Source organism: Flavobacterium sp. N2550, from assembly GCF_025947265.1.
Classification (GTDB): domain Bacteria; phylum Bacteroidota; class Bacteroidia; order Flavobacteriales; family Flavobacteriaceae; genus Flavobacterium; species Flavobacterium endophyticum.
Window position 1 is genome coordinate 1,557,131 of sequence record NZ_CP110007.1, and the last position, 115,343, is coordinate 1,672,473.

General features: G+C 36.7%; 110 protein-coding genes (2 of these 110 running past the window's edge). 92 read left to right on the plus strand and 18 right to left on the minus strand.

What is annotated here, in order from left to right; translation table 11 throughout:
- From OLM56_RS06725 to OLM56_RS06735, 3 genes are all read right to left on the minus strand, one after another.
- Positions 1-690, minus strand: partial view of a hypothetical protein gene (locus OLM56_RS06725; protein ID WP_264528764.1) — the 5' portion only. It extends 495 nt beyond the left edge of the window; 690 of the gene's 1,185 nt are visible here — the first part of the coding sequence; its start codon is at positions 688-690; the stop codon falls past the left edge of the window.
- 114 nt (positions 691-804) lie between these two features.
- Complete coding sequence (locus tag OLM56_RS06730) at positions 805-1,215, minus strand: hypothetical protein (protein ID WP_121376845.1); 411 nt, start codon at positions 1,213-1,215, stop codon at positions 805-807.
- Positions 1,216-1,226: 11 nt separating this feature from the next.
- Entirely contained in the window at positions 1,227-1,724 is a 498-nt protein-coding gene (locus OLM56_RS06735; RefSeq protein WP_264528765.1) for a porin family protein, read from the minus strand.
- 139 nt (positions 1,725-1,863) lie between these two features.
- On the opposite strand from OLM56_RS06735, the gene OLM56_RS06740 reads away from it, so the two are divergent.
- The 7 genes from OLM56_RS06740 (at position 1,864) to OLM56_RS06770 (ending at position 8,508) form a co-directional block, all read left to right on the plus strand.
- A complete protein-coding gene (locus tag OLM56_RS06740) occupies positions 1,864-3,876 on the plus strand; it encodes a sensor histidine kinase (RefSeq protein WP_264528766.1) in 2,013 nt (670 codons plus the stop codon).
- Between the two features lie 6 nt (positions 3,877-3,882).
- Complete coding sequence (locus tag OLM56_RS06745; protein WP_264528767.1) at positions 3,883-4,545, plus strand: LuxR C-terminal-related transcriptional regulator; 663 nt, start codon at positions 3,883-3,885, stop codon at positions 4,543-4,545.
- 90 nt (positions 4,546-4,635) lie between these two features.
- Entirely contained in the window at positions 4,636-5,265 is a 630-nt protein-coding gene (locus OLM56_RS06750; RefSeq protein WP_264528768.1) for an ABC transporter ATP-binding protein, read from the plus strand.
- Positions 5,262-6,533, plus strand: coding sequence for an ABC transporter permease (locus OLM56_RS06755; RefSeq protein ID WP_264528769.1), 1,272 nt, complete (start codon positions 5,262-5,264; stop codon positions 6,531-6,533). Before OLM56_RS06750 ends, OLM56_RS06755 begins: the two co-directional genes overlap by 4 nt.
- Positions 6,526-7,083: a hypothetical protein gene (locus OLM56_RS06760; RefSeq protein WP_264528770.1), complete on the plus strand. Its 558-nt coding sequence runs from the start codon at positions 6,526-6,528 to the stop codon at positions 7,081-7,083. The genes OLM56_RS06755 and OLM56_RS06760 overlap by 8 nt, the downstream gene beginning before the upstream one ends.
- A gap of 1 nt (position 7,084) precedes the next feature.
- Complete coding sequence (locus OLM56_RS06765) at positions 7,085-7,771, plus strand: YjjG family noncanonical pyrimidine nucleotidase (protein ID WP_121376840.1); 687 nt, start codon at positions 7,085-7,087, stop codon at positions 7,769-7,771.
- A gap of 20 nt (positions 7,772-7,791) precedes the next feature.
- Entirely contained in the window at positions 7,792-8,508 is a 717-nt protein-coding gene (locus tag OLM56_RS06770; RefSeq protein WP_182494172.1) for a hypothetical protein, read from the plus strand.
- A gap of 1 nt (position 8,509) precedes the next feature.
- Here OLM56_RS06770 and OLM56_RS06775 read toward each other — a convergent pair whose 3' ends face one another.
- Positions 8,510-9,787: a replication-associated recombination protein A gene (locus OLM56_RS06775; protein ID WP_264528771.1), complete on the minus strand. Its 1,278-nt coding sequence runs from the start codon at positions 9,785-9,787 to the stop codon at positions 8,510-8,512.
- A gap of 205 nt (positions 9,788-9,992) precedes the next feature.
- Here OLM56_RS06775 and OLM56_RS06780 point away from each other — a divergent pair, with 205 nt between their 5' ends.
- A complete protein-coding gene (locus OLM56_RS06780; RefSeq protein ID WP_264528998.1) occupies positions 9,993-10,787 on the plus strand; it encodes a rhomboid family intramembrane serine protease in 795 nt (264 codons plus the stop codon).
- Positions 10,788-10,793: 6 nt separating this feature from the next.
- Here OLM56_RS06780 and rlmB read toward each other — a convergent pair whose 3' ends face one another.
- The 5 genes from rlmB to OLM56_RS06805 form a co-directional block, all read right to left on the minus strand.
- Positions 10,794-11,528: a 23S rRNA (guanosine(2251)-2'-O)-methyltransferase RlmB gene (gene rlmB / locus OLM56_RS06785; RefSeq protein ID WP_264528772.1), complete on the minus strand. Its 735-nt coding sequence runs from the start codon at positions 11,526-11,528 to the stop codon at positions 10,794-10,796.
- Between the two features lie 89 nt (positions 11,529-11,617).
- Positions 11,618-12,553 (minus strand): DUF1735 domain-containing protein, encoded by a 936-nt coding sequence (locus OLM56_RS06790; RefSeq protein ID WP_264528773.1) that lies wholly within the window; start codon positions 12,551-12,553, stop codon positions 11,618-11,620.
- 13 nt (positions 12,554-12,566) lie between these two features.
- The gene (locus tag OLM56_RS06795) at positions 12,567-14,042 is read right to left on the minus strand and encodes a SusD/RagB family nutrient-binding outer membrane lipoprotein (RefSeq protein ID WP_121376834.1); all 1,476 of its coding nucleotides are present in this window, start codon (positions 14,040-14,042) and stop codon (positions 12,567-12,569) included.
- A 10-nt stretch (positions 14,043-14,052) separates the two neighbouring features.
- Positions 14,053-17,136: a SusC/RagA family TonB-linked outer membrane protein gene (locus OLM56_RS06800; protein ID WP_264528774.1), complete on the minus strand. Its 3,084-nt coding sequence runs from the start codon at positions 17,134-17,136 to the stop codon at positions 14,053-14,055.
- Positions 17,137-17,244: 108 nt separating this feature from the next.
- Entirely contained in the window at positions 17,245-18,861 is a 1,617-nt protein-coding gene (locus OLM56_RS06805) for a hypothetical protein (RefSeq protein ID WP_264528775.1), read from the minus strand.
- Positions 18,862-19,149: 288 nt separating this feature from the next.
- Between OLM56_RS06805 and rpsL the strand changes: the two genes are divergently transcribed.
- The 33 genes from rpsL to carA all read left to right on the plus strand — a co-directional run bounded on the left by rpsL (position 19,150) and on the right by carA (position 37,691).
- On the plus strand, positions 19,150-19,533 hold the full coding sequence (rpsL, locus tag OLM56_RS06810; RefSeq protein WP_007136570.1) for a 30S ribosomal protein S12: 384 nt from the start codon (positions 19,150-19,152) through the stop codon (positions 19,531-19,533).
- 22 nt (positions 19,534-19,555) lie between these two features.
- Positions 19,556-20,032: a 30S ribosomal protein S7 gene (gene rpsG, locus OLM56_RS06815; protein ID WP_121376831.1), complete on the plus strand. Its 477-nt coding sequence runs from the start codon at positions 19,556-19,558 to the stop codon at positions 20,030-20,032.
- 10 nt (positions 20,033-20,042) lie between these two features.
- Complete coding sequence (gene fusA / locus OLM56_RS06820) at positions 20,043-22,199, plus strand: elongation factor G (RefSeq protein WP_121376830.1); 2,157 nt, start codon at positions 20,043-20,045, stop codon at positions 22,197-22,199.
- A 12-nt stretch (positions 22,200-22,211) separates the two neighbouring features.
- Entirely contained in the window at positions 22,212-22,517 is a 306-nt protein-coding gene (rpsJ, locus tag OLM56_RS06825) for a 30S ribosomal protein S10 (RefSeq protein ID WP_056068841.1), read from the plus strand.
- A 153-nt stretch (positions 22,518-22,670) separates the two neighbouring features.
- Positions 22,671-23,285 (plus strand): 50S ribosomal protein L3, encoded by a 615-nt coding sequence (rplC, locus tag OLM56_RS06830; protein WP_121376829.1) that lies wholly within the window; start codon positions 22,671-22,673, stop codon positions 23,283-23,285.
- The gene (gene rplD / locus OLM56_RS06835) at positions 23,285-23,914 is read left to right on the plus strand and encodes a 50S ribosomal protein L4 (RefSeq protein ID WP_121376828.1); all 630 of its coding nucleotides are present in this window, start codon (positions 23,285-23,287) and stop codon (positions 23,912-23,914) included. The genes rplC and rplD overlap by 1 nt, the downstream gene beginning before the upstream one ends.
- A 6-nt stretch (positions 23,915-23,920) precedes the next feature.
- A complete protein-coding gene (rplW, locus tag OLM56_RS06840; RefSeq protein WP_121376827.1) occupies positions 23,921-24,211 on the plus strand; it encodes a 50S ribosomal protein L23 in 291 nt (96 codons plus the stop codon).
- A 16-nt stretch (positions 24,212-24,227) separates the two neighbouring features.
- A complete protein-coding gene (rplB, locus tag OLM56_RS06845; protein WP_121376826.1) occupies positions 24,228-25,052 on the plus strand; it encodes a 50S ribosomal protein L2 in 825 nt (274 codons plus the stop codon).
- A 6-nt stretch (positions 25,053-25,058) separates the two neighbouring features.
- A complete protein-coding gene (gene rpsS / locus OLM56_RS06850) occupies positions 25,059-25,337 on the plus strand; it encodes a 30S ribosomal protein S19 (protein WP_014085019.1) in 279 nt (92 codons plus the stop codon).
- A 6-nt stretch (positions 25,338-25,343) separates the two neighbouring features.
- The gene (rplV, locus tag OLM56_RS06855; RefSeq protein WP_121376825.1) at positions 25,344-25,754 is read left to right on the plus strand and encodes a 50S ribosomal protein L22; all 411 of its coding nucleotides are present in this window, start codon (positions 25,344-25,346) and stop codon (positions 25,752-25,754) included.
- A 5-nt stretch (positions 25,755-25,759) separates the two neighbouring features.
- Complete coding sequence (gene rpsC, locus OLM56_RS06860; protein WP_121376824.1) at positions 25,760-26,506, plus strand: 30S ribosomal protein S3; 747 nt, start codon at positions 25,760-25,762, stop codon at positions 26,504-26,506.
- 18 nt (positions 26,507-26,524) lie between these two features.
- The gene (rplP, locus tag OLM56_RS06865) at positions 26,525-26,950 is read left to right on the plus strand and encodes a 50S ribosomal protein L16 (RefSeq protein WP_121376823.1); all 426 of its coding nucleotides are present in this window, start codon (positions 26,525-26,527) and stop codon (positions 26,948-26,950) included.
- A gap of 12 nt (positions 26,951-26,962) precedes the next feature.
- Positions 26,963-27,154, plus strand: a complete 192-nt coding sequence (gene rpmC, locus OLM56_RS06870; protein ID WP_121376822.1) for a 50S ribosomal protein L29 — start codon at positions 26,963-26,965, stop codon at positions 27,152-27,154.
- Positions 27,155-27,171: 17 nt separating this feature from the next.
- Positions 27,172-27,432, plus strand: coding sequence for a 30S ribosomal protein S17 (rpsQ, locus tag OLM56_RS06875; RefSeq protein ID WP_121376821.1), 261 nt, complete (start codon positions 27,172-27,174; stop codon positions 27,430-27,432).
- Between the two features lie 2 nt (positions 27,433-27,434).
- Positions 27,435-27,803 carry a 50S ribosomal protein L14 gene (rplN, locus tag OLM56_RS06880; protein WP_007803649.1) on the plus strand — a complete coding sequence of 123 codons (369 nt, stop codon included), beginning with the start codon at positions 27,435-27,437 and terminating at the stop codon, positions 27,801-27,803.
- An 11-nt stretch (positions 27,804-27,814) separates the two neighbouring features.
- Complete coding sequence (rplX, locus tag OLM56_RS06885) at positions 27,815-28,129, plus strand: 50S ribosomal protein L24 (RefSeq protein ID WP_121376820.1); 315 nt, start codon at positions 27,815-27,817, stop codon at positions 28,127-28,129.
- A 2-nt stretch (positions 28,130-28,131) separates the two neighbouring features.
- A complete protein-coding gene (rplE, locus tag OLM56_RS06890) occupies positions 28,132-28,683 on the plus strand; it encodes a 50S ribosomal protein L5 (RefSeq protein WP_121376819.1) in 552 nt (183 codons plus the stop codon).
- 3 nt (positions 28,684-28,686) lie between these two features.
- Positions 28,687-28,956, plus strand: a complete 270-nt coding sequence (gene rpsN / locus OLM56_RS06895) for a 30S ribosomal protein S14 (RefSeq protein ID WP_035637316.1) — start codon at positions 28,687-28,689, stop codon at positions 28,954-28,956.
- A gap of 153 nt (positions 28,957-29,109) precedes the next feature.
- A complete protein-coding gene (gene rpsH / locus OLM56_RS06900) occupies positions 29,110-29,508 on the plus strand; it encodes a 30S ribosomal protein S8 (protein ID WP_121376818.1) in 399 nt (132 codons plus the stop codon).
- Between the two features lie 15 nt (positions 29,509-29,523).
- Positions 29,524-30,066, plus strand: coding sequence for a 50S ribosomal protein L6 (gene rplF / locus OLM56_RS06905; RefSeq protein ID WP_121376817.1), 543 nt, complete (start codon positions 29,524-29,526; stop codon positions 30,064-30,066).
- 12 nt (positions 30,067-30,078) lie between these two features.
- Positions 30,079-30,432, plus strand: coding sequence for a 50S ribosomal protein L18 (gene rplR / locus OLM56_RS06910; RefSeq protein ID WP_121376816.1), 354 nt, complete (start codon positions 30,079-30,081; stop codon positions 30,430-30,432).
- A 6-nt stretch (positions 30,433-30,438) separates the two neighbouring features.
- Positions 30,439-30,963 (plus strand): 30S ribosomal protein S5, encoded by a 525-nt coding sequence (rpsE, locus tag OLM56_RS06915; RefSeq protein ID WP_121376815.1) that lies wholly within the window; start codon positions 30,439-30,441, stop codon positions 30,961-30,963.
- A 12-nt stretch (positions 30,964-30,975) separates the two neighbouring features.
- Positions 30,976-31,158 (plus strand): 50S ribosomal protein L30, encoded by a 183-nt coding sequence (gene rpmD, locus OLM56_RS06920; protein ID WP_017495010.1) that lies wholly within the window; start codon positions 30,976-30,978, stop codon positions 31,156-31,158.
- A gap of 12 nt (positions 31,159-31,170) precedes the next feature.
- Positions 31,171-31,626 carry a 50S ribosomal protein L15 gene (rplO, locus tag OLM56_RS06925; protein WP_056068809.1) on the plus strand — a complete coding sequence of 152 codons (456 nt, stop codon included), beginning with the start codon at positions 31,171-31,173 and terminating at the stop codon, positions 31,624-31,626.
- Positions 31,627-31,640: 14 nt separating this feature from the next.
- Positions 31,641-32,993, plus strand: coding sequence for a preprotein translocase subunit SecY (secY, locus tag OLM56_RS06930; protein WP_121376814.1), 1,353 nt, complete (start codon positions 31,641-31,643; stop codon positions 32,991-32,993).
- Between the two features lie 5 nt (positions 32,994-32,998).
- Complete coding sequence (infA, locus tag OLM56_RS06935) at positions 32,999-33,214, plus strand: translation initiation factor IF-1 (RefSeq protein ID WP_007136545.1); 216 nt, start codon at positions 32,999-33,001, stop codon at positions 33,212-33,214.
- A gap of 10 nt (positions 33,215-33,224) precedes the next feature.
- Positions 33,225-33,341 carry a type B 50S ribosomal protein L36 gene (ykgO, locus tag OLM56_RS06940; RefSeq protein WP_002987490.1) on the plus strand — a complete coding sequence of 39 codons (117 nt, stop codon included), beginning with the start codon at positions 33,225-33,227 and terminating at the stop codon, positions 33,339-33,341.
- Positions 33,342-33,343: 2 nt separating this feature from the next.
- The gene (gene rpsM, locus OLM56_RS06945; protein ID WP_121376813.1) at positions 33,344-33,718 is read left to right on the plus strand and encodes a 30S ribosomal protein S13; all 375 of its coding nucleotides are present in this window, start codon (positions 33,344-33,346) and stop codon (positions 33,716-33,718) included.
- Positions 33,719-33,726: 8 nt separating this feature from the next.
- Positions 33,727-34,110 carry a 30S ribosomal protein S11 gene (gene rpsK / locus OLM56_RS06950; RefSeq protein ID WP_027310821.1) on the plus strand — a complete coding sequence of 128 codons (384 nt, stop codon included), beginning with the start codon at positions 33,727-33,729 and terminating at the stop codon, positions 34,108-34,110.
- 87 nt (positions 34,111-34,197) lie between these two features.
- Positions 34,198-34,803, plus strand: coding sequence for a 30S ribosomal protein S4 (gene rpsD / locus OLM56_RS06955; protein WP_121376812.1), 606 nt, complete (start codon positions 34,198-34,200; stop codon positions 34,801-34,803).
- Positions 34,804-34,821: 18 nt separating this feature from the next.
- Entirely contained in the window at positions 34,822-35,814 is a 993-nt protein-coding gene (locus tag OLM56_RS06960) for a DNA-directed RNA polymerase subunit alpha (protein ID WP_121376811.1), read from the plus strand.
- Between the two features lie 62 nt (positions 35,815-35,876).
- A complete protein-coding gene (gene rplQ, locus OLM56_RS06965) occupies positions 35,877-36,389 on the plus strand; it encodes a 50S ribosomal protein L17 (RefSeq protein ID WP_121376810.1) in 513 nt (170 codons plus the stop codon).
- Positions 36,390-36,578: 189 nt separating this feature from the next.
- The gene (gene carA / locus OLM56_RS06970; RefSeq protein WP_264528776.1) at positions 36,579-37,691 is read left to right on the plus strand and encodes a glutamine-hydrolyzing carbamoyl-phosphate synthase small subunit; all 1,113 of its coding nucleotides are present in this window, start codon (positions 36,579-36,581) and stop codon (positions 37,689-37,691) included.
- Between the two features lie 129 nt (positions 37,692-37,820).
- Here carA and OLM56_RS06975 read toward each other — a convergent pair whose 3' ends face one another.
- Complete coding sequence (locus OLM56_RS06975) at positions 37,821-41,363, minus strand: T9SS type A sorting domain-containing protein (protein ID WP_264528777.1); 3,543 nt, start codon at positions 41,361-41,363, stop codon at positions 37,821-37,823.
- 310 nt (positions 41,364-41,673) lie between these two features.
- Here OLM56_RS06975 and eno point away from each other — a divergent pair, with 310 nt between their 5' ends.
- The 5 genes from eno (at position 41,674) to OLM56_RS07000 (ending at position 50,202) form a co-directional block, all read left to right on the plus strand.
- Entirely contained in the window at positions 41,674-42,966 is a 1,293-nt protein-coding gene (gene eno, locus OLM56_RS06980; RefSeq protein WP_121376945.1) for a phosphopyruvate hydratase, read from the plus strand.
- A gap of 195 nt (positions 42,967-43,161) precedes the next feature.
- Positions 43,162-45,129, plus strand: coding sequence for a tetratricopeptide repeat protein (locus OLM56_RS06985; RefSeq protein ID WP_264528778.1), 1,968 nt, complete (start codon positions 43,162-43,164; stop codon positions 45,127-45,129).
- Between the two features lie 3 nt (positions 45,130-45,132).
- Entirely contained in the window at positions 45,133-45,894 is a 762-nt protein-coding gene (locus OLM56_RS06990; RefSeq protein ID WP_121376806.1) for a LytR/AlgR family response regulator transcription factor, read from the plus strand.
- A 108-nt stretch (positions 45,895-46,002) separates the two neighbouring features.
- A complete protein-coding gene (locus OLM56_RS06995; protein ID WP_264528779.1) occupies positions 46,003-48,672 on the plus strand; it encodes a T9SS type A sorting domain-containing protein in 2,670 nt (889 codons plus the stop codon).
- Between the two features lie 246 nt (positions 48,673-48,918).
- The gene (locus OLM56_RS07000) at positions 48,919-50,202 is read left to right on the plus strand and encodes a citrate synthase (RefSeq protein ID WP_121376804.1); all 1,284 of its coding nucleotides are present in this window, start codon (positions 48,919-48,921) and stop codon (positions 50,200-50,202) included.
- Positions 50,203-50,229: 27 nt separating this feature from the next.
- On the opposite strand, the gene OLM56_RS07005 is transcribed toward OLM56_RS07000, so the two are convergent.
- The gene (locus tag OLM56_RS07005; RefSeq protein WP_264528780.1) at positions 50,230-51,561 is read right to left on the minus strand and encodes a hypothetical protein; all 1,332 of its coding nucleotides are present in this window, start codon (positions 51,559-51,561) and stop codon (positions 50,230-50,232) included.
- A gap of 70 nt (positions 51,562-51,631) precedes the next feature.
- Here OLM56_RS07005 and OLM56_RS07010 point away from each other — a divergent pair, with 70 nt between their 5' ends.
- The 3 genes from OLM56_RS07010 (at position 51,632) to ctlX (ending at position 55,183) form a co-directional block, all read left to right on the plus strand.
- Entirely contained in the window at positions 51,632-53,185 is a 1,554-nt protein-coding gene (locus tag OLM56_RS07010) for an NAD(P)/FAD-dependent oxidoreductase (RefSeq protein WP_264528781.1), read from the plus strand.
- 52 nt (positions 53,186-53,237) lie between these two features.
- Positions 53,238-54,152, plus strand: coding sequence for a dimethylarginine dimethylaminohydrolase family protein (locus OLM56_RS07015; protein WP_264528782.1), 915 nt, complete (start codon positions 53,238-53,240; stop codon positions 54,150-54,152).
- A 95-nt stretch (positions 54,153-54,247) separates the two neighbouring features.
- A complete protein-coding gene (ctlX, locus tag OLM56_RS07020) occupies positions 54,248-55,183 on the plus strand; it encodes a citrulline utilization hydrolase CtlX (protein WP_264528783.1) in 936 nt (311 codons plus the stop codon).
- A 46-nt stretch (positions 55,184-55,229) separates the two neighbouring features.
- Here ctlX and OLM56_RS07025 read toward each other — a convergent pair whose 3' ends face one another.
- Positions 55,230-55,862, minus strand: a complete 633-nt coding sequence (locus OLM56_RS07025; protein WP_121376799.1) for a MarC family NAAT transporter — start codon at positions 55,860-55,862, stop codon at positions 55,230-55,232.
- A gap of 151 nt (positions 55,863-56,013) precedes the next feature.
- On the opposite strand from OLM56_RS07025, the gene OLM56_RS07030 reads away from it, so the two are divergent.
- Entirely contained in the window at positions 56,014-57,123 is a 1,110-nt protein-coding gene (locus OLM56_RS07030; protein ID WP_264528784.1) for a carboxypeptidase-like regulatory domain-containing protein, read from the plus strand.
- Positions 57,124-57,192: 69 nt separating this feature from the next.
- On the plus strand, positions 57,193-57,558 hold the full coding sequence (locus tag OLM56_RS07035; protein WP_182494158.1) for a CoA-binding protein: 366 nt from the start codon (positions 57,193-57,195) through the stop codon (positions 57,556-57,558).
- Positions 57,559-57,610: 52 nt separating this feature from the next.
- Here OLM56_RS07035 and OLM56_RS07040 read toward each other — a convergent pair whose 3' ends face one another.
- Positions 57,611-59,113, minus strand: a complete 1,503-nt coding sequence (locus OLM56_RS07040) for a sodium:solute symporter (protein WP_264528785.1) — start codon at positions 59,111-59,113, stop codon at positions 57,611-57,613.
- Between the two features lie 96 nt (positions 59,114-59,209).
- On the opposite strand from OLM56_RS07040, the gene OLM56_RS07045 reads away from it, so the two are divergent.
- From OLM56_RS07045 to OLM56_RS07065, 5 genes are all read left to right on the plus strand, one after another.
- Positions 59,210-59,674, plus strand: a complete 465-nt coding sequence (locus tag OLM56_RS07045; protein WP_182494156.1) for a hypothetical protein — start codon at positions 59,210-59,212, stop codon at positions 59,672-59,674.
- A 112-nt stretch (positions 59,675-59,786) separates the two neighbouring features.
- Positions 59,787-60,407, plus strand: coding sequence for a recombination mediator RecR (gene recR, locus OLM56_RS07050; RefSeq protein ID WP_264528786.1), 621 nt, complete (start codon positions 59,787-59,789; stop codon positions 60,405-60,407).
- Positions 60,408-60,462: 55 nt separating this feature from the next.
- A complete protein-coding gene (locus OLM56_RS07055) occupies positions 60,463-61,251 on the plus strand; it encodes a polysaccharide biosynthesis/export family protein (protein WP_121376793.1) in 789 nt (262 codons plus the stop codon).
- Positions 61,252-61,259: 8 nt separating this feature from the next.
- Entirely contained in the window at positions 61,260-63,701 is a 2,442-nt protein-coding gene (locus tag OLM56_RS07060) for a polysaccharide biosynthesis tyrosine autokinase (RefSeq protein ID WP_182494154.1), read from the plus strand.
- The gene (locus OLM56_RS07065) at positions 63,686-64,582 is read left to right on the plus strand and encodes an ABC transporter permease (protein WP_245982556.1); all 897 of its coding nucleotides are present in this window, start codon (positions 63,686-63,688) and stop codon (positions 64,580-64,582) included. The genes OLM56_RS07060 and OLM56_RS07065 overlap by 16 nt, the downstream gene beginning before the upstream one ends.
- Positions 64,583-64,659: 77 nt before the next feature.
- Here OLM56_RS07065 and OLM56_RS07070 read toward each other — a convergent pair whose 3' ends face one another.
- The 4 genes from OLM56_RS07070 to OLM56_RS07085 all read right to left on the minus strand — a co-directional run bounded on the left by OLM56_RS07070 (position 64,660) and on the right by OLM56_RS07085 (position 76,453).
- The gene (locus OLM56_RS07070) at positions 64,660-65,559 is read right to left on the minus strand and encodes a type IX secretion system membrane protein PorP/SprF (protein ID WP_264528787.1); all 900 of its coding nucleotides are present in this window, start codon (positions 65,557-65,559) and stop codon (positions 64,660-64,662) included.
- A 28-nt stretch (positions 65,560-65,587) separates the two neighbouring features.
- A complete protein-coding gene (locus tag OLM56_RS07075; RefSeq protein WP_264528788.1) occupies positions 65,588-73,477 on the minus strand; it encodes a lectin-like domain-containing protein in 7,890 nt (2,629 codons plus the stop codon).
- Positions 73,478-73,480: 3 nt separating this feature from the next.
- Positions 73,481-73,909, minus strand: a complete 429-nt coding sequence (locus OLM56_RS07080) for a hypothetical protein (RefSeq protein ID WP_264528789.1) — start codon at positions 73,907-73,909, stop codon at positions 73,481-73,483.
- A gap of 702 nt (positions 73,910-74,611) precedes the next feature.
- Positions 74,612-76,453, minus strand: coding sequence for a tetratricopeptide repeat protein (locus OLM56_RS07085; protein WP_264528790.1), 1,842 nt, complete (start codon positions 76,451-76,453; stop codon positions 74,612-74,614).
- Between the two features lie 398 nt (positions 76,454-76,851).
- Here OLM56_RS07085 and OLM56_RS07090 point away from each other — a divergent pair, with 398 nt between their 5' ends.
- The 28 genes from OLM56_RS07090 (at position 76,852) to OLM56_RS07225 (ending at position 106,676) form a co-directional block, all read left to right on the plus strand.
- Positions 76,852-78,243 carry a UDP-glucose 6-dehydrogenase gene (locus tag OLM56_RS07090; protein WP_264528791.1) on the plus strand — a complete coding sequence of 464 codons (1,392 nt, stop codon included), beginning with the start codon at positions 76,852-76,854 and terminating at the stop codon, positions 78,241-78,243.
- Positions 78,244-78,253: 10 nt separating this feature from the next.
- Positions 78,254-79,300: a dTDP-glucose 4,6-dehydratase gene (gene rfbB / locus OLM56_RS07095; RefSeq protein WP_264528792.1), complete on the plus strand. Its 1,047-nt coding sequence runs from the start codon at positions 78,254-78,256 to the stop codon at positions 79,298-79,300.
- A gap of 34 nt (positions 79,301-79,334) precedes the next feature.
- Entirely contained in the window at positions 79,335-79,874 is a 540-nt protein-coding gene (gene rfbC, locus OLM56_RS07100) for a dTDP-4-dehydrorhamnose 3,5-epimerase (RefSeq protein WP_264528793.1), read from the plus strand.
- A 10-nt stretch (positions 79,875-79,884) separates the two neighbouring features.
- On the plus strand, positions 79,885-80,754 hold the full coding sequence (rfbD, locus tag OLM56_RS07105; RefSeq protein WP_264528794.1) for a dTDP-4-dehydrorhamnose reductase: 870 nt from the start codon (positions 79,885-79,887) through the stop codon (positions 80,752-80,754).
- A 27-nt stretch (positions 80,755-80,781) separates the two neighbouring features.
- Complete coding sequence (gene rfbA / locus OLM56_RS07110) at positions 80,782-81,660, plus strand: glucose-1-phosphate thymidylyltransferase RfbA (RefSeq protein WP_182494145.1); 879 nt, start codon at positions 80,782-80,784, stop codon at positions 81,658-81,660.
- A gap of 100 nt (positions 81,661-81,760) precedes the next feature.
- The gene (locus tag OLM56_RS07115) at positions 81,761-82,729 is read left to right on the plus strand and encodes an SDR family oxidoreductase (RefSeq protein WP_264528795.1); all 969 of its coding nucleotides are present in this window, start codon (positions 81,761-81,763) and stop codon (positions 82,727-82,729) included.
- An 86-nt stretch (positions 82,730-82,815) separates the two neighbouring features.
- Complete coding sequence (locus tag OLM56_RS07120; protein WP_182494143.1) at positions 82,816-84,099, plus strand: nucleotide sugar dehydrogenase; 1,284 nt, start codon at positions 82,816-82,818, stop codon at positions 84,097-84,099.
- A gap of 47 nt (positions 84,100-84,146) precedes the next feature.
- Complete coding sequence (locus OLM56_RS07125) at positions 84,147-85,184, plus strand: polysaccharide biosynthesis protein (RefSeq protein ID WP_264528796.1); 1,038 nt, start codon at positions 84,147-84,149, stop codon at positions 85,182-85,184.
- Positions 85,184-85,624: a dTDP-4-dehydrorhamnose 3,5-epimerase family protein gene (locus OLM56_RS07130; protein ID WP_264528797.1), complete on the plus strand. Its 441-nt coding sequence runs from the start codon at positions 85,184-85,186 to the stop codon at positions 85,622-85,624. The genes OLM56_RS07125 and OLM56_RS07130 overlap by 1 nt, the downstream gene beginning before the upstream one ends.
- A 17-nt stretch (positions 85,625-85,641) precedes the next feature.
- Positions 85,642-86,760 (plus strand): NAD-dependent epimerase/dehydratase family protein, encoded by a 1,119-nt coding sequence (locus tag OLM56_RS07135; RefSeq protein ID WP_264528798.1) that lies wholly within the window; start codon positions 85,642-85,644, stop codon positions 86,758-86,760.
- Complete coding sequence (locus OLM56_RS07140) at positions 86,757-87,407, plus strand: acyltransferase (protein WP_264528799.1); 651 nt, start codon at positions 86,757-86,759, stop codon at positions 87,405-87,407. The genes OLM56_RS07135 and OLM56_RS07140 overlap by 4 nt, the downstream gene beginning before the upstream one ends.
- Positions 87,407-88,546, plus strand: coding sequence for a non-hydrolyzing UDP-N-acetylglucosamine 2-epimerase (wecB, locus tag OLM56_RS07145; protein ID WP_264528800.1), 1,140 nt, complete (start codon positions 87,407-87,409; stop codon positions 88,544-88,546). Before OLM56_RS07140 ends, wecB begins: the two co-directional genes overlap by 1 nt.
- Positions 88,547-88,553: 7 nt before the next feature.
- Positions 88,554-89,771: a glycosyltransferase gene (locus tag OLM56_RS07150; RefSeq protein ID WP_264528801.1), complete on the plus strand. Its 1,218-nt coding sequence runs from the start codon at positions 88,554-88,556 to the stop codon at positions 89,769-89,771.
- Positions 89,761-90,873, plus strand: coding sequence for an EpsG family protein (locus tag OLM56_RS07155; RefSeq protein ID WP_264528802.1), 1,113 nt, complete (start codon positions 89,761-89,763; stop codon positions 90,871-90,873). Before OLM56_RS07150 ends, OLM56_RS07155 begins: the two co-directional genes overlap by 11 nt.
- Before the next feature lies 1 nt (position 90,874).
- On the plus strand, positions 90,875-92,011 hold the full coding sequence (locus OLM56_RS07160; protein ID WP_182494135.1) for a glycosyltransferase: 1,137 nt from the start codon (positions 90,875-90,877) through the stop codon (positions 92,009-92,011).
- Positions 92,008-93,018 carry a hypothetical protein gene (locus OLM56_RS07165; RefSeq protein WP_220477666.1) on the plus strand — a complete coding sequence of 337 codons (1,011 nt, stop codon included), beginning with the start codon at positions 92,008-92,010 and terminating at the stop codon, positions 93,016-93,018. The genes OLM56_RS07160 and OLM56_RS07165 overlap by 4 nt, the downstream gene beginning before the upstream one ends.
- Positions 93,018-93,974, plus strand: a complete 957-nt coding sequence (locus OLM56_RS07170) for an acyltransferase family protein (protein WP_264528803.1) — start codon at positions 93,018-93,020, stop codon at positions 93,972-93,974. The genes OLM56_RS07165 and OLM56_RS07170 overlap by 1 nt, the downstream gene beginning before the upstream one ends.
- A 15-nt stretch (positions 93,975-93,989) precedes the next feature.
- Positions 93,990-94,715, plus strand: coding sequence for a lipopolysaccharide biosynthesis protein (locus OLM56_RS07175; protein ID WP_264528804.1), 726 nt, complete (start codon positions 93,990-93,992; stop codon positions 94,713-94,715).
- Positions 94,716-94,735: 20 nt separating this feature from the next.
- Positions 94,736-95,515 (plus strand): lipopolysaccharide biosynthesis protein, encoded by a 780-nt coding sequence (locus tag OLM56_RS07180; protein ID WP_264528805.1) that lies wholly within the window; start codon positions 94,736-94,738, stop codon positions 95,513-95,515.
- A gap of 2 nt (positions 95,516-95,517) precedes the next feature.
- Positions 95,518-96,462, plus strand: coding sequence for a hypothetical protein (locus OLM56_RS07185; RefSeq protein WP_182494132.1), 945 nt, complete (start codon positions 95,518-95,520; stop codon positions 96,460-96,462).
- Positions 96,463-96,476: 14 nt separating this feature from the next.
- The gene (locus OLM56_RS07190) at positions 96,477-97,784 is read left to right on the plus strand and encodes a glycosyltransferase (protein ID WP_264528806.1); all 1,308 of its coding nucleotides are present in this window, start codon (positions 96,477-96,479) and stop codon (positions 97,782-97,784) included.
- Positions 97,785-97,788: 4 nt separating this feature from the next.
- The gene (locus OLM56_RS07195; RefSeq protein WP_264528807.1) at positions 97,789-98,925 is read left to right on the plus strand and encodes a glycosyltransferase family 4 protein; all 1,137 of its coding nucleotides are present in this window, start codon (positions 97,789-97,791) and stop codon (positions 98,923-98,925) included.
- 11 nt (positions 98,926-98,936) lie between these two features.
- The gene (locus OLM56_RS07200; protein ID WP_264528999.1) at positions 98,937-99,539 is read left to right on the plus strand and encodes a sugar transferase; all 603 of its coding nucleotides are present in this window, start codon (positions 98,937-98,939) and stop codon (positions 99,537-99,539) included.
- Complete coding sequence (locus tag OLM56_RS07205) at positions 99,529-100,143, plus strand: acetyltransferase (RefSeq protein ID WP_264528808.1); 615 nt, start codon at positions 99,529-99,531, stop codon at positions 100,141-100,143. Before OLM56_RS07200 ends, OLM56_RS07205 begins: the two co-directional genes overlap by 11 nt.
- A 10-nt stretch (positions 100,144-100,153) precedes the next feature.
- The gene (locus OLM56_RS07210; protein WP_264528809.1) at positions 100,154-101,293 is read left to right on the plus strand and encodes a DegT/DnrJ/EryC1/StrS family aminotransferase; all 1,140 of its coding nucleotides are present in this window, start codon (positions 100,154-100,156) and stop codon (positions 101,291-101,293) included.
- A 251-nt stretch (positions 101,294-101,544) separates the two neighbouring features.
- Entirely contained in the window at positions 101,545-103,482 is a 1,938-nt protein-coding gene (locus OLM56_RS07215) for a polysaccharide biosynthesis protein (protein ID WP_182494279.1), read from the plus strand.
- A 54-nt stretch (positions 103,483-103,536) separates the two neighbouring features.
- Positions 103,537-104,316, plus strand: coding sequence for a polysaccharide biosynthesis/export family protein (locus OLM56_RS07220; RefSeq protein ID WP_264528810.1), 780 nt, complete (start codon positions 103,537-103,539; stop codon positions 104,314-104,316).
- Positions 104,317-104,321: 5 nt separating this feature from the next.
- Positions 104,322-106,676, plus strand: coding sequence for a GumC family protein (locus tag OLM56_RS07225; RefSeq protein ID WP_264528811.1), 2,355 nt, complete (start codon positions 104,322-104,324; stop codon positions 106,674-106,676).
- Positions 106,677-106,721: 45 nt separating this feature from the next.
- Here the strand turns inward: OLM56_RS07225 and OLM56_RS07230 are convergent, their stop codons facing one another.
- Entirely contained in the window at positions 106,722-107,456 is a 735-nt protein-coding gene (locus OLM56_RS07230) for a tyrosine-protein phosphatase (protein WP_264528812.1), read from the minus strand.
- A 206-nt stretch (positions 107,457-107,662) separates the two neighbouring features.
- Here OLM56_RS07230 and OLM56_RS07235 point away from each other — a divergent pair, with 206 nt between their 5' ends.
- The 8 genes in view from OLM56_RS07235 to OLM56_RS07270 are tightly spaced (at most 29 nt apart) and all read left to right on the plus strand, a layout consistent with a single transcriptional unit that may run on beyond the window.
- Positions 107,663-108,946 carry a polysaccharide ABC transporter ATP-binding protein gene (locus OLM56_RS07235; protein WP_264528813.1) on the plus strand — a complete coding sequence of 428 codons (1,284 nt, stop codon included), beginning with the start codon at positions 107,663-107,665 and terminating at the stop codon, positions 108,944-108,946.
- Between the two features lie 7 nt (positions 108,947-108,953).
- Positions 108,954-109,760, plus strand: a complete 807-nt coding sequence (locus OLM56_RS07240) for a class I SAM-dependent methyltransferase (protein ID WP_264528814.1) — start codon at positions 108,954-108,956, stop codon at positions 109,758-109,760.
- A 12-nt stretch (positions 109,761-109,772) separates the two neighbouring features.
- Entirely contained in the window at positions 109,773-110,699 is a 927-nt protein-coding gene (locus OLM56_RS07245) for a glycosyltransferase family 2 protein (RefSeq protein ID WP_264528815.1), read from the plus strand.
- Between the two features lie 29 nt (positions 110,700-110,728).
- The gene (locus OLM56_RS07250; protein WP_264528816.1) at positions 110,729-111,553 is read left to right on the plus strand and encodes a hypothetical protein; all 825 of its coding nucleotides are present in this window, start codon (positions 110,729-110,731) and stop codon (positions 111,551-111,553) included.
- Between the two features lie 27 nt (positions 111,554-111,580).
- Positions 111,581-112,477 carry a glycosyltransferase family 2 protein gene (locus OLM56_RS07255; RefSeq protein ID WP_264528817.1) on the plus strand — a complete coding sequence of 299 codons (897 nt, stop codon included), beginning with the start codon at positions 111,581-111,583 and terminating at the stop codon, positions 112,475-112,477.
- A 12-nt stretch (positions 112,478-112,489) separates the two neighbouring features.
- Positions 112,490-113,512 (plus strand): glycosyltransferase family A protein, encoded by a 1,023-nt coding sequence (locus tag OLM56_RS07260; RefSeq protein ID WP_264528818.1) that lies wholly within the window; start codon positions 112,490-112,492, stop codon positions 113,510-113,512.
- Complete coding sequence (locus OLM56_RS07265) at positions 113,509-114,582, plus strand: glycosyltransferase family 2 protein (RefSeq protein ID WP_264528819.1); 1,074 nt, start codon at positions 113,509-113,511, stop codon at positions 114,580-114,582. Before OLM56_RS07260 ends, OLM56_RS07265 begins: the two co-directional genes overlap by 4 nt.
- Positions 114,583-114,601: 19 nt before the next feature.
- Positions 114,602-115,343, plus strand: the 5' portion of a protein-coding gene (locus OLM56_RS07270; protein WP_264528820.1) for a polysaccharide pyruvyl transferase family protein. Its footprint extends 77 nt past the window's final position; the window shows 742 of its 819 coding nt (coding positions 1-742); the start codon lies at positions 114,602-114,604; its stop codon lies off the right edge, out of view.

Below are 115,343 nucleotides of genomic sequence, written 5' to 3' on the forward strand. Positions count from 1 at the left end.
ATTTTTGTTGTTCGGGGTTCCTTCTATCACATGATCCCAGCCACAATGAATCAGAAATTTTGAATTTGGATTTTTTCTGATTAATTGCGCAATATTCTCTGCTTCTTCAATTTCTCTTTCCTTGCCATTCTTGCCGCTTACTGCTTCATATTCAAATAAGACAAAACCGATTTTCAATGCTTCTTTTAATAAATTAGCCATTTGTGGTTCTTTTACGTAGAAACCACTTTCCAAGACTGGAAATTTTCGTTCGTTTATTAATGAGTCTGCAAGTGCTTCGAGACCGAAAAAGCGATATCCATTATCATATAAGCCTTGTAAAAGCGAAGCGGTAAAAACTCTGTGCCTGTTGTTATGATGCGCTTCATTGATAATGATTATTTTTTCGTCTTTTGAGCGATTTATAATGTATTCCTTTGCATTCTTTTTCTGGAATGAATTGAAGTATAGGCTGTCTTCTTTGCTTATTTTTTTGATTGTACCTCCATTCCTATCCCAGGTTTCTAGAGCTTTTGTGTAATATTCACTGATTGAATAATCGGTTGCTCCCATCTGATATCTCCATGGCAGGGTATCTTTTTGAATTTTCGCTTCAATATCTTTTGAAAACAGATATGTTTCTTTATCAGCCTGAGCTGCAATTTTTAGAGTAAAAAGTAAAATGAAAATATACTTAAAGCTGTGTCTCATAATGGTTGTGATTTCTATTGTGCTAACCAGATAATTATTTTGCCATAAATATATTTTCTTTTACTTGATTATACACTATTGCCTCATGCCTATATGTCGTGTTGAAAGTAACTTTTAAGGGAATATAAAAGTCAAGGTCTCAAAACTAAAGGAACCATTTGAATCTGCAATCTTGTTGCTTTGGCGAACGATGCTGTTGTTATGGTATATTTTTAAACTGACGTTTTGACCTACAACGCCAGGATTTTGTAATACGGCATTACCGCTGATTCCGATGCCTGTAACATTATCTTGGTAATTGATAGTTTTGCTCCATGGCAATGAAGTAATCGTTTCGGTCGTGTTTCCGGTTACATTGTTGTTGTATACGATAAATATATGACCGGTAAAGTTGCCTGTTATTTCAAATTTTGCCGTTTTATTTGGCGATGGATTGCCGCCATTACCATTGCTATCGTCACTGCTACAAGAAATGGTTATTGCAATTAATAGGATTGCAAAAAATGCTGTTAGTCTTTTTTTCATAGTTGTATTTTTTAATTTAATAAATAAGTAATTCCAATTTTTCCTCCAGTGGTCACATTTCCACTTCTGAGTTCTAGGTTTATGGCAAACTTTTCATTAAAGAAATACCTTCCGCCAATTTGAACTCCAACACCAAATGGTTCGTCATCTACTAAATAGGTATTGGTATCTGAGTCTTTGAATTTCCAGTTGTAATAGTTTAGGTTAAGACCCGCATATGCATCCCATTCGTTTGAAATTTCTAGTAGTTCATTAAAATGATAATTACCATTGGCTTGTAGTCCTATAATGGTGCTTTTAATTCCATACGTGGTATAGGACTGATAGGAAGCTTCCAGTCCGACGGTAATCGGATTTGAAATCATGTAATCTGCACCAAAATAAATTGGGGTTGACCAGTTGGATGTTCCGAAACCGGCATTTAGTTGAATTTTTCCTTTTTCGAGTGGGGCCTGAGCAAAGGAAGAAATTGTGAGTAAAAGCACAGATAAGTTGATAAGTCTTTTCATTTAATTTTTTTTAATTGATTTGTTTTTTAAGGTGTTGTGCAAATTTAGATAGGGCATTTAAATTCGAATTAATCATAAAAAGGTATAATTGAATACCTGAAATCAGGTAATTTTTAGTCTTTTACTGAAAATCCAGAGAATGGTCATTACATTTGTGGCTTATCTCAACAAAATGAAGCGATTGTATCTTTTTTTCTTGGTGTTTGCTGCGTATCTGGGGCATGCTCAAAAAATCAGTACATTAAATGATTATGAGATTTCTATTGATAGCTTGAAAAATGCTATTGCTGCTAGTACATCGGATAGCTTGAGATGCATCATGAACTACAGGCTGGCTTATATTTATACTAAAAATGTCGATAAAAAAGAAGTAGGACTTGCCTATTTAAAAAAAGGGAATGAATTAGTAAAAAATAATAGCTACTTAAAAGATGTATCGTACTATTATAATTCGCTTTTCCTTACTTTGGAAAAAGGGAATTTGGCAAAGTTTGAAAAAGCTGACGAAGTCTTAAAAAAATACAATAGCAAAGAGATATATGTAGTAAGGTCTAAAATACTTTTTAATATCGGGCTACTGTATCAGCGGGAAAACGAGCCTTTAAAAACTATAGAAGTCTTACTAAAACGAGCAATTCCTGTTGCAGAAAAAAGTAAGGATAGCCAAGAGCTGTCTAATTTGTATAAGCTAATCGCTGTTGTTTTTTATAATAATGAAGATATAGACAAAACGAAATATTATTTAGACTTGTCTATTAAGACTTTGGAGCAGGGGAAGAATAAAAAAAGCCGTTATAACGAAGATTTGATCGAATTGTATTTGTTTAATGTTGAAGTTTTGTCGGTTCAGAAAAAAACAAAGGAAGCTTTTGAATACCTCGGAAAAGCCGAAAATTTATTAAAATCCTACCCGCTAAAATCTTTATATATCGAATATTATTTTGCTAAAGGAAGCTTGAACCAAGAAATTAAAAACTATGACTTGGCGATTTCAGATTATGACAAGGGCATCAAATTATCAGAACGTAATGCCAATTCTACTTTAGTACAACGATTCAAGCTTATGAAGTACGAGGTTTTCATACTTCAGAATAAACTCGAAAGTGCTAAAAATTTGCTATTGGATGTTTTTAAAAACGGCGACATGAATATTAAGGATAAGGCTTATTATTCGTATGAGCTATCGAAAATTTATCGAAAATTAAATGATTTTGAAAAGGCTTACCTGTATAATGAGCAGTATATTCAACTAAAAGATAGCTTGGGTGTAGCATTTGAAGCGGATAAAATTGCAGATATTGAGGCTAAATACAATAAACTAGAAAATGAGAATAAGATAAAAAAGCTAACCATTGAAAAACAAGCTACCTTATTAAATCAGAAGAAGAACACGCTGTTTCATTTGCTATTGTCTTTTGCGCTTATCTGCGTTTTGATATTTACTTATTTTATTTGGAAAAACTTAAAAAACCAAAAAAAGATAACGGCTCAAAAAGAAATAAATCATTTTCAGAAACTAAATAATTTAAAAAGAGAAAAGGAGATTGAGATTATGCAAACCATGATCGATGTAGAGGAAGCAGAAAGGAAAAGAGTCGCTAGGGATTTGCATGATAGCATAGGCAGTAAGCTATCTGCCTTGAAAATTATATTTGCCAATACGCAAGCCAAAAAGGATACTGATGCTATTAAAATTAATGCTATTTTGGAAACTTCGATATCTGAATTACGACAGATTTCGTATAATTTAGTGCCAGAATCATTATTAAAATTAGGCTTAGACAAGGCTCTTGGCGATTTGTGCTTTACTCTAAGATCGGATAGTGTTTCGATAGAATTTCATTCGTATGAAATTGATAATTCGATGCCGTTGACCACACAGACCACTATTTTTAGGATTGTTCAAGAGCTATTAAATAATGCCTTAAAACATGCAAGAGCGACCCAGATTTTAGTTTCTTGCAGCCAAAACGCGAATAGATTCTTTATTTCTGTAGAAGATAACGGAATTGGTTTTGATAGTTCAAGAATAGAAGAAAACCTAGGGCTAGGAATAAAAAATATAAAAAGCAGAATAGAGCTTTTAAAAGGAAGCCTTGATTGTGAAAGTAACTCCAATGGCACTTCCTATAATATTGAACTTGAAGTCTGACAAATTATGGAAAATAAAAAATTGAACATTGCCATTTTAGATGATCATCCTTTAATTATTGAGGGATTGTCTACTCTTTTTTCGAATCATGAAGAATTTGATTTATTGGGCGGTTTTAACAAAAGTGAGGATTTATATAGTTTCGAAGAAATTGATAAAATAGATGTCTTGCTCTTGGATATCTTTTTTGGCGATAATAATGGAATTGATATTTGTTTTGAGTTAAAGAAGAAATATCCTAAGATGATCATATTAGGAATCAGCAGCCAGTCTGAAAGAAGCATTGTATTGCAATTGATTAAACAAGGCGCTTCGGGCTATCTATTAAAGACTGCAAAAAATGAAGAATACATCCATTGCATAAAAGAAGCGGCGAAAGGGAAGATGGTCTTTAGCAAAGAAGTACAGGCTATGCTAGATAAGATACAATTGTCTGATTTAAAGTCAATTCCTAGACTGACTAAAAGAGAAAAAGAAATATTGGCTCTATTGATAAAAGGAAAATCTACACAAGAAATATCAGAAGAATTATTTTTGAGCTTTCTGACCATACAAACTCACAGAAGGAACCTGCTCCAAAAGTTTGATGTTAAAAATTCTCTCGAGCTAATTAATTTTGCCAATGAAAATGGATTGCTCAATGATGCCCATTTTTCCAATAGTTTTTAGTTAGCGGAGAGTATTTTATAAGTTCTGGTTAACAATTTGTTTTAAAGTATTTCAGTATCTTGCACTCCGCTTGCAGAAATGACTTTATCTATGATCCAGACCAAAAATCTCGCTTTTTCCTATAGCGGGAAAGTGAATTTTAATTTCCCCGACATTTCCTTGGAAAGCGGCCAGGTACTTTTGATTACCGGTGGTTCTGGAAAAGGGAAAACTACATTGCTCCATCTGTTAGGAGGATTGCTCAAAGCCCAGTCGGGCTCTATCCATATTGGTGGTACAAATATTGAAAGCCTTTCGGATAAAAATCTAGATAAATTTAGAGGTAAGAATATAGGCCTGATCCTGCAGCAGTCACATTTTGTAGAAGCATTTTCTGTTTTAGAAAATGTGGTTCTTTCTTCTTGGCTGGCAACCGGACAAAAAGCTGAAGAAAAAGCAACATCGCTTTTGACAGAATTAGGCCTGGGTGACCAAATGACCAAATTAACATCACGCTTGAGTATCGGACAACAGCAAAGAGTTTCTATTGCAAGAGCCTTGATAAATGAGCCGCAACTGCTTTTGGCAGATGAGCCTACATCAAGCTTGGACGATGAAAATGCTTTTAAAGTAGCCGATCTGCTCTTGAAGTTGTCGAAAGAATACGGAGCAGCACTAATTATAGTTACTCACGATCAGAGATTGAAAGATCGTTTTTCTAATCAAATTACATTGTTATGATTGTCAAATTAGCTTGGAAAAATATCTGGTTCAAACCTTTAAATACGATATTGAGCATCATCTTGCTGACGGCCAGTGTTGCTATAATTTCTCTGTTGATTTTGCTTCAGGAACAATTTGAAAAGCAATTCTCAAGCAATATTGACGGTGTTGATGTGGTACTAGGTGCTCAAGGAAGCCCGTTGCAATTAATACTTTCTTCCGTATATCAGGTGGATGCACCGACGGGCAACATTAGCTATGATGAAGCTAAAACGTGGATGAAACATCCTTTTGTGAAAAGCGCGATACCCTTGGCTTTTGGAGATAACTATAGGGGTTTTAAGATTGTCGGTACTACACCTGACTATCTTGAAAAATACGGAGCCGCTGTTTCAGAAGGCAAGCTATTTCAGAAAGATTTTGAAGTCGTAATTGGAAGCGAAATCGCAAAAAAATTAAACATAAAGGTTGGGGATAAGTTCTTCGGCTCACATGGCGATGCGGCAGAAGGAGAAGTTCATGAAGAATTTGCCTATCATGTCAGTGGTATTGCAGGTCCAACTGGAAAAGTCATCGACAATCTTATTTTGTGCAACATTCCTAGCGTCTGGGCTATGCATGATGCCCACGAACACGCGGAAGAAAATCCAGAACATGGTGAAGAAGGACATATTCATTTTGAAGGTGATGAGCACGAACATCACGATCATGACCATCAAGCCGAAACATCAGAACAAGGAAAAGAAATAACGGCAGTCTTGATAAAATTCAGGAATAAGATGGGATTTGTGACTTGGCCAAGATTGATAGCGCAAAACACGAAGATGCAGGCTGCTTCGCCAGCAATCGAAATCAACAGACTGTTTTCCTTATTTGGAATAGGATTACAGGCCTTGCAGTACTTGGCTTATGGCATCATGCTGATTTCTGGAATCAGTATTTTTATAGCGCTCTATACTACCTTGAAAGAGCGCAAATACGAATTTGCCCTGTTACGAGTAAGCGGAGCCAGTCGATTGCAATTACTGAATTTAGTATTGTTTGAGAGCATATTGTTATGTGTTGTCGGATTTATTTTCGGCACTATTGTTGGAAGAGTTGCGTTATTGCTCATATCCTCTTCAACAGACCAAGAATATAAGATGACTTTTAACCCTTTTGCTTTTGTATGGGAGAAGGAGGGAATTCTGTTCTTAGCTGCTATCTTTGTAGGACTATTGGCGGCAGCCATTCCTGCCGTAAAAGCATACCGATTGAATATTTCAAAAACTTTAGCAAATGCGTAAGACTTATTATTTTAGTATAGCCCTTTTTGTTTTTTTTATTTTTTCTGACGCAACTTTTTTGCAGAAACAGAATCTAACGATAAAAGAATCTAATTCTCCTGCTGTGCAGAGGGCGAGTTTTTTGCCAGAAATCGAGGCTTTTTCCAAATTTGAATCGAAATCTTTTGTTGCAATTGATACTTTGAATTGGAAATTGCTGGGAGCTATCAAGTTTGTCAAAAAACCGAGCAAGACATATCCCGACGGCGTGATGTTTCCGATAATAAACTCTACGCTAAAGGCAAAAAATAAGAAGAGGATAGCAATGTCTGGGTTTATCGTCCCGATAGATAATACGACATATGCGTTGAGCAAGAATGTTTTTGCGGCTTGCTTTTTTTGCGGCCAGGCAGGACCGGAAACTATTATGGGAATTAAATTCAGAGGTAGCACTCCTAAATTGAAGACAGATCAATATGTTACTTTAGAAGGTAACTTCAGGATAAATGAAAATGATGTAGAAGACTGGATCTACCATATTGAGGATGCAGTAATCGTAAAAGGGAAGTAAATTGGAAACGAAGATTTTAGATATTTTCTTTGATTTAGACCACACGTTGTGGGATTTTGAAAAGAACTCGGCACTGGCATTTGAAACGGTTCTTGAAAAGCATAAAATAGGCGTAAATGTTCAGGATTTTGTGACGCGATATGTGCCTATAAATACCAAATATTGGAAGCTGTATCAAAATGATGAGGTCACGCAAGAGCAATTGCGTTATGGCAGGCTGAAAGATGCTTTTACTGAATTGGAATTTGAGATTGATGATGCCATGATTCATCTGCTTGCGGAAGAATACATTCACTATCTTCCACAATTCAACCATCTTTATGATGGAACGATTGAGCTTTTGGAGTATTTGAAGCCAAAATACCGACTGCATATCATTACAAATGGATTTCACCAGATTCAGAATAATAAACTGGTCAATTCTAACATAGTGCATTATTTTGAAACGATTACAAATTCTGAAAATGCTGGGGTGAAGAAGCCTCATCCTCAAATATTTAATTATGCTTTAGATCTGGCAAAATGTTCCAAAGAAACAAGCATTATGATTGGCGATAATCTAGAAGCGGATATCGAAGGCGCATTGAATGTAGGACTCGATGTCATCTTTTTTAATGAACATAATTTAGAAACACATCCAAATATCAAGCAGGTAAATCATTTGCTGGCTTTAAAAAAATATCTTTAAACACTTAAGAGTTACTCAATATGAAAAAATACATCCTGATTTTATCGTTATTTATTTCCCTAGCAGCTTCAGCACAAAAAGTGCTAAATGACTATAAATATGTCATCGTTCCCGTGCGTTATGATTTTTTGCAAGGAGATAATAAATTTAGACTTAATACGATTACCAAATTCAACCTTACAAAAATAGGATTTCTTGCTTTTTATGAAAATGAAAACCTACCTCAAGAAGCCGGTGGCGATAGATGCAACAAGTTGTTTGTTGATGTAGAAAAAGAAAATTCCTTGTTGGCTACAAAACTTGTAATCGTGTTTAAGGACTGCAATAACAAGGTGGTTTATAAAACAGAGGCAGGTAAAAGTACAGTAAAAGAATATGAAGTTGCCTATCCTGAAGCTTTAGAAAAAGCGTTTGGGCAGCTTTACAATTACGGCTATAAGTATAAAGGACCAGCTATTGCAACTAACACAGCCTCTATGAGCACAGCTCCTAAATCTTCAGCAGCACCTGAAGATGCAGCTGAGATGCTTTTCGCTCAGCCAATTCCTAATGGGTATCAGCTGATTGATAAAACACCAAAAGTTGTACTTAAAATATTTAAGACTTCACAGCCTGATTATTTTACGGCACAATCCGAAACAATTAATGGTGCAGTAATAAAAAAGAATGGAGAATGGATTTTAGAATACTATAAAGACGAAAAGCTGGTTTCTGAAAAACTGCTGATTAAATTCTAGGCTAATATCCGTATTTGTCTTTCCAACGATTTTTTAAAAATTCCCTTGTCGAATTTTCCCTGGAATTATTCCCTGGAATATAGATAGGGGTATTTTTTATTTCATCCGGCAAGAACTCTTGTTCTGCAAAGTTGTTTTGATAGTCATGGGCATATTTATAATCTTCCCCATAACCTAACTCTTTCATCAGTTTTGTCGGCGCATTTCTCAAATGGATCGGAATGGGCAAGTCTCCAGTCTGTTTTACAATCTGCTGTGCTTTTCCGATTGCCATATAAGAGGAATTACTTTTAGGAGAAGTTGCCAGATACACCGCACATTGACTCAAGATTATCCTGCTCTCTGGATAGCCTATCGTAGATACGGCTTGAAACGTATTATTAGCCATGATGAAGGCAGTCGGGTTGGCATTGCCAATATCTTCACTAGAAAGAATCAGCATACGTCTTGCGATAAATTTCACGTCTTCGCCTCCTTCAATCATTCGCGCCAGCCAATATACTGCTCCATTCGGGTCGCTGCCGCGTATGGATTTTATAAAAGCAGAGATGATATCATAATGCTGCTCACCAGTTTTGTCATACAATACGGTGTTTTGCTGTACGAGTTTTAAAACAGAATCATTGGTGATTATAATCTTTTCGTCGTTTGAAGCATTCACTACAAGGTCGAAAATATTCAGCAGTTTACGGCCGTCTCCACCTGAAAGTCTTAGTAAAGCTTCAGTTTCTTTTAATTCGATATTCTTTTCTTTTAAAAAAACATCTGTTTTCATGGCTCTTTCGAGCAAGGCTTCGAGGTCTGATTTTGAGAAGGCATTTAATATGTAGACCTGACAACGCGACAGTAAGGCGGGAATTACTTCAAAACTAGGATTTTCTGTAGTCGCGCCAATTAATGTAACCCAGCCTTTTTCTACAGCTGCTAAAAGTGAATCTTGCTGTGATTTGCTAAAGCGATGTATCTCATCAATAAAGAGGATAGGGTTTTTAGCAGTAAACAGTCCGCCGCTCTGTTTTGCTTTGTCAATAACATCACGCACGTCTTTTACGCCAGAATTGATGGCGCTCAAGATATAAAACGGACGCTTTGATTCTTGCGCGATAATTTGAGCCAAAGTCGTTTTTCCGGTACCGGGTGGTCCCCAGAAAATTAATGAAGGAATGATTCCTTTTGCAATTTGCTGTGTCAAGGACCCGTTCGGGCCTACCAATTGCGGCTGGCCGAGGTAATCTTCGAGTTGTTGTGGACGAATTCGTTCTGCTAATGGTGCTTCCATTTTGTAAAATTACAGAATTGTACAAGTTTTTTTGAGTTTGAAGCGCACAAACTTTTGTGAAAATTTAAGATAAACTAATTTAGGTTTGTATCATTTTTACCTTATGCGATGAATTGTTTTTTTTGTAATGCTGACAAAATAGCACCCAAAAAAAAGTGGATAAATTTTTGACTGCTTTTTGAAGAATAATAATCTTACAAAAGCAATGGACGACAAAAATCTAAAATTCTCCCCCTCAGTTTTGGCATGGCCATTATTTTTCGTAGTCTTTTTGTGGATTATTTTTTGGGCAGAAATACGCTTTAAGCTTAACCTCACGGAACTTGGAATTTATCCCAGAACTTTTACGGGATTGAGAGGCATCTTGTTCAGTCCCTTTCTTCATGGGGATATCGAGCATCTTTATAATAACTCTATTCCGTTATTTCTTTTGGTGGCGGCGCTTCGTTTCTTTTATCGAAATCAGGCGTTGAAAGTGATAGGGTATGGCATATTACTTTCCGGCTTTTTGACATGGGTTATCGGAAGAGAATCCTATCATATTGGTGCCAGCGGCTTGATTTATGTCTTAGTGAGTTTTGTCTTTTTTAAAGGTATCCAGACAAAATATTACAGACTGGTTGCTTTGTCGCTGACCATCATTTTATTGTACGGAGGAATGATATGGTATATTTTTCCAGGCGTACAGCAGGGAATTTCTTGGGAAGGTCATTTAGCAGGACTTATTACAGGCTATATTTTTTCTTTGGCCATAAAGACTCCCGAATACCAAAAGCCTATTGTTTATGACTGGGAAAAACCCGATTTTAATCCCGAGGAGGATTTATTTATGAGGCATTTTGATGAAAACGGTAATTTCCAGAATCTTCCTAAACCAGAAGAAGATGTTGAAATTAGGAATGAGGAATTTTTCAGATCAAATTTTAATGTATTCTATAACGTCGTTCCTGCCAATCCAGAAGATAGTCATGATGGCATTATCGAAAAGAAGGAAGATTGATTGCTTTTAGCTTCTTTGCCTTACAGCTTCATAAAGAAAAGCACCGCAAGCTACAGATACATTTAGTGAAGCAATCGTGCCAAACATTGGAAGTTTTGCTTTTTCATCTACAATCTTTAAAACAGATGGATTAACGCCTCGATCTTCAGAACCCATGATAATTGCTATCGGCTCGTTTAATTCAAGGTCATAAATATTCTGGTCTGTTTTTTCGGTAGCAGCAATGGTTTTTATTCCTGATCCTTGAAGGTGGAAGATAGCATCTTTGATATGTTCTACTTTGCAGATAGGCACATTAAAAACAGCTCCGGCAGATGTTTTTACGGTATCGCCGTTTACAGGAGCAGAGCCTTGTTTTTGAACGATGATTCCGTTTACGCCAGTACATTCTGCAGTCCTGATTATAGCTCCGAAATTACGGGTATCGGATATTTGGTCTAGGATAAGAAATAGGGGAGTCTTGCCGCTTTCTGCAACTTCTTCGATCAAAGTTTCAAGATTATGGAAAGAAATCGGAGCAATCGTGGCAACAGCGCCTTGGTGATTGCTTGGTGTCAGCTTGTTCAATTTTTCTACAGGAACGTAGGAGAAATTTACGCTGGCGCGTTTCATGACCTTCATCAGGTCTTTCATCAATTCGCCTTGCGCATCTTTTTGGATGAATACTTTATCAATCTCTTTTCCTGCCTGAATGGCTTCAATAATCGCCCTGATTCCGAAAATTTGGTGTTCTTTTTCCATGGGGCAAAGATAGCGTAAAGTTATAAAGAAATAAAAATAAAAAAGCTGGCAGATTTAACCGCCAGCTTTCTGTTATTTAAAAGTAAAAACTAATTTGTTTGGAAAACCTCAGGCCAGTCTACATTGCCTTCTCGGGTTAGCGTAACTGTTCCACCATCTCCCCATGTATTTCTCCATGTGAATACCATGACAGGTCCCGTAACGCTGATGATGTTGTAAGTAAACGTATCTGCATATTGGTCGGATCCGCTAAAAAGGAATTCACGACATACCCATGTAAAGAAAGCGCCATCTGGTCCAACTGCAGGATCGTCTTCATACACTTGCTCATAAAGACCGAACGAAGCATCATCAAGACTGTATTTTCCTACTCGCCCAGCTTCTTGACCTGCACCTGGAGCCGCTTCAGTCCATGTCACGGTACCGCTGATTGTGCCGGAAATTGCATTGCCAGTACTAGTTCCTTCGCCATCACCTACTTGCATTGCTGTTTGCGTATAAGAATGCGTTCCAGACAAATCGTCTGTAATCGGACATAATGGTTTTAGGTTGATTATAATCGTTCCTGTAGCTTCTTTTGTGGAAACTCCAACAGGGAAGTTTCCAGTTGCCGCTGTCAATTTTAATGCTATTGTCAAAGGAACTGGCAGATCAGGATCTAAAGACGACGAAAGTATTTTGATCGGGAATGTAGTTTCCGTTTCGCCAGCAGGAAAAGTGAAAGTCCCATTGTTTAGAATCACAAAGTTAGTGCCTTCTACAGCAGTTGTCTTTGCAGGGTCAATTTCATAGGTAACTGCCACATCAGAAGGAGCTGCAGAGCCATTACCGCCAACCAATCTAGCCGGAACCTCGAATTCGGCTTCTTCCATGCCGATATCAAACGTACCGTCAATAGTGCTAGATGGAAAATCGATAATGTTTACTCCGTTGCCAAAATCTGTTACATCATCATCTACGAGGCAGGAGGAGAGTGTTGCTACTATAATGGCAACAATCGCTATTTTGAATTTAAAGTTTTTCATAGGTCATATTTTATTAGTTATCCCAAAAAATAGGAGATGTAAAAGCATCGTCTGTAGTCTGGTTTGGAACATTTGCAGAATTTGCTACATATTCTGAATTAGGATACATTAATCTGATAGGGCGTTGCGGCCTGCTGGCAATCAATGATAAAGGAATTCCAGAAGGGAAGCCGGTTCTCGTGTATTCAATCCAAGATTCGATTCCGTTTATGCTGTTTAAGGCAATCCATTTTTGAGTTCCAATAGCTTCCAACTCATTTCCAGCAGAAGCTGTCCATCCGATAAGATTGGTAGATTGAGAATAATAAGTAGTTGCTTGGGCAGCTGTCAATCCTAAAGTCTCATAAGAAGCTTGGATTCCTGACTCATACAATGTTTGCGCAGTTCCCGGCATATATCCTTTTACGACAGCTTCCGCTTGGAGCAAATAGCTTTCTGCAGCAGTTAATATATAAGCGTCTTGAGTGAAGTTCTTTAATACTCCGTTTCCTAATCCTGAGAAAGGGACAACCACTGTTCCTTGTTCATCTGGAGCGCCTTGGTTTATTCCTGCAAAGCCTCCGCCAGGAATTGGAGCATAGATTTTTTCCAATCGGGTATCGTTTGTGTTAGAAAGATAATCGATAGTGTATTTCGTTCCTTTTAAAGATCGGTTGTCACTGGTTGGACTTCCTGATAATGTTGTTCCGTACGTTTCAAAAAACGGATTCATCTTTCCTGTACTGGTTATATACCCAGGATTGCTTGTCACATTTTCAGTTATAAACCCGCTTCCTTCTTCTATGATGTCTTGGAATTTATCTGCAATATAAGCTTGTTTAGAAGGCATTCCAGATTGACGGATCAGGATTCTCATTTTTATAGTATTGGCAAATTTTACCCATTCGTCCATATCACCATGAAGCATAATATCGTTGTCTTCGGGACTTAAAGCATCTGAAGGAGCATTTTTGATCAAGTCGATAGCTGCATCTAACTGCACGATTAAATCATCATATACAAATTCTGCATCATCATACACAGGAGTCAATTCTTTATCTCTTTGTAATGCCTCTGTGTAAGGAATATCTCCGTATAAATCTACAAGATATTGAAAATAGAAAGCCTTCATTATCTTAGCAATTCCTCTGTAATTGTCATAGCCTTCTAAGGTAGTCTGGTCAATTTGGTTGAAATTGGAAATCGTCAAATATAGATTGTCCCAAACATCATTATAGAAAGTACTGTTGACGATATATTGCATTTCATCTTGATAGGCAATAAATTCTTCGATGTTATTAGACCAGTTGTATACCATGAAATTCCCAACTTGGTTCATCCTGACATTCAGCCTTTGGGCTCCAGAATTTTGCGAACTGGCCAACAGCAATTCAGGTTTAACGTTTGTCGGATTATTTGGATCTTCATTGATATCTAGATAGTCGCTGCAGGAAAACAGCAAGAAAAAAGGAGCAATTAATAATGCGCTTTTTTTGAATATATTTTTCATTTTTCTTGAATTAGAAGGTTAATGTAACATTGAAACCATAGGTTCTAGTTGGGGGAACTTCATCTACGCTTCCAACTCCTACAGCATTTCCGGTAGTGAATCCAAACTCTGGATCTGTGTATCTGTTTGCTTTTGGCAGGATCATAAACACGTTTCTTGCATTAGCACCGATAGTTATGCCTTCAAAAGGAGAGTTGTCCAGCATTTTTTTAGAAAAAGTATAACTGAATGCAATCTCACGGCATTTGAAAGCGGTCGCATCTACTACGTAGTTTTCTGAAATGTTGCTGTATACCGAATCCCAGAATGGCTGACCTCCGCTTGAAGTAGTAATGCTTGTATTTGGCGTATACACTCCTGGAGCGCTTTGGTAGGATGAATTAGGGAACACAAAAGGCAATCTTCCAGATTGAGCACTTTGTACTGATGAACCTGTAAAATCAAGCATCTGCCCAATTTCGTTATAGAATACGTGGCCAGTTCTGTAATCAAAAACAGCCGATAGCCTAAATCCTTTGTAGTTCAAGTTTGTTGAAAGACCTACGATATAGTCAGGAGTTGTTTTTCCGAGATTTTTCAAGGCAGAAGACTGTATAGGGTTACCCGTTGCTTGGTCAATGATTACTCTTCCTTGATCGTCTCTTTCATAAGCAGTTCCTTTGATGATCGGATATTCTTCACCAACAACAGCATAAACTCCAGCTGTAGTAAATCCACCTAAAGAAAGTTCATTAACACCAGGCAATAAGCTTTTTACTTCTGTCTTTGGAGCACTATAGCTTACTCTTAGATCCCAGTTCCAATCTTCGGTCTGTATTGGCGTGAAGCCTAAATCCAATTCAAATCCTTTCGTCTGTAATTCTCCAGCATTCAGCAATGCTCTTGTCGCTCCTGAAGAAGAAGAGGCTGCCGCATTAATGATTTGATCTGTAGAGTTAGAAATATAGTAGCTGGCATCAAGAGATATTCTTTTTTTGAAGAACTCTAAATTCAAGTCAAATTCTTTTGAAGTCGTAAACTCTGGTTTTAAATTAGCCAAAGCTACGGTGTTGCTCAGGTTGAAAGAAGTCAAGTCGCCATAAGGAAATCCTACCGACCTGATGTATGTGTTTTGATTGGCATAGGCAGAAGTTGAATTTCCTACTTTAGTATAACTCGCTGTTACTTTCGCGAACGTTAATACGTTTCCTTTCAATTCAGGGAAAGCAGATGTTGGTATGAACGAAACGCCATAACTAGGGTAGAAGAAAGAATTGTTCTCTTTTATCAAGGCAGAAGACCAGTCGTTTCTTCCCGTAACGTTCAAGAACAAATAGTCTCTAAATCCAATTTCAGCACTGCCGTAAAGTCCGATGCTTCTTAGCCTAGAATTGAATTCGGCTCCTCTCAACTCTCCAGTTCTCATAGATACGTTATAGAGCCCTTCAACCACTAAGTTGTCCCCTCGGATTCCCAATTCTTTTGTCTTGATGTCTCTGATGTTTTGGCCAAGCGTAATTTTTGCGCTAATGTCATCGTTAAGCTTAAAGTCAAAATTGAACATCAAGTCGCTGTTGATTCTTCTTTCATAATTTGAACCGTCAGAAACTCCTTGGTTTAAATCTTCACGACCGCTTCCGTCGGTGAAAATATGCCCATTGTTTGTATTTTTGAAAGTGGATGTCAATAAGCTCAAACCTCCTCTATATAATACATTGAACCAATCGTTTACTTTGTAGCCTAAGTCGATAGAACCTTGGAACCTGTCAGAATACGAAACTTGACGCGAATTCTTTAAAATCCAATATGGGTTATAGGCATAATTCGTAAAATAATCTTGTAAATCTCCTTGCGAATAAACTTCTAATGGTATGTTGATAGGAGTTTGCAGCAACTGGCTATAGACGCTTCGTCCGCCGTCAGGCTCGCTAAAAAAGGATGATTCGTCATCGCTTCCTGTTAGGTTTCCAGCAACATCAGTCTTATCTGTAAAGTAAGAAACATTCCCGGCAACATTCCAGTTACCAGAAGTTTTGCTCGTGTTTAATCTAAATGTGTTTTTGTGATAAACATCTCCAGGTATAATTCCTTCGGTTTTTACATCTTGAGCCGAGAAGAACAGGTTGCTGTTTTCGTCGCCTTGCGATATAGAAAAGCCATTTTGTTTTGTTGTACCGACATTAAAGAAATCTTTAATGTTGTTTTTTCTGGCAATATATGTAAATTCTCTGATGGTTCCATCAGCTAATTCAGGACCAACTTGTACTAATGATCCGTCTAATGGAGCTCCCCAGTTTGTGTTTTCTACAGGATCAAGCTCTCCAGCCCATCCTTGTCCGAATTTTGTCTGTCTATCTGGAATAAATTGTACCTTCTCAAATGTAATTGTCGAGTTGACTTGTAAGGTCATCTTGCCATTTTTCCCTTTTTTAGTAGTAATCATGATAGCTCCGTTTGATCCGGCGGAACCATAAAGAGCAGCCGCATTGGCTCCTTTTAAGATAGTAGTGCTCTCGATATCATTCGGATTCAGCTCGCTTAACGTATTCAAGGCGGAAGGAACTCCGTCAATTACGATTAAAGCTTCATTATTCCCAGAAATAGATCTTGCGCCTCTAAGCACAACTCTTGTTTGCGGATTAACACCGCTGTTGATCGTGTTGATCTGCAATCCTGAAACTTTTCCGACCAAGGCAGTTGCAGCATTTACGGCTTTGGCTTGGTTTAGCTCATCGGATTTGACAACCTGCGTGGAATAACTCAGCTCTTTTGGGTTTCTTCTTATTCCAAGTGCGGTTACTACAACGGTCTCAAGCTGTGTAGCATCATCTTTTAAAATAATGTTGAAATTAGTAGCGGTGGCTGGAACTTCTTGAGTCGCCATCCCCATGAAACTGAAAACTAGGATGTCAGTAGGAGAGGCCTTGATTTGGAATTTGCCATCGAAATCGGTTTGCGTGCCGTTTGTAGTTCCTTTGATGGCGATACTGACTCCAGGGAGCGGTAATCCGCTTTCGTCTGCAACAGTGCCTGAAATTGTCCTTTCTTGCGCAAATGAAATCTGCATTATTAACGCCAGGACTAGCGTTAATAGACCATTTAACTTTGTTTTCATTATGTATAGGTTTGAATTAGTTAAATCAAATTTCTTAATAAAATCTTAACAAACCTATACTTTTTTTAAAATTGTTTTTACTATATTGATGTTTTGAAACATTAATTGTTAAAATCTAGCTTTAAAGCTAATATGAACAATTGAGTTGGATAGCTTGATTTGTTGATTGCCCGTGCTTCCGTTTGCATAAACAATATTGAACAATCCGTTTTTTGTCAACAAGCCAAATCCAAAGCCCAAGCCAAGCAAGTTGCCATCATTGTCTGTAGTTTTGTCTTGGTAATAGCCAAAGTCGATAATGGAATGGACATAAATTGTCGGGGCCAAGACATATCTGTATTCTGTAAGTATCGAAGAGAAAAGATTGGCCTGTAGGCTGTTTTCGTTAAAGCCGCGAATCGAGTTGATGCCTCCGAAACGGAAGAGCTCGTTGGTGATATAACTGTCGCTTTGCAGTAGGAAATTCTGGCTCCGGATGGCGACGATATTTTTATTGTTCAAATAGAAGTTATGCCGGAGATCAATATTGGTGAAGAATTGGTTGTTTTTTGAAGCTTCAGAATTTCTCTTCCCGACACCTCCTTTGATATTGATTAACGTTTTGTCTGGAAATAAAAAATCTTCGTTTCTGAATTTGGTAAACTCAAAATTAGAAGTAAAGAAAGAATTGTCAAAATCAGTTATCGTTGAACTGTTCAGGTTTTGGATGTCATTAGATTCTGTTGACTGGTATCCGACGTACAGTCTCGTGTTGTAATTAAAATAATAGCCTAGGTCAATAGCCGTCTGCGTGTTTTGGAATGTGCTGTCCTGTTTAAAAATGTTTAATTGTGCCTTGATACCTAGAGGGCTCCTGAAAATATAAGGCAGCTCGATATTGACGTTGAAGGTTTTCTGGTCGTTTCCATCACTTTTCCAGTATAAATTGAAACGTTCGCCTACGTTTAGGGAATTGACAAGCAGCAGGTCGAGATAGCCGTTTACTTTCAAGTCACCATTATCGTCATTTCCAAAACCTATAAAACCGTCAAAACGATTTGGTTTTGATTTTTCTACATAGACATAGACTTTGGTCGTGTCATTCATAAATAAGATCTCAGGGTATTTGGTCTGAGTAACGAACTGAAACTGATTGAAATCATTATGGATGTTTTTGAGGCTTTCCTGATTAAAGACCTTGTTGCGATAGCGGCGCTTGATTTCCTTTTTGTGTCCTTCGGGAAATTTATCATAACCGTTGATTACAATATCATTGACTTGGCGTAATTTTTCAGTTTCGAAACTCAAATCGGCCAAGAGAATGCCTTTCTGTTTTTTCAAGTTTACCAATTGAAGCTTCGCTAAGGAATACCCGCGGCGTTCCAAAGTGTTCAAAGTAGTAGTGAAGAAGGTTTCCGTTTCGCTAAAAGCAAGTTTTAAAGTGTCTTCAGTATTTTCTAAAATTCCCAGTTTTTGTAATTCCGAATTGCGACCTATATATATATGTATGGATTTGGTCTTTTGGCCCAATTGAAACTTGAACAGGAAAGTGCTGTCGTTTTGTTTCTTATTTTCTAGAATTTCATTTTCTAAAAAGCCGAAACGTTTCAGTTTTTCAGAAAAAATATTGGCTTCATCAACAATGCTTTTGGCATTGCTGTGATTTTTTACATAACCGATAGAATCTATTGTTTTTAAATCACTTTGAGAATCGGCCGTAATCTTTAAATGAAGCTTTTGGCCCAATGTGTTTAGGCTGAAAAAAATACAAAAAGAAATAAAAAGAAAACTTTTCAAAATAAGCTAATTGTTAAAGCGGATGGCTTTTGATGTTCAAATATTATAAAGCATTTTGTTGTTTGTAAGCCTCAGTAAAAGTAACGCAAAAATCCAACGAATAATATATAAAAAATAAATGTTGGCTAATCTGTTTGAAAATTAATGAATTAAGGTTTGTTTAAAAAAAAATAATTATTACATTTGCAACCCCGTAAAAAGCGGGAAATTAAATCATAATATATTTTAGTATTAATTATGCCAACAATTCAACAATTAGTAAGAACTGGAAGAACTCAGATAACTAAGAAGAGTAAATCGGTTGCTTTAGATTCTTGTCCTCAAAGAAGAGGGGTTTGTACGCGTGTTTACACTACTACACCAAAAAAACCAAACTCTGCAATGCGTAAAGTAGCGCGTGTACGTTTGACAAATGGTAATGAGGTGAATGCTTACATCCCTGGAGAAGGACATAACCTACAAGAGCACTCGATAGTATTAGTTAGGGGTGGAAGGGTAAAAGATTTACCAGGAGTTAGATACCACATCGTTCGTGGAGCGCTTGATACATCAGGTGTTGCAGGAAGAACGCAAAGAAGATCTAAGTATGGTGCAAAACGCCCAAAAGAAGCAAAAAAGTAATTTAAACTTTTAAAGTAAAGACATGAGAAAAAGACAGGCCAAAAAAAGACCTCTTTTACCAGATCCAAAATTTAACGATCAGTTAGTAACGCGTTTTGTAAACAACTTAATGTGGGATGGTAAAAAATCAACTGCTTTCAAAGTATTCTATGATGCATTGGAAATCGTAGAAAACAAGAAACAAGACGCAGAAAAATCTTCATTGGAAATCTGGAAAGATGCTTTGACTAACGTTATGCCTCACGTAGAAGTACGTAGCCGTAGAGTTGGTGGAGCTACATTCCAAATCCCAATGCAAATCAGACCAGATCGTAAAATCTCTATGGCAATGAAGTGGATGATACTTTATGCTCGTAGAAGAAATGAGAAATCTATGGCTCAAAAACTAGCTTCTGAAGTTTTAGCTGCTGCTAAAGAAGAAGGTGCTGCTGTTAAAAAGAGAATGGATACTCACAAGATGGCTGAAGCAAACAAAGCATTCTCTCACTTTAGATTTTAATCATTAAGAAATGGCTAGAGATTTAAAATACACAAGAAATATCGGAATTGCTGCTCATATTGATGCTGGTAAAACAACAACAACTGAGCGTATCCTTTTTTATACTGGAAAATCACATAAGATTGGTGAGGTGCACGATGGTGCTGCAACAATGGACTGGATGGCTCAAGAGCAAGAGAGAGGTATTACAATTACTTCTGCTGCTACAACTTGTGAGTGGAACTTTCCAACTGAACAAGGAAAAGCACTTCCAGAAAGCAAGCCTTATCACTTTAACATCATCGATACTCCTGGACACGTTGACTTTACCGTTGAGGTAAACCGTTCTTTGAGAGTGTTGGATGGATTGGTTTTCTTGTTTAGTGCAGTTGATGGTGTTGAGCCTCAATCTGAGACTAACTGGAGACTTGCTGATCAATACAGAGTTCCTCGTATGGGATTCGTAAATAAAATGGACCGTCAAGGTTCAAACTTCTTAGGAGTTTGCCAACAGGTTCGTGATATGTTGAAATCAAACGCTGTGGCAATTACGTTGCCTATCGGTGATGAGATCGACTTTAAAGGTGTGGTTGACTTAGTGAAAAATCAAGCTATCGTATGGCATGATGAAACACAAGGGGCTACGTTTGATATCGTGCCTATCCCTGCGGATATGGTTGACGAAGTTAAACAATACCGTTCTATCTTGATCGAGGCAGTTGCTGATTATGATGAAAACCTTTTAGATAAGTATATGGAAGATGAATCTTCTATTACTGAAGAGGAAATCAATACAGCATTAAGAGCGGCTACAATTGACATGGCTATCATTCCTATGATTGCTGGTTCTTCTTTCAAAAACAAAGGAGTTCAGTTCATGTTGGACGCTGTATGTAAATATTTGCCTTCTCCGCTAGATAAAGAAGGTATCGAAGGAATTGATCCTGATGATGCTGATTTATTAGAAGAAGACCAAACTAAAATCTTGCGTAAGCCAGATGTAAAAGAGCCATTTGCTGCTCTTGCATTTAAGATTGCAACTGACCCATTCGTAGGTCGTTTGGCTTTCTTCCGTGCTTATTCTGGTCGTTTAGATGCAGGTTCTTATGTTTTGAACACGCGTTCTGGAAACAAAGAAAGAATCTCTCGTATCTACCAAATGCACGCTAACAAGCAAAATCCTATCGAGTACATCGAGGCTGGAGATATTGGAGCTGCTGTTGGATTTAAGGATATCAAAACTGGAGATACGTTGTGTGATGAAAAACACCCAATCATTCTTGAGTCTATGAAATTCCCTGATCCGGTAATTGGTATTGCGATTGAGCCTAAGACTAAGGCTGACGTAGATAAAATGGGTATGGCTTTGGCTAAATTGGCTGAAGAAGATCCAACGTTTACAGTTAGAACAGATGAGGCTTCAGGTCAAACTATTATCTCAGGTATGGGTGAGCTTCACTTAGATATCTTGGTAGATAGAATGAAACGTGAGTTCAAAGTAGAGGTAAACCAAGGTGAGCCTCAAGTAGAATATAAAGAAGCGTTCACAAGATCAGCTCAACATAGAGAAACGTACAAAAAACAATCTGGAGGTCGTGGTAAATTCGGTGATATCGTATTTAGAATCGAGCCTGCTGATGAAGTTGACGGTAAAGTTCCAGTTGGATTGCAGTTTGTTAACGAAGTAAAAGGTGGTAATGTTCCTAAAGAATATATCCCGGCTGTTGAAAAAGGTTTCAGAGAAGCTATGAAGCAAGGTCCTCTAGCAGGATATGCAGTAGATAGTTTGAAAGTAACTTTATTAGACGGATCTTTCCACCCTGTGGATTCTGATGCTCTTTCTTTTGAATTAGCTGCGAAAATGGGTTACAAAGAGTCTGGGAAAGCTGCAGGTGCTGTTATCCTTGAGCCTATCATGAAAATCGAGGTTATTACTCCAGAAGAAAACATGGGTGATATCGTTGGTGACTTGAACCGTCGTAGAGGTCAAGTGAATGATATGGGTGACAGAAATGGTGCTAAAACTATCAAGGCTGATGTGCCATTATCAGAAATGTTCGGTTATGTTACAACATTAAGAACATTGTCATCAGGTAGAGCTACTTCAACAATGGAGTTTTCTCACTATGCTGAAACGCCTTCTAATATTTCAGAAGCGGTAATCAAAAAAGCAAAAGGTAACGCTTAATTCTAAAGAAAAATGAGTCAAAAAATCAGAATAAAACTAAAATCTTACGATCACAATTTGGTAGATAAGTCTGCTGAGAAGATTGTAAAAACTGTAAAAAGTACAGGTGCAGTGGTAACAGGACCAATTCCGTTGCCAACTCACAAAAAGATTTTTACTGTGTTGCGTTCTCCGCACGTTAACAAAAAATCAAGAGAGCAATTTGAAGTAATGTCATACAAAAGATTGTTAGACATTTATTCTTCTTCATCAAAAACAATCGACGCTCTAATGAAATTAGAGTTGCCAAGTGGAGTTGAAGTAGAGATCAAAGTATAAGTATCTCATTAAGAAAGTAACACATTATTTAGACGAAAAAATATTTTTAGGAATAACCGCAAATTATTTATACTTTTGCGCCTCCAAAAATAGAACGTCGTTTAAATAATGTGTTCTATATTTTGTATTTTAATAATTAATAATTAATATTTTATGTCTGGGTTAATTGGTAGAAAAATCGGCATGACTAGTATTTTCGATGAAAACGGGAAAAACATTCCTTGTACAGTAATCGAAGCTGGACCATGCGTTGTTACCCAAGTCAGAACCAAAGGTGTTGACGGGTATGAAGCGTTACAACTTGGTTTCGATGACAAAAACGAGAAACACTCCACTAAAGCTGACTTAGGTCACTTTAAAAAAGCTGGTACTGTTGCTAAGAAAAAAGTCGTTGAATTCAAGTTTGAAAACGAACACAAATTAGGTGATGTATTAACAGTTGATGTTTTTACAGAAGGCGAATTTGTAGATGTTCAAGGTGTATCTAAAGGTAAAGGTTTCCAAGGTGTTGTGAAACGTCACGGTTTTGGTGGTGTTGGACAAGCTACACATGGTCAGCACAATCGTTTAAGAGCGCCAGGATCTGTAGGAGCTTCTTCTTATCCTTCTAGAGTATTCAAAGGAATGCGTATGGCAGGAAGAATGGGAACTGATAATGTGACTGTTCAAAATTTAAGAGTTTTGAAAGTTGTTGCTGAGAAGAACCTACTTTTAGTAAAAGGATGTGTTCCAGGACACAATAACTCTTATGTAATCATTCAGAAGTAATGGAAGTAAAAGTTTTAAATTTCAACGGAAAAGAAACTGGCAGAACGATCACTCTTTCTGATTCAGTATTCGCAATTGAGCCAAATAATCACGCAGTATACCTTGATGTAAAGCAATATCTTGCTAACCAAAGACAAGGAACGCACAAAGCTAAAGAAAGAGCTGAAGTTGCAGGATCTACTCGTAAGATTAAAAAGCAAAAAGGAACAGGTACAGCTCGTGCTGGTAGTGCTAAGAACCCTTTGTTTAAAGGTGGAGGTACAGTTTTCGGCCCAAGACCAAGAAGCTATTCATTCAAATTGAATAAAAACTTGAAGCGTTTGGCAAGAAAATCGGCTTTCTCAATTAAAGCAAAAGAGTCAAATATTATAGTATTAGAAGATTTCAATTTTGAAGTTCCAAACACTAAAAATTTCATTAACGTTTTGAAAGCTTTAGGGTTAGAGAATAAAAAATCTTTGTTTGTGTTGGGAGAGTCAAATAAAAATGTATATTTGTCCTCACGCAATTTAAAGGCGTCTAGCGTTGTAACTAGTTCAGAATTAAGTACTTATGCTATTTTAAATGCAAATAATTTAGTGCTTTTAGAAGGGTCTTTAGAAGGAATTGAAGAAAATTTAAGCAAATAATAGGCCATGAGTATCATAATTAAACCTATAATTACAGAAAAAATTACCAAAGATGGTGAGGTTTTCAATCGCTTTGGATTCATTGTTGACAAAAGAGCAAACAAAATTCAAATTAAGAATGCTATCGAGGCAGCTTATGGAATTACAGTTGTTGAAGTGAACACAATGAACTACAGAGCTGATAGATCTACTAAATACACTAAAAGTGGTATTATCAATGGAAAGACAAATGCTTATAAAAAAGCAATTGTTCAAGTACAAGAAGGAGAAACGATAGATTTTTATAATAATATCTAATAAATAAGGCAGAAACATGTCAGTTAGAAAATTAAAACCTATTACCCCGGGTCAGCGTTTTAGAGTTGTTAATGGTTTTGACGCCATTACAACTGATAAGCCGGAGCGTTCATTGATCGCACCGATAAAAAACTCAGGAGGTAGAAATAGTCAAGGAAAGATGACCATGCGTTATACGGGTGGTGGTCACAAGCAGAGATATCGTATTATTGATTTCAAAAGAACAAAAGATGGAATTCCAGCTTCTGTGAAATCAATTGAATACGATCCAAATCGTACTGCATTTATCGCTTTGTTAGCTTATGCTGATGGAGAGAAAACTTATATTATCGCTCAAAACGGATTGCAAGTTGGTCAGAAAGTAGTTTCTGGTCCAGAAGCATCTCCAGAAATCGGTAATACATTGCCTTTGAGTAAAATTCCTTTGGGAACTGTTATCTCTTGTATTGAGTTGCGTCCAGGTCAAGGAGCTGTTATTGCTCGTTCTGCTGGAACTTTCGCTCAATTAATGGCAAGAGATGGAAAATATGCTACAATCAAAATGCCTTCAGGTGAGACAAGATTAATCTTGCTTACTTGTTCTGCTACAATTGGAGCTGTATCTAATTCTGATCATCAATTAGTAGTATCTGGTAAAGCAGGTAGAACTAGATGGTTAGGTAGAAGACCTAGAACAAGACCAGTTGCGATGAACCCTGTTGATCACCCAATGGGTGGTGGAGAAGGACGTTCTTCAGGAGGACACCCACGTTCAAGAAACGGAGTTCCTGCTAAAGGTTACAGAACGCGTTCTAAGCAAAATCCGAGTAACAAGTATATCGTAGAACGTAGAAAGAAATAATAAGATATGGCACGTTCATTAAAAAAAGGACCTTTCGTTCACTATAAATTAGATAAGAAAGTTCAAGAAAATATTGAAAAAGGTAACAAAGGAGTTGTAAAGACTTGGTCTAGAGCTTCGATGATTACTCCAGATTTTGTTGGACAAACTATCGCAGTTCATAACGGTCGTCAGTTTGTACCGGTTTACGTAACAGAAAACATGGTAGGTCACAAATTAGGAGAATTTTCACCAACAAGATCTTTTAGAGGTCACGCTGGAGCAAAAAATAAAGGTAAAAAATAAGAAGCAATGGGAGTTCGTAAAAGAGAAAGAGCTGAAGGCATCAAAGAAGCTAATAAGCAAGTTGCCTTCGCAAAATTGAATAACTGCCCTACTTCACCTAGAAAAATGCGCTTAGTAGCAGATCTAGTAAGAGGTCAGAAAGTGGAAAGAGCTTTGAATATTTTAAGATTCAGCTCTAAAGAAGCTTCAAGAAAGTTAGAAAAACTTTTGTTATCTGCAATCAACAACTGGGAGCAGAAAAATGCAGAAGGTAACGTAGCTGAAGCAGGCTTGATTATTAAAGAGATCAGAGTAGATGGTGGAATGATGTTGAAAAGACTTCGTCCAGCTCCACAAGGTCGCGCACATAGAATTAGAAAACGTTCTAACCACGTAACTATCGTATTAGGACAATTAGATAACACACAAAGCAATTAATAAAGATGGGACAAAAGACAAATCCGATTGGAAACAGGCTTGGTATCATCAGAGGATGGGATTCAAACTGGTATGGTGGAAATGATTACGGTGACAAACTTGCCGAAGATCACAAAATCAGAAAGTACATCCACGCTCGTTTATCAAAAGCTAGTGTATCAAAAGTAATCATCGAGAGAACTTTGAAACTTGTAACCGTTACTATCACTACTGCTAGACCAGGTATCATTATCGGGAAAGGTGGCCAAGAGGTAGACAAGTTGAAAGAAGAGCTTAAGAAAATTACTGACAAAGAGGTTCAAATCAACATCTTTGAAATTAAAAGACCAGAACTAGATGCTTACCTAGTAGGTACTAGCATTGCTCGTCAGATTGAAAGTCGTATTTCTTACAGAAGAGCAATTAAAATGGCTATCGCTGCCGCTATGCGTATGAACGCAGAAGGTGTGAAAGTTATGATTTCAGGTCGTTTGAACGGTGCTGAGATGGCACGTTCAGAAATGTTCAAAGAAGGAAGAATTCCTCTATCAACTTTCAGAGCTGACATTGATTATGCACTTGCTGAGGCTCACACTACTTACGGTAGAATGGGAATCAAAGTGTGGATCATGAAAGGTGAAGTTTACGGCAAACGTGATTTGTCTCCACTAGTTGGAATGGACAAAAAACAAGCTGGAAGCGGTAAAGGCGGAGATGCTCCTCGTGGCAAATCTGACAGAAACAGCAAACCAAACCCACGTAAAAGAAAGTAATTTTTAAATTAAAGAAAAATGTTACAGCCTAAAAGAACAAAATACCGCAAGGTACAGAAGGGTAAAATGAAAGGAAACTCTCAAAGAGGGCATGAACTTTCTAATGGAATGTTTGGTATTAAATCTGTTCATGAAACTGGAATGTTCCTAACTTCTCGTCAAATCGAGGCGGCACGTATCGCTGCAACTCGTTTTATGAAAAGAGAAGGTCAATTATGGATCAAAATATTTCCAGACAAACCAATCACAAAGAAGCCTCTTGAAGTACGTATGGGTAAAGGTAAAGGTGCAGTTGAATATTGGGCTGCAGTTGTTAAACCCGGAAGAATTATGTTTGAAGTTGGAGGAGTACCTTTGTCTGTTGCAAAAGAAGCTTTGCGTCTTGCAGCACAAAAACTTCCAGTAAAAACTAAGTTTGTCGTAGCTAGAGATTTCGAAGCATAATCAATTTTTATTATGAAACAATCAGAAATTAAAGATCTGTCTGCAGCTGAGTTACAAGAGAAACTTAGTCAGTTAAAAAAGACATATGCCGACCTAAAAAATGCTCACGCTATTTCTCCAATTGAAAATCCGCTTCAAATCAGAAGCCTAAGAAGATCAGTTGCAAGAATCGCTACAGAGTTAAGCAAAAGAGAGCTACAGTAATTGTATTCTGCTAAAAGATGGAAGAAAAAAGAAATTTAAGAAAAGAGAGAATCGGTGTTGTTACTAGCAATAAAATGGAGAAATCTATTGTTGTTTCTGAAACAAGAAGAGTAAAACACCCTTTATACGGTAAGTTCGTGTTGAAAACTAAAAAATACGTTGCACACGACGAAACAAACGACTGTAACATTGGAGATACTGTAAGAATTAGCGAAACGCGTCCTTTAAGTAAATCAAAATGTTGGAGATTAGTTGAAATCATTGAAAGAGCTAAATAATTATGGTACAACAAGAATCAAGACTAAAAGTAGCAGATAACACAGGAGCTAAAGAAGTTTTAACTATCCGTGTTTTAGGAGGTACCAAAAGAAGGTATGCCTCTGTTGGTGACAAGATTGTAGTATCTATCAAAGATGCAACTCCAAACGGAAACGTAAAAAAAGGAGCTGTTTCAACTGCAGTTGTTGTACGTACCAAAAAAGAAGTGAGAAGAGCCGATGGTTCTTATATCCGTTTCGATGACAATGCTTGTGTTCTTTTGAACGCTGCAGGTGAAATGAGAGGAACTCGTGTTTTTGGTCCAGTAGCAAGAGAGCTTCGTGAAAAACAATTCATGAAGATTGTATCATTAGCACCAGAAGTGCTTTAATTATTTACAAGATGATAAAGCTAAAAATCAAATCAGGAGATACAGTAAGAGTTATCGCAGGTGACCATAAAGGTTCTGAAGGTAAGGTTGTACGTGTAGATCGTGAAAAAAATAAAGCGATTGTTGAAGGTGTTAACATGGTTTCAAAACACACGAAACCAAGTGCGAAAAACCCTCAAGGTGGTATCGTTAAGAAAGAAGCTCCAATACATATTTCTAACCTATCTCTTATAGATCCTAAAACTAAGGAAGCTACAAGAACAGGTGTGAAAGTAGAAGGAGATAAGAAAGTAAGATTTTCAAAAAAATCTAATCAAGTATTATAGTGATGGCTTATATACCTAGACTAAAACAAGAATATAAGGACAGAGTGATCTCTGCACTTAAAGAAGAATTCGGTTACAAAAACGTAATGCAAGTTCCTAAATTGGAAAAAATCGTTTTGAGCCGTGGAGTTGGTGCCGCTGTATCTGATAAAAAACTTATCGATTATGCAGTTGAAGAGTTGACAAAAATTACAGGTCAAAAAGCAGTATCAACTATTTCTAAGAAAGACGTTGCGTCATTCAAATTGAGAAAAGGAATGCCAATTGGTGCAAAAGTTACTTTGCGTGGTGAAAGAATGTATGAGTTCTTAGACAGATTGATTACATCTTCATTGCCACGAGTAAGAGACTTTAGCGGAATCAAAGCTACTGGTTTTGACGGAAGAGGAAATTACAACCTTGGAGTTTTGGAGCAAATCATTTTCCCAGAAATTGATATTGACAAAGTAAACAAAATCTCAGGAATGGACATTACCTTTGTTACGACTGCAAAAACAGACAAAGAAGCGAAGTCATTATTAGCAGAATTAGGATTACCTTTTAAAAAGAATTAAGTTATGGCTAAAGAATCAATGAAAGCCCGTGAGGTAAAAAGAGAAAAAACGGTAGCAAAGTATGCTGAAAAAAGAAAAGCTTTATTAGAAGCTGGAGATTATGAAGGCCTACAAAAATTACCGAAAAATGCTTCTCCTGTTCGTTTGCACAACCGTTGCAAATTAACTGGAAGACCTAGAGGGTATATGCGTCAATTCGGTATTTCACGTGTAACTTTCCGTGAAATGGCTAATAATGGATTGATACCAGGAGTTAAAAAAGCCAGCTGGTAAAATCAAAAATTTTGTTTTCTCGACAGATAGTTGTAAGTTTGCCGGATTTTTGCCGCGAACCGGCAACTATCTGTTGATTAATTAGTAAGTTTTAATGGTTTCAGGTTCTACCGGAAAGTCCGGGACGAATACCAAAACCGCAATTTTAATTATATGTATACAGATCCTATTGCGGATTATTTGACAAGAGTTAGAAACGCTGTGGCTGCAAACCACAAAGTCGTTGAAATTCCTGCTTCTAATCTTAAAAAAGAAATCACAAAGATTTTATTTGATCAAGGTTATATCTTGAGCTACAAATTTGAAGACAACTCTGTTCAGGGTTCAATCAAAATCGCTTTGAAGTATGATAAAGATACTAAAGAGCCGGTAATCAAAGATATCCAAAGAATTAGTAAACCAGGTTTGCGTAAATATGCAGGTGCTTCTAACCTTCCAAGAATCCTTAACGGATTAGGAATTGCTATTGTTTCTACATCAAGAGGATTGATGACAGGAAAACAAGCTAAGCAATTGAACATTGGTGGTGAGGTAATTTGTTACGTATACTAATAAAACGACTTAACGATGTCAAGAATAGGTAAAAATCCAATTGTAGTTCCAGCTGGAGTAACTGTAGAAGTTGCAGAAGGAGTAATTACAGTAAAAGGAAAATTAGGTCAACTTACTCAGGAATATTCTGATGTTACTGTAAAAGTTGAAGATGGTCAAGTTCTAGTTGAAAGATCATCTGATCAAAAAGATCAAAGAGCAAAACACGGATTATACAGATCATTAATCAATAACATGATTATTGGTGTATCTGAAGGTTTTACAAAAGAATTAGAATTGGTTGGGGTAGGTTACAGAGCTTCTAACCAAGGACAAAAACTTGACTTGGCTCTTGGATTTTCTCATAACATCATTTTAGAAATCGCTCCTGAAGTTAAATTGGAGACAGTTTCTGAGAAAGGTAAAAATCCAATCGTAAAATTAACATCTTTCGATAAACAACTTGTAGGACAAGTGGCTGCGAAAATTAGAAATTTCCGTAAACCAGAACCTTACAAAGGAAAAGGAGTTAAGTTTGTTGGTGAAGTATTAAGAAGAAAAGCAGGTAAATCAGCTTAAAAATAAAAGATTATGTCATTAACAAAATCTGAAAGAAGACAGAGAATTAAATTCAGAATCAGAAAAATCGTAAGCGGTACTGCCGCAAAACCAAGACTTTCTGTATTCAGAAGTAACAAAGAAATCTATGCACAGCTCATAGACGATGTAAATGGTGTTACTTTATTGGCTGCTTCATCTAGAGAGAAAGAAGTAGGTACTAAAGGTACAAACGTTGAAGTTGCAGCATCAGTTGGAAAATTGGTAGCAGAAAAAGCGTTAAAAGCCGGAATTGAAACTGTTACCTTCGATAGAGGTGGGTATCTATATCACGGTCGTATTAAATCATTAGCAGAAGGCGCTAGAGCGGCTGGACTTAAATTCTAAGAAATTATGTATCATAAATACAAAAACGTAGAGTTAGTAAAACCAAGTGGACTTGAATTAAAGGATCGTTTGGTGAGTGTGAACCGTGTAACTAAAGTTACAAAAGGTGGTAGAGCTTTTGGTTTTTCTGCAATTGTAGTTGTAGGCGACGAGAATGGTGTAGTTGGACATGGTCTTGGAAAATCTAAAGATGTTTCTGAAGCTATTGCTAAAGCAGTAGAAGATGCAAAGAAAAATCTTGTGAAAATTCCATTGAGCAGCAAAACTGTTCCTCATGAACAAAAAGGTAAATTTGGTGGAGCACGTGTTTTCTTGATCCCTGCATCTCATGGTACAGGAGTTATCGCTGGTGGAGCTGTTCGTTCAGTTCTTGAATCAGTTGGAATTCACGACGTATTGTCAAAATCTCAAGGTTCTTCGAATCCTCACAACGTGGTAAAAGCAACTTTTGATGCTTTATTGCAAATGAGAAGCGCTTATACTGTTGCAAAACAAAGAGGTGTTTCTTTAGAGAAAGTTTTTAAAGGTTAATTCAAGGAAATTATGGCGAAATTATTAGTAAAACAAGTTAGAAGCAAAATCAATTGTCCTCTATCTCAGAAAAGAGGTCTTGAAGCTTTAGGTCTTCGTAAAATGGGACAAGTTGTGGAGCATGATTCAAATCCTGCTATCCTTGGGATGATAAACAAAGTAAAACACTTAGTTTCTGTTGAAGAAGCTAAATAACAAATTATAGTTATGAATTTAAGTAACTTACAGCCAGCTGAAGGCTCAACACACAATCAAAACAAAAGATTAGGTAGAGGAGAAGGTTCTGGAAAAGGTGGTACTTCTGCAAGAGGTCACAAAGGAGCTAAATCTCGTTCTGGTTATTCTAAAAAGATTGGTTTTGAAGGAGGTCAAATGCCACTTCAAAGACGTGTGCCTAAATTTGGTTTCAAAAACATCAATCGTAAAGAATACGAAGGTGTAAACCTTGATACGCTTCAAGCTTTGGTTGATAATGGAATTGTTACAGATAACACTGTTGATATGACAGTTTTCGTAGCTAACCGTTTGGCAACTAAAAACGAAATCGTAAAGATTTTGGGAAGAGGTGAATTGAAAGCTAAATTAAAGGTAACCGCTCATAAATTTACTGCTACTGCAAAAGCTGCAATCGAAGCTGCTGGTGGAGAAGCCGTAACTTTATAATTCTTATAATCAAGATGAAGAAATTTATAGAATCGTTAAGCAATGTTTGGAAGATTGAAGAGCTAAAAAATAGAATTTTAGTTACTCTTGGTTTGTTATTGGTGTATCGTTTTGGTGCTCAGGTAACACTTCCAGGTATTGATGCGACTAAGTTAAATGGACTTACTGATCAAACAAAAGAAGGAATCGGATGGTTAATCGATGTATTTACAGGTGGTGCGTTTTCGCAAGCATCTGTATTTGCATTGGGTATCATGCCGTATATCTCTGCATCTATCGTAGTTCAATTGATGGGTATTGCTGTGCCTTACCTTCAAAAACTACAGAAAGATGGTGAAAGTGGAAGAAAGAAAATGAACCAAATCACGCGTTGGTTGACTATCGTTATTACTTTAGTTCAAGCTCCGGGTTATATTTTCAATCTTTACAGAACTTTGCCAGGAGAAGCTTTCCTTTCTAATGTGAACCCAGGATTGATCTCGCCTTTTGCGTTCCAGTTCTTATCTGTGGTAATACTTGTTTCAGGTACTATCTTCGCAATGTGGCTGGGTGAAAAAATTACTGATAAAGGAATTGGAAACGGTATATCGTTATTGATCATGGTAGGTATTATTGCGAGAATGCCACAAGCATTCATCCAAGAATTCTCTACTAGAGTAACAAACAATAACGGTGGTCCAATGCTATTGGTTTTCGAAGTAATAATTTGGTTGCTCGTCATCGTAGCTTGTGTTCTATTAGTAATGGCCGTTCGAAAGATTCCGGTGCAGTATGCTCGTCGTACCGCTTCTGGTGAATTCGAACAAGGAGGAAACAGACAGTGGATTCCATTGAAGCTTAACGCTTCTGGAGTTATGCCGATCATTTTTGCTCAAGCAATTATGTTCATTCCTGCTGCTTTGGCTGGTCTATCTAGTTCAGAAACAGCTACTTCAGTGAGTACCGCTTTCCAGAATATCTTCGGATGGCAGTATAATCTGGTTTTTGCTCTGTTAATCATAGTTTTTACTTACTTTTACACCGCAATTACAGTACCTACAAATAAAATGGCAGATGATCTAAAAAGAAGTGGTGGTTTCATTCCTGGAATTAGACCGGGAGCAGAAACTTCTGAGTTTTTAGATAAAATCATGTCCTATATAACGTTCCCAGGTTCATTATTTCTTGCTTTAATAGCTGTGTTCCCAGCAATTGTTGTAAGTGTTTTGAGTGTTCAACCATCTTGGGCCTTGTTTTATGGAGGTACATCGTTATTGATTATGGTTGGAGTTGCAAGTGATACTATCCAGCAAATTAATTCTTATTTGTTGAACAAGCATTACGACGGTTTGATGAAAAGTGGTAAAAATAGAAAAGCAGTAGCTTAATTTTTATGGCAAAACAATCAGCAATAGAACAAGACGGATCCATCATCGAAGCATTATCAAATGCGATGTTCCGTGTAGAGTTAGAAAATGGACATATTGTAATTGCTCACATCTCTGGAAAAATGCGTATGCATTATATCAAGTTATTGCCTGGCGATAAAGTGAAACTAGAAATGAGTCCTTACGATCTGTCAAAAGCAAGAATTACTTATAGATACTAAAGCTATTAAAATGAAAGTAAGAGCATCAGTTAAAAAAAGAAGTGCCGAGTGCATTATCGTACGAAGAAAAGGAAGATTGTACGTTATTAATAAAAAGAATCCTAGATTTAAACAAAGACAAGGATAGTTATGGCAAGAATAGCAGGGGTAGATATACCTAAAAACAAAAGAGGAGTTATCGCTTTAACTTATATCTTCGGAATAGGAAAAAGCAGAGCTATTGAGATTTTAGAAAAAGCTCAAGTAAGCCAAGATACTAAAGTTCAAGATTGGAATGATGACGAAATCGGAGCTATCCGTGATGCCGTTTCATATTTCAAAATCGAAGGTGAATTGCGTTCAGAGATTTCATTAAACATCAAACGTTTGATGGATATCGGATGCTACAGAGGAATCCGTCACAGATCTGGTCTTCCATTAAGAGGACAAAGAACTAAGAACAACTCTAGAACAAGAAAAGGTAAAAGAAAAACTGTTGCTAACAAGAAAAAAGCAACTAAATAATAAGTAGTATGGCTAAGGCAAGTGCAAAAAAACGTAAAGTTATCGTTGAATCAACAGGCGAAGCTCATATTAGTGCAACTTTTAACAACATCATCATTTCTTTGACTAACAAAAAAGGTGAAGTTATTTCTTGGTCTTCAGCTGGTAAAATGGGCTTCAGAGGTTCTAAAAAGAATACTCCATATGCAGCTCAAATGGCAGCAGAAGATTGTAGCAAAGTAGCGTTAGAAGCTGGACTTAAAAAAGTGAAAGTTTATGTAAAAGGACCAGGAAACGGACGTGAGTCTGCTATCCGTTCACTACATAACGGTGGAATTGAAGTAACAGAAATCATTGACGTTACTCCAATGCCTCACAATGGATGTCGTCCTCCAAAAAGACGTAGAGTTTAATTATATTTAAGTATAACTAGGTAGATCATAGATTATCGGAGGATATGACCTGAATTCATAATCTCTACCTTAATTTAATTTTTAGAAATGGCAAGATATACTGGTCCAAAAACTAAAATTGCTCGTAAATTCGGCGAAGCAATCTTCGGAGATGACAAATCTTTCGAAAAAAGAAATTATCCACCTGGACAACACGGGATGGCTAAAAAAAGAGGTAAGAAATCTGAATATGCTGTCCAGTTGATGGAAAAGCAAAAAGCTAAATATTCTTACGGAATTTTAGAAAAACAATTCAGAAACTTATTCGAAAAAGCTTCTGCTACTAAAGGAGTAACAGGTGAAGTTCTTTTACAACTTTGTGAGGCTAGATTAGATAACGTAGTATTCAGAATGGGTATCGCTCCTTCTAGAAGAGCTGCACGTCAAATCGTTTCTCACAGACACATCACTGTTAACGGTGAAAATGTAAATATTCCTTCTTATCACCTAAAACCTGGAGATAAAGTAGCTGTTCGTGAAAAATCTAAATCTTTAGAAGCTATCGAGCGTTCATTATCTAATTCTAGTCACGTTTACGAGTGGATCACTTGGAACAATGACCTTAAAGAAGGTACTTTCGTTTCAGTTCCAGCGAGACTTCAAATTCCAGAAAATATCAAAGAACAGCTAATCGTAGAGTTGTATAACAAATAATAGACACTAGTCGAACATATGGCAATATTTAATTTTCAGAAGCCCGATAAAGTTATCATGATCGATTCAACCGATTTTGAAGGTAAGTTTGAATTCAGACCTTTAGAACCTGGCTATGGATTGACTGTTGGTAATGCACTTAGAAGAGTCTTGCTTTCCGCTTTAGAAGGATATGCAATTACATCTGTTCGTATCGAAGGTGTAGATCACGAGTTTTCTACAATTTCAGGAGTAGTTGAAGATGTTACAGAAATTATCCTTAATCTAAAACAAGTACGTTTTAAACGTCAGATTGAAGATATCGATAACGAATCTGTTTCTATCTCAATTTCTGGCAAAGACCAGATTACTGCTGGAGATTTTCAAAAATTTATTTCTGGATTCCAAGTATTGAACCCAGAATTGGTTATCTGCAACTTAGATAGCAAAGTTAACTTGAATATGGAGTTAACTATTGAAAAAGGTAGAGGATACGTTCCTGCAGAAGAGAACAAAAAACAAAACGCTGCCATCGGTACTATCTTCACGGATTCTATCTTTACTCCGGTAAAGAACGTGAAATATGCAATCGAGAACTTCCGTGTTGAGCAAAAAACGGATTACGAGAAATTAGTTTTTGAAATCAAAACTGATGGATCAATCAATCCAAAAGATGCTCTTACAGAAGCTGCTAAAGTTTTGATACACCATTTCATGCTGTTCTCTGATGAAAGAATAACACTTGAAGCTGATGAAATCGCTCAGACAGAATCATATGACGAAGAGTCATTGCACATGAGACAATTGCTTAAAACTAAGCTTGTTGATATGGATCTGTCAGTGAGAGCATTAAATTGCTTGAAAGCGGCTGAAGTGGATACACTCGGAGATCTAGTATCTTTCAATAAGAATGACTTGATGAAGTTCCGTAATTTCGGTAAAAAATCATTGACTGAGCTTGATGAGCTTGTGGCTGTGAAAAACCTACATTTCGGTATGGATCTAGCAAAATACAAATTAGATAAAGAATAAATTACTTCATATTTTGCTCTCCAAAGAGGATTGAAGCAAGATGGAGTTAAAAAAAACACGTCATGAGACACGGAAAAAAATTCAACCACTTAAGCAGACAGACAGCGCATAGAAAAGCTATGTTGTCTAATATGGCTTGTTCTCTAATCGAGCACAAACGTATTAATACTACTGTTGCTAAAGCTAAAGCGCTTAAACAATTTGTTGAGCCTTTGATTACAAAATCAAAACAAGACACTACTCATAACAGACGTATTGTTTTTGCTTACCTTAGAAGCAAATATGCGGTAACTGATCTTTTCAGAGACGTAGCTGCTAAAGTTGGAGATCGTCCAGGTGGATACACACGTATCATTAAACTTGGAAATCGTCTAGGTGATAACGCTGATATGGCGATGATCGAGCTAGTTGATTTCAACGAACTTTACAACGGTGGTAAAAAAGAGGTTAAAAAAGCTAAAAGCCGTCGTGGTGGAAAAGCTAAAAAAGCAGAAGAAACTGCTGTTGAAGAAGCTCCAAAGGCTGAAGCTCCAGCTGCACCAGCTGCCGAAACTTCTACAGACGCTGCAGAATAATGAAGAAATTCATTTCATAAATAAAAAAAGGATAAGCTATTATAGTTTATCCTTTTTTTTTGCCCATTCCAATACTACTTGAATATAAAATGAGACAGAAAAATTCTTGGAGAAATAAATTTTCAGAAACTCCAAATTTGAATTAAATTTGCAATCGCATTCCGCAACTACACAACACAACACTAAAAAATGAAATACACAACACGACAAAAAGCAATCCTCCTGCTAAGTGACGGAACAATTTTTTATGGAAAATCCATTGGAATAGAAGGAACTACGTTTGGCGAAGTCTGCTTCAATACCGGAATGACAGGCTACCAAGAAATCTTTACCGATCCGTCTTATTTCGGACAGATCATGGTGGCGACTAATGCGCACATCGGTAACTACGGTGTCAATGCCGAAGATATCGAGGCCGACCAGATCATGATTTCTGGATTAGTGTGCAAAAACTTTTCATTCAGCCACTCCCGTGCAAATTCTTCTGGAAGCTTGGAGGACTATTTCAAAAAGCAAAACTTGGTTTGTATTTCTGATGTAGATACAAGAGCCTTGGTAAGCTATATCCGCGATAATGGAGCGATGAACGCTGTAATCTCTACCGACGGAAAATCTATTGATGAACTAAAAGCCTTATTGGCAAAAGTTCCAGACATGAAAGGGTTGGAATTAGCGTCAAAAGTTTCTACTAAAGAGCCTTACTTCGTCGGACAAGAAACGGCAACTTATAAAATTGCTGCCTTAGATCTGGGCATCAAGAAGAACATCTTGAGAAATCTCGCCAAAAGAGATTGTTATATAAAAGTGTTTCCTTTTAATGCAACCTACGAAGAGATGAAAGCGTTTAATCCAGATGGATTCTTCCTTTCCAATGGTCCTGGTGACCCAGACCCTCTTTATGGCGCTATTGATATTGCTAAGAAAATCTTGGCCAACGACGATCCTGTTTTCGGAATCTGCCTCGGACATCAAGTCTTGGCGCTTGCTAACGGAATCTCTACGTATAAGATGTTTAACGGGCATAGGGGAATAAACCATCCTGTGAAGAATGAGATTACCGGAAAAGGAGAAATCACGTCGCAAAACCACGGATTTGCCGTAAACCGTGAAGAACTAGAAAAACATCCAGACCTAGAAATCACCCACCTTCATATCAATGATGGCACGGTAGCCGGAATGCGCATGAAGAACAAAAACTGCTTTTCGGTACAATACCATCCAGAAGCAAGTCCTGGTCCGCATGATTCCTCTTATCTGTTCGACCAATTTATCGAGAACATAAAGAAAGCTGTTAAAGCTTAACTATTTTAAAAAGACGCTGTAAGGCGTCTTTTTTTTGCTTCCTATAAATTGAATCTGTATTGCTTGACAGCCAACCAAAAAAAAGAGCCACTATGCAGTGGCTCTTTCAATTTGTGGTACTTAGGATTATTATTGTTTCACCACCTTTATTGTTTTTGTCTGTCCTTGAGACGTCACTTTTACCAAGTACGATCCCGTAGGAAGCGCAGACATATCAATTTTTCCTTCGGTACTATTAATGACTTTTGAAGCTACATTTTGTCCTAATAAATTAAATACTTGGACATCAGAAATATCTTGGTCATATGATAGGTTTAAAACGCCGCTTACTGGGTTTGGATAGGCTCTAAAGTTCGTGCTGTCAAATGCAGGAGTGCTCAATGTCGGGCTCCAAGCTCCTATAGAAAACAGTTCTTCTTCGTCATTCGAATATTCCCATACTCTGATGTAGACTGTTTCTCCAGGAGTTCTTCCTGTCAAGTTGATTCTTGAATAGTTTCCAGACGAACCAGAATCATCATCACATTCCACCAATTCAAGAGCATCACAAGTACCAGAATAAACGGCTAGGCCAGAATCGAAAGAAGTATCGCTTGAGCCAGTAGGGTTTCCAGTTTGAATCGTAAGTTTTCCATCAGCAGGAATAACCACCTTATACCAAACATCACCACCGCTATAGCTAGCACAATCCGGATCAGGAATAGAAGTTGTGGCTGCAGAATCTGTAGCTCCGATGATAGTTGAATTTACAGCTCCGCCTGCATACGTAGTAGCTGCAGTAAGCGTTATGGCATTGGCGCAATCGTCGTTGGCTGGAGGAGGAGGCAAAATGCCTACACAGATATCAAAAGTAGTCGATCCGATAATATCTTCACCATAACTAAATACCCTTACATAATACGTAGTGCCAACAACCAATCCAGAAATAATACTTGAATCCGGGTCGCTAACGTTTAAGCTTTCCAGCTGTCCGCCGCACATTCCTTGCAGCACCTCATGAACAAGATCAGACGGATCGCCGTCTACATCCAATAAGCTAATTTTATGAGAAGTAGCTGTTGCTACAAAAGTATACCAAACGTCGTCATCTGGAGTGCCAGAACCATTATTGCCTTCTCCAGAGTCTGTTGCTCCGGCTATCGTACCTGCTGTTTTTGCAGTGCAAGACCCATCTGTGTTAACCGTAAGCGCTACAGCATCATTACAATCATCATTTGCTGGAGCTGGAGGCTGTGATCCTATACAGATATCAAATGTAGTTGATTCCGGAATATCATCGTAATAGCTATATACCCTTACGTAATATGTCGCGCCTACAGTTAATCCTGTAGCAAAGCTAGACTCAGAAGTACTGTTATCTAAGCTTATTAATGATGTGCAGGTTCCATCCATTAACTCATGTACGAGATAAGTTATGTCGCCTTCTACGTTAAGTATACTGATTTTATGAGAAGTTGCTGTTGCTACAAAGCTATACCATACGTCATCATCTGCCTCGCCGTTTTCTGTTTCTACTCCAGAATCTGTAGCGCTGGCTAATGTACCTGCTGTTGTTGCTGTGCAAGACAAATCAGGATTTACGGTAAGTACTACCGCGCCTGTACATTCGTCATTTGCCGGAGCTGGAGGCAAGGTACCGATACAGATATCAAAAGCTGTCGATTCAGGAGCATTTGTGCCATAGCTGAATACCCTTACATAATAGGTCGTGCCGATAGTAAGTCCAGAGGCTGTGCTTATATCATCATCGCTGCTATTTAAGATTGTCAATGCATTACAATTTCCATCCATTACTTCATGTACAAGATCTGTTTGGTCTCCATTTGAATTCAGCAAACTGATTTTGTGAGTCGTAGAAGTTGCTACAAAGCTAAACCAAACGTCATCATCAGCTGTTCCAGTGTCAGCACCAATACCAGAATTAGTAGCGCTAACTAATGTTCCGGCAGTTTTTGATGTACACAATAAATCAGAATTAACCGTTAGTGCCACTGCGCCCGCACATTCGTCATTTGCAGGAGCCGTAGGAGGAATTCCGATACAGATATCAAAAGTAGTTGATTCTGCTCCGCTATCTCCATAAGTGAATACTCTAAGATAGTAGGTAGTGCCTATAGTCAGTCCAGTAATTAAGCTCGAATCGCTATCGCTTGCCTGTAGGCTCAATAACTGTCCGCCACAAGACCCTTCCAATGCTTCATGTACAAGATCCGTTTCATCACCTTCTACATTTAGTAGTTTTATCCTGTGTGAAGTTGCTGTAGCAGTAAAAGTAAACCATACATCATCATCGGCTGTTCCGACACCGCTAACCACTTCCCCTGAATCTGTAGCGCTTACTACAGTTCCAGATGTTCTTAAAGTACAAGAATTGTTAGTATTTACGGCAACCGAAATAGCGCCCGTACAATCGTCGTTAGCCGGAGCTGCAGGCGGAACACCTACGCAGATATTAAAAGTTGTCGATTCTGGAACTGTATCGCTATAACTAAAAATGCGTATATAATAGGTAGTACCTACAGTCAGTCCCGTAGCAAGGCTTGAATCGTTATCATTTGAAGTCAAGGTAACCAACGATCCGCAGGCGCCGTCCATTACTTCATGAACAAGATCTGTCAAATCACCTTCTGCATCTAATATTTTGATTCTATGCGAAGTTGCTGTAGCTACAAAGCTATACCATACATCATCATCCGCACTTCCAGTGGCTGTCGTGATTCCTGAATCTGTAGCGCCAGCCAAGATTCCTCCTGTTCTAGAAGAGCAAGACGCATCGGTATTTACAGTAAGAGCAATGGCATCGGCACATTCATCATTAGTTAACGTCGGCAATGTGGTGATGCAGATGTTAAAAGTAGTTACAGCAGGATCAGATCCGTAGCTGAATACTCTTATATAATACGTAGTGCCTACGGTCAATCCAGAAATAAGGCTTGTGTCGTTGTCGCTTGAGCTTAAGATTGCCAAGGTTCCGCAAGTTCCGCCCAGAACTTCATGTACTAAGTCAGTAGTGTCACCTTCTACATCTTTCAGGCTGATTCTGTGAGAAGCCGCTGTTGCTACAAAGCTATACCAAACGTCATCGTCTGCAGTTCCGGTCTCGGTTTCTATTCCAGAATCGGTAGCGCCAACCAAAACACCGCTGCCCATTGAAGAACAAGTTAGGTTTGGATTTGCGGTTAAAGCAATGGCTGTAGCACAATTGTCATTGGTAAGAGCTGGCAGCGTGCTGACACAGATGTCAAAAGTTGTAGATGCAGGATCGTCATAATAGCTATAGACCCTTACATAATAGGTTGTGCCAACAGTAAGTCCAGAAACAATACTAGAATCTAGATCTGCAGAGCTTAAGATAGTCAAGGATCCGCAAGTACCGCCCATCACTTCATGAGCAAGATCAATTTCGTCGCCTTCTACATTCGATAGGCTAATTTTGTGAGCTGTGGCCGTTGCCACGAAAGAGTACCAGACATCATCGTCTGCATCTCCAGTATCCGCTTCGAACCCAGAATCGGTTGCTCCAGATAAGGTTCCAGAAGTTCCTCCCGTACAATTAAGACCAGGATTTACGCTTAGTGAAACTGCATTTGCACAGTTGTCATTGCTAGGCGCTTGCGCATACGTCTGCCAATAAAAAGCAAATAAGGCAAATAAAAATAGTTGTTTTTTCATATTAGTTAGTTGTTTGATTAACAAGAATCTAATATGTGCATTTTATGAGCGAAATACAATTGTGATTTAGAATTCGATGGTTTTGATTTAGAATTCGTAAAAATAAGAAAGAACGTACAAGGCAATTTATAATCCTTTTTTGCAAGCAAAGTCCAAAATCAAAAACGATTAAATGCAAAAAAGAAATACTAATTGCTAAAACGTTTGCGTTTATAAGTTTTTAAAAAATAAAAGATTTCGGATTTTAAAATCCTTAAATTTGTTTTTTATTGAAAGAAACAATCAAATAATAACAAATAAACAATCAATAATGAGCAGAATTATTAAAATCCACGCTAGACAGATTCTTGATTCTAGAGGAAATCCAACTATTGAAGTCGATGTAGTAACAGAACACGGAATTCTTGGAAGAGCTGCTGTTCCATCTGGAGCTTCAACTGGAGAACATGAAGCGGTAGAACTTCGCGATGGCGGAAAAGCATTCATGGGCAAAGGAGTTATGAAAGCTGTAGAAAATGTAAATATTAAAATTGCTGAAGAATTATTAGGAACTTCTGTTTTTGAGCAAAACCTGATTGACCAAAGAATGATTGAGTTGGATGGCACTCCAAACAAATCGACGCTTGGAGCCAATGCAATTCTTGGCGTTTCTTTAGCGGTTGCAAAAGCGGCTGCTAATGAATTAGGAATGCCTTTATATCGTTATGTTGGTGGGGTTTCTGGAAATACGCTTCCAGTTCCGATGATGAATATCATCAATGGAGGTTCTCACTCCGATGCTCCGATTGCTTTCCAGGAATTTATGATTATGCCTGTTAAAGCAAAAACATTTTCTCAAGCCATGCAGATGGGAACTGAGATTTTCCACAATCTGAAAAAAGTATTGCATGACAGAGGCTTGAGTACAGCTGTTGGAGATGAAGGAGGTTTTGCGCCAAACTTGGCTGGCGGAACAGAAGATGCGCTAGATTCGATCAAAAAAGCCGTTGAAAATGCAGGCTATACTTTTGGCGATGACGTGAAGATTGCTCTTGACTGTGCGGCTTCGGAGTTTTATGTAAACGGAAATTACGATTATAAAAAGTTTGAAGGCGAAACTGGAAAAATCCGTTCTTCAAAAGAACAAGCAGAATATTTGGCCGAATTGGCTTCAAAATATCCAATCATCTCTATCGAAGACGGTATGCAGGAAAATGATTGGGACGGCTGGAAATACCTTACCGAACTTATCGGAGATAAAGTACAATTAGTAGGAGACGATTTGTTTGTGACGAATGTAGAACGTCTTAAAACAGGAATCGATAAAGGAATTGCCAATTCCATCTTGGTAAAAGTGAACCAAATTGGTACTTTGACTGAAACTATCGCAGCCGTAAACATGGCGCACAATGCAGGATATACTTCTGTAATGTCGCACCGTTCTGGTGAAACAGAAGACAATACGATTGCTGATTTGGCTGTAGCATTGAATTGCGGACAAATCAAGACGGGTTCTGCATCGCGTTCTGATCGTATGGCAAAATACAACCAATTGCTGCGTATCGAAGAAGAATTGGGAAGCACAGCTTATTTTCCTGGAGAAAAAGCTTTCAAGATTAAATAATTTAGTTATCTTTAGAACTATAAGCCCTTTTAGATTTCACTTCTAAAAGGGTTTTTTTATGAAATCAAATTCTAATTTGAAACCATCGAATTCTAAGTCTGGTCGCTAGTGGCACTGTGGAAATGTTATTTTTGTTTATGTCATTGTTTTTAAAAAGCATATCATTGCATTTTAAGAGATAAAAAACGTTTTAGAATGAAGTTAAAAGCCCTATTTATCTGCTTTTTTATACTGTTTTATGCTGATTTCTATTCACAAGAAAAGACTATTGACAGCCTAAAAGGGGTTTTAGAGCATTCTAAAAACGATATCGACAGGACCGTACTCCTTAATGCTATCGCGACAGAATATATGTCGAGCGATCCCAAAATGATGCAGGAGTATGCTACTAAAGCTCTAGAACTCTCCCAAAGAATCAAATATAAAATTGAAGAAGGCAATGCCTATTTGAATTTAGGAAATGTGAATGTTATTCTTGGGAAATATGCTGCCGCCCTTGACCATTTTTATAATGCGCAGAATATCTTCGAAACAGAAATCACCTCCGATGCTAAGAATAGATTAGAAATTAAAAAAGGTCTGGCTCGTGCTTACGGAAGCTTAGGGATTGTATTTTCAGAACAAAGCAACTATGCGAAGGCTTTGCAGTATCATCTGAAAGCGGTAAAAGTATATGAAGAAATCAAGGACGAAGGGCGGATGGCTCGGATTTACAATAACATCGGAATCGTTTACCAAGCGCTAAAAGAAGATTTCAAAGCCTTAGACTATTTTATAAAGGCCCAAAAACTTCAAGAAAAAACAGGCGATATGACGGTCGGTATTACCACTACGAATATCGGCAACATCTATTTAAGGCAGAAAAACTATCCCAAAGCGCTCGAATATTATACAAAATCAAAAAATACATTCGACAAGAGCAAGGATGTCAGAGGACTCGGAGAATTATACAATAACTTAGGTTCTTATTATTCACAGACAGGAAATCCGACAATGGCTGTAGAAAACTGGAACAAAGCCATTGCCGAATTCAGATCGATAGATGATAAATTCGGAATCTCGGATACCTATTCACATCTTGGGAATTTTTATTTTAGCCAAAAGAAATACAATGAGGCTTTAGAGAATGCAAATAATGCGCTGCGTCTGGCAAAAGAACTAGATGTTTTAGAGCAGACCATGAATTCTCAAAAGCTGATAAGTGCTATTTATGAAGCACAAAACAATCCGATTCTTGCCTTCCAGCATTATAAGCTGTATACCACTGCAAAAGACAGCCTTATCAGCCATGAGAATATCAGAAAAAGCGTGCAGGCAGAAATGAACTTCGACTTTGAAAAAAGAGAGGCACTGCAAGAAGAAGCTCATGAAAAGAAAGAATTGCTTTTTAAAGAACAAAATAAAAGGTATAGGCTTCAGACTATTTTCGGAGCATTGCTAGTCCTTCTGTTTTTTGGAATCATCTTCCTTATCTATAATAGGATGCAGCTAAAAAAAACACTGACACTTCAGAAAGAATTAGCAGAATACGAACAAAAAGCGCTTCATCTGCAGATGAATCCGCATTTTGTGTTTAATTGCCTCGGTTCGATTTCCAGCTTTATTGTACAGAACGGTACAGATTCGGCCATTAAATACCTTTCAAAGTTCTCTAAACTAATGAGATTGACGCTTGAGTATTCCAAAGAATCATTAATCCCAATCGACAAAGAAATCGAAGGCTTGCAAAATTATTTAGAACTGGAGCAGCTTCGTTCCGATAAAATGTTTAATTTCAGCATCACCAAAAGCGATGAGATAGAAGACGATGTGGCGCTGCCGCCTCTTTTATTACAGCCTTTTGTAGAGAATGCGATCCTTCATGGATTGATTCCTAAAAAAGAAGTCGGTAAAATCGATATCGAATTTTTATTGCAAGGTGAAAGCTTGATCTGTACGATTGTTGACAATGGTATTGGTTTTGAAAAATCACAAGAATTAAAAGCATCGTCTGTTTCCATTCATAAATCAATGGCTTTAGATATTACGAGAAAGCGACTCGAAATGATGGAAGCCGTCACGTCAAAGACTTCAAAAGTCGAGATAAAAGAATTAAAAGACGATCATGGAAATCCAAAAGGGACAGAAGTGATTCTGTACCTGCCAATACAATACATCAAATAGAATATGATAACAGCTTTATTGATTGATGATGATAGCAATTTAAGAAACGGCATGAAAAGCCTGTTGAATCGCTATGCGCCAGAAATTAAGATATTAGGAGAAGCAGACAGCGTAAAAACAGGTATCAAGGCTATTGACAGCCTTAAGCCGCAAGTAGTCTTTTTGGATATCCAGCTTACAGACGGTACCGGTTTTGATATTTTAGAAAAACTAGCCCAGAAGAACGGCAAATCATCTTCTCATATTGTTTTTGTTACGGCCCATGAAGAATATGCAATAAAGGCATTTCGTTTCAGCGCTTTAGATTTTCTTTTGAAACCTGTTGATCCCGAAGAATTAGAGAAAGTTATCGAAAAAATCAAAAATGCTTTAGAAAAAAACGATAACTACGCACACATTGACCTGCTGTTGGAAAACATCAGGAAAAAAGTCGATAATTTTAAAAGAATAGCGCTTTCTACAGCAGATGGCATACATCTGTTGGAAGTCAGCGATATCATACGGTGCGAATCCGAAGACAATTACACTAAATTCTATGTCAAGAACGGCAAGCCCATATTGATTTCGAAAACACTGAAAGAATATGAGGAATTATTAGGGGAGCACGGATTCGAAAGAATCCATCAGTCCCATTTAATCAACCTTTCTTGCCTGAAATCCTACATCAAAAAAGACGGTGGCTATGTGATTATGGCCGACAATAGCAAGCTTCCAATCTCGCAACGAAAAAAAGAACGATTGCAAGAATTGTTGAAATTGATTTAGCGAATTCTAACTCAAAATCACAAAATTCTAGTTAAATTCTTTTTTTAACACCTACTTTATTATATTTGGAAATATATATTTAGGTAAAAAGCTAAAAATGATGGTTATATGAAAAGACTATTACTTTATGGGTTGCTTTTCTTTTATGGATTTATAAACGCGCAAAACGTTTATATCCTTGACTCATCTTTTAAAAACAAATTACTTGCTGCCGATACGTCTAACGCCATTGCGAAGGATAACAGTGGCAATCCGATACGAATTGATGCCAATCAGGACGGGGAAATCCAAGCAAGCGAAGCACTGCAAGTTGTTGAATTAGATATTTCTTCTTCCAATATTTTTCATCTGCTTGGGATTGATGCTTTTTCAAATTTAAAAACACTTAAATGCGGACATAATACAATACAAACGCTCGATCTTTCGAACAATACTAATCTTCAATTTGTAGAATGTTACGACAATATGATTTCTTCTCTGAATTTGGCAGGACTTGTTAATCTGTCTTATTTGGATTGCAGGCTTATGGCAGGACAGCTTACTTCTCTAAATCTTGCCGGACTAACGGGTTTGAAGACACTCAAATGCGGGCGTAATAATCTAACATCTTTAAATGTCTCTTCGCTGACAAATCTAATAGAATTGGATTGCAGTATTTCTGATATATCGAGCCTGAATCTTTCAGGACTCGTGAATTTAAAATCGCTGGATTGCAGTTTGAATCTTCTTTCTTCTTTAGATGTCACGCCTTTAGTGAGTCTGGAGAATTTTGATTATTCCTATAACAATCTTGCATCGCTAAATATTTCTTCATTAACCTCATTAAAGAAATTATCATGCAATTCGATTGGTCTTACGTCTTTGGATTTGTCACCATTTCCAAATTTGGTTTTTTTGAGCTGCCATAGCAATCTGCTGTCTTCTCTGGATCTTTCAAATTCTGACAACTTAGTTACATTAGAATGTGGTGCTAACCAATTAACATCTCTCAATGTCTCGAATCTGACCAGCATGACTTCTCTGATGTGCGGTTATAATGATCTTGTTGCTCTAGATTTGTCAGGATTGACAAACCTTGAATATTTAGATTGTAGCAACAATGCGATTACGGTCATAGGCACGCAGGGACTAGATAGTCTTGTTAGAATCCTTTGTGGTAACAATGCAATTACAGCACTGGATATGAGCCATTCGCCTCATGTAACTTTTTTGTCTTGCGAGAACAATTCTTTGCTGGCAACAGTCAATTTGAAAAATGGTACTTCTTTTACAGAAATTCCGATCACGGGATTTGAATTTCAAAATACGCCAAGCTTGGCTTATGTTTGCTCAGACGAAGAAGAAAGCGAGCTATTGCAAAGTTTCTTCTCAGGGTTAGGGGCGAATATATCCGTTTCTCCTTATTGTACTTTTACTCCTGGCGGTGACTATAACACGATTACAGGCATTGTCAGATTAGATGCAAATGGCAACGGATGCGATGCTAGTGATGCTGCGCAGCCTTTTATAAAAATGAAAATAAGTGATGGAACAGAAGAAGAAGCCGTCTTTTTAAATTCAGAAACAAACTATGCTTTTTATACTCAGGAGGGTACGTTTACGGTAACTCCTGCTACTGAAAACGCTTCGTTCTTTTCTTTTGGCCCAACGAACGCCGTGGTCAATTTTCCAGATGTAGACAACACGGTCTATACGCAGAACTTCTGTATTACGCCTAACGGTACGCACCCAGATGTCGAAATTGCTATTGCGCCAATTGTTCCGGCAAGGCCAGGGTTTGATGCGGTTTATAAAGTAGTTTACAAAAACAACGGAAACCAAACAATATCACAGACTTCAGGAATAACGCTGCTGTATAATCAAAATCTTATGAGCTTTGTATCTTCAACTCCAACAGAACGCTCTCAGGGCCTTGGAAGGATTAGCTGGGATTACACAAACCTGCATCCTTTTGAAGCCAGAAGCTTTAATGTGACGATGAATATCAACAGGCCTACCGACGGCAACCCTGTAAATATTAATGATGTGCTGAATTTCACAGCTTCTGTTACCTTGCCAAATGGCGACGAAAATATGGCTGACAACTCCTTTGCGCTCCGCCAGACTGTGGTAGGTTCGTATGATCCGAATGATATACAATGCCTTCAAGGCGATATTGTTCCACCTTCAGAAATAGGAGATTATCTTCACTATTTAATCCGTTTTGAAAATACAGGAACAGCTGCAGCTCAAAACATAGTCATCCGCGATGAAATTAATGATGCAGAATACGATGCTTCCAGCATACAGATATTAAATACCTCTCATAAAATGACAAGGGCTAATGTAAAAGGCAATCTAGCAGAGTTCATTCTGAAAAATGTTTCTATAGATTCTGGCGGACATGGCAATATTTTATTGAAGATCAAATCGAAACAAGACCTTTCAGCAGAAAGCACTGTTTCACATAGAGTAGGCATCTATTTCGATTATAATTCTCCAGTAATAACTAACGATGCAACCACTATTTTCAAAGCATTATCAGTAGGAGAACATGAAGTAGATAAATCAATTATGATTTATCCGAACCCTGTAAGCCAGTTGCTGAATGTGAAAGCAGATGGTATAATCCGTTCTGTACAGCTATTCGATGCGCAAGGAAGAATATTGATGACTCAATTGCTTGGAGAAAACAATACAAGCTTAGATCTTTCAGCGTATGCCAACGGTGTATACTATATTAAAATCCTTACCGATGAAGGTGCAAAAACAGAGAAAGTAGTCAATAAGAAAAACTAACAAAGGAAACTTGAAATAGCATATTGAAACAAAATCCATTTGAATTATTAAGGTTAAAGAAATAATTTAATTTCAGCCTGCCGATTGACTTTGGCAGGCTTTTTTTTGACTGCGCCATATATATCAAGTTTGCAAAATTTAAAGAAATATTAACGAAATCGTTACCGTATTACTTTTTAGTTATTGCCGAATTGCCTATTTTTGTTAAATTATATTTTTCAATTTTAAATAATTCCCAATAATATTATGTCAAAAACAGCAATATTAGAAATTGACGGTAACAGACACGAATTTCCAGTAATAGTTGGAACAGAAAACGAAGTTGCTATCGATATCGATAAACTACGCAGCGCAACCGGCGCCATAACTCTTGATCCAGGTTATAAAAATTCAGGATCATGCAAAAGTGAAATTACTTTCCTAGATGGAGAAGAAGGAATCTTGCGCTACAGAGGTTATTCAATCGAAGAATTGGCAGAAAAAGCCGATTTCCTTGAAGTTTCTTACCTTCTTATTTTCGGCGAATTGCCAACAGCAAAACAATTAGAGCAATTCGAGACTGATATCAGAAAATACACTTTGGTGAACGAAGAAATGAAAAATATCATTGACGGCTTTCCAAAAAACGCACACCCAATGGGAGTTTTGTCTTGCTTGACCAGTGCGCTTACAGCTTTTAACCCGAAATCTGTAAATGTTGAAAATGAAAAAGACATGTACGAGGCCGTTTGCAAAACCATGGGTAAATTCCTTGTAATTGCAACTTGGACATACAGAAAAAGCATGGGCTTCCCATTAAACTATTATGACAACACTAAAGGATATGTTGAAAACTTCATGCGTTTGATGTTTGAATTGCCAACAGGACCTTATACTGCTAATCCGACAATTGTTGCGGCTTTAGATAAATTGTTTATCCTTCACGCTGACCACGAGCAAAACTGTTCAACTTCAACAGTAAGAATGGTGGGTTCTTCTCATGCAGGATTGTTTGCTTCTATTTCAGCTGGAGTTTCGGCTCTTTGGGGACCACTTCACGGTGGTGCTAACCAAGCAGTTTTGGAAATGCTAGAAGAAATCCAAAAAAATGGTGGCGATGCTGATAAATATTTGGAAAAAGCAAAAGACAAAAACGATCCTTTCCGTTTGATGGGCTTCGGACATAGAGTGTATAAAAACTTTGATCCAAGAGCAAAAATCATCAAAAAAGCAGCTGATGAAGTGCTTGCTACTTTAGGTGTTAACGACCCAATTTTGAACATCGCTAAGAAATTAGAAGAAGCGGCATTAGTTGACGAATACTTCGTATCAAGAAAATTATATCCAAACGTAGATTTCTATTCTGGAATTATCTACCGTGCTTTAGGAATCCCAACGGATATGTTTACGGTTCTTTTTGCTATCGGACGTCTTCCAGGATGGATTGCGCAATGGAAAGAAATGCGTGTAAACAAAGAGCCAATTGGCCGTCCAAGACAAGTTTATGTGGGAGCTCCATTAAGAGATTTCGTTCCTTTTGAGAAAAGATAATTTTCAAAAAATAGTTTTAAAAAAGCTTCACTTGATTGTGGAGCTTTTTTTTGCTCTAAAATTTTCCCAGCTGATTACGGCAATGACTATAAGAATTCCCTGTAATGGCATCATATAACGCGAAGCATTCACAGGACCTGTGATTAAAATAGCATACGCTATAAAAAGGATAATGTAGCTGTTTCTGAAATTAATCTCTTTTCTTTTTTTCCAAAGGAGCTTGAATATAAGTGCCCATTTTAATAAGGCAATAACAAATAGCGGAATCAATATAATTATAATCCAAAAGTATTTATAATCCAAAAAGTTAGTTGCGGTTTTCTTTAGGCCAGTTGTGCTTAACATATTCAAGAAGCCGCTATTTGGATCGTATTTTTCGACAAGACTCATTAAATCGAATCTACCTGGGTCAATCGTCCCGCGTACTGCTCCGTAAACATGAAAAGCGGTATAGGGAACAAGATTTTCTTTAATAACCTTTTTTCCTTCTAAAGCCAAAAACGCGCTTCCTTCTTTAAAGGCAGGTAGTTTTTCTGCTTCGATATAAATACTTTCTTTCCATGCATCAGCAACTTCAGTGCTTTCCTTTTGAGCTTTAAAAAGATAAAGATTATAATCAATCAGGTTGATATTCTGCATGGACGAAAAATGAAAATAGCCAGTTCTTTCTTTATTAAAGCCCATATAGCCAATCGTAAATAGCAAGGGAATAAGAACAGAAAAACTAAAAGTCCTTGTTTTTATAAAATAAAAGCCAAACAATATAATATTGGCAAACGAAAAAAGATAAAAGGCAGGCTTTAAAAATATCAAGGCTGTAAGAATGAGCTGGATGAGTAACATTTTCTTTGCGTTTAGCGGAGCAATAAGAAGCAAGGCTAGCAAAAGAAGCAACATCATGACAAGAACTTCTGTCATGATCAGATGAGTATAGATAAAAATAGAGGGCGTTAGCAGAATAAATATTGATAATAGTCGGAATGATTTCCCGCCTAATTTTTGAAATAACCTTAAAATCAGATAAATGTTGAAGAACCCTACTAGTGTTTGAAGCAAGATGATAACCAAATCGTTTGAAAATCCAGGGAAAAGAATCAATAGGGGATATAAAAAAGGCCTTTTGGTTAGTAAAGTGCCTTTGGCAAAATCGGAGGTGGGAGAAAAATATTCTCCGCTTTTTAAAAGTTCTGCTGTTGTGAAATAATCATCAGAATCAGGTAGTCGAAAATCTCCTTGCGCAATCCTGAGCCCTAAAAAAACAAGCATAAAAAAACTCAGCAACAAAAAATATTTCTTGAATTCAGATTCGGCTGGGTTGTTGAAAAAAGTCGTCAATCGTGTTTTTTTAAGAGTTTTCAAGCAAACAAACTTACTCAAAATATTGGAAACTAATTTTAGGAAATGTAGATTTGTCAACCATAGGAGTAAGATGAAAAATAAAAAGGCAATTATTATCGGAGGTGGTCCGGCTGGCTTGACTGCTGCGTATGAATTTATTCAAAATACCGATATTCAGCCTATTGTTTTAGAACAAAGTGAGTTTTGGGGAGGGATTTCCAGAACCGTCAACTACAAAGGAAATCGTATTGATATTGGAGGACATCGCTTTTTCTCAAAATCAGACGTCATTATGGATTGGTGGTGCAAGATTTTGCCCATTTTATCAGAAGAAAAGACAATCAAGATTTCCTATCAGAATAAATCAAAAGAATTAAATACGATTGATTTTCCTTCTGAAGGTAAGAATCTTGATAACGTAATGCTGGTACGCAGTCGTAAATCAAGAATATATTATCAAAAACAATTCTTTGACTATCCGATTTCGCTTACGCCAGAAACCGTTTTGAAACTGGGACTTTTTAATACGTTCTTGATTGGAATGAGCTATCTTAAAAGTGTTGCGTTTCCAATCAAAGATGAAAAGAATCTAGAAGATTTCTTTATCAATCGATTTGGTAAAAAACTATATAAGACATTTTTTAAAGATTATACGGAGAAAGTCTGGGGCATAAAATGCACAGAAATCAGTTCGGAATGGGGAGCGCAAAGAATCAAGGGACTTTCGATCAGGAAATCGGTTGCTCATTTCTTGAATAAAAAGTTCTCCAAAAAAAAAGACAAGAATATCAGTCAAAAAGATACCGAAACGTCTTTGATTGAATATTTCCTGTATCCTAAATTCGGTCCAGGACAGATGTGGGAAGAAGTGGCCCGAAAAGTTGTTGAAAACAAAGGCGAACTTCACCAGAATTTGAAAGTTCTTAAAATTGAAACGCAAGGCGATAAGATAGTATCTGTTACAGCACAAAACCAACTGACCAAAGAAGAAGTTGTCTTTGAAGGAGATTATTTTATTTCAACAATGCCTGTTCAGGAGCTCATTGCTTCTCTTGAAACTGAAGTTCCGCAAAATGTCAATGAAATTGCTGAAGGACTGGTATATCGTGATTTTATAACGGTTGGACTGCTTCTGAAAAAAATGACGAAAGAGGAAATCACAGACAATTGGATTTACATTCAAGAACCATATGTGAAAGTAGGAAGATTGCAGATTTTTAATAATTGGAGTCCGTTTTTGGTAAAAGACGAAACTACGAAATGGGTCGGACTGGAATATTTCTGCTATGAAGGCGATGATCTTTGGAACAAATCCGAAGATGACATGAAACAACTAGCCATCGACGAAATGGTAGAAATTGGAATGATTCGCCGTCAAGATGTTTTGGATAGCGTAGTCATCAAGATGCCAAAAACCTATCCAGCGTATTTCGGAACGTATGAAAAATTCAATGAAATTATCGATTATACGAACCAATTTGAAAACCTATTTTTGATCGGAAGAAACGGAATGCACAAATACAACAATCAAGATCATTCGATGCTTACCGCTATCCAAGCCGTCCAAAATATAAAAAACGGTGTTTCCAGCAAGGACAATATCTGGGCCATCAATACGGAGCAAGAATATCACGAAGAAAAATAAACTTAACAAATAATAAAAAAGCCTTTTTTATCTTTGTCAAAAGCCAAAAGCTATGTTGCAATTAAATGTAAAAAACGAAACGTCAAGATTAAGAGCAGTAGTGTTGGGCTCTGCCCTAAATAATGGTCCAACGCCGACTGCTGAAGAAGCTTATGATCCAAAATCATTAGAGCATATCCTTGCAGGAACCTATCCTGTAGAAAAAGACATGGTCAATGAAATGGAAGCTTTCAATAAAGTATTTCAAAAATACGACGTAAAAGTATTCCGTCCTGAAATGATTGAAAATTACAATCAGATTTTCACTAGAGATATTGGATTTGTGATTGACGATGTTTTCGTAAAAGCAAACATTCTGCCCGATCGCGAAAGAGAATTAGACGCAATACAATACGTTATACAACAGATCAATCCAGCAAAAGTTGTCCGTCCGCCAGAAGAAGTGCATATCGAAGGCGGTGATGTGATGCTTTGGAACGATTATATTTTTATCGGGACTTATAAAGGAACAGATTATAAAGATTATATTACGGCCCGAACGAATATGCAGGGCGTAAATTACATCAAAGAATTATTTCCGCATAAAAAAGTAAGAGAATTTGATTTAGTAAAGTCAAAAATCGAAGCCAGAGATAATGCTCTGCATTTAGATTGTTGCTTTCAGCCTGTAGGAAAAGACAAAGGAATTATCTATAAAAGCGGTTTCCGACAAGAATCGGACTATATGTTTTTAGTGGAGCTTTTCGGGAAAGACAATCTTTTCCATATTGACAGGGACGAAATGTACAATATGAACTCGAATGTCTTTTCTATTGCAGAAGATGTAGTCGTTTCAGAAAGAAACTTTACAAGATTGAACAATTGGTTGCGTAGCCAAGGATTTACGGTTGAGGAAATTCCATATGCCGAAATTGCAAAACAAGAAGGCTTGCTCAGATGTTCTACCTTGCCATTAATTAGAGATTAATCAGTTTTTAGAATACAGTCTTTGTGTCGATTTTGATATTTCAACTATCAACTATCAATTATCAACTGTAAACTACCAACTATCAACTATAAATTATGAAACAAACGACAAATTCCATTTTGATGATTCGTCCGGTAGCTTTCCGAATGAATGAACAGACAGCGGTAAACAATTATTACCAAAAAGTATTGGATGGATTGCTTCCAGAAACGGTGAACGCAAAGGCGCAACAGGAATTTGATGCTTTTGTAGAAAAACTAAGAGCGGTTGGGGTCAATGTGACGGTTGTTGAAGACATTAAAACTCCAGATACGCCTGATTCTATTTTTCCAAACAACTGGATTTCTTTTCATGAAAATGGCGACGTTGCCTTATATCCGATGTTTGCCGAAAACCGCCGTGAAGAACGTCGCGAAGATATCTTAGATTTATTGGAAGACGAAGGTTACAGAATCGATAATATTGTGGATTATACTTCTGCCGAAGAAGATAATATCTTTCTAGAAGGAACGGGCAGTTTGTTGTTGGATAGAGCGAATGGAAAAGCCTATTGCGCCTTATCTCCAAGAGCCGATGAAGAACTTTTTATTGAATTTTGCGAAGACTTTGATTATGCTCCGGTAATTTTTGAAGCTTTCCAGACAGTCAATGGCGAAAGAAAACTAATCTACCACACCAACGTCATGATGTGTTTGGGCGAGACTTTTGCTGTTATCTGTGCTGATTGCATTGATGATAAAAAAGAAAGAAAAATGGTCTTGGATAACCTAAAAGCAGATGGAAAAGAAATTATCCTGATTACCGAAGACCAAGTCAATAACTTTGCAGGAAACATGCTGGAAGTTAGAGGGAAAGACGATAAGCGATATTTAATCATGAGTGCAGCGGCTTATAAAAGCCTAAAGCCTGTACAGATTGAGAAATTAGAATACCACTGCGAAATTATCAGCTCAAGCCTTGATACCATTGAAGCTTGTGGCGGCGGAAGTGCACGATGCATGATGGCGGAGATATTCCTTCCTAAAGAATAATGACATAGAAAAATAAGCAAAAAGCCCCAAACTTCTCGGGGCTTTTTTATTGAAAAGATATCGTTTTTATAATATTTACTACAGAACTGCTGATGTACTGCACTCCGATTGCTATTACTATAAAACCTATAATTCTTGAGATTGCGACAATGCCAGAAGCTCCTAAGATTCTCGAAAGATAATGAGCGCTTCGCATGACCAAAAAGATAACAATGGCAACTGTAGCTATCGAAAGGCAGACGATAATTTGTTCGTCCAGTAATTTATAATCCTGATATAAGGCGATCAAAAGCGATATCGATCCAGGACCTGCAAGCATCGGGATCGCAAGCGGTGTCAAGGCAATGTCATTTCTATTTTGGGCATCGTTTTCCACTTTTTTATTGACGCCTCTGGTCTTGTTGAACCTTCCGGAAAGCAAGGCAAAGCCGGAGTTCAAAATGATTAATCCTCCAGCAATCCTTAAGGCATCAATACTGATTCCGAAAAAGTTTAGCACATATTGTCCTATAAAAAAGGAGATAATCAGAATTATAAAAACATTGATCGCTGTCCAAAGCGATATCCTGGAGCGCTCTTCTTTGGTGTCTTGCTGAGTCAGTCCCACAAAAATTGGTACGGCTCCTAGAGGATTGATAACTGAAAAAAGTGCAGCGAAAACATAAATGAAAATCTCCATAGTTTTTGTTGTAAAATTAAAATCGGAAATGCTGGATGTAGTAAAGTTATAAATAAATTATCATTATCAAACACCAAGTTATATTTTATACGCATGGCATAGGAAGGAAATTCCATATTCGATATATTTGTAATTCACCATTCTTTTTAAAATGAAGCTCTTAAATAAAATTGTCCTTTTACTGATTTTGTTTTCCATATCGCAAGTTCATTCACAGATATTGGAAGGCCATGTCTATGACATGCAAAATAATGTTTTGCAAGCCGCAACAGTGTATCTCGATGGAACTACTATTTCGACTGTGACAGATGCCGAAGGTTATTTCAAGATTAATGGAAACGGAAATAGTCAGGCTGCTTTGATAATTAGCTATGTCGGATATAAGACGATACGATTGGAGAATCCTTTTCAAAACAAACAGATTCGGGCTTTGATGGAAGAAGAAGCCATCGCCATGGTTGAGGTTGTTCTCGAAAAAGGACCCTTTACCCGAAAAGAGATGTTGAAAGCTTTCAAGGAACAATTTCTTGGAACTACAGAAGCCGGACTTTCGTGCAAAATCCTAAATGAAGACGATATTAATGTGTTTTACGATATCACAACAAATACTTTGAGCGCTACTTCGCATAAACCGATCAAAATAAAAAACGCTTATCTGGGCTATGAAGTTTTCTTCGAATTGGTAGATTTTAATGTTGAATATAGGAAAAGAAGTCTGTCCAGTTTTTCTATTGCGAAAAGCTATTTTGCAGGTTCAACATTTTATAAAGAATTGTCCCAAACTAAAAAGATAAATAAAAGAAGGACACAATCTTATTTGGGATCGACTTCTCATTTTGTAAATACGATAGCGAACGAAAGCTGGGAGAAAGAAAAACTGGCTCTTTTTGTAGACCGATTTAAAGTAGATCCAAAAGAATATTTTAAAGTGAGCGATACTTTGGGCATGAAAAAAGTTACGCTGATCAAAGAGCCCACAAAGAAAACTGCTGTATATAAAAAAGAAGGCACTGCTACTAATTTTGACGGGACGAAAAAAATAGAAGTTTTAAAATACGAAGAAGTTAAAATACCTTTTAATATTATGTATGACGGCAAAAAGCAATCACTTGCTGACTTTATCGAGAAAGTTCTCATGGTAGACAATAACGGGAACTTTCAGCCTTTGTACGGTGTGATGGTTGGAGGATATCTAGGTTCTTTGAAAGTGGGGGACATGCTCCCGATAGATTATTACCAAACCATCAAAGGAACTTATTGATGTTATTGTTTTAATAAAAATAGTGCTTCCGCCCTGAAAATAAGTAAATTTGCATCTATATATTTATCCATGAAAAACAAAAAGACATTAGTATTAGGAGCCTCGTCGAACCCGGCACGCTATTCGTATATGGCAATCAGAAGCCTAACTGGAAAAGGACATTCTGTAGTTGCGATAGGCTTGAAAGAAGAAGAAGTTTTGGGCGTAAAAATCCAGACCAAACAAATTCCGTTTACAAATATTGATACGGTTACTTTATACCTAAACCCGCAACGCCAAAGAGATTATTATAATTATATCATTTCCTTGTCTCCCAAAAGAGTAATCTTTAATCCTGGTACGGAAAATCCAGAATTTTACCAGCTTTTAAAAGTAAATAACATCAAAGTCGAAGTTGCCTGTACTTTAGTACTGCTTTCAACGAATCAGTTTTAAGAATACGAAATGGCTTGGATATCCCAAGTCATTTTTATTTTGAAAAAGAAGACTAAAATCGTGTTTCCTTCGTAGCCTTTTTGCTGATTAAAAGCAATCCTAAAAAGGTCAGGCCGCCGTTAAGGATAATCAGCTCTTCGGCAAATTGGTAATTTCCAAATAACTCCGTAGAATAAGAACTGATACAGAAAGTAATTGCCGGAGCCAATACGCAGACAATCGGAACAAGTTTGTCATTGACCGTTTTTGTTTTCATAAATAGCCCAAAAGAATACAATCCCAAGAGCGGGCCATATGTGTATGCCGCGACTTTAAAAATCAATCCTACTACTGCATCACTGTTTAAAAGATAGATTACCAAAATCACAAGGAACATCAATAACGAAAATCCAATGTGTACGAAATGCCTAGTTCGCACCATATTCGGGTTCAAAGCATTCTCGGCCTTGTCCATTCCTAAAAAGTCAACGCAGAAAGAAGTCGTCAATGCTGTTAATGCTGAATCTGTCGTTGCAAAAGTAGCTGCTGTTAAGCCTAATAAAAATACAATCGACGGAATCAAAGTCAAGTAATTAAAAGCAATTTCAGGGAATAACAAATCCGTTCTTGGCTTTCCAGTCACAGCATCCAAAGGAACACTGATGCCGTTTTTTTCTGCATAGATATAAAGCAACGCACCTACGCTCAAGAAGAAAATATTGATAATCACAAATATTCCTGTAAACGTAAACATGTTTTTTTGAGCCTCACCGATATTTTTACAGCTTAAGTTTTTCTGCATTAAGTCTTGGTCAAGTCCGACCATAGCTATGGTCACAAAAATACCTCCCAAAATCTGCTTCCAGAAATAATTGCTTTTGAGCCAATCTTCGAAGAAAAATACTTTAGAATAATTGCTGTTTTTTACGGCTTCAAATGCTTCAGGAATATTATAATCTAAGCTGTCGCAGATAAAATAAATCGTAAAAATGACAGAAGAAACTAAGAATAAGGTTTGTAAAGTATCAGTAATAATAATCGTTTTTAGGCCGCCGCGATAGGTATAAGCAAAAATCAGCCCAAGCGAAATCAAGACGGTTACCCAAAACGGAACTCCAAAAGCATCAAAAACATAACGTTGTAAAACGATAACCACTAGGTAAAGCCGTGCTGCAGAACCAATCGTACGACTTATCAAAAAAATAGAAGCCGCCGTTTTGTACGAAATATGGCCCAGTCGCTGTTCGATATATCCATAAATCGATGTCAGGTTCATGCGGTAATACAGCGGAAGCAGTACTTTTGCAATCAAGATAAAACCAATCGCATTTCCCAAAACAAACTGAAAATATTTAAATTGGATATCAGGCGAACCGACCTGTCCAGGAACAGAAATAAAAGTCACACCAGACAAGGCTGTCCCAATCATTCCAAAAGCTACAAGATACCATTTCGAATTTTTATTGGCCTTAAAAAAAGCATCATTGCCTGAATCTTTCTTGCTGACCCTATTGGAAATCAATATCAATATCCCGAAATAAATGACGATTATGAGTAGAATGGTAAGTGGCTGCATCAGTCTGAGTTTATTGCAAAGCAAATAAAATTTAATCAAAAATAGCAATTAATCATAGTTTTATTCTAAATTTGATATAAATCAAAAAGAAAATAAATGAAAAAAATCGTTACTGCAGTTGTCCTGTTTTTAGTTTCCTATGCAGGCTTTGCGCAAGAAGAAGCCGTTTCTGACGTCAAGATTGATATGAATTTCAATAAGTCCTTATTCCCAATGGCAGAAGGAAATATGTACATGTCGACAGAACCTGTTGCCTTTATAATGGCTAACCTGATGTCGCAGTCTTATGAAGAAGCAAAAAAAGAAATGCAGGCTATTGGAGAAGACAAAGACCTGACAGAAGTAAAGAAAGGCGAACTGAATGAAAAAGGCAAAAGCATCTTATACCAGACAGCCATGATCAAAAACGATCAAGGAGAAGATTTGGTTATGGAGATTTATGTCGTAAAAGTCGATGAGCAGAATACGATTATGGTTTCTGGCGGTTATGATGTCAAAGCTAAGACGACTTTTAAAGACGAGATAAAAAAAGCGGCGGTATCTGCAAAAGCAGTCAAATAGCTTTTATATAAAAAACAAATAAAAAGCTTCCTGTTGATCAGGAGGCTTTTTTGTTTAAAACAGTTTTTATGCATATTAGGAATCAAGGCGCTGTTTAGTATATTTGCAGTCTATGGAATTTTCTTCAAAACTTTTAGAAAAAGCAGTTTATGAAATCTCTCAATTGCCAGGAATAGGCAAGCGGACTGCATTGCGATTGGTGTTGCATTTGCTAAAACAGCCCAAAGAGCAGACCGGTTTGCTGTCTCAAGCGCTTTTGAACATGCGCGAAGAAATCAAATTCTGTCAAAGCTGCCACAATATTTCCGATGTTGCCATCTGTGAGATATGTTCCAACCAAAACCGTGACCATCAGCTGATTTGCGTCGTTGAAGATATCCGTGATGTCATGGCCATTGAAAACACAGGGCAATTTAGAGGAATTTACCACGTTTTAGGAGGCAAGATTTCCCCTATCGACGGAATCGGACCGAGCCAGCTCAACATTCCAACATTGGTCGAAAAAGTAAAAACAGGAAATATTCGCGAGCTTATTTTTGCCTTAAGCTCGACTATGGAAGGCGATACCACCAATTTTTACATCTACAGGCAGATAAAAGAATGCGATATCGTTACATCTACGATTGCCCGAGGAATTTCAGTAGGTGATGAGCTAGAATATGCTGATGAAGTAACGCTTGGAAGGAGTATCCTGCACCGCGTACCCTTCGAAAATTCATTCAAAAATACGTAGAATTGTTTACCAGATTCTAAATGAAAAACTATATTTGTTTACTAAAAAATTGATAATGAAGAAGGCGCTTCTGTTTCTTTTGATATTGACGGCTGTTATTTTTACCTCTTGCGTCCCTAGCCAAGATTTGATCTACCTTCAGAAAAAAAATGATTCTGAAAGTACTCCTTCCGTAAATCCGGTAATGGCAAAGCCTTATAGAGTACAAACTAACGATATCTTAAGCATCAAAATCAAGGCACTAGACGCCAAATTGGTCGAAATGTTCAATGCTTCGGAGACGAATCTAAATGCTCAAAGTGAACAAAGCTTATACTTCAATGGTTATTCTGTTGACGATCATGGAAACATACGAATTCCCGTTTTAGGAGAAGTAAATGTACTCGGATTTACTCTGGAAGAAATCAGAATTAAGATCGAAAAACAATTGCTGGATGAATACTTTAACAAAGAAGCCAATATTTTTGTGAATGTCAAACTTGCCGGGCTTCGTTATACTGTAAATGGCGAAATTGCGTCACCAGGAACCAAAACCTTATTTCAAGAAAAGGTTAATGTACTTGAAGCCATTGCCAATTCTGGCGACATAACCATGGTCGGAAACAGAAAAGAAGTAACAATCATTCGCCAATACCCGCACGGAACCGAAATGCATACGCTTGACCTGACCGATAGAAACGTGATGAATTCCCCTTACTATTATATACAGCCTAACGATTATATTTATATTAAGCCATTAAAACAAAAATCTTGGGGAACCGGAACGACTGGAATTCAGTCGCTCGGAACCATCATTACCCTAATTTCTTTGGTTACCACAACAATAGTGCTTTTAAATAGATAATCATAACCATGCTTGACCCAAAAGACTTTTCATTTTTTGAGAATCAAAACAATTTCGATTTCAAAGGTTTCTTGATAAAAATATTGAGCTACTGGAAATGGTTTTTGGCAAGCCTTATCGTTTGTTTCGTGATTGCCTATCAGGTGAATGTCCGAAAAGAGAAAATCTACGGAATGGAGAGCCTTATTGCCATTCGTGAAGAAAGCAATCCATTTTTTACCTCAAATACGAGCTTGGTTTTTAACTGGGGCGGTACGTCAGATAAAGTACAGACCATCATAACTACCCTGAAATCGCGTTCCCATAATGAAATCGTCGTGGCCAAATTGGAATATTATATCAAATATTTCAAGCAAGGAAAATACAATATGATTGATGCTTATGGCGAAGCTCCTTTTAAGGTCAATATTGATAAAACCAAAGGACAACTTTCGGGAATTCCTATCAAAATAAAATTTGTAAATGCTTCCGAATACGAACTTTCGCTAGCCTTTGAAAGTGAAAGCGTCAATCTCATCAATTATTATGATGAAAGCAACAGCCAGATTGCCGTTCCGGTAGGAGAATATACCAAGAAATTTAAAGTAGGGCAGCAGGTACAATTGCCATATCTGAACTGGAAACTGCAATTAAAACCCGATGCAAATTCCTATGCAGGAAAAGAATATTTTGTAAGATTTGACAATGTCAATAGCGTTGTCGGCCAATACCAAGGTATCAGCGTAGAGAGCGACAATAAAGGAGGTTCGATATTGAAGCTGGCTATGCAGGGTACAAATAAGGCCCGTATGGTCGATTATCTGAATACAACGGTTGAGGTTTTAAAAAAGAACCAACTCGACAGCAAGAACCAATTTGCCATCAATACGATTGCTTTCATCGACAGTACCTTGATAGAAATGGAGGGCCAGTTGAAAGGTACCGAAGGCCAATTGAAAGATTTTAGAAGAGGAAAAAATGTCCTTGAATTAGAAAACGGAGGCGGAATAATATCTGAAAAACTTACAAGTTTAGACGTTGAAAGAGACGCTATCAATCGTAAGATTTCTTATTATAATACTTTAAAATCGTATCTGAATAACAGTGTCGATTATTCAAAACTGCCAGCTCCAGCTGTTGCCGGAATCGACGATCCAAATATTGTCGGAAACGTTTCAAGGCTGATAGCGCTTTCTATCCAGCGTTCAGAAAAAGCTTATGCGGTAAAGAACGATAGGTTTTTTAGAGACTTTGACAACGAGATGGAGTCTATCAAAAAAGTCCTTTTAGAAAATATTGCATCGGCAAAATCGGTAATCCAGAACGACTTGGCGCTGGTCAATGCCAGAATCGGACAAGCCGAAAGTACTATTAAGCGACTTCCTGAAGATCAGCAGGATTTGCTTAAGATTACGAGAAAATACGATCTAGCCGAAAATATCTTCAATACTTTTCTTGAAAAAAGAAATGAAGCCAACATTGTCAAGGCGGCCAATCTTTCGGATATTCATTTTATTGATTCTGCAAAAGATACTGGCGGCGGACTGATTGGTCCGAAAACCAGCGTAAACTATGTACTGGCTTTGTTTTTAGGATTGATGATTCCTCTGATGATTGTTTTCATCATCACATTTATGGATAACAGCATTCATACGGCTGAAGATATTTCTAGGTTGACAAAAATCCCGCTACTTGGCGTTGTCGGCAAAAAGAAGACGCCTAGCAATCTTGCGGTTCTTGAAAAGCCTAAATCGGCTTTGGCAGAATCTTTTAGGGCTATACGTTCTTCCCTTCAATTTTTGTATAAAAAACAAAACCTTTCGGGTGCAAAAACCTTGATGCTCACTTCGTCTATCAGTGGTGAAGGAAAAACCTTCTGCTCAATCAATATTGCTACTGTTTTTGCCTTGAGCGAAAAAAAGACCGTTATCGTAGGATTGGATTTGAGAAAGCCTAAGATTTTTGGCGATTTCAATCTTGACAATACTTTCGGGGTGGTCAATTATTTGATCGGACAAAAAACAGCAGATGAGATCATCCAAAAAACACAAATTTCATTTTTAGATGTTATTACCTCGGGTCCTATTCCTCCAAATCCAGCAGAATTGATTTTGGGTGATAGCATGAAGGAACTTTTAGATGACCTAAAGAGCCGATACGATTATATTATTTTGGACACGCCGCCTGTCGGTCTAGTTTCTGATGCGTTGGAACTCGCACAATATTGTGATGCCACTTTATATGTTGTCCGCCAAAATGTGACCAAAAAAGGAATGCTTGCTTTGGTAAACGACAAACATAAGAGAGGCGAGCTTAGCAATATCAGCATTATTTTTAATGGCTACGAAAGCAAGGCCAGATATGGTTACGGCTATGGCTATGGCTACGGAGATTACAGCAATGGATATCATGACGAAGAAGAGTCAGGAAATCGTTTAAAAAGAATATCTAAAAAATGGCTGAGAAAATAACAAAAGAGATGGAAAACAGCCTGAAAGACCAGCAATGGCTCTATGAAATAACACCGAAGAGGAAATTAGTTTCCTTTAATTTTAGAGAAGTTTGGCGGTATCGCGACTTGCTGTTGCTGTTTGTCAAAAGAGATATAGTGACGTATTACAAACAAACGATTCTTGGGCCGTTGTGGTTTTTGATCCAGCCGCTATTGACTTCTATAATCCAATTTGTAATTTTCAATAAGATTGCCCAGATTGAGTCGGACGGAATAAACTACTTCCTTTTTGCATTGGCTGGAAACACATTGTGGTTTTATTTTTCTGACTGTTTTAAGTCTACATCAGATACTTTTAAATCCAACCAGAATATTTTTGGCAAGGTTTATTTTCCTAGGGTTATCATGCCGATGTCGGTAACGATATCCAATCTTTTGAAATTCGGAATACAGTTTTTGTTTTTTATTTGCGTGATGTTCTATTTTATCGCGAAAGGAAAAGCAACGCTGCCGAATTGGGAAATCGTTTTTACGCCAATCCTTTTGCTTTTAATGGCATTGATTTCTCTTGGATTTGGAATGATAATTTCTTCTCTTACGACAAAATACAGAGATTTGACTTTTTTGGTGGGTTTCGGAGTACAGCTTTATATGTACTTGACTCCTGTGGTTTATCCGACTTCTTTGGTAGTAAAAAAATTGAAGCCGTATGGTTATGAAAATCTTGTTTATCTAAATCCGCTGACAAGTCTTTTTGAGTTTTTTAAATACTCTTTTTTAGGAAAAGGTGAGTTTACAGCCTTTGGACTTATCTATTCTGTGGTATTTTCAATCGTGATTTTCTTGTTAGGCCTTTTAGTTTTTAATAAGACCGAAAAGAATTTTATTGATACTGTTTAAAAAGAACTCTAAATAAAATAAGAAAGCGGGGACAATTGTCCCCGCTTTCTGCTTGCCAAAATTTGTAATCAAAACATTTAGTTTGCTTTTGGCGTTAAGTTGAATCTCAAATAAAACTCATGTGTTCCATTAGTCACGCTTGCAATTTCATCTCTTAGCGAATGCTCGTAAGCATATCCGAAATCAAGCCAGTTGTTGACTTTTATGGTTGCTAATCCGCTGATAGCTTTGTCGGTTCTGTAAGCAGCACCCAGTTCAAATTGTTTCTTGTAATTCAAAACTCCCGTAATATCTAAAGAAGTAGGAGCTCCGTTTACATAGCGAAGCAATGTCGAAGGCTTCAGCATGAAATTTTCATTCAATTTGATATCATAACCTCCGCTTAAATAAATATGCGGCCTGTCTGAAGCAACTGTTGCAACGCCATCTTTATTTTTAGCACGTTGCGTGCTGAGCATTTTTGGAGAAGAAAGCGAGATGTAATACTTTTCATGCTTTAAATAAGCTCCAATTCCAAAATTTGGATTAAACCTGCTGATATTGACCAATGACGGATCTGGAGACACATTGTAGGTCTGTAATCCATTCACATTTACGTCATAGAAATTTCCTCCTGCTTTTACTCCCAAATAAAGATCAAGGGTTTCGTTCATAGGAATCAAATAAGAGAAGTCTGCAAAAACCGAAGTTTGCTTTTCTACGAATGTTTTGTCGTTTATCACAGAAAGTCCAATACCTAATCTTTTTCCGGTAGGCGTTCCGAAAGAAACAGCCTGAGTTTCGGGAGCATCTTTTACTCCGGCCCATTGGCTCTTGAAACTGCTTGAGATTATGGATTCACCATCAGCCCCTGCATAAGCAGGGTTGATGATGTTCATGTTATTTCTGTAGATTGTAAAGTTGGTTTCCTGTTGTCCGTACGCGAAAGCGGCAAAGAAAAATAACAGTACAGCGTTTAATTTATATAATGTTTTCATAATGATTGTCATTTTTATTTATTGCTGATTATCGTGTAAGGTAAATCCATCCTTCATAAGCAGGAGTTCCATTTCCTAAATCAATTTGATAATAGTATGAGGACTCTGGAAGCGGATTGCTAGAACCTTTATAATGACCATTCCAATCATTTTTGTATCCTTTGGCACTGAATACTTCAGAACCCCATCTGTTGAATACTTTTACTACAGAATTTGGATAGTTCGTGATGTTGATAATTTGCCAAGTATCATTGACTCCGTCGCCGTTTGGTGTAAAGGCTTGAGAAATATTGATTTCTGTCAAGTCGCAAACGTCTCCGATTCCATCTTTGTCGATATCTTCCTGACCTGGGTTATAGGTGAATGGACAGTTGTCTGATTCGTTTAGAACACCGTCATTATCGTAATCGTCGTCGCAAGCATCGCCAATTCCGTCGTTGTCAGTATCAATCTGATCTGGGTTGGAAGTAAGCGGACAGTTGTCTATAGAATCTTCAATACCGTCGTTGTCATCGTCAGAATCACAGTTGTCTGGTATTCCATCGCCATCATTATCGCCAAAAGTATTGATTACGGTAACGATAGCTTCAGCTTCTGAAACATTTCCATGAACGTCTGTAATGGTCATTGTCACGAAGTTGGTTCCCGTTTCGCCACAGTTAAATGCGGTCTGGCTTATTGCAATAGAGGCGATGCCGCAATTATCTGAAGAGCCATTATTAATATCCATAGCGGTAACATACGCCATTCCTTCTGCGTCAAGAGAAATGGTTACGTCTTGTGTAATTGCAAATGGAGCCATTGCATCTTGAACGGTTACTATAGCCGTATTCGAAGCTGTATTTCCGTTAACATCAGTTACTGTTAAAGTCACTGTGTTTGGACCCACGTTTGTACAGTTAAAACTTGTTACATCTAGTGTATAAGTTGCAATCGCGCAATTATCTGTAGATCCATTATTAACCTGGGCTGGAGCAATTGTCACCTGTCCATTTACATCTAACTGGACTGTGATATTCTGCGTAATTACTGTCGGAACAATAGAATCAACTACAGTTACGATTGCTGTATTTGAAGCTGTATTTCCGTTTACGTCAGTTGCTGTTAAAGTCACGGTATTTGTACCTACGTTAGCACAATTAAAACTTGTTGCATCCAGTGCATACGTTGCAATAGTACAATTGTCTGATGAGCCATTGTTGATCTGGGCTGGAGTAATCGTTGCTTGTCCGTTAGCGTCTAACTGAACAGTGATGTTCTGAGTGATTACTGTCGGAGCGATCAAATCTTGAACGGTTACAATAGCCGTGTTAGAAGAAACGTTTCCACTTGCATCTGTTGCTGTAAGGGTTACTGTGTTCGCCCCCACATTGGCACAAGTAAAGTCAGAAATGTCAAGAGTATACACGACATCTGAACAATTGTCTGAAGAAACATTGTTTATTTGAGCAGGAGTGATTACCGCTTGTCCGTTTGCATCCAATTGAACCGTGATATTCTGCGTAATTACTGTCGGTGCAATTTGATCGACTACCGTTACGATAGCTGTTTGCGTTGAAACGTTTCCGTTGACATCAGCTACCGTAAGTGTTACTGTGTTTGGACCAACGTTTGTACAGTCAAAACTTGTTGCATCTAGCGTATAAGTTGCAATAGCACAATTGTCTGTAGAGCCATTGTTGATCTGAGCAGGAGTAATTGTAGCTTGTCCGTTAGCATCTAATTGGACAGTGATGTTTTGTATAATTACTGTCGGAGCAATTTGGTCAACTATAGTTACGATTGCTGTATTTGAAGCAGCATTTCCATAATTGTCTATTACGGTAAGCGTCACTGTGTTTGGACCCACATTCGTGCAATTGAAAGCAGTTATGTCAAGAGCATACGAAGCAATACCACAATTATCTGTCGAACTATTGTTGATTTGAGCAGGAGTAATTGTTGCTTGTCCAGCAGCGTCTAGTTGTACTGTAATGTTTTGAGTAACTACAGTAGGAGCCATCATGTCGGCAACAGTAATTATAGCTGTTGTAGAAGCATAATTTCCGTTTACATCAACACCAAATAGCGTAATCGTGTTTGTAGATCCAATATCTGAGCAATTAAAGAAAGAACGAGAGATTCCCATTGTTTCGATAGCGCAGTTGTCAAAAGAACCATTGTTTACGTCTGCAATAGTCAAGGTATATTCGCCATTGATATTTAGATGAACCGTCACGTTTTGAGCAATCATTGTTGGAAGGATGTTATCTTCAACAGTTACTACAGCAGTATTTGAAGTCACATTTCCATTGACATCTGTTACGGTCAAAGTCACTGTGTTTGGACCCACATTTGTACAGTCGAAACTTGTTATGTCTGAAGCATACGTTGCAATAGCGCAATTGTCAAATGAACCGTTGTTTATTTGTGCAGGCGTGATTGTTGCCTGACCATTAGCATCTAATTGTACCGTAATATTTTGTGTAAGAACAGTAGGGTTGATATTGTCTTCTACTGTTACTACAGCGGTATTCGAAGCGGAATTTCCATAGATATCTGTCACAGTCAAGATTACGGTATTTGGACCTACGTTTGTACAGTCGAAAGCTGTCTTATCTAATGAATAAGTCGCAATGGCACAGTTGTCAGTCGATACATTGTTGATTTGTGCAGGCGTAATCGTTGCCTGACCGTTTGTATCTAATTCAATAGTGATATTTTGGGTCAATACTATAGGGGCCATAACATCTTCTACATTCACGACAGCGGTATTTGAAGCCGAATTTCCGTTAACGTCCGTTACAGTCAGGGTTACGGTATTCGGTCCAACGTTTGTACAGTCGAAACTTGTTATGTCTAAAGCATAAGTCGCGATAGTACAGTTGTCAGTCGATGTATTGTCAATCTGAGCCGGAGTAATCGTAGCCTGTCCGTTGGCATCTAGCTGAACAGTGATATTCTGCATAAGCACGATTGGAGCGATTGAATCTTCCACAGTTACTACTGCAGTATTTGAAGCCGAGTTTCCGTTTACGTCAGTCACAGTCAAGGTTACGGTATTAGGACCTACTTTTGTACAGTCAAAAGCCGTAGTGTCTAAAGCGTAAGTCGCGATAGTACAGTTGTCAGTCGATGCGTTGTCAATCTGTGCAGGAGTAATTGTAGCCTGTCCATTGACATCTAATTGTACCGTAATATTCTGCGTAAGCACGATCGGCGCGATTGAATCTTCCACAGTTACTACTGCAGTATTTGAAGCCGAGTTTCCGTTTACGTCAGTCACAGTCAAGGTTACGGTATTCGGTCCAACGTTTGTACAGTCAAAAGCCGTAGTGTCTAAAGCATAAGTCGCGATAGTACAGTTGTCGGTTGATGCGTTGTCAATCTGCGCAGGAGTAATCATAGCCTGTCCGTTGGCATCTAGCTGAACGGTGATATTCTGAGTAAGCACGATCGGCGCGATTGAATCTTCTACAGTTACTACAGCGGTATTCGAAGCTGAATTTCCGTTTACGTCAGTCACCGTCAAGGTTACGGTATTCGGACCTACGTTTGTACAGTCAAAAGCCGTGTCGTCTAAAGCATAAGTCGCGATAGCGCAGTTGTCAGTCGACGCGTTGTTAATCTGTGCAGGCGTGATTGTAGCCTGTCCGTTGGCATCTAGCTGAACGGTGATATTCTGTGTAAGCACGATCGGCGCGATTGAATCTTCGACAGTTACTATGGCAGTATTTGAAGCTGAATTGCCACTAGCATCTGTTCCTGTCAAAGTCACGGTATTCGATCCTACATTTGTACAGTCAAAAGCCGTGTTGTCTAAAGCATAAGTTACGATAGCACAATTGTCGAAAGAACCATTATTTACAGCTGCAGGAACAATTACTGCTTGTCCATTAGCATCTAATTGAACCGTAATGTTCTGAGTGATGATTGTTGGATTTATAGTATCTTGAATCGTTACAACAGCTGTTGAAGTTCCTACATTTCCATGAATATCTGTCACCGATAATGTTACCGTGTTTGCTCCAGTTTCAGAACAATTAAAAGTAGTTTTGCTTAACGAATAAGAAGCAATACCGCAATTGTCTGTTGAACCATTGTTGATTTGGGCAGGAGTAATCGTAGCTTGGCCATTTGCGTCTAGCTGTACTGTAATGTTTTGAGTAATTACATTAGGAGCCATTACGTCGGCTACAGTTACAACTGCGGTAGCCGCACCTAAATTACCTGAAGGATCATTCCCAAAAAGTGTAATGGTGAAACTTTGTCCAGCATCAGCACAGGTAAATAAAGCTCTGGTAATTCCGAGATTAGAAATACTGCAATTGTCATAAGAACCATTGTTTACTTCTGAAGGGACTAAATTATAAATACCGGCCGCATTTAGATGTACGGTGATATTTTGGGTAATAATAGTCGGATTTGTAGTGTCTTGAACCGTTACTATTGCTGTTGAAGAAGAAGTATTTCCGCTAGCATCAGTGGCTGTAAGCGTTACTGTATTTGGACCTAGATTAGAACAGTTGAACGTGCTTGGACTTACTGTTAATGAAGTAATTCCTACGTTGTCAAAAGAACCGTTGTTTACTTGGGCAGGAGTTAGGACCACTTGACCATTGGCAGCAATTGATGCAGTTGTGTTTTGTGTTATTACTGTTGGAGCGATATTATCAATAACCGTTACGGTTGATGTTGCCGTGCCAACATTTCCTTTTGCATCAGTTACAGTCAATGTTACTGTATTGGCTCCAAGATTTGTTCCGTTGAAAGTAAGCGGCGAAGCTGTAATAGTAGCAATACCGCAATTGTCAGACGAACCATTGTTTATAGCCGCAGTTGTTGTTGAGCCTTGCCCGTTTGTTCCTAAATAAACAGTAACGTTTTGGGCAATAGCTGTAGGATTTACAGTATCGTTAAAAGTAACATTAAATGTTCTTGTAGCGGTAGAACCATCGCCGTCTGTTACTGTTAAAGTTACGGTTGAAGTTCCGAATTGTCCCGTTACAGGAGTGAAATTTATTGTTCTTGTAGCTCCAGTTCCTGAAATCGAAATATTAGCCAAAGGAAGCAAAGCTGTATTCGTAGAGCCAGTAGCCTGAAGCGAAATGTTAGCTACAGGTGATTCACTGTCAGCTACGGTAGCAGTAACTGAACCTGGAGTATTATAGCAATAGCTTTGGTTTGCAATAGCTGAAATTGTAGGAGGCGTGCTTACAATCGATGTTAAGCAGTAGCCATTAAAACTTACTCTGTGTTCGCTTGTAGAACCTCCAGTTGCTGCCGTGAATCCCCAATACGCATACTGATTTCCTAAAATAGTAGTAGGAATATCAATTACAGTATTGAAGATTACCGAGCCTTCATAAGTTACCTTAAACGTTTTTGAAGCAGCAATCCACTCAAAAACAGCATCGTGCCAATTGCCATCTTCTATCTGTCCGGCATTATAATAAGGTGCAAACTCAGAATGAGCTGAAGTGATTTGTGCTTGACCATTTCTTACAATCGCGATATGGTCATTCGAAATAGGATCTGAACCAGGATTGTAATATGTATCAAACTCTACCGCTAGAGAAGGCGTAATGCCTTGATATCCTACTCCGCCTCCCAAAGTGCCTTGGTTGGATGATAAAGGTTGCAATACAAAAGCAAGTCCGTCAGCTCCTGCGTCGGATGAGCCGAAATAAAGCTGCGTACTGATTTTGAAGTTTTCGTTCAAGTCAAGTCTTGCTTTCCCCCAAACAGAACCGAATAGATTGCCTATATTTTCTGTAAGGCGTGCTTCATTTCCGATTAAGATAGCATTTCCATTTGTTATAACGTCTGATGCGTTAAAAGTGTTGCATGGAGTTATGTAGATTGAAAAGCTTGTTGTGGCAGTACAGCTATTGTTGTTTGCTGTTACAGTATAGCTCACAGAAGATTGCGACCCTGTTGGAGTTCCTGAAATGGTTCCATTGGCAGTGTTAAAAGTTAACCCGGCTGGCAAAGCTGGCGAAATACTCCAGTTTGTACTAGCGCCGCCTGTATTTGTAACGGCAATAGGAGTAATCGTCTGGCTTTGATATAAATTATAAGTAGCCGATGCATACGAAATTACAGGGAATTGGTTTACTGTTAGAGTAAAGGTCGTCGTCGCAGTAGCCCCCAATTGGTCAGTAACTGTAAGTGTTATTGTAGCCGTTCCATGTTGGTTGGCTGCTGGCGTTACAGTGACAGTTCTATTTGTACCTGTGCCCCCTAAAATGATATTTGAAACTGGGACAAGAGTTGTATTAGAAGAACTTCTAGTCACTGTCAGGTTGGCTGCAGCAGTTTCAACATCGGCAACTGTAAAGGCTAGGGCTGCAGTTGCTGCATTTGCACATATGGCCTGATTTGTTACAGCTGAAATTGTCGGATTGTTATTTGCTACAGTTGTAAAGGTAACTTGTGGTCCGTAACCAGTTCCTACAGAGTTTGTAGCATAAGCTCTGACATAATAAGTCGTTCCTGAATTCAATCCAGCCATTGAGCTTGTAAATGTGCCAAGACCAGAACCATCCATTGTTACGCTATTTGCAATTGTCGGATTTGTGGAAGTGCTCCAGCAAATTCCTCGTGCCGTAACCGCTTGTCCGCCGTCGGAACCTACGGTTCCTCCTGATGTAGCCGTGATTGCGGTTATTGAACTCGCAGCTGTCGTAGCTGTTACATTTGGAATTGTGTATGCTAGCGTGGTAAACGTAGTGTGGTAAATTGTTGAATAGGCAGGAACGGCATCTCGAGTTACAAAATACAATTCATAAGTTGTATTGGGAGATAGTCCCGTAATCGGAAAAGCAGTTTCAACATTAGCAGGCATAGCAGAGGAACCATGAGCTATTGATGTAACAGATCCGTAATTGGTGCCTGCTTGGATTTGTGCTTCTGTTGGAGCTGTTGAGCCTTGCGGCACGACAATATAATAGCCATTTACAGCATTTTCTGAAGTAGAATTAAAAACAGCTGAGGTATATGTGATGTTATTTACGGCTCCGCTTGCTTGCGCAACATCTTCAATGATATCATCAATATCAGCGATTGTTCCTGCAGCATAATACCAAGTGAATTCATCGCTGGCATTTACGGCTAAATTGTTGAAACGTACATAGAAACCATAAGAGCCATCGGTAGTTCCTGAATTTACTACAGAAGTCTGCGGATTTTGATTGATGACGTTGGTCCAATTGCAACAACTATTTACGATTGTATTTCCTCTTGGAGAATTGGAATAAAAAAGAATAGCCTCGTCATTATTATAAATCTTTAATGCGGCAGAAGGTTGTGAAGGCAAAGTGTTTAATACAAATGCCCCATTTACTAAATTTCCTTTTTGTTTAATGTTATCGTCTGTCAGACCAACAAAATCGTCTCGGGTTCCTACCCAAATCCTAACATTGCTGATTGGTGCTGCACTCACATTTTTTACTTTTACTTTTACTTCGATGTAGCCAGCATTTTGCAAAAGACTAAAAGTATTTTCGACTTCAAGAAGCGAACCACCCACATTTATATTTCCTTTTGATACGACCGTACCATATCCATTTGGAGCGGTAGTATACGTGAATCCTGAATAATCGATCGTTTGGTTGGTCAAGGCTGGATTTTGAACGATGGTTCCATTTAAATTCCATTCACTGGTTCCATCTCCTCCAACTGCATAGGCATTGTCAAGAGCATAATTGCTATATGTCAATTTTCGCCATTGTGCAGCAATTGAGTTGTAATAAAAAGGTTGCTGCATGTTTCCTGTGTTGTTGATAGAGTTTTCTGCACCATTTCCAACACGGAGTTTATTATTGTTGATGATTCTTTGCTGTGCTTCGGCTCCAGAAGAAGTTAAAAGCATAAAAGTTTGTATCGCCAACAAAGCCGTCAAGAATAATTTCTGAAAGTAATTTTTCCTATTTTCCATAAATTAGACTTTATTAATTGTTACTGAAGTTACCGTCCATTCAGAGCTATTTCTGTTAAGCTCTATGTCAGCCCTGACGGCTTTTTTGCTTTGATTTTGGTCATAATTATAAACAAATGACACGCGAGCTGTTTTTTCGTTGATCTCAAACAGCCAAAACAAAAAGTAAGAATCAGGGTGCTGCATGTTGATTTCATTCTTGGATAAAAACACCAAAGATTTTCCGTTTTTTGAAGCATTGATTTCTTTGCCAAATGAAACACCGTGTTGCATAACATAAAGCGGCAGAGCCGTTTTTCCAGGCAAATAACCCTGGAGTTCTTTAAGGTCAATGCATTTTTGCAGTACCTTGTTTTGATCCTCGGGGGATTGTGCATAAGTAGAAGTAGTGCACAAGAGGACCATGAAGAGAATTAGTGATAATTTTCTCATGTTTAATTGATTGGTTAATATTTATTGAAATAGGGGACAGAAACAAAAATCATTGTTTCCAGCAGTTTATCTGTATTCGCTATTTATTAAATAATGAATGTGTTTAGAGGAGTAGCAGTCTGACAACTGTAAACAGAATTATGCCTGTAAAAAGATACAGTAGGAACCGCAGTCGGTAGGGGATTTTTTTTAGCATAGACAATCATGTTAAGAATTATTTTTTGTTTTTTACTTCCGCTGGATATGCTTTCCTTCTCTTATAAACGGATGGGAAAGCCTATTGCCTTGAAAGCGCAATTAAAATAGATTGGGGTGTGGTATTTGTTAATGTTGTGACAAATTAAGCCTATAATTATGCGAAAAGACTTGAAAAGGATATAGATAAAATATAGACAACGGTATTTTTAGAAGAAGAAAATTAATATGTAACTATTTGATTTTAATGCTGTTATGATTTAATCTATATTTTGTCTATAAAACAACAAAACCAAACACATAATTTTTACGTATTAAAAAGTCATAATGACTTTTTAAACTTCCCGTTTTTTGATTTTTTGCAGTTCGTCGAAGAAATAAGGAAGTTCGTCGTTTTTTTTATTTTGACGATAGCTTTTTGTTTTTGTTTATTTCAAAAAAATACAAAAATCACGTAATAAAAAAGCCTGCATTTAGCAGGCTTTTTTATTAGATGAAAATTTCAGTTTAGATTTCTGAAATTATTTTTTCAAATTCATTGTCATCTTGAATTTGTATTTTTTTCTTGATACGGTACTTTTTTGTAATCACGCTTTCATGCGAGATTTGGAGCAGGGTAGCAATTTCTTTATTCGAAAGATTCAATTTTAGTAAAGAGCAGAAATTGATATCATTCTTGGTCAGTATAGGAAAGCGTTCTTGAAGCTTACCTTTAAAGTCAGGATGTATCTGCCCAAATTTAATTGAAAACTCTTTCCAGTAGTCTTTTTGCTTTATGAGTTGTTGTAATGAAGATTTGACAGTATTCGATTTCGGATCAGCATTTGAAGATTCGCTTTCAATGATGGAAGAAATTTGATCCTGCAAATTGGCAAGCTGCAAAGTCATAGATGTTAATTCTTGTTCGCGAAGCTGTATGATCTGTTTTTGATTATCGGTAATCTTTCTTTTATAGGCATTTCTTTCTAAAAGGTTATTTTTCTCTGCTTCAGATTCTCTCAGTTTTGCTTTTTGCAATTTGTGCTTGAGCCAATAAGCTCTAGAAACAGCAAATCCAGCTATACAAAGAATTAGGATTCCAATTCCAATAACAAAATAGTTTCCTCTTTGGGCTTTCACTTTTTGGTTCAGCAGTTCATTTTTCCTTTTTAAAGAAATATTCTTTTCGTGCTGGATTTCTGTCTGGAATTTTGCTTGTAATTCTTTCGTGATGGTTTCATTATTGGCCTTGGACAAAGAATCTTTGATGGTTATTGCCTTTTCTAATGCCTCGATTCCTTTGTCTTTTATATTAGTATGCTTAAAAGTGACTGCAGACACTTGGTAGAAAAACATTTGGTCTTCTGCATTGAACGTTTTTCTGTTTGGCGAATTTTCTACTAATTTGATGATTCCCAGTGCTTTTTCGAATTCTTCAGTCTGATTCAAAAGCTGGATATATTCGGCGCCAATGAGCATGAATCGAAAAGAATTGGTGTTTTTTATCCCGTCAAATGCTTTTTTGTAATAAATGCTGGAAAGGTCGTATTTTTTTTCCTGTAAAGCTATTTTTCCTAATTTGCTATAAGCCAAGCTTATGAATTCCATGTTGTGAAAATCTTCAAGTCCTTCTGCAGCTTCTAAAAGCACTCTTTTTGCTTTAGAATTGTCTTTGACATACGTTAGGCAATCGCCATAATTGATAAGCGTTAGGTAATAATTTTTTAAATCCTTTACCTCTTTCATCGCCGGGAGGCATTCCTCGTAGAGATCAATAGCAAACTTGAAGTTTTCGACCTTAAAATAAATATTAGCCAGCTTCTGCTTTTGAACCATCAAACTTTTTTTGTCATTCAACTTGCTCAAGATTTCGATGCCTCTCAATAAATATTTTGTGGCAGCTTTATTGTCGATCATATAAGCATAGTTCGAAGCCATTTCTCCATAGACAATCGCTTTTCCTTTTTCATTGTCTAAAGACTCATAAATTTTTAGAGCATCTTCCAGATAATCCAGCGAAGTTTTATAATCTCCTGTATTTCGATAAGCGATAGAAAGATTGATAAGGCTTCCAGCCCTATTTTTGGGATATTTGGCTGATTTTGATACGGCCTTATTAAAAAATATTTTTGCAGAATCGTGCTTAGATGTCAAGCTATAATAAATACCATAATTGTTATAGTTTTTAGAAACAACCGTGTCATGAAGTTGATGATTGTGCTTTAGCATTATGTCAAGATAAACCTTGGCACTGTCTGGTTTTGAAAAAATGAACTGGGTAATTCGCTCTTGTGTTTTTACGGGGTCAAATGGTTTGTTTTGTGCAAAAATTCCCATGGGGATGAGAAGAAAAAATACTTTTTTTATCATAAGTGGTAGTAATAAAAAGAATAAGTTTTTGAATTATGTTAAAGTTATAAAAAGGGGCAGTAAAATTAGAATTAATTACAATACTAAATAAAGTGCGCTTGTTAAATTGTTTGTATTTTTGGGTTAAATCACAAAAAGGTAATGAAATAAAATTTATGTCAATATCTATAGGCTTATCATGAGATTTTAAATTTTTTTATATTTAGAAATTGAATGATACTATAATGTGTTATAATGTTAAAAAGCCTTACTTTTGCCAAGATTTATACTATAGTAAATGGTGTTTATTAGGATGAACGTCATTAAGAATATATTGATATTCTCCCTAAAAAGAGCAGTAATAATGATAATTTGCTGTTCAAAATTTAAATTAATTGCAATAAGAACAAAAAATAAGAATGAAGATAACAAAGATTTGCTGTATTGGTGCAGGATATGTAGGAGGGCCAACTATGGCCGTTATTGCGCAAAAATGTCCTGATATTAAAGTTACTGTTGTTGATTTGAATGAAGCAAGAATAGCTGCTTGGAATGATAAAGACACCAATAATATTCCAATATATGAACCAGGGCTCGCAGAAGTCGTAGCCGAAGCCAGAGGTAGAAATTTGTTTTTCTCTACAGAAGTTGAAAAAGCTATCGACGAAGCAGAAATGATTTTCATATCGGTAAATACGCCTACAAAAACCTACGGTTCTGGTAAAGGAATGGCGGCTGACTTAAAATATATTGAGCTTTGTGCTAGACAGATAGCAAGAGTTTCAAAATCAAATAAAATTGTTGTCGAAAAATCGACACTTCCGGTTCGTACAGCGGAAGCCATCAAGAATATTTTGGACAATACTGGAAATGGCGTCCGTTTTCAGATTCTTTCTAATCCAGAGTTTTTGGCTGAAGGAACAGCCGTACAAGATTTATTAAATCCAGATAGGATTTTAATAGGTGGCGATACAACAGAAGAAGGGCAGCATGCGATAAACGCTCTTGTAGATGTATATGCAAACTGGGTAGCAAAAGAGAAAATTTTGACAACCAATCTTTGGTCTTCAGAGTTGTCTAAACTGACAGCAAATGCTTTCTTAGCACAAAGAGTGTCTTCTATAAACGCATTGTCAGAACTATGTGAAAAGACAGGTGCTGATGTCAGCGAAGTAGCCAAAGCTATTGGAATGGACAGCAGAATTGGACCTAAGTTTTTAAAAGCTTCAGTAGGATTTGGCGGTTCTTGTTTTCAAAAAGACATCTTGAATCTAGTCTATATTGCTAAAGCGTATGGCTTAAACGAAGTAGCCGATTATTGGGAACAAGTGATTATCATGAACGATCACCAAAAAAGAAGATTTTCGCATAAAATTGTTACTACGCTTTATAACACTGTTTCAGGAAAAAAGATTGCTTTCTTGGGTTGGGCTTTTAAAAAAGACACAAACGATACAAGAGAATCAGCTGCGATATATGTAGCAGATGACTTGATTAATGAGCAAGCTGAACTTCATGTTTTTGATCCAAAAGTAGCCGAAGGACAGATACTTTCAGACTTAAATTATTTAGATTCAAGAACTGCTGAAGAAAATAGGCAGCAGCTAACTGTAGCTGCCTCGCCTTATGAAGCTTGCAAAGATGCCCATGCTATTGCTGTTTTGACAGAATGGGATGAATTCCGTGATTATGACTGGAAAAAAATCTATGACAATATGATGAAGCCAGCCTTTGTGTTTGACGGAAGAAATATTCTAGATGCAAAACAATTAACAGAAATCGGCTTTATATACAAAGGAATTGGTTCATAAAATCAGAAAGATGAAACATATACTAATTACGGGAGGAGCTGGTTTTATTGGCTCTCATGTTGTCAGAAGATTTGTGAAGAGTTATCCTCAATACCATATCTTTAATCTCGATGCCTTGACCTATGCGGGAAATCTTGAGAATATTGCCGATATTGAAAATGAACAGAACTATACTTTTATAAAAGGTGATATCGTAGATGCCGATTTTATAAACGACTTGTTTGCAAAACACCAGTTTGAAGGCGTATTGCACTTGGCAGCAGAATCACATGTAGATCGTTCCATAACCGATCCTTTAGCATTTGTAAAGACAAACGTTATCGGCACAATGAACCTTTTGAACGCCTTTAAGGAAACCTGGAAAGGAAATTTCGAAGGAAAACGTTTTTATCATATCAGTACCGATGAGGTGTATGGAAGCTTAGGAGAAGAGGGATTGTTTACAGAAACTACTCCATACGATCCAAACTCACCTTATTCTGCATCAAAAGCAAGTTCCGATCATTTTGTTCGTGCTTATGGAGAAACGTATGGTATGCCGTACGTCTTGACAAACTGCTCGAACAACTACGGGCCGAACCACTTCCCTGAAAAATTAATACCGCTTTTCATCAATAATATTATCAATAATAAATCCTTGCCCGTTTATGGTGATGGAAATTATACACGCGATTGGCTTTTCGTAGAAGACCATGCAGTCGGAATCGATTTGGTCTTCCATGAAGGTAAGAATCATGAAACCTATAATATTGGAGGATTTAACGAGTGGAAAAATATTGATCTAGTAAAATTACTCTGCAAGATTATGGACAGCAAGCTCGGAAGGCCAGAAGGAACTTCTGAAAAACTGATTACGTACGTAAAAGACCGTCCAGGGCACGATTTGCGCTATGCTATCGATGCCTCAAAAATAAACAAAGAGTTAGGTTGGAAACCTTCCGTAACATTTGAGCAAGGTTTAGAAAAAACCATCGATTGGTATTTGTCAAATGAAGATTGGTTGAAAAATGTAACTAGCGGAGAATACAGCAAATATTACGAAAAGCAATATAACTAGTCATTCCAAGATTCCAATTGCAAAATACATTGAAATGAAAATTGAAAATACGCCAATAGAAGATTTGCTAGTCATTACTCCAAAAGTATTTGAAGACGAAAGAGGCTATTTCTTCGAATCTTATAATGAAGCACTATTCAGAGAAAACGGCATTGATATAAAGTTTATTCAGGACAATCAGTCCTTTTCAAAATATGGAGTCATCAGAGGACTTCACTTACAGTTGCCACCTTTTGCTCAGACAAAATTAGTGCGTGTTTTGCAAGGCGAAATTTTAGACGTTGCCGTAGATATCAGAAAAGATTCTAAAACGTACGGACAACATTTCAGCATTCTTTTATCTGACGCAAACAAGAAACAGTTGTTGATACCGCAAGGTTTCGCACACGGTTTTTCGGTTTTGAGTCCTACGGCAGTTGTTTCTTATAAAGTAGACCAGCTTTATGATAAGAATAGCGAAAGAGGAATTCGTTTTGATGATCCAAGCTTAAATATTGATTGGAAAATCGATAGTAAGGAATGCATCGTTTCAGCAAAAGATCAAATTCTTGGCGGACTGAAAGATTTAGAGTAGGAGCATGTATATGAAAAAAATACTAATAACAGGTTCAAACGGACAAGTAGGAAGTGAGCTGAGGATTTTGGCTTCTCACTATCCTGCGTTTGATTTTGTTTTTGTAGACAGGTCTGATTTTTCTCTTGAAAATGAAGCAGAAATAACGACTTTTTTGAATAGCACGAAAGCTGATTACATTATCAATTGTGCCGCTTATACAGCAGTAGACAAAGCAGAAACAGAAATAGAACTTGCAGATTTAATCAATCACAAAGCTGTTGGCATTATAGCCCAATGGTGTTTTCAGAATAATTGCAAGCTAATTCATATTTCGACAGACTATGTTTTTGATGGCACATCAGCTGTTCCTTTAAAAGAAAATGACCAGACAAATCCTCAAAGCCAATACGGCAGGACAAAATTATTAGGCGAGTTAGTCTGTTTGAAAAATAATCCAGATAGCATTATTATCAGGACTTCGTGGGTTTATTCAGAATTCGGTAACAATTTTGTGAAAACGATGTTGCGATTAATGAAAGAACGCGATTCGATAAACGTTGTCAATGACCAAATCGGAAGCCCAACGTATGCGAAAGATTTGGCCGAAGCTATACTAAAAATTATAACATCTGAAGATTGGCATGAAGGTATTTATAATTTTTCAAATGAAGGAAAAATAAGCTGGTTTGAGTTTGCTTTGGCTATTAAAGAAATTTCCAAAAGCAACTGTGAGGTGAAAGGAATTCCTTCAACGGAATATCCGACTCCCGCAAAAAGGCCGGCCTATTCATTATTAGATAAGACTAAGATTAAAGAAGTTTACAAAATAGAAATTTCAGATTACAAGCATAGCTTAGAGAAATGCTTAGACAATATAAATAAAAACAATAAGTTTTAGGTATACTAAAAGCTTAAAAATACAAGTATGAAAGGGATAATATTAGCTGGAGGTTCGGGAACAAGACTGTATCCTTTGACAAGATCCATATCAAAGCAATTAATGGCGATTTATGACAAGCCGATGATTTATTATCCGCTTTCTGTTCTGATGTTGGCAGGAATTGACGAAGTTTTGGTGATATCGACTCCTCATGATTTGCCTAACTTCAGAAATCTTTTAGGAGATGGAGATGATTTCGGGATAAAGATCGAATATGCTGAACAGCCAAGTCCCGATGGATTGGCCCAAGCTTTCATTATAGGCGAAAAATTTATCGGATCAGATGACGTCTGTCTAATTTTAGGAGATAATATTTTTTATGGCCATGGTTTGACAGATTTGCTTAAAACAGCTGTTAAAAACGTTCAGATTGAGAAAAAAGCTACCGTTTTTGGATATTATGTGCAAGATCCAGAACGTTATGGAGTAGCCGAATTTGATAAGTCCGGAAATGTAATTTCAATCGAAGAAAAACCTAAAGAAGCAAAAAGCAATTATGCTGTTGTGGGATTGTATTTTTATCCGAACTCAGTCGTAAACATTGCAAAAACAATAAAGCCTAGCAATAGGGGAGAATTAGAAATTACGACGGTGAATCAAGACTACTTACATTCAAAAAATCTAAAAGTAGAACTAATGGGACGCGGTTACGCCTGGCTAGATACAGGAACCCATGAATCATTATTAGAAGCCTCGAACTTTATCCAGACTATTGAAAAAAGACAAGGGCTTAAGGTGGCTTGTCTAGAAGAAATTGCTTTTGAAATGGGCTATATCACAAAAGAAAAATTGATTGATCTAGCAACTCCATTACAAAAGAATGAATATGGGCAGTATTTGTTGCGATTGGCGAATAAAAAGTAAATTGCAGAAGAAAAGTACCTTAAGAAATAAAAAGTCAGGTAGCTTTTGTATATTGACATGAAAAATAATTATTTCAGAATAGTAAGAAACGGTAAAGAAAATGTCGAAGATACTAATAACGGGGGGTGCGGGATTTATAGGATCTAATTTATGCGAATATTTCCTGGAAAAAGGAAATGAGGTTATTTGTTTGGACAATTTTTCGACAGGCCATAAAGATAATATCGCTCCCTTTCTTAGTAATCCAAACTTTAGAATGATAGAGGGTGACATTCGAAATCTGGATATTTGCAGAGAAGCTGTACAAGGCGCGAATTATGTATTACATCAAGCAGCCCTCGGATCAGTGCCACGCTCTATAAATGATCCTATAACAAGCAATGAAGTCAATGTTTCTGGATTTTTAAACATGCTTGTTGCTTCTAAAGATGCGAAGATAAAACGCTTTATATATGCGGCAAGTTCCTCTACGTATGGTGATTCTGAAACATTGCCCAAGGTTGAAGATAAAATAGGAAAGCCTTTGTCTCCTTATGCAATTACGAAGTATGTCAACGAATTATACGCAGATATTTTCAGCAAAACCTATGGGTTAGAAACTATTGGTTTGAGGTATTTCAACGTTTTTGGTCGACGTCAAGATCCAAACGGAGCCTATGCAGCGGTTATTCCGTTATTTGTGAAGCAATTTATGAATTATGAAAGCCCTGTGATAAATGGGAACGGAGATTTTTCACGTGATTTTACATACATTGACAATGTAGTACAAATGAATGAAAAAGCCATTCTTGTTACCAATGAAGAAGCACTCAACACAATATATAATACAGCAGTTGGTGATAGGACGACTCTGAATGAATTGGCAGGTTATTTAAAAGAATTTTTGACTATTTTGGATTCAAAAATTGGTTCTGTTGAAATCAAGCACGGACCTAATAGAAAAGGCGATATCCCCCATTCGCTAGCGAGTATTGAAAAAGCTCGAAAATTATTAGGTTATGAACCAACATATAAAATAAGAGAAGGACTAAAAGAAGCTGTAGATTGGTATTGGAAAAATTTAAAATAAGCATCAGTCTAAATAATTTTTGACAAAAGATAAGAACATCGCTAATTTACAGAACAATAGTCGGCAAATAATAAAAATACGTTTCAATGGGTTTAAAAAAAATTGCAATAATTGGTCTAGGTTATGTAGGGTTGCCGCTAGCAAGACTGTTTGCAACAAAATATTCTGTGGTGGGATTTGATATTAATCAAAACAGGATAGATGGTTTGCGGTCAGGTATTGACAGTACTTTAGAAATATCCGATGATTTACTGCAAGAAGTATTGGTAGAAAATTTTGATAATAATCAAAATGGATTGCTGTGCTCTTCTTCCTTACATGATATAGCAGATTGTAATTACTACATTGTTACAGTTCCCACTCCTGTAGACAAAAATAATCGCCCCGATTTGCATCCGCTATATAAGGCAAGTGAAACAGTAGGCAAAGTGTTAAAAAAAGGAGATATCGTTATTTATGAATCCACTGTTTATCCAGGAGTTACTGAAGAAGAGTGTGTGCCTGTTTTGGAAAAAATATCAGGCTTAAAATTTAATATAGATTTTCATGTAGGATATTCTCCAGAACGTATCAATCCAGGCGATAAAGAACATACTGTAGAAAAAATACTTAAAGTGACAGCTGGGTCTACACCCGAAATCGGACAAGAAGTAAATGAATTATACAAATCGGTAATCACTGCAGGCACACATTTGGCACCGTCCATTAAAATTGCCGAGGCAGCAAAAGTAATCGAAAACTCACAAAGAGACATCAATATCGCCTTTGTTAATGAACTGGCAAAAATATTCAACTTATTAGGGATTGATACACATTCTGTTCTTGAAGCAGCAGGAACGAAGTGGAATTTCTTGCCTTTCAAGCCAGGATTGGTAGGAGGACATTGTATAGGAGTTGATCCTTATTATTTGGCACAAAAAGCGCAAGAAGTTGGATACAATCCAGAGATTATCTTGGCAGGAAGAAGATTGAACGACAGCATGGGGGAATATGTGGCATCGCAGGTGGTAAAACTCATGATCAAAAAAGGAATCAAAGTCAACGGCTCAAATCTTTTAATGCTTGGAATTACTTTTAAAGAAAACTGCCCTGACGTAAGGAATACCAAAATTGTGGATATGATCAAAGCTTTTGAAGAATATGAAATATCAGTTACGATTTATGATCCATTAGCGGATCCTTCATCTGTGAAACATGAGTATAACTTAGATGCAACAAATCAATGTCCAAAATATCAGTTTGATGCTATTGTGCTTGGAGTTGCACATGAAGAATTTTTAAACCTAGATTATAAATCACTTCAAGCAGAAAAAAGTATTCTCTATGATGTAAAAGGAGTATTAGGAAATACGGTTGACGGCAGATTGTAAAATTTAAATAATTTATAGCTTGACACAAGCTTAAAAGCAGAATAAGTATGTTGAAAAATAAAACACTTTTAATAACAGGAGGAACCGGCTCATTCGGAAACGCAGTCTTACATCGTTTCTTGCACACGGACCATTTTAAAGAAATCAGGATTTTTTCTCGCGATGAGAAAAAACAAGACGATATGAGAAATCAGCTAAAAAATGACAAGCTGAAATTCTATATTGGAGATGTGCGCGATTATAGCAGTATCGAAAAAGCAATGCACGGCGTAGATTATGTTTTTCACGCTGCTGCTTTGAAACAAGTGCCTTCATGTGAATTTTTTCCGATTGAAGCCACAAAAACCAATGTTTTTGGGACTCAAAATACAATTGACGCCGCTGTAGCAAACGGTGTTCAAAAGATAATCTGTCTAAGCACAGACAAGGCAGCATATCCAATAAATGCTATGGGTATATCAAAAGCATTGATGGAAAAAGTAGCTATTGCAGCCGCAAGAAATATCCGCGAAAATAAAACAACTGTTTGCTTGACACGATACGGTAATGTAATGGCTTCCAGAGGATCTGTTATTCCATTATTTCTAAATCAGATCAAAACAGGAAAGACGATTACTATTACTGATCCAAAAATGACTCGTTTTTTAATGTCATTAGATGAAGCAGTTGAATTGGTTCTTTTTGCCTTTGAACACGGAAATCAAGGCGACCTTTTCGTAAATAAAGCTCCAGCAGGAACGATAAATGATCTGGCTTTGGCATTAAAAGATTTATGCCAAGCAGACAATGAAGTCAAAATTATCGGAACACGCCATGGAGAGAAATTGTATGAAACACTCTGTACTCGCGAAGAAATGGCAAAAGCGGAAGACATGGGCGAATTTTATAGAATCCCTGCAGATAATAGAGATTTAAATTATGCCCAATATTTTTCTGAAGGAGAAAAGGATATTTCTGTGATAGAAGATTATCATTCTCATAACACAGAGCAATTAGGCGTTGAAGGAATGAAAAAGCTTTTAGTGAAATTGCCTTTGATAAGAAAAGAAGTCTTTGGTGAAGATGTAGCACAAATGCCAGGGTAATGAACGTGGAGCCAAAGATAATTCAAGGTGGAACTTACGAAGACGAAAGAGGAAAATTGAGTTTTGTCAATGATTTTGATCTTTCAGCTGTTAAGCGTTATTATATCATCGAACACCCTGATACAAGCGTGATACGAGCATGGCAAGCTCATAAAAAAGAACAAAAATGGTTTCAGGTAATTTCTGGAAGTTTCTTAGTCGCAGTCGTAAGACCTGATAACTGGGAAAAACCTTCCGAAAAACTAGAAGTTAGAAAAGTAATACTTAAAGCCGATAAGAACCAAGTTTTGCATATTCCGGGTAATTTTGCAAACGGATTTAAAGCTTTAGAACCCAATTCAAGAATGATTATCTTTTCTGATTTTTCAGTAGAAGAATCTTCAAAAGATAATTTCCGGTTTGAGAGCCAAATGTGGTTGGATTGGAAAAATGAAATATAATATAGTAAAAAAACAAGATGCTAAAAGTAGGAATTACAGGCCAAGCCGGATTTGTTGGAAAACATTTGTACAATACTTTGGGGCTTTTTCAAGAAGAGTTTCAAAGGATTGATTTTCACAAAGATTTTTTTGATGAAGAATCAAAATTAAATGATTTTGTTTCACAATGCGATGTAATTGTCCATTTGGCCGCCATGAATCGGCATAATGATCCTCAGGTCATTTATGATACCAATTTAGGTTTGGTGCAAAAACTTGTGACCTCTTTAAAAAATACCAATAGCAAAGCCCATGTTCTTTTTTCTTCTTCTACTCAAGAAGAACGAGATAATCTGTATGGAAAATCAAAAAGAGAAGGCCGTGAATTGATGGCTGATTGGGCTAAAAGTTCTGATGGAAAATTTACTGGCATGATTATCCCAAATGTTTTTGGACCTTTTGGACATCCCAACTACAATTCTGTTGTAGCTACTTTTGCCCATAAAATAGCTCGAAATGAAACACCGACAATTGAAGTCGATGGCGATTTGAAACTGATTTATGTAGGCGAATTAGTTGATGAGATCATAAAAGAAATCAGAAGCAGTGAAAGTAAAGAACAAGTCTTTGTTCCACATACTTCAGAATCTAAAGTTTCTAGATTACTTTCCTTACTTGAAAAATACAAATCAGAATACCAAGACAAAGGAATCATTTCTCAATTAAATAGCAAGTTCGAAGTAAATCTCTTCAATACATTTCGCTGTTATATGGACATTCCAAATTATTTCCCAATCAAATTCACCCAACATACAGACCCAAGAGGCGCTTTTGTTGAGGTAATACGATTGAATGTGGGCGGCCAAGTTTCGTTTTCTACTACGGTTCCAGGAATTACAAGAGGAAATCATTTCCATACCCGAAAAATTGAACGTTTTGCAGTAATTAAAGGTAAGGCACTAATACAACTGAGACAAATTGGTACAGATGAAGTACTCGATTTTTATTTAGATGGAAATGAACCTGCTTATGTAGACATGCCTGTCTGGTATACGCATAACATCAAGAACGTAGGCGAGGAGGAATTATATACGATTTTTTGGATAAATGAATTTTATGATCCAAACGACCCTGATACTTATTTTGAAAATGTATGAGACAAAGTAGATTAATATCGAATGTAAAGAGATTAATAATTCCTGTTTATAATGTTTTTAGAAAAAAAATAAACGGAGTCAATAATAGCTTTACTAAAAAATCTTTTCCAAGAAACTTAAAAGTTGAAATAAGAGGAAACAATAATCAAATAAAATTCGAGTCAAATAGTTTTTTAGGAGATATTACCATTTTTATTTATGGGAATGATAATAAGATTACGATAGCAGATAACTGTGTCATTAAATCTGGAGTTTTTTGGATAGAAGATAATAACTGTGAGATATTTATAGATAGCAAAACAACAATAGAATCTGTTGATTTTGGAGTTTCAGAAAATAACAGCAAAGTTTATATAGGAAAAGATTGTATGCTTTCTTCGGGAGTTAAATTCAAAACAGGAGATTCCCATAGCATAATTGATGCTGAGAAAAATATAAGAATAAACCCGGCGGGAAATATTTATATAGGGAACCATGTCTGGATAGGACAAGATGTTATTGTGCTAAAAAACACAACAATTGGGGATAATTGCGTAATAGGAATTCGTTCATTAGTGGGCAAAACTTTTGATGAAAATTTATTGATTGCAGGAACACCCGCAAAAATGCTAAAGGAAAAAATTAACTGGACCAGAGAAAGATTATAATGAAATCAAGACTAAAAGTAATGACAGTGGTTGGGACAAGGCCGGAAATTATCCGTCTTTCTCGTGTTATGGCCGCTTTAGATAAATCAGAAGCAATTGAGCATATTATTGTTCATACTGGACAAAATTATGATTATGAATTAAATCAGATTTTCTTTGATGATTTGGGTATTCGCAAACCTGATTTTTTCTTAAATGCAGCCGGTGCAACAGCTACCGAAACCGTTGGACAGATTTTAATTAAAATAGATCCGTTATTAGAAAGCGAAAATCCTGATGCTTTTTTGGTATTAGGAGACACGAATAGCTGCCTTTGTGCTATACCGGCAAAGAAAAGACAAATACCTATTTTCCATATGGAAGCAGGAAACCGTTGCTTTGATCAGAGGGTTCCTGAAGAAACAAACCGAAAGATTGTCGACCATATTTCTGATATTAATTTGACATATAGTGACATTGCAAGAGAATATCTTTTACGAGAAGGATTGCCTGCAGACAGAATTATAAAGACTGGCTCTCCAATGTTTGAGGTTTTAAATTATTATCTTCCGTCAATCAAATTTTCTGATGTATTAGAAAGATTAGGACTGCAAGAAGAGAAATTCTTCGTAGTTTCATCACATCGAGAAGAAAATATTAACAGCGAGAAAAATTTCGAAGGCTTAATGCAGAGCTTGAATATGATTGCAGAGAAATATGATTATCCAATTATAGTAAGTACACACCCACGGACACGTAATATGATCGAAAAGAAAAACATCCAAATGCATAAAAATGTTCAGTTTTTAAAACCATTAGGATTCAATGACTATAACGCTCTACAAATGAAATCTTTTGCAGTGCTTTCTGATAGCGGAACCATTTCAGAGGAATCTTCTGTTTTGAATTTCAGGGCATTAAATATCCGTGAAGCTCACGAAAGGCCTGAGGCAATGGAAGAAGCATCAGTAATGATGGTAGGGCTTAGCCCGGAAAGAATAATGCAGGGATTGGTACAGCTTCAATATCAAAAAACAGGCGATGAACGTAATTTCAGACCTGTTGCAGACTATTCGATGCCCAATGTGTCTGAGAAAATGGTTCGTATTATCCTGAGCTATACCGATTATGTGAATCGTACTGTTTGGAAAAAAAACTAAGAAAGGCGTGAGAGTCTTGATGATTAATACCGTTTCCGGTTACGGAAGTACTGGCTCTATCTGTGAAGATATTGCAAATGTCTTGGAACATCAAGGACACGAATGCTTTATTGCTTATGGACAGCTGACGACACATTATGCCAGGAGTTATAAAATTGGGACAGTCATCGAAAATCATCTACATAATGTGGGTTCAAGATTATTGGGAAAGCAAGGCTATTTTACAAAAAAAGGCACTCAAAAGTTGGTTTCCTATATTCAGGAAATAAACCCGGATGTTATCCATCTTCACAATCTTCATGGCAATTATCTGAATCTTCAGATTTTGTTTGAATATTTGATTGAATCTGGAACTCCATTGGTATGGACGCTACATGATTGTTGGGCTTTTACAGGAAAATGTGCCCATTATACAGATGTGCAATGTTATAAATGGCAGACCCATTGTTATGCGTGTCCGCAAGTAAAAAAATACCCGCCGAGCTTATTTTTTGACAGATCGAGCGAAATGTATGATGACAAAAAGAAATGGTTTACGAACGTATCGCAAATGACCGTTATTCCGGTTTCAAATTGGCTGGCAGGCGAGGTAAAAAAATCTTTTTTGAATAAGTATACTATCAGCCCAATATACAACTGGATTGACCATACTACTTTTAAAGATTTTGGAGAGCAGAATTTTTCAACCACGTATGATGTAGATTCCGGGAAGTTTACAATTTTATTGGTTAGCGCCAGTTGGCATTCCAATGATCCGAAATTTCAGGATGCCTTAAAATTGTCAAAAATTATCTCTGATGATATGCAAATCGTGATGATTGGAAATATAGACGGTAAGAAGTTGCTGCCACATAACATAAAACATATTCCTTATGTGCATGGAAAAGAAGAATTAGCCAAGGCTTATTCTTTTTCAGATGTATATGTTCATCTTTCAACCGAAGATACGTTTGGGAAAGTAATAGCAGAAGCTTTAAGTTGCGGAACTCCGGCAATAGTTTATGATTCGACTGCCTGTCCGGAAGTACTGGGAGAAAATTGTGGCTATGTTGTAGAAAAAAGAAATGTTGAGCAACTATCGAAAGCCATTGATAGGGTTAAAGAAAAGGGCAGGGACTATTTTTCTGCTAGTTGTAGAAAGAGAGTAATTGAAAATTTTGATTATTATAACAATATAAATCAGACGATTGGTGTATATAAAGATATTTTAGGCTATGATAGTTAATTTGATCGTTATAGCGCTTATTCTATTAATAGGATTTCATTATTCCAGAAAAAGGAATAAGGATAACGACTTTAATAGAAAAAGATATATAAAAACGATATGTTTTATTTTAATACTTCAATCCGGACTACGAAATGTTGCTGTCGGTACAGATACCTATAACTATTTTTTGTCTTTTGAGGAAACAAAAAATATGTCATGGGACAGAGTTTGGCAAGTCGTTATAGATTATTATAAATATAATTTGGGGAAAGACCCAGGGTTTACGGTTTTAGAAAAAGTAGTGTCCTCAGTTTTTGGTGAATATCAGCTTTTTCTTTTCATAATCGCCATATTGTTTTTTACTGCCTTAGGCCGTTTTATCTACAGTAATACCAATCAACTTCGGGGAGCAATGGTAGCTTTTGTGATTTATTCAGTGTTATTTTATAGTTTTTTTTCAATAACAGGACATCGGCAGACTATAGCAACAGCAGGAACTCTTTTTGCTTTTGAGTTTTTGAAGAAAAGAAAACTATTCTATTTTCTCCTAATTATTTTGATTGCATCAACTATACATAAAACCAGCCTTGTATTTATACCTCTATATTTTATAACTTATCTTAAGAAACCCAATTATTATTTTTGGATAGTTATAGCATTATTTCCTATCCTGTTGTTAATCAGTAACAGTATTGCCTTATATATCTTTAGCTTGACTAATTCATATGAAGAATACCAGCATATGGAAGAATTGAGACCAATAACGTTTGTGTGTTTGATGCTCTTAGTGTCAATTATGGCTTTAGTACGGTATAAAAGGATTATTAAACTTAATCCTGAATCGACATTTTACTATTTTGCTTTAATGATTGGAATACTATTTCTCTCATTAGTTTTTGCTATACACGGATATATGAGAATAGTGCAATATTTCTCAATATTTATTATGCTGATCATCCCTTTAATTTTAAGATCATTTGGCTCTTCGAGTAAGAAGATAGAACGATTAGCGTATTTCTATACGATAGCCATATTACTTTTCTTTTTCTTAAAATCGAATATGGATATGCGATACAAGTTTTTTTGGCAGGAAATGAGACTCGAAGAAGTTTATCTATAGTATGGAAAGAGAAATAAAATATATAGGATTATATGATATTGCTGGAAATGGTGTGAGGGTATCATCGCCAGCAGCAATTAGTAAGATGGATTATATTTGTAGTTCAATCTTAAATGCAGGATATAAGTTGCATTTGATATCTCCTTCGTGGTTTTATGATGAGGTAAAAAACAAACCGCTTCTTAGAAAAACTGTTTTAAAAGTAAATAGGAAAAAGCAAATAACTTTTTCGCCAAGTATTGCGTTTTCAGGGAGAATTACAAAATTTATCAAAATATTTTTTTCTTTATCATGGCTGTTTTTCTTTCTTCTCAAAAATGCAAAAAAGAATGAAAAGATAATTGTATACCATTCTCCTTGGCTATGTCTTCCTGTCTTATTGGCAAAAAAAATAAAAGGATTCTATCTGGTTTTGGAAGTGGAAGAAATTTATTCGGATGTTTCGTCTTTGCATTCTTTCTTTGATAAACTTGAGATAAAAATATTTAAAGCTGCAGATTCATTTCTGTTTTCCACGGATCTCCTCGTTGATAAAATAGCAAAAGGCAGGCCTGGTTATGTAATATATGGAAGCTATACTGTCAATGAAATATTTGCAAAGCCGATACAGGATGGTAAAATCCATATACTTTATGCCGGGATTATTGACCAGATTAAAGCAGGAGCATTTAATGCGATTGAAAGTGCGTTATTCTTAAATGAAAATTACGTCCTTCACATTATTGGCTTTGGAGAAGTAGATATTTTGAAAAAAAGAATTGAAGAAGTAAGTCCGGTTTCTGCCTGTAAAATTCTTTTTGATGGGGCATATTACGGAGATGATTATATCAGGTATGCACAACAATGCCATATAGGCCTAAGTACCCAAAAAATGGAAGGTAAATATTTAGAAACCTCATTTCCAAGTAAAATATTATCCTATATGGGCCTTGGTCTCAGGGTAGTGTCTGGTAAGGTTGACTGTGTTGAAAAATCGAAAATAGGAAATCAGATTTATTTTTATGAAAATGATTTTCCTGAGGAGATAGCACGGGCAATACAAAAAATAGACGTTAATTTGCCTTATAATAGCAGAGAAACAATCAAATTATTAGATGAACAATTTATAAATGAGTTAAGAACAAATATACTGAAATGATGCAGAATGATAAAAAACCATATTTAATTGATATACCCGTTTTGATCCTTTTCTTTGCACGTCCAAGACCGTTGGAAAAGGTTTTTGAACAAATAAAAATTGCAAGACCATCAAAATTATATTTATATCAGGACGGTCCTAGGCTGAATAGGCAGGACGATATTGAAAATATTAAACAATGTCGTGAAATTGTTGCAGACATAGATTGGGATTGTGAAGTAAAACACATGTACCAAGAAGAGAATTTTGGATGTGATCCTTCTGAGTTTATTTCTCAAAAATGGCTTTTTACTAATGAAGAACATGGGATTGTTCTTGAAGATGACGATGTTCCTTCTCAAAGCTTTTTTAGATATTGTAATGAACTTTTACACTATTACAAAGATGATGAACGCATAAATATGATTTGCGGAATGAATCAGATGGAGGTTTATGAAGACACGCCTTATAGTTATACATTCTCAAAATCTGGTTCCATTACGGGCTGGGCTTCATGGCGAAGAGTTTTTGATAAATGGGAAGAACATTATGATTTTTTAAAAGACGAATATGCCCTGAAAAGTGCAAAAGGTGTTTTGGGAACTAAAGCCTATAAACATTTTGTCCAAAATGCCACAAACCACAAGAATAGCGGTAAGGCACATTATGAATCTATTTTTGGTTCTGCAGCAATTTTAAACAGCAGGCTAAATATTGTTCCTAAATATAACCTGATTTCTAATATTGGAATAGATTCTAACGCCACACATGGAGCCACTTCTATGCACATACTTCCCAAAGGAATTAAAAAAATATTCTACATGAAACCTCATGAAATTGAATTTCCTTTAAAACATCCCAAGTATGTCATTGAAGACGTGAACTATAAAAAAAGAATAGATAGAATTATGGCACATGGACATCCATTTGTAAAAATGTACCGTTTTTTTGAATCTATAACTTACAGGGCTTTAGATGGAGATTTTAAAAGTATTTTAAACGGAGCAAAAAGACGATTTAACAAATAATGAGCCACAATACAACTCCAGAAGTTAGCTCTTCTTTCAATATCGCAAAGATATTTTCCATCTTATCTGTGATTTTAGCACATTCGAGAATTAATGATGATTCTTATTATAGTGCCATAGCTGAGAGGATAGGCTGTTTAGGGGTAGTAACATTTTTTTTTATTTCAGGATTTTTTTTCAATATATCCAAGTATGGAACAGGAAAATTTTTCAAAAAAAAAATAACCAGCGTCATTATACCATGGGCATTTTTGGGTTCTATCACTTTTGTTATAAGCGATCATCCGAAAAATTTTATTTCCTGGTTTAATTGGGTTATTGGAAACGGAACATATTTGTATTACCTGACAGTATTGATGTTTAGCTACGGAGTTTTTGCATTTTTTAATAAAAAAATATTTGCGTATGTTTTTATATTTTTAAACATAATTTCTCTATTTATTACAAGCCAAGGATATCTGCAGTATATTAATTTGCATGAGATAAATAATTATTTAAACCCATTTAATTGGATAGGTTTCTTCTCTCTCGGTTATATTATAAAGGATAAATTTACAGATGTACTTCATTTTTTGAATAAATACGCCATTTACGTACTGATAACGTATGTGATTTTTCTTTTATTTTCGGTCAGGCTTGAAGACGAATATGGGTATTTTTCAAAATTTGCATTAGTAAATGAAGTGATGGGAATGCTCTTAATTTTTTCAATTTCTACTTTTAAGTTTTTTAATAGAGTTAATTTTTTAAGGATAGCAGATTTTACTTTTACCATATATTTAACCCACTTTTTGGTTTTTCCTTTGAGAAGATTTTTGATTCAGAATTATTGGTCACAATTTTTAAATCCAATTATCTATATGTTAGCCTGCCTTTTATTGATATGGATTGGAAGAGAGGTTGCCAAAAGAATAAACTTGCTGAAACTATATAATACATTGTTGGGTATTCGATAATCTAAATTGTATTCGATGAACAGTTCAAGTCAAATTAAATTAGGAGCTATCATATCTTATGGTGCAATAGTATTTAATATTATTGTAGGCTTCCTATACACGCCCTGGATGATTAAGCAAATAGGCAAATCAGATTATGGTTTGTATATTTTGGTTACGGCATTTCTGTCTTATTTTGTGATGGATTTTGGTTTGGGACAGACAATTGCACGTTTTCTATCCAAATACAAGGCAAATAATGAGCCCGAAAAAATAAACCAGATGTTGGGGCTTACTTCAAAGTTTTATTTGCTGATTAATGGCTTGATCCTGATTACGCTAATCGTTGTTTATTTTTTTATAGAGCACATATTTGTTGAGTTAAGTCCAGTTGAAATTGAAAAGTTTAAAATAGTCTATCTGATTGCTGGCGGTTTTAGCTTGATTTCCTTTCCGTTTATGCCGTTGGATGGAGTTCTGATTGCCTATGAACGCTTTGTTCTTTTAAAATTATGCGACATCATCAGTAAGGTAGGAATTGTAATCTTAATGATCATAGCATTACTGTTAGGCTATAAGCTATATGCCTTGGTTGCCATAAATGCAGCCATTGGAATGCTTATTATAGGCATAAAGTTTTTCTATCTCTCAAAGAAAACATCCGTTAAGATTGACTTCAGGTATAAAAGCAAAAAACTCTTGGGAGAGTTGGTCAAGTTTTCTTTTGGGTATCGATTATCGGAATTGCACAAAGGCTTTTAATCAATATTGCTCCGTTTATTTTGGGTATAGTTTCCGGAACAGAGCAAATAGCTATTTTCTCAATCGGAATCATTATTGAAGGTTATACCTGGACATTAGCACATGCTTTGAACGGTTTGTTTTTGCCTAAAGTGTCACAACTTGATACACAAAAAAATAATCTTCATGAGATCACCAATCTGATGATTCGGGTTGGTAGAATTCAATTGATATTGATGGGACTATTAATCATAGGACTTGTGGTTCTTGGACAAGAATTTGTAGTTCTATGGATGGGAAGTGGTTTTAGTGAGTCATATTATGTTATTTTGCTATTAATCTTGCCGGGATTTGTGACCCTAACCCAGGAAATTGCCTATACCTATTTATTTGTTATAAACGAATTGCGATATAGAGCCGTGATATTTGTAGGTGCCTCTATTCTCAGCGTTATAATCTCTTTTATTTTAGCACCTCATTATGGAGCTATGGGATGTGCCATAGGAATCTTTTCTGGCACTATGCTCTGTCATGTTATAGGTATGAATTTTATCTACTGGAAAAAAATAAAACTAGAGATACCACGATTTTTTAAAGAATGCTATTACAGCTTGATTGGAACTTTTGTATTGACGCTTTCTGTCGGATTTTTATTGAATTATTTTCTGCCGGCAGAAACTTTGATTCGTTTTTCCTTTAAAGCTGTTCTTATATCTCTTTTTTATATAATTTCGGTATGGTTTACGGGACTGCGTGCTGACGAAAAAGAACTTTTTAAATCGGTACTTTTAAAGCTGGCAGCAAAATTTAAAAACAAATAATCATGATTTTTATAAAAAGCCTTTTTAAAACAGTTTACAAATACTCCACGGTACGGTTTTTAAAGAAAAGTGTTCCACAAGGACAAGTTGTGGCAGGTAAAAAAGTTTTAGATATCCAACAGGCAAATAAGATTATCTACGAAGGAATCCTATCTGGCAAACCATTTATGGCAGGCAGATACGGAGGGTGTGAAAATGATATTTTGGCGAGTTATTACCTGCACAAAAAATTAGGTGCTCCTATATCTAAATTAAAATTCAATTATTTGTGTTCCAATGCTGGATTTTTTCCCAAGGATATTTCTCTTTTGCAAGGATATGTAAATGAAATGGAAACTGCAGCTACGCAGGTTGATATTCTTGGCGCCTGGAATTGGTTTTTAGAAGATTATATCATCGGGACTTTTGCTCCTCAATCCCAAATTACGACACTTGGAAATTTAGAACCCTGGTTTTCTGAAAAACCATGGAGTGCAGCTTTAAAAGGAAAGAAAGTATTGGTTGTACATCCGTTTCAGGATTCAATCGAACTGCAATATAAAAAAAGAGAACTGTTATTCCCAGGTTCTGATATTTTACCAGAATTTGAATTAAAAACATTCAAGGCAGTTCAGTCAATAGCAGGCAATCAGCCGGAAGGATTTGAAACCTGGTTTGACGCATTGGATTATATGACAAGAGAAATTGAAAAGATTGATTTTGATATAGCCATTATCGGATGCGGAGCCTATGGTTTTCCTTTGGCAGCAAGAGTGAAAAAGATGAACAAGCAGGCGATACATTTGGCAGGAGCAACACAATTATTGTTTGGTATAAAAGGCAGTCGTTGGGAACAGGGAAATTATAAGCCGATTTTTGAGAAAATTTTCAACGAAAATTGGATCCGCCCTTTAGAAACTGAAAAGCCTAAGAAAGCAGAAGCTATTGAAGGCGCTTGTTACTGGTAAATCTAAATCAAGGAATGAAAAAACAGCCAAAAGTTTTAGTAATAAGTCGTGATTCCTGGAATGATACGAACAATAGCGGGAATACTTTGTCCAATCTCTTTCAAAATTGGGATGCGGAGAATATTGCCAATATATACTGCAGAGACGAAATTCCAAACAACAAGATTTGTTCAAATTATTTCAAAATATCAGAAAGTCTTCTTCTTAAGAAACTCCTGCGGACCCCCCCCGTGGCGGGCATCAAGGTTCACAGACAAGAAACTGTTCTAGCCACATCTGAAGTCAAAGATGAGCAGAATGAGAAGAAAATCTATGACTTTTTTAGAAAAAATAGATTCCACATATTTTTATGGGGCAGGGAACTGCTTTGGAAAATGGTAAACTGGAAAAGCAAAGAATTAAAAGATTTTATTAAAGACTTTAATCCTGATGTTATCTATTCGCCTTCGTATGATTCCTTTTACATGCATGACATTTTAAAATTTGTCCAAAAAGAATCAGGTGTAAAAGTCGTATATTTTCACTGCGATGATTTGGTTACTTACAGGCAATATTCCTGGTCGCCTTTGTATTGGGTAAATAGATTTGTCCTTCGGAAACATATGGACAAAAGCATACGATTGGCAGCTAAAAACTATTGTATCATTGATGAGCAATCTAGAGTTTATAAAAAAATCTATAACCTCGATTTCGATATCTTATATAAAACAGGAGATTTTACAAATTTTCCACCAACACATTCTCCAAATGTACCTTTAAAGCTAATCTATACCGGTAATATAATTTATGGAAGGATTCATAGCCTATTTTCTATAGCTGATGCTTTAAAGACGATTAATTCAAATGGAATTAAAGCAACGTTATATTTGTATACTGCAAATGAAATTACTCCAGAGGTAAGGCACAGATTAGAAAGCTCCGGTTCGGTTGAAATAATGGGCAAAGTTCCGTATTCTCAAATTCCGGGAATTTTAAATGATGGCGATATACTCGTACATGTGGAGTCTTTTGAAAAACAGCAGATGTTAGCCACTTCTCTGTCATTCTCTACCAAAATAGTAGATTATTTAGAAGCGGGAAAACCTATCTTTGCAATGGGTTGGAAAGAAGCAGCATCAATCAAATATCTTTATGATAATGGCATTGGCGTTACGGCAAACAATAATCAGGAAGTTTTAGATAAGTTAAAAAATCTAATTGACCATACAGAAAGCTTAAATGATAAGGGCTTAAAAGCATGGAATTTTGGAAAAGAAAAGCATAATAAAAAAGATGTACTAAAGAATTTTGAGGATAATCTGGAAGCCCTAAAAAAGGAATAGCGCTATGAAAAAGAAAATTTGTTTTATAGTATCTACTCCTTATACGGCAAAAGCTTTTTTGGAGAACCATTTTGAAGTGCTTTCCAAAGATTATGATGTTTACCTTGTGGCTAATTTGGACGACCCGGAAATTAAAAATTATTCGAATGGCTACTTACAGGAAGTAAAGCACATACCCATTTTTAGAAAAATTAGTCTATTAAAAGATATCAAAGCACTGTTTCTGTTGATTCGTTATCTCAATAATAACAACTTTGATGTGACGACAACGTTTACACCCAAAGCAGGACTTATAGGTATTCTTGCCAGTAAGATAGTAGGCGTAAAGAAGAGAGTTTATTTTTTTACCGGACAGGTTTGGCATACTAAAAAAGGAGTTTTTAAAAAATTTCTGATGACTTTGGATAAGTTTGTGGTGGCTTTAAGTACAGATATAATTGTTGATGGAGAACCGCAAAGAAATTTTTTAATAGAAAATAAAATTATCAAGCCTAATAGGTCAATCGTGTTAGGGAAAGGAACAATAAGCGGTATTGATATTTCAAGATTCTCGCTGAAAAATGAAATCAGAGAAAAAATCCGATTAGAATTAAACTATTCTCAAGAAGACTTCGTTTTTATGTTTCTCGGAAGATTAAATACAGACAAGGGCATAATGGATTTAGTCCAGGCTTTTAAAAAAATCAATGCGAAATATCCGGAAGTAAAGCTGTTGGTAATTGGACCGGATGAAGAGAATATAAGTGCAAAAATCACTGCGGAATTAGACCGGGGAACTTATACTTTGTATGGTTCTACGGATAAGCCCGAAAACCTGATGCAAGTAGGTGATGTTTTTTGCCTGCCTAGTCATAGAGAAGCATTCGGCTTAAGTATAATTGAAGCTTCGGCTTGTGGAAGACCAATATTATGCAGTGATACCTATGGACTTAAAGACACTATTGTAGAAAATGTTACAGGTTTAAGACATAAGGCTCATGATGTAGATTCCATTTATAACCAGATGGAAGTTTTGATAAAAGATAGTGCATTAAGACAAAATCTTGGGATAAACGGCAGGAAGTATGTTGAAGAACATTTTTCAAAAAACATCCTGACAGGACTATGGCTTGAATATTATAATTCGTTGCTAAAAAACTGATTTAGTACATGATATATAAAAGATATATAAAAAGAATAATCGATTTTAGTTTGTCCTTGCTAGGATTTATATGCTTGTTGCCCATATTTATGGTGATAACAATCTTTTTGTTTTTTGCCAATCAGGGAAAACCGTTTTTTGTACAGAAACGCCCCGGGAAAAACGGCGAAATTTTCAAAATAGTCAAGTTTAAGACCATGAACGATAGGAAAGACAAGCAAGGCAAACTGCTTCCTGATGCTGATCGATTGACCAAAATTGGTGCTTTTGTCCGTAAGACTTCACTTGATGAGATTCCGCAGTTGATAAACGTTATAAAAGGAGATATGAGCCTTATAGGTCCTAGGCCATTATTGGTCCACTATCTGCATTTGTATTCGGATTTTCAGAACAGAAGACACGAAGTGAAACCTGGAATTACGGGTTGGGCTCAAGTGAATGGCAGAAACGCCATCAGTTGGGATAAAAAATTTGAACTAGACGTTTGGTATGTTGATAATATCTCTTTTAAATTAGATATGAAAATACTTTTTATGACAGTAAAAAAAGTAATAATAAGTGAAGGTATAAATGCAGCAGATGCTGCCACAATAGAACCTTTTAATGGAGAATAACATTGTATTATATGGAGCAAGTGGGCACTGCAAAGTAATTATGGATTCCGTTTTTTTGCAGGGCGATACTATAGAAGCTATCTTAGATGATAGCCCGAAGAAAAAGTATCTTTATGAAATTCCTATCATTAAAGCGGAAGATTTTAAAGTGAGCAGGGACACTCTTTTGACCATTTCTATTGGCGATAATAAGGTTCGCAAAATGATATCTGAAAAAATCAGTGCAAAATTTCATACGGTAATACATCCAAAAGCCATACTTTCTGAATATTCTTCCATCGGAGAAGGAACAGTAGTGATGGCGGGAGCTATTGTAAACCCTGACTCAGTTGTTGGGAAACATTGCATTATTAATACAGGCGCAGTAATAGATCATGATTGCAACATAGGCGACTATGCCCATATTTCACCAAATGCTTCATTGGCAGGAGATGTCAAAGTAGGCGAAGGAACACATGTTGGTATTGGTGCCTCAGTAATACAGGGTGTTATGATTGGCAAATGGGCTATTATTGGGGCCGGATCAGTAGTGTTGAAAGATGTTGAAGATTATGCTGTTGTTGTTGGAAACCCAGGCAGAATTATAAAATATACAGAAAAATAGATAAGATAAAATGAGCAATCAAAAAATATGGCTTTCTTCCCCACACATGGGAGGAACCGAGCAAAATTATGTCAATGAAGCTTTTGAATCCAATTGGGTTGCACCGCTAGGGCCTAACGTAAACGGATTCGAAAAAGATTTAGAAAAATATATCGGACAAGAGGGCTTTGTTGGAGCTTTGAGTTCTGGTACAGCAGCTTTACACCTGGGCCTAATAATTCTAGGAGTGAAAGCTGGAGATGAAGTAATCTGCCAAAGCATGACATTTTCTGCGTCTGCCAACCCAATTATGTATCAAGGAGCGACGCCAATTTTCATTGACAGCGAAAAAGAAACCTGGAATCTTTGTCCAATTGCTTTAGAAGAAGCAATAATTGATAGGATAGCAAATGGCAAAAAACCAAAAGCAATAATTGCGGTGCACCTTTACGGTATGCCATACAAAGTAGATGAGATCCATGCAGTAGCAAAAAAATATGACATTCCTATTCTAGAAGATAGTGCAGAAGCACTGGGAAGTCATTATAAAAACCAAAGATGTGGTACTTTCGGAGAAATAGGAGTATTGTCATTTAATGGGAACAAGATTATAACAACTTCTGGAGGCGGTGCTATCGTAACTAAAACTCAAGAAGCCAAAGACAAGGCGGTTTTTCTTTCTACGCAAGCCAGAGACAACGCTCCACATTACCAACATAGCGAAGTAGGCTATAATTACAGAATGAGTAATATCTGTGCGGGAATTGGTCGCGGTCAGATGGAAATCCTAGATAAGCATGTAGCTTTAAGAAGAAAGATGCATGATTTTTATGCAGATTATTTTAAAGATATTGATGGTGTAACCGTATTAAGCGAGCCTAATGAAGATTATTTTTCAAACCATTGGCTTTCTGCTATTGTAATAGATCCATCGAAAAATAACGGAAAAACGAGAGAAGATCTGCGATTGGCTTTTGAAGAACAGAATATTGAAAGCCGTCCACTATGGAAACCAATGCATCTTCAGCCTGTTTTTGAAAAATATCCTTATTATGGAAAAGATGTTTCTGAAAAATTATTTGACAACGGACTTTGTTTGCCTTCGGGATCTAACTTATCTGATGACGACAAAAATAGAATTAAGACGGTTTTAAATAACTTTTTTAAATAAAAAGCATAATTAAAAAATTATCATAATTTTAAAAAATAATTGTGATATTATAGTGTCTGTTATAATTTGGAGATGATTTATTAACAAAAATAGTTAATAAATACTTAAAATTTTAGTATTTGCTTAACATAGTTCTTTTTTACATAACTTTGCCAAGCAATAGCCGGACTATTAGAATTTCCCCCAAATTAAAAAAATAAAAATTGAAAGAATTGGATAAAAAATCCTTTAGATCTGATTTGTTTACGGCAATGTCAGCGCTAAAATTAAATTTTAGTTTTAAGAATTTGGGATATCTTCCCAGATGGGTAGTCTTATTGTTGGATTTGAGTATTGTATTTGCTGCAGGGCTCATAACATACCTGTTGCTAAAAGGAATTAAACTTACCTATATTCCTGACGGCTACCTCTTTTATGGGACAATTCTTTATTTTGCTGTAAATATTTTTTTCTTTTGGGTTTTCCGAACCTATTCTGGAATTATACGACACTCCTCTTTTATTGATGCTGTAAAAATATTTTTCGCCCAATTTTGTGCTCTTATAACCTTGGTATTTGTCAATTTTGTATTCATGCTTGATCATGAATATAAAATATTCCTGAATACGGGTATATTCATTAATGGAGTAATTTCTTTCTGTTTTTTGTTTTTCTATCGTATTGTAGTAAAGCAGACTTTTGAAAAATATCTTAATATTTCAAGAAAAGACGGGCAGATGAGAGCCCTAATTTATGGGTTTGACAACAATGCAATAGCGGTAGCCAATGCTTTAAGGTCAGAAAATCCAAGCCGATTTAAATTAATTGGTTTTATTGATAAGTTTGGACAGAATAGCTCAAAAAGAATTCTTGACCTTCCTATCCTGCAGCTCAAAAGAAGAGTTCCTGTCGTAATGCGCTCTGTTGGAGCCGAAGCTTTAATTATTGCAGACAAAACACTTACCAAAGAAGAAAGACTAGCTATCGTAGACGAATGCCTAGAATACAACTATAAAGTATATACAATACCATTAATTACGGATTGGGAAAATCAAGAGGAAATCTCGAAAAATATTAAAAGTTTCGAGATTCAGGATCTGCTAGAAAGAAAACCGATTGTTCTAGATACACATTCTATATCTTCTCAATTAAGAGGCAAAACCATTATGGTTACTGGAGCTGCTGGTTCTATTGGAAGTGAAATCGTAAGGCAGATTATAGGATTTAACCCAAAAACTATCGTTATTCTCGATCAAGCGGAAACGCCTTTGCATAGCTTGTCGCTGGAAATTGCAAATTGCAATCCTGAGATAATGATTCATAACGTTTTGGCTGATGTAAGGAATAAACAACTTCTAAAGCAGGTTTTTAAACTATACCAACCGCAAGTAGTCTATCATGCCGCAGCATACAAACATGTGCCCTTGATGGAAGAGAATCCTTCACAAGCAGTATTTACAAATATATTAGGTACTAAGATTCTTGCCGATTTGTCCCATAAGTATAAAGTAGAACGTTTTGTCATGGTTTCTACAGATAAGGCTGTGAATCCAAGCAGTGTCATGGGAGCGAGTAAAAGAATTGCAGAGAAGTATGTCCAATCTTTGAATTATAAATATAGGAATGATTCTGAGAATAACGGAACTAAATTCATTACCACACGATTTGGAAATGTTTTAGGATCCAATGGCTCAGTCGTACCGCTTTTTAAGAAGCAAATCGAAGAAGGAGGGCCTATCACAATTACGCATCCAGACATTATACGGTATTTCATGACTATTCCAGAAGCCTGTCAATTAGTTCTTGAAGCAGGTGCTATGGGTAATGGAGGCGAGATTTATATTTTTGATATGGGCGACCCTGTTAAGATTATTGATTTGGCAAGAAAGATGATTAAGCTGGCAGGTTTTATGCCCGACAAACAAATAAAGATTAAGGTTGTAGGATTGCGTCCTGGTGAGAAATTATATGAAGAATTGCTAAACGATACAGCAAAAACACTTCCGACGCATCACGAAAAAATAATGATTGCCGAAGAAATTTTTGATGATTTTGATGCGGTCAGCGAGGCTATCCATGATTTGATAGACAGCTCAGAAATTACTTCCAACGAAGAAATTGTTGCAAAAATGAAATTTATTGTTCCCGAATTTAAAAGTATGAATTCTGTTTTCGAAACATTAGACAACAATCACGTAGACCAAATATAGTCGCTCGACTAGTGTGTTAATTGTTAAATAGTATCTTTGCACTAAAAAACCCATATGAAACAGCTGATTTATTTTAGGCCAATAATTTTAATTTTTTTATCGCTAGCGGTCTTTTCTTGTGCTTCAAGAAAAGATATGACTTACTATCAAAACATAGATCAGCTTTCAAAGCTTGAAAATTCAGCATCTTACGAAACAAGATTACAGCCAGATGATTTACTTATGATTGTCGTCATGGCCGAAAATCCAGAAGTAGCGGCACCATTTAATATGCCGTCTTTAGTATTGCAGTCAACATCTGAAGTTGAAAATCAGCAAGTTAGAATGAATAGCTATCTGATTGATTCTAAAGGATTTATTCAATTTCCTATACTTGGAGCTATCCAGCTCGGTGGTCTGACAAGAACAGAAGCTGTTGCTAAAATGACTAAAGAGCTTGAAAAATACATAAACAAGCCGTCAATAAATCTTAGAATTCTCAACTATAAGATTACGGTTCAGGGAGAGGTTACACAGCCAGGAATTCATACTATTACTAGCGAAAGAATCACATTGACGGAAGCATTAAGTATGTCTGGCGATTTGACCGTTTATGGCAAAAGAGATAATATCTTGGTCATCAGAGAAGAAAATGGTAAAAAACAAGCGACAAGAGTAGATATTACAAAAGCAGACTTTTTGAATTCTCCATTTTACTATCTTAAGCAAAATGACGTGGTATATGTTGAGCCCAATAAAACAAAGATTAATTCTTCTGTAGTTGGCCCAAATACAGCAATCGTTCTTTCTTCTATATCTTTATTGGTAACTATAATAGCCTTAACTATACGATAATTAATATGAGCGACAAGCAAGAAATTCCGCATGAAAATCAAGAATCTGATTTTAATATAAGAGAACAGATAGAGCAATATCTTGTGCATTGGAAATGGTTTGTACTTTCAGGAATTATTGCTTTAGGCGTGGCTTTCCTGTATCTAAGATATACAACTCCATTATTTAGGGCTACAGCTACAATTTTAGTAAAAGACGACAAAAAAGGAGGATTGGCTTCCGAACTTTCCGTTTTATCAGATCTAGGGGTCGGTACTTCAAAAAGTAATGTTGATAATGAAGTTGAGATTTTAAAATCAAGGACTCTGACAGAAAAAACAGTAAATGAGCTGCATCTAAACGTTAATTACATAAGCCACGGTCGAGTTAAATCTTCAGAGCTTTATAAGGCTTCTCCTATTATAGTAGTTTTTTCACCATTAAATGAGCAATATAAAAAAGAAACACATGTATTTACTGTTGAATCTGTAGATGCAAACAAATTCAAGCTTTCTAGGGATGAAGATGTAGAATTAGGAATTTTTCAATATGGAAAATTAATTAAAATTCCTGAAGGCACACTTTCTGTTTCAAAAACTAACCTTGATGAGAAACAAGAAGCTTTTTCTATGGATTGTATCATTTATCCTATTGAAAGTACCACAAATTATTATAGAGGCGCCCTAGGAATTGTTCCTGTTGGTAAAAATACAAGTGTCATAGAACTTTCTGTTGTTGATCCAAACTCACAAAGGGCTGCAGATTTTCTAAATACTCTAGTGAATATCTACAATCAAGATGCTATTGAAGACAAGAATATTGTTGCCGAAAAAACATCCGATTTTATCGCTACACGTTTGAAGCTAATTACAGATGAACTTACAGATGTAGAAAAAGATGTAGAAGGATTTAAGAAACAAAATAATCTTACAGATATTCCAACTGAAGCCACCATGTTTCTTGAAAATGCTGCTGAATATCAAAAGAAGCTGATTGAAACGGAGATCCAGTTAAATGTTGTTGCATCGATGCGACAGTTTTTAAATTCAAGCGGTCCCGAAGACCTCATTCCAAGCAACCTTCTTTCTACGCAGTCTGAAGCATCGGAATTAATAACAGAATACAATAGGCTTATTATTGAATATAGTAGGATTGCAGCGGGAGCTACTAAAGAAAATCCAGTAGTAGTAAATGCAGCAAAGAAGATTCAGGCAATGAAATCAAACATTAGCCAAAGCTTAAACAGAATGCAATCTTCTTTAGCAATTACAAAGAGAAATTTAGACAGACAAGAATCCTTAATTGGCGGTAAGAAAGCCGAAGTGCCACGTCTAGAAAGAGAATTCAGGATTATTGACAGACAACAAAAAGTAAAAGAAGCTTTATATCTTTATCTTCTCCAAAAAAGAGAAGAAACTGCTTTAACTCTTGCTGCAACAGAGCAAAGTGCAAAAGTTATTGATGCAAGTTATTATTCTGGAGTTCCAGTTTCGCCTAAAAAAAGCGTTATTTATCTTATTGCTTTAGTTATCGGGATAGCTATTCCAGGTGCAATTATTTATTTGCAAGAATTGCTGAATACAAAAATTAAAGGCAGAATGGATATTGAAAAACGTCTGGCAATTCCATTCCTAGGAGATGTTCCTAAATCAGAATCCCATGAAGAAATGATTAATACCAACAGCCGTTCTAGTTCTGCTGAGGCGATACGTATTGTCAGAACGAATTTGGAATTTATGCTGACAGGTGTTGAAGGCGACAAAGGGAAGACTATTTTTGTCACTTCGACAATTCCAGGCGAAGGAAAGACTTTTATTTCTGTAAACTTAGCTGGCACAATTGCGCTATCTGGAAAAAAAGTACTGCTTGTTGGAATGGATATTAGAAATCCGAAATTAGCAGAATATATACCAATAAAGTCTGAAGGAGTTACAAACTACCTTTCGAAACATGATAAAAATTTAGACAGCTATATTACGAAGCTTGATAATTTTGAAAATTTCCATGTACTATCTTCTGGAGTTATACCTCCAAATCCGGTAGAGCTTTTGATGAATGACAAGATAAATAAGATGTTTGCTGAACTAAAAGAGGCTTATGATTATATTATCGTTGATACAGCTCCAGTAAGCGTTGTTACGGATACGTTATTGATTGCTAAAAATGCAGATGCATTTATTTATGTGGTTAGAGCAAATTATTTAGATAAGCGATTGCTTCATATACCAGAAATGTTCTATAATCAAAAGAAATTACCAAACATGTCTCTTGTATTAAATGCTACAGAGGTAACCAAGAAAGGCTATGGCTACGGTTATGGCTACGGTTATGGAGTTCAAGAAGAAGTAAAACCTTGGTACAAAAACATATTCAAGAAATAAATATCTTACAGAAACAGAAAAGCCCTTTTTAAAGGGCTTTTTTTATTATCGTTTAAAAAAGTTATTACCTTTTATTGCTTCTTTCAATGCGGTTGTATCTGAGAATAATAATTTTTTGTCAAAACTTCTCAAGTGATTTTCGTGATGCAGGTCAGAACCCGTAAAATCAATCATTCCTTTTTCTAGAAGCTTTTGCGCAACTTTGGCAACGCCTGAACCATAATATCCTACGGTCGACAGAAGGTTTAACTGAAACAAACAACCTGCCTTTTTTAATTTTTTATATTCGTCAAAATTATTGTGATAAAAAATATACCGTTCTGGATGCGCCAATACAGGCTGATATCCCGCCACACGTATGTTGAAGATGATATCATACAATTGCATGGGTGGATTGATATAAGACATTTCCACAAGAATATAATTGTCTTTTAGCGTAAGCAATTTCTCGGATTCGATTAGCTTTGAGAAAGAATCATCCATCATATATTCTGCGGCAGCGCTAAATGGCGGATTTGTGTTTTCTTGTGCAAGCTTTTCAGTTGTTGAAGCAAGAACCGTTTCAATTCCAGACCTTGAATTGTCCCAGATGTTTTTGATGACATGAGGAGTCGTGATGAACTGCTCAAAACCTATTTTATGTAAAGATTGGACCAGAAAAAGTGTGGTTTCAAAGTTTTTAGAGCCATCATCAATTCCTGGCAACAGGTGAGAATGGATATCAGCATAGCTCTCAATAAGGTCTTTAAGAATCGGCTTGTTTTTAGTAAAGAAGAACAAAGTTGTATGGATTTAAGATTCAGTTGCAAATTTATGGCATAAATTTAATAATCCTTATTTTTTATAACAGAATATATGAAACGGTGCAGTCTTTAGAGGTATGTTGACAAGACGTAATCGCTTAAATTAAATTTCTTATTGCATTATAATTGTTATATTTGGCAGGCCACATTACAATCGCAACATTTTAAGTTTCTACCATAAAAATGAGCAATGAAATAATACTGAAAGCTGAAGGAATCTCAAAACAATACCGCTTAGGTAAAGTAGGAACAGGAACACTCAGCCATGATCTTAACCGCTGGTGGGCAAACATCCGCGGCAAAGAAGATCCTTACCTTAAAGTAGGCGATGTCAATGATCGTTCCTCAAAAGCCACATCAGATTATGTCTGGGCTTTACATGATATTAATTTTGAAGTCCATAAAGGCGAAGTTTTAGGCATAATTGGTAAAAATGGAGCTGGCAAATCAACACTGCTCAAAATACTTTCAAGAGTTACGGCACCGACAACCGGAGTCATAAAAACAAAAGGGCGCATTGCTTCTCTGTTGGAAGTAGGAACGGGTTTTCATAGCGAAATGACCGGGCGGGAAAATATTTACCTGAACGGAGCCATTCTCGGAATGACCAAAAAAGAAATCAAATCTAAAATTGATGAAATCATTGAGTTCAGCGGCTGCCAGCGTTATATTGATACGCCTGTAAAAAGATACAGTTCTGGAATGACGGTTCGTTTAGCATTTGCCGTCGCTGCCTTTTTAGAACCTGAAATTTTAGTTGTCGATGAAGTACTAGCTGTTGGTGATGCCGAATTTCAGAAAAAAGCTATTGGAAAGATGCAAGACATTTCAAAAGGAGAAGGAAGAACGGTTTTGTTCGTGAGCCATAATATGGCAGCGGTCAAGGGTTTGTGTACTAGAGGAATTCTGCTAGAAAAAGGACAAGTTAGTTTTGAAGGTGCGGTGGAAGACTGTATTGACCGATATTTAAAAAATGCCGAACAGCAGCCGTATAGAGATTGGAGTATTGGAGAAGCTCCGTGTTCCGATTTTATCAAGCTGAAGGAAGTTAAAGTTTTAGATTCTACGGACAAAGTAGCGCTAAACCATCTGATGTCGCAGGATATAAAAGTAGAATTCACCTATGAAATTTTAAAAGAAGAGCAGCGGTTTACGCATGGTTTTAATTTGTTCAACAATCAAGGACTGCATATTTTGAGTTCACATGACAAAGACTCTTCAACTTTAGAAGAACCTCTTTCTTTAGGAGTGCACAAAAAGACCATCACCATTCCTAAATTTCTTTTAGCCGAAGGGAGCTACACCTGCAGTTTTGCCATCATGCGCTACAAGCCCTTTTTTGTAGAATTTCATGAAATGGATATTGTAGGCTTCAACGTGATAGAAATTAAAAATGATACATCCGCACGGGGTGATTATTCAGGAAAAATACCTGGAGTAGTAAGGCCATTATTAAACTGGGAATAAAAGCATAATGAAAAACTGGACAGGAGAAAGGCTGGAAACTTTCGTATATAACAGGATAGCAATCGAACATCTGCACAGGTATTCTATTGCAACAGAATATTGCAGTGATAAGATAGTCCTCGATATAGCTTGTGGCGAAGGTTATGGTAGCCATTTGATGAGCGAAAAAGCTTCTTTTGTTTATGGAGTTGATATTGACAACGAATGCATTTCACAGGCAAAGCTGAAATACAAAAAACAAAACATTGAGTTTTTAGTCGGCAGTACGAGCAAAATACCTTTAGAAGACAATTCTGTTGATATTGTCGTAAGTTATGAAACGATCGAACATCATGATGAACATGATGAAATGATGGCGGAAATAAAAAGAGTTTTAAAACCAAACGGCCTATTGATTATTTCTACTCCAGATAAATTGTATTATTCTGACATGAGGAAACTGGAAAACGAATTCCATGTGAAAGAATTGTACAAAGAGGAATTTTCAGACTTAGCATCTCGATATTTCAGCCAAACACAATTGCTCTCGCAAATTTATAATAATGGCAATTCCATGGTATTGGACGAGCAGTATCTGAAGGAATTGAAATTCTTTTCAGGAGATTATGCTGCAATTAGAGAAAAAAAATGGAATGCACTCTTTTTAATAATCATAGCTTCTGACGGCGATTTTAAAAGGCAAAATATTTCAGTTTTTGACGGAGGAAGCATCAGCAAGAAAGAATTGGTGAATGAAATCCAAAATAGCGCTACCTATAAAGCAGGACATTTTATATTAAGTCCGTTTAAGTTTTTGAAAAGAAAATTAAAATAAAAGAAGTAGGATATGTCGGAATCTGCGTCCATGGATAATAAAATATATGTCATAATTGTGACCTATAATGCCATGCGTTGGATTGAAAAATGTGTAAATTCTGTTCTAAATTCCTCTTACAAAGCTACGTTAGTAATTGTCGATAATAATTCGTCAGATGCTACTGTAGAAACCATTAAAAACAAATATCCGCAAGCCATTCTCGTAGAAAATAAAGAAAATTTAGGCTTTGGGAAAGCAAACAATATCGGACTAAAAATAGCTTTGGAAAAAGGAGGAAACTATTTTTTACTCCTAAACCAAGATGCTTATCTGAAAGAAGACACGTTACAGAAATTGATGCTTCAAATGGAAGCCCATAAAGGCTATGGAATCTTGAGCCCGATTCATTTAGACGGACAAGGAAATCAGATTGATTTGTATTTCCAAACCTATATCAATCCAAGCAATTGCAAAAATCTGTATTCTGATGTTTATCTGAATAAAATGCTGAAGCCGGTCTATGATGTTAGGTTCGTCAATGCCGCAATTTGGCTGCTTTCCAAAAAAACGTTGCAAGAAGTAGGAGGTTTCAATCCCTATTTTTTTCATTATGCAGAAGACAACGATTACGTTAACAGATGCAAGTTTAAAAGCTTAAAAGTAGGCGTTGTACCCGATGCTTTCGCCTATCACGACAGAGAACAGCAAGTCAGAAATTCTACTCCTAGAAATTTGGCAAATCTTCAGGATTTGAAGCTTATGAATCCTAATAGTAATTTATCTGCAAACAAAATGATACGGCTGACCTTCAAGAAAACAATTAAGGCACTGGTCAATTGGAATAAATCCGATTTTTTAGATTCGATACGATATCTGAAAAAACTCTATAGCACAAAAAAACAGGTTGCAAAAATTAAGAATGAAATAAAAAATAATCCTTATCCTTTTCTTAACTAATTCTCTCTAATAGTAAATAACTTCACCAAATGAATCAAGATTTAACCAAAATCTTAGCTGTATTAGTTAATTACGGAAGCGAGCAACTTCGTTTTCTGGAAAGAGTCGTGGCCGAATTAAAAAGCTTTAAAAAATATGACGTTACGATAATCGTAAATTCGAATATCGACCTGAATATCGACGGAATTGACACAGTAAATGTTTTTACATTAGACGATTATCAGTTATTGCCCTTGACTTGCCGAACGACTATTTGGGAAAACAAGGATAATTTTGACGTGTTTTTATACGGAGAAAACGACCATTTGTTTACCGAAAAGCATATCGACAACCATTTGAGCTATTCTAAAATACTGCCTAAAAACAGGATTACGGGACTGATACAATTTGAAGAAAATGAAACAGGAAAATATTATCCGGCCTATCATTTAGATTTTGAATGGGATTTTAATTCTGTTGAAATTTATAACGGAAAAAAGTTTGCCCATTTTTCAAACCTTCACCAAGCCACCTTTATCTTGACTAAGGAACAGCTCGCGAGAATAGGAAAGCAGCTTGATTTTAAAGAATTGATAATAGAAAATACTTTGTATTCTAGAATAACCAGAAAAATTAAAAAGACGCTAGGATTAAAAGTCGAAAGAACTAACAAATACAGCAGTAAATGTAAAGTCAATACCGATGTTTTCCAATTTGGAGGCATGAAAAAAATGATTTGCATCTCTGATTTTGAAGACAACCTGATCCACCATCTGCCTAACATTTATATCGACGGACTGCACGGAAGAAGCAAGCTCCGTTCTGATGAAAAAAGAATGACAGAATCTCTGGCAAAATTATTAGGAACCCAATAATATCCGCTGTTTACAGCGCTACTGTTCATGCTTGCAATCGTTATTCCATATTATAAAATTTGCTTCTTTCAAGCAACCTTAGAATCTTTGGCCCAACAAAGCAATAAAGATTTTAAGGTGTATATTGGCGATGATGCAAGTAAAGAAGACCCAAGCGTTTTGCTGGAAAAATATAAAGGCAAAATTGACTTTTCCTATCAAAGATTTGATGCTAATTTGGGAAGGCAATCCTTAGTCAAGCAATGGGAAAGGTGTGTCGCGTTAGCAGAAAATGAAGAATGGATAATGATTTTGGGCGATGATGACGTGCTGGGTGAAAATGCCGTTGAAGAATTTTATAATCATTTCCAAGAAATCCAAGACGAAAAAATTGCCGTTATCAGATATGCGACCTATAAAATAAATGAAGAAGGAAGCCTCATTTCTGCTGTTTACCAGCATCCAAGAATCGAGAATTCAATTGATTCGTTCTTTAGAAAGACTAGAAGCTCGTTAAGCGAATATATTTTTAGAAAGGAAAAAATACAAAAAATAAGATTCAAAGATTTTCCATTAGCATGGTTTTCAGATGTATTGGCCGTAATGGAATTTTCGGATTTTAAAAACCTATTTACGCTAAACAACGCAGCGGTCTATGTGAGAATATCTTCCGAAAGCATTTCAGGTAGTTCTTCTTTCAACGCCCAAAAACTAGAAGCAAGTTTCAGATTTTACATCTATTTGTTAGACAAACATTCGCACTATTTTAATCCTGCCCAAATTAATTACCTTATAGAAAAGACACACAATTGCTATTTAACCAATAAAAAGGTAATTTCGTTTCTGTTGAGGATAACAAAATTGCATCTAAAAAAAGGATGGATACGAAGCTATTTCAGTTTCATTACGACAATTGTAAAAAGAGTCTTGAGGCAATCCAAATAATAAACGACAGGTATGCGAATAGGATTTAATCCACATAAAGATAAAAAGCAGGAGGCCTCAGAGTACTTCCATCAGGTCGTGATTCCTGTTTATATTCCCAACCAAGACGATTATTTCAAGGACAGTTTTACAATATTAAAATACTGTATGGAGTCGCTGTTGCTGACCAGCCATAAAAAGACGTATTTCACGATTGTCAATAATGGAAGCTGTCAAGAGATTGTCGATTATTTGAACAACTTGTTTGAAGAGCATAAAATTCACGAGGTCATCCACTGCCCAAGTATCGGAAAACTAAATGCCGTATTGAAAGGCTTATCAGGGAATAATTTCCAACTGGTTACCATCGCAGATTCCGATGTGCTGTTTTTGAATCACTGGCAAAAGGAAACCTATGCTGTCTTTAATGCGTTTCCAAAAGCCGGAGCCGTTTGTCCGACACCATCGGCCAAATCTTTCAAGACCTATACCACCAATATATGGTGTGAATTGTTCTTTTCTAAAAAATTATACTTTACGGATGTAAAAAATCCCAAAGCACTAGAAGAATTTGCTAACAGCATCGGCTATCCAGGATTCTATAATAAGTACCAATTAGATAAATACCTGACTGTTTCCGGCAAAGATTTTAAGGCTGTTGTCGGAGCGGGACATTTTATTACGACCTATAGAGGAGCGATATTTGAAAAGCTAGAGAAAAGGTATTCAGGCTATAAGCTCGGAGGCGATAGCGAAAAAGAACTGTTGGATCTTCCGGTTGTTAAAAAAGGACTATGGAGGTTATCTACGCTGGATAATTTTGCCTATCACATGGGCAACAGTAAAGAAGACTGGATGCAGCAGAAATTAGACGAAATAGAGCCTAATGAGTATGTAGCAGAAAGCAAATTGAATTTAAATACGATTCCTTCAACCCAGTTGGGATATTGGATAAAAAATAAGTTATTTGCCAAGTTCTTTTTGAGAAAAAAAATACTGACCCAATGCTTAAGATATAAAGGGCTTTCCAAAGAAGCTGCAGAACATTATTTATGATAACCATTTTCTATCCTTATCGAAACCGTGAAATAAAGCGCATCCAGCGTTCTGTCGATTCGTTGGCGCAGCAATCGAAGCAGAATTTCAAGGTAGTATTCATAGACTATGGTTCTGAGGAAAAATCGGCGGAAGCAGCGGAAACCTTGCTCAAGAAATATGATTTTGTGTCTTATGTCTACCTTCCTGTAAAAGACCAGCCTTGGAACAAATGCAAAGCCTTGAATTATGCCGTAAAAAAGATGGATTCCGACTATTGTTTTGTAGCGGATATTGACATGATTTTCCACTCGCAATTCACGGCTGTTTTAGAACAGCATCTCGACCCGAATAAAGCTACTTATTTTCAAGTAGGATTTCTTTCCGAACAAGAGACAAAAAAAGATAAGACCTTCGAGTCTTATGAAATTAATTTCAAGACCAACGAAGAAGCTACGGGAATGACACTTTTTCCTGTTTCCTATTTAAAAGAAATAAATGGCTTTGATGAGTTTTTTCATTTTTGGGGAGCCGAAGATACCGACATCCACAATCGCTTAAAAAATGCCGGATGTCAGGTTGAATACTATGATCAAAAGCTCTTAATATTGCACCAGTGGCATCCTAATTATAGAAAGAGAGAAACCAAGACGCTGAACAAAGAACTGCAATTGTCTGGAATTGTAGAAATCAACCACCAACATTTGTTGCATAATCTAAAGACGAATGCTACCAAAGTAAATCCTAAAGGTTGGGGAAATGTTATGGTCGACATAGAACTGAACGAATTGCAATCTTTTCCATTATCCACTCTCTATAACGAGAAGAAATTGATAGACTATTTCCTCTACCAACAGCTTTCCAATGCTAAAAACCAAATCTTGGCGATTGAGATTAAGGAAAATCCTGTTCAGGCTACGGCCAAATACAAGCTGAAGAAGCAATTGGGCAAAAAAGTACCGCAGTTCTACAGCCTTAAAGAAATCAATGACCAAATCCTGCTGCATATCGTTTCATTTTACCATACAAACCCCTATATTTATCAGGTCAAAGAAAACCCAAGCAGTATTATTTTTAAAATAAAAACCTAAAGCTAATCTTACCCGGTTTATGTCCCAAAACGGAAACATCAGGCTTTTTTGGTGGAGTGAAATCCACCTTGCCAGCAAGAAAAAAGAAAACTATGGCGATCTCGTGGGATGCTATCTTGTCGAAAAGATTTCTGGAAAAAAAGCGGTTTGGACCCATCCTAAAAAGCGTTCTTTCTTGGATACATTCAAGACTGTCTACCTGACCGCAGGAAGTATTTTGGCTCAAGTAGAAGGAAAATGCGTAGTCTGGGGAAGCGGCATCATTTCAAAAGAATATAAAATAAAAAAAGCCGTATTTTTAGCCGTCCGTGGACCGCAGACCAGAAAGCATCTGATGGCGCAAGATTATGAAGTTCCTGAAGTATATGGAGATCCGGCGCTTTTGTTGCCGCGATTTTATAATCCGAAGAAACAGGTAAAATACGATTTGGGAATCATTCCGCATTATGCCGATTATAAGCTGGTAACAGAAATGTATAAAGAACACAGCAATGTTCTTATAATCGACCTGATGACCAATGATGTGGAGAGCGTGACCGATCTGATCTTGCAATGCAGAAGGATTATTTCGTCTTCCTTGCACGGAATTATTATTTCGCAGGCCTATCATATTCCGGCTGTCTGGGTCAAGTTTTCGGAAAATGTTTTTGGAGACGGAATCAAATACCAAGATTATTTCGAGTCTGTAGGCATCGAGAATTATGCTCCAAAGTTTGTGTCGGAAAAGTTGGAAGATAGTCAAATCGAAGCTCTTTTTAATG

Bases quoted from the DNA above. Each gene is read 5' to 3' on its own strand.
- OLM56_RS06730 (WP_121376845.1), bottom strand. From the start codon at position 1,215: ATGAAAAAAAGACTAACAGCATTTTTTGCAATCCTATTAATTGCAATA.
- OLM56_RS06735 (WP_264528765.1), bottom strand. From the start codon at position 1,724: ATGAAAAGACTTATCAACTTATCTGTGCTTTTACTCACAATTTCTTCC.
- OLM56_RS06740 (WP_264528766.1), top strand. From the start codon at position 1,864: ATGGTCATTACATTTGTGGCTTATCTCAACAAAATGAAGCGATTGTAT.
- OLM56_RS06745 (WP_264528767.1), top strand. From the start codon at position 3,883: ATGGAAAATAAAAAATTGAACATTGCCATTTTAGATGATCATCCTTTA.
- OLM56_RS06750 (WP_264528768.1), top strand. From the start codon at position 4,636: ATGATCCAGACCAAAAATCTCGCTTTTTCCTATAGCGGGAAAGTGAAT.
- OLM56_RS06755 (WP_264528769.1), top strand. From the start codon at position 5,262: ATGATTGTCAAATTAGCTTGGAAAAATATCTGGTTCAAACCTTTAAAT.
- OLM56_RS06760 (WP_264528770.1), top strand. From the start codon at position 6,526: ATGCGTAAGACTTATTATTTTAGTATAGCCCTTTTTGTTTTTTTTATT.
- OLM56_RS06770 (WP_182494172.1), top strand. From the start codon at position 7,792: ATGAAAAAATACATCCTGATTTTATCGTTATTTATTTCCCTAGCAGCT.
- OLM56_RS06775 (WP_264528771.1), bottom strand. From the start codon at position 9,787: ATGGAAGCACCATTAGCAGAACGAATTCGTCCACAACAACTCGAAGAT.
- OLM56_RS06780 (WP_264528998.1), top strand. From the start codon at position 9,993: ATGGACGACAAAAATCTAAAATTCTCCCCCTCAGTTTTGGCATGGCCA.
- rlmB (WP_264528772.1), bottom strand. From the start codon at position 11,528: ATGGAAAAAGAACACCAAATTTTCGGAATCAGGGCGATTATTGAAGCC.
- OLM56_RS06790 (WP_264528773.1), bottom strand. From the start codon at position 12,553: ATGAAAAACTTTAAATTCAAAATAGCGATTGTTGCCATTATAGTAGCA.
- OLM56_RS06795 (WP_121376834.1), bottom strand. From the start codon at position 14,042: ATGAAAAATATATTCAAAAAAAGCGCATTATTAATTGCTCCTTTTTTC.
- OLM56_RS06800 (WP_264528774.1), bottom strand. From the start codon at position 17,136: ATGAAAACAAAGTTAAATGGTCTATTAACGCTAGTCCTGGCGTTAATA.
- rpsL (WP_007136570.1), top strand. From the start codon at position 19,150: ATGCCAACAATTCAACAATTAGTAAGAACTGGAAGAACTCAGATAACT.
- rpsG (WP_121376831.1), top strand. From the start codon at position 19,556: ATGAGAAAAAGACAGGCCAAAAAAAGACCTCTTTTACCAGATCCAAAA.
- fusA (WP_121376830.1), top strand. From the start codon at position 20,043: ATGGCTAGAGATTTAAAATACACAAGAAATATCGGAATTGCTGCTCAT.
- rpsJ (WP_056068841.1), top strand. From the start codon at position 22,212: ATGAGTCAAAAAATCAGAATAAAACTAAAATCTTACGATCACAATTTG.
- rplC (WP_121376829.1), top strand. From the start codon at position 22,671: ATGTCTGGGTTAATTGGTAGAAAAATCGGCATGACTAGTATTTTCGAT.
- rplD (WP_121376828.1), top strand. From the start codon at position 23,285: ATGGAAGTAAAAGTTTTAAATTTCAACGGAAAAGAAACTGGCAGAACG.
- rplW (WP_121376827.1), top strand. From the start codon at position 23,921: ATGAGTATCATAATTAAACCTATAATTACAGAAAAAATTACCAAAGAT.
- rplB (WP_121376826.1), top strand. From the start codon at position 24,228: ATGTCAGTTAGAAAATTAAAACCTATTACCCCGGGTCAGCGTTTTAGA.
- rpsS (WP_014085019.1), top strand. From the start codon at position 25,059: ATGGCACGTTCATTAAAAAAAGGACCTTTCGTTCACTATAAATTAGAT.
- rplV (WP_121376825.1), top strand. From the start codon at position 25,344: ATGGGAGTTCGTAAAAGAGAAAGAGCTGAAGGCATCAAAGAAGCTAAT.
- rpsC (WP_121376824.1), top strand. From the start codon at position 25,760: ATGGGACAAAAGACAAATCCGATTGGAAACAGGCTTGGTATCATCAGA.
- rplP (WP_121376823.1), top strand. From the start codon at position 26,525: ATGTTACAGCCTAAAAGAACAAAATACCGCAAGGTACAGAAGGGTAAA.
- rpmC (WP_121376822.1), top strand. From the start codon at position 26,963: ATGAAACAATCAGAAATTAAAGATCTGTCTGCAGCTGAGTTACAAGAG.
- rpsQ (WP_121376821.1), top strand. From the start codon at position 27,172: ATGGAAGAAAAAAGAAATTTAAGAAAAGAGAGAATCGGTGTTGTTACT.
- rplN (WP_007803649.1), top strand. From the start codon at position 27,435: ATGGTACAACAAGAATCAAGACTAAAAGTAGCAGATAACACAGGAGCT.
- rplX (WP_121376820.1), top strand. From the start codon at position 27,815: ATGATAAAGCTAAAAATCAAATCAGGAGATACAGTAAGAGTTATCGCA.
- rplE (WP_121376819.1), top strand. From the start codon at position 28,132: ATGGCTTATATACCTAGACTAAAACAAGAATATAAGGACAGAGTGATC.
- rpsN (WP_035637316.1), top strand. From the start codon at position 28,687: ATGGCTAAAGAATCAATGAAAGCCCGTGAGGTAAAAAGAGAAAAAACG.
- rpsH (WP_121376818.1), top strand. From the start codon at position 29,110: ATGTATACAGATCCTATTGCGGATTATTTGACAAGAGTTAGAAACGCT.
- rplF (WP_121376817.1), top strand. From the start codon at position 29,524: ATGTCAAGAATAGGTAAAAATCCAATTGTAGTTCCAGCTGGAGTAACT.
- rplR (WP_121376816.1), top strand. From the start codon at position 30,079: ATGTCATTAACAAAATCTGAAAGAAGACAGAGAATTAAATTCAGAATC.
- rpsE (WP_121376815.1), top strand. From the start codon at position 30,439: ATGTATCATAAATACAAAAACGTAGAGTTAGTAAAACCAAGTGGACTT.
- rpmD (WP_017495010.1), top strand. From the start codon at position 30,976: ATGGCGAAATTATTAGTAAAACAAGTTAGAAGCAAAATCAATTGTCCT.
- rplO (WP_056068809.1), top strand. From the start codon at position 31,171: ATGAATTTAAGTAACTTACAGCCAGCTGAAGGCTCAACACACAATCAA.
- secY (WP_121376814.1), top strand. From the start codon at position 31,641: ATGAAGAAATTTATAGAATCGTTAAGCAATGTTTGGAAGATTGAAGAG.
- infA (WP_007136545.1), top strand. From the start codon at position 32,999: ATGGCAAAACAATCAGCAATAGAACAAGACGGATCCATCATCGAAGCA.
- ykgO (WP_002987490.1), top strand. From the start codon at position 33,225: ATGAAAGTAAGAGCATCAGTTAAAAAAAGAAGTGCCGAGTGCATTATC.
- rpsM (WP_121376813.1), top strand. From the start codon at position 33,344: ATGGCAAGAATAGCAGGGGTAGATATACCTAAAAACAAAAGAGGAGTT.
- rpsK (WP_027310821.1), top strand. From the start codon at position 33,727: ATGGCTAAGGCAAGTGCAAAAAAACGTAAAGTTATCGTTGAATCAACA.
- rpsD (WP_121376812.1), top strand. From the start codon at position 34,198: ATGGCAAGATATACTGGTCCAAAAACTAAAATTGCTCGTAAATTCGGC.
- OLM56_RS06960 (WP_121376811.1), top strand. From the start codon at position 34,822: ATGGCAATATTTAATTTTCAGAAGCCCGATAAAGTTATCATGATCGAT.
- rplQ (WP_121376810.1), top strand. From the start codon at position 35,877: ATGAGACACGGAAAAAAATTCAACCACTTAAGCAGACAGACAGCGCAT.
- carA (WP_264528776.1), top strand. From the start codon at position 36,579: ATGAAATACACAACACGACAAAAAGCAATCCTCCTGCTAAGTGACGGA.
- OLM56_RS06975 (WP_264528777.1), bottom strand. From the start codon at position 41,363: ATGAAAAAACAACTATTTTTATTTGCCTTATTTGCTTTTTATTGGCAG.
- eno (WP_121376945.1), top strand. From the start codon at position 41,674: ATGAGCAGAATTATTAAAATCCACGCTAGACAGATTCTTGATTCTAGA.
- OLM56_RS06985 (WP_264528778.1), top strand. From the start codon at position 43,162: ATGAAGTTAAAAGCCCTATTTATCTGCTTTTTTATACTGTTTTATGCT.
- OLM56_RS06990 (WP_121376806.1), top strand. From the start codon at position 45,133: ATGATAACAGCTTTATTGATTGATGATGATAGCAATTTAAGAAACGGC.
- OLM56_RS06995 (WP_264528779.1), top strand. From the start codon at position 46,003: ATGAAAAGACTATTACTTTATGGGTTGCTTTTCTTTTATGGATTTATA.
- OLM56_RS07000 (WP_121376804.1), top strand. From the start codon at position 48,919: ATGTCAAAAACAGCAATATTAGAAATTGACGGTAACAGACACGAATTT.
- OLM56_RS07010 (WP_264528781.1), top strand. From the start codon at position 51,632: ATGAAAAATAAAAAGGCAATTATTATCGGAGGTGGTCCGGCTGGCTTG.
- OLM56_RS07015 (WP_264528782.1), top strand. From the start codon at position 53,238: ATGTTGCAATTAAATGTAAAAAACGAAACGTCAAGATTAAGAGCAGTA.
- ctlX (WP_264528783.1), top strand. From the start codon at position 54,248: ATGAAACAAACGACAAATTCCATTTTGATGATTCGTCCGGTAGCTTTC.
- OLM56_RS07025 (WP_121376799.1), bottom strand. From the start codon at position 55,862: ATGGAGATTTTCATTTATGTTTTCGCTGCACTTTTTTCAGTTATCAAT.
- OLM56_RS07030 (WP_264528784.1), top strand. From the start codon at position 56,014: ATGAAGCTCTTAAATAAAATTGTCCTTTTACTGATTTTGTTTTCCATA.
- OLM56_RS07035 (WP_182494158.1), top strand. From the start codon at position 57,193: ATGAAAAACAAAAAGACATTAGTATTAGGAGCCTCGTCGAACCCGGCA.
- OLM56_RS07040 (WP_264528785.1), bottom strand. From the start codon at position 59,113: ATGCAGCCACTTACCATTCTACTCATAATCGTCATTTATTTCGGGATA.
- OLM56_RS07045 (WP_182494156.1), top strand. From the start codon at position 59,210: ATGAAAAAAATCGTTACTGCAGTTGTCCTGTTTTTAGTTTCCTATGCA.
- recR (WP_264528786.1), top strand. From the start codon at position 59,787: ATGGAATTTTCTTCAAAACTTTTAGAAAAAGCAGTTTATGAAATCTCT.
- OLM56_RS07055 (WP_121376793.1), top strand. From the start codon at position 60,463: ATGAAGAAGGCGCTTCTGTTTCTTTTGATATTGACGGCTGTTATTTTT.
- OLM56_RS07060 (WP_182494154.1), top strand. From the start codon at position 61,260: ATGCTTGACCCAAAAGACTTTTCATTTTTTGAGAATCAAAACAATTTC.
- OLM56_RS07065 (WP_245982556.1), top strand. From the start codon at position 63,686: ATGGCTGAGAAAATAACAAAAGAGATGGAAAACAGCCTGAAAGACCAG.
- OLM56_RS07070 (WP_264528787.1), bottom strand. From the start codon at position 65,559: ATGAAAACATTATATAAATTAAACGCTGTACTGTTATTTTTCTTTGCC.
- OLM56_RS07075 (WP_264528788.1), bottom strand. From the start codon at position 73,477: ATGGAAAATAGGAAAAATTACTTTCAGAAATTATTCTTGACGGCTTTG.
- OLM56_RS07080 (WP_264528789.1), bottom strand. From the start codon at position 73,909: ATGAGAAAATTATCACTAATTCTCTTCATGGTCCTCTTGTGCACTACT.
- OLM56_RS07085 (WP_264528790.1), bottom strand. From the start codon at position 76,453: ATGATAAAAAAAGTATTTTTTCTTCTCATCCCCATGGGAATTTTTGCA.
- OLM56_RS07090 (WP_264528791.1), top strand. From the start codon at position 76,852: ATGAAGATAACAAAGATTTGCTGTATTGGTGCAGGATATGTAGGAGGG.
- rfbB (WP_264528792.1), top strand. From the start codon at position 78,254: ATGAAACATATACTAATTACGGGAGGAGCTGGTTTTATTGGCTCTCAT.
- rfbC (WP_264528793.1), top strand. From the start codon at position 79,335: ATGAAAATTGAAAATACGCCAATAGAAGATTTGCTAGTCATTACTCCA.
- rfbD (WP_264528794.1), top strand. From the start codon at position 79,885: ATGAAAAAAATACTAATAACAGGTTCAAACGGACAAGTAGGAAGTGAG.
- rfbA (WP_182494145.1), top strand. From the start codon at position 80,782: ATGAAAGGGATAATATTAGCTGGAGGTTCGGGAACAAGACTGTATCCT.
- OLM56_RS07115 (WP_264528795.1), top strand. From the start codon at position 81,761: ATGTCGAAGATACTAATAACGGGGGGTGCGGGATTTATAGGATCTAAT.
- OLM56_RS07120 (WP_182494143.1), top strand. From the start codon at position 82,816: ATGGGTTTAAAAAAAATTGCAATAATTGGTCTAGGTTATGTAGGGTTG.
- OLM56_RS07125 (WP_264528796.1), top strand. From the start codon at position 84,147: ATGTTGAAAAATAAAACACTTTTAATAACAGGAGGAACCGGCTCATTC.
- OLM56_RS07130 (WP_264528797.1), top strand. From the start codon at position 85,184: ATGAACGTGGAGCCAAAGATAATTCAAGGTGGAACTTACGAAGACGAA.
- OLM56_RS07135 (WP_264528798.1), top strand. From the start codon at position 85,642: ATGCTAAAAGTAGGAATTACAGGCCAAGCCGGATTTGTTGGAAAACAT.
- OLM56_RS07140 (WP_264528799.1), top strand. From the start codon at position 86,757: ATGAGACAAAGTAGATTAATATCGAATGTAAAGAGATTAATAATTCCT.
- wecB (WP_264528800.1), top strand. From the start codon at position 87,407: ATGAAATCAAGACTAAAAGTAATGACAGTGGTTGGGACAAGGCCGGAA.
- OLM56_RS07155 (WP_264528802.1), top strand. From the start codon at position 89,761: ATGATAGTTAATTTGATCGTTATAGCGCTTATTCTATTAATAGGATTT.
- OLM56_RS07160 (WP_182494135.1), top strand. From the start codon at position 90,875: ATGGAAAGAGAAATAAAATATATAGGATTATATGATATTGCTGGAAAT.
- OLM56_RS07165 (WP_220477666.1), top strand. From the start codon at position 92,008: ATGATGCAGAATGATAAAAAACCATATTTAATTGATATACCCGTTTTG.
- OLM56_RS07170 (WP_264528803.1), top strand. From the start codon at position 93,018: ATGAGCCACAATACAACTCCAGAAGTTAGCTCTTCTTTCAATATCGCA.
- OLM56_RS07175 (WP_264528804.1), top strand. From the start codon at position 93,990: ATGAACAGTTCAAGTCAAATTAAATTAGGAGCTATCATATCTTATGGT.
- OLM56_RS07185 (WP_182494132.1), top strand. From the start codon at position 95,518: ATGATTTTTATAAAAAGCCTTTTTAAAACAGTTTACAAATACTCCACG.
- OLM56_RS07190 (WP_264528806.1), top strand. From the start codon at position 96,477: ATGAAAAAACAGCCAAAAGTTTTAGTAATAAGTCGTGATTCCTGGAAT.
- OLM56_RS07195 (WP_264528807.1), top strand. From the start codon at position 97,789: ATGAAAAAGAAAATTTGTTTTATAGTATCTACTCCTTATACGGCAAAA.
- OLM56_RS07205 (WP_264528808.1), top strand. From the start codon at position 99,529: ATGGAGAATAACATTGTATTATATGGAGCAAGTGGGCACTGCAAAGTA.
- OLM56_RS07210 (WP_264528809.1), top strand. From the start codon at position 100,154: ATGAGCAATCAAAAAATATGGCTTTCTTCCCCACACATGGGAGGAACC.
- OLM56_RS07215 (WP_182494279.1), top strand. From the start codon at position 101,545: ATGTCAGCGCTAAAATTAAATTTTAGTTTTAAGAATTTGGGATATCTT.
- OLM56_RS07220 (WP_264528810.1), top strand. From the start codon at position 103,537: ATGAAACAGCTGATTTATTTTAGGCCAATAATTTTAATTTTTTTATCG.
- OLM56_RS07225 (WP_264528811.1), top strand. From the start codon at position 104,322: ATGAGCGACAAGCAAGAAATTCCGCATGAAAATCAAGAATCTGATTTT.
- OLM56_RS07235 (WP_264528813.1), top strand. From the start codon at position 107,663: ATGAGCAATGAAATAATACTGAAAGCTGAAGGAATCTCAAAACAATAC.
- OLM56_RS07240 (WP_264528814.1), top strand. From the start codon at position 108,954: ATGAAAAACTGGACAGGAGAAAGGCTGGAAACTTTCGTATATAACAGG.
- OLM56_RS07245 (WP_264528815.1), top strand. From the start codon at position 109,773: ATGTCGGAATCTGCGTCCATGGATAATAAAATATATGTCATAATTGTG.
- OLM56_RS07250 (WP_264528816.1), top strand. From the start codon at position 110,729: ATGAATCAAGATTTAACCAAAATCTTAGCTGTATTAGTTAATTACGGA.
- OLM56_RS07255 (WP_264528817.1), top strand. From the start codon at position 111,581: ATGCTTGCAATCGTTATTCCATATTATAAAATTTGCTTCTTTCAAGCA.
- OLM56_RS07260 (WP_264528818.1), top strand. From the start codon at position 112,490: ATGCGAATAGGATTTAATCCACATAAAGATAAAAAGCAGGAGGCCTCA.
- OLM56_RS07265 (WP_264528819.1), top strand. From the start codon at position 113,509: ATGATAACCATTTTCTATCCTTATCGAAACCGTGAAATAAAGCGCATC.